The organism is Pseudarthrobacter sp. MDT1-22, assembly GCF_054511035.1.
This window is the reverse complement of sequence record NZ_JBTNDK010000008.1, coordinates 56,173-171,515: the sequence shown is the minus strand read 5'-3', so window position 1 is coordinate 171,515 and position 115,343 is coordinate 56,173. Positions and strand designations below refer to the sequence as shown.

94 protein-coding genes, 2 tRNA genes and 1 riboswitch (1 of these 97 running past the window's edge) are annotated in these 115,343 nt (G+C 65.5%); of the genes, 34 read left to right on the top strand and 62 right to left on the bottom strand.

Annotated elements, in window-relative coordinates; genetic code table 11:
• Positions 1-229: 229 nt before the first annotated feature.
• From ACX80M_RS09050 to glf, 8 genes are all read right to left on the bottom strand, one after another.
• A complete protein-coding gene (locus tag ACX80M_RS09050; protein ID WP_459309414.1) occupies positions 230-688 on the bottom strand; it encodes a hypothetical protein in 459 nt (152 codons plus the stop codon).
• A 635-nt stretch (positions 689-1,323) separates the two neighbouring features.
• The gene (wecB, locus tag ACX80M_RS09045; RefSeq protein ID WP_459309413.1) at positions 1,324-2,475 is read right to left on the bottom strand and encodes a non-hydrolyzing UDP-N-acetylglucosamine 2-epimerase; all 1,152 of its coding nucleotides are present in this window, start codon (positions 2,473-2,475) and stop codon (positions 1,324-1,326) included.
• Positions 2,472-3,563, bottom strand: a complete 1,092-nt coding sequence (locus ACX80M_RS09040) for a polysaccharide biosynthesis C-terminal domain-containing protein (protein ID WP_459309412.1) — start codon at positions 3,561-3,563, stop codon at positions 2,472-2,474. Before ACX80M_RS09040 ends, wecB begins: the two co-directional genes overlap by 4 nt.
• A 28-nt stretch (positions 3,564-3,591) precedes the next feature.
• Complete coding sequence (locus ACX80M_RS09035) at positions 3,592-5,541, bottom strand: DUF6541 family protein (protein ID WP_459309417.1); 1,950 nt, start codon at positions 5,539-5,541, stop codon at positions 3,592-3,594.
• A 220-nt stretch (positions 5,542-5,761) separates the two neighbouring features.
• Positions 5,762-6,487 carry an ABC transporter ATP-binding protein gene (locus ACX80M_RS09030; protein ID WP_459309411.1) on the bottom strand — a complete coding sequence of 242 codons (726 nt, stop codon included), beginning with the start codon at positions 6,485-6,487 and terminating at the stop codon, positions 5,762-5,764.
• Positions 6,488-7,369, bottom strand: a complete 882-nt coding sequence (locus tag ACX80M_RS09025; RefSeq protein ID WP_459309410.1) for an ABC transporter permease — start codon at positions 7,367-7,369, stop codon at positions 6,488-6,490.
• On the bottom strand, positions 7,366-9,381 hold the full coding sequence (locus ACX80M_RS09020) for a glycosyltransferase (RefSeq protein ID WP_459309409.1): 2,016 nt from the start codon (positions 9,379-9,381) through the stop codon (positions 7,366-7,368). The genes ACX80M_RS09025 and ACX80M_RS09020 overlap by 4 nt, the downstream gene beginning before the upstream one ends.
• Positions 9,378-10,565 carry a UDP-galactopyranose mutase gene (gene glf, locus ACX80M_RS09015; protein ID WP_459309408.1) on the bottom strand — a complete coding sequence of 396 codons (1,188 nt, stop codon included), beginning with the start codon at positions 10,563-10,565 and terminating at the stop codon, positions 9,378-9,380. Before glf ends, ACX80M_RS09020 begins: the two co-directional genes overlap by 4 nt.
• A 189-nt stretch (positions 10,566-10,754) precedes the next feature.
• On the opposite strand from glf, the gene ACX80M_RS09010 reads away from it, so the two are divergent.
• On the top strand, positions 10,755-14,825 hold the full coding sequence (locus ACX80M_RS09010) for an FtsK/SpoIIIE domain-containing protein (protein ID WP_459309407.1): 4,071 nt from the start codon (positions 10,755-10,757) through the stop codon (positions 14,823-14,825).
• 14 nt (positions 14,826-14,839) lie between these two features.
• On the opposite strand, the gene ACX80M_RS09005 is transcribed toward ACX80M_RS09010, so the two are convergent.
• A complete protein-coding gene (locus tag ACX80M_RS09005; protein WP_459309406.1) occupies positions 14,840-15,277 on the bottom strand; it encodes a hypothetical protein in 438 nt (145 codons plus the stop codon).
• 231 nt (positions 15,278-15,508) lie between these two features.
• On the opposite strand from ACX80M_RS09005, the gene ACX80M_RS09000 reads away from it, so the two are divergent.
• Complete coding sequence (locus tag ACX80M_RS09000) at positions 15,509-15,757, top strand: WhiB family transcriptional regulator (protein WP_003804966.1); 249 nt, start codon at positions 15,509-15,511, stop codon at positions 15,755-15,757.
• A 103-nt stretch (positions 15,758-15,860) separates the two neighbouring features.
• On the opposite strand, the gene ACX80M_RS08995 is transcribed toward ACX80M_RS09000, so the two are convergent.
• Genes ACX80M_RS08995 through ACX80M_RS08980 form a run of 4 tightly spaced genes read right to left on the bottom strand, consistent with a single transcriptional unit; the run spans position 15,861 to position 24,215 of the window.
• The gene (locus ACX80M_RS08995; protein WP_056343739.1) at positions 15,861-17,330 is read right to left on the bottom strand and encodes a sensor histidine kinase; all 1,470 of its coding nucleotides are present in this window, start codon (positions 17,328-17,330) and stop codon (positions 15,861-15,863) included.
• Between the two features lie 28 nt (positions 17,331-17,358).
• Positions 17,359-22,212: an NAD-glutamate dehydrogenase gene (locus ACX80M_RS08990; protein ID WP_459309405.1), complete on the bottom strand. Its 4,854-nt coding sequence runs from the start codon at positions 22,210-22,212 to the stop codon at positions 17,359-17,361.
• Between the two features lie 57 nt (positions 22,213-22,269).
• Positions 22,270-23,577, bottom strand: coding sequence for an AAA family ATPase (locus ACX80M_RS08985; protein WP_252576541.1), 1,308 nt, complete (start codon positions 23,575-23,577; stop codon positions 22,270-22,272).
• Complete coding sequence (locus ACX80M_RS08980; RefSeq protein WP_058931940.1) at positions 23,574-24,215, bottom strand: hypothetical protein; 642 nt, start codon at positions 24,213-24,215, stop codon at positions 23,574-23,576. The genes ACX80M_RS08985 and ACX80M_RS08980 overlap by 4 nt, the downstream gene beginning before the upstream one ends.
• Before the next feature lie 152 nt (positions 24,216-24,367).
• On the opposite strand from ACX80M_RS08980, the gene ACX80M_RS08975 reads away from it, so the two are divergent.
• The gene (locus tag ACX80M_RS08975; protein WP_459309404.1) at positions 24,368-24,583 is read left to right on the top strand and encodes a helix-turn-helix domain-containing protein; all 216 of its coding nucleotides are present in this window, start codon (positions 24,368-24,370) and stop codon (positions 24,581-24,583) included.
• A gap of 113 nt (positions 24,584-24,696) precedes the next feature.
• On the opposite strand, the gene ACX80M_RS08970 is transcribed toward ACX80M_RS08975, so the two are convergent.
• Positions 24,697-25,269 (bottom strand): hypothetical protein, encoded by a 573-nt coding sequence (locus ACX80M_RS08970; RefSeq protein ID WP_459309403.1) that lies wholly within the window; start codon positions 25,267-25,269, stop codon positions 24,697-24,699.
• Between the two features lie 148 nt (positions 25,270-25,417).
• Between ACX80M_RS08970 and ACX80M_RS08965 the strand changes: the two genes are divergently transcribed.
• Both ACX80M_RS08965 and ACX80M_RS08960 read left to right on the top strand, forming a co-directional pair.
• Positions 25,418-26,251 carry a LysM peptidoglycan-binding domain-containing protein gene (locus ACX80M_RS08965; protein WP_252598228.1) on the top strand — a complete coding sequence of 278 codons (834 nt, stop codon included), beginning with the start codon at positions 25,418-25,420 and terminating at the stop codon, positions 26,249-26,251.
• A 43-nt stretch (positions 26,252-26,294) separates the two neighbouring features.
• Complete coding sequence (locus tag ACX80M_RS08960; protein ID WP_252598229.1) at positions 26,295-26,762, top strand: Rv3235 family protein; 468 nt, start codon at positions 26,295-26,297, stop codon at positions 26,760-26,762.
• A 123-nt stretch (positions 26,763-26,885) separates the two neighbouring features.
• On the opposite strand, the gene secA is transcribed toward ACX80M_RS08960, so the two are convergent.
• The 7 genes from secA to mtrA form a co-directional block, all read right to left on the bottom strand.
• On the bottom strand, positions 26,886-29,624 hold the full coding sequence (gene secA / locus ACX80M_RS08955) for a preprotein translocase subunit SecA (RefSeq protein WP_252609060.1): 2,739 nt from the start codon (positions 29,622-29,624) through the stop codon (positions 26,886-26,888).
• Between the two features lie 42 nt (positions 29,625-29,666).
• Positions 29,667-30,932 carry a winged helix-turn-helix domain-containing protein gene (locus ACX80M_RS08950; RefSeq protein ID WP_252598231.1) on the bottom strand — a complete coding sequence of 422 codons (1,266 nt, stop codon included), beginning with the start codon at positions 30,930-30,932 and terminating at the stop codon, positions 29,667-29,669.
• Between the two features lie 32 nt (positions 30,933-30,964).
• Entirely contained in the window at positions 30,965-31,690 is a 726-nt protein-coding gene (hpf, locus tag ACX80M_RS08945; RefSeq protein WP_252598232.1) for a ribosome hibernation-promoting factor, HPF/YfiA family, read from the bottom strand.
• Between the two features lie 211 nt (positions 31,691-31,901).
• Positions 31,902-32,636 carry a ComF family protein gene (locus ACX80M_RS08940; protein ID WP_459309416.1) on the bottom strand — a complete coding sequence of 245 codons (735 nt, stop codon included), beginning with the start codon at positions 32,634-32,636 and terminating at the stop codon, positions 31,902-31,904.
• A gap of 272 nt (positions 32,637-32,908) precedes the next feature.
• Positions 32,909-34,627, bottom strand: coding sequence for an LpqB family beta-propeller domain-containing protein (locus ACX80M_RS08935; RefSeq protein ID WP_252614451.1), 1,719 nt, complete (start codon positions 34,625-34,627; stop codon positions 32,909-32,911).
• Entirely contained in the window at positions 34,624-36,387 is a 1,764-nt protein-coding gene (gene mtrB, locus ACX80M_RS08930; RefSeq protein WP_374209927.1) for an MtrAB system histidine kinase MtrB, read from the bottom strand. Before mtrB ends, ACX80M_RS08935 begins: the two co-directional genes overlap by 4 nt.
• Before the next feature lie 133 nt (positions 36,388-36,520).
• Positions 36,521-37,195: an MtrAB system response regulator MtrA gene (gene mtrA, locus ACX80M_RS08925; RefSeq protein WP_056343773.1), complete on the bottom strand. Its 675-nt coding sequence runs from the start codon at positions 37,193-37,195 to the stop codon at positions 36,521-36,523.
• A gap of 133 nt (positions 37,196-37,328) precedes the next feature.
• Between mtrA and ACX80M_RS08920 the strand changes: the two genes are divergently transcribed.
• Genes ACX80M_RS08920 through ACX80M_RS08895 form a run of 6 tightly spaced genes read left to right on the top strand, consistent with a single transcriptional unit; the run spans position 37,329 to position 43,592 of the window.
• Positions 37,329-38,621: a hypothetical protein gene (locus ACX80M_RS08920; RefSeq protein ID WP_459309402.1), complete on the top strand. Its 1,293-nt coding sequence runs from the start codon at positions 37,329-37,331 to the stop codon at positions 38,619-38,621.
• Positions 38,611-39,267 (top strand): DUF4129 domain-containing protein, encoded by a 657-nt coding sequence (locus ACX80M_RS08915; RefSeq protein WP_252598236.1) that lies wholly within the window; start codon positions 38,611-38,613, stop codon positions 39,265-39,267. Before ACX80M_RS08920 ends, ACX80M_RS08915 begins: the two co-directional genes overlap by 11 nt.
• Before the next feature lie 14 nt (positions 39,268-39,281).
• A complete protein-coding gene (locus ACX80M_RS08910; RefSeq protein ID WP_252609055.1) occupies positions 39,282-40,535 on the top strand; it encodes a DUF4350 domain-containing protein in 1,254 nt (417 codons plus the stop codon).
• Positions 40,532-41,533, top strand: coding sequence for an AAA family ATPase (locus ACX80M_RS08905; RefSeq protein ID WP_374209926.1), 1,002 nt, complete (start codon positions 40,532-40,534; stop codon positions 41,531-41,533). Before ACX80M_RS08910 ends, ACX80M_RS08905 begins: the two co-directional genes overlap by 4 nt.
• 11 nt (positions 41,534-41,544) lie before the next feature.
• Positions 41,545-42,837: a DUF58 domain-containing protein gene (locus tag ACX80M_RS08900; RefSeq protein ID WP_252598238.1), complete on the top strand. Its 1,293-nt coding sequence runs from the start codon at positions 41,545-41,547 to the stop codon at positions 42,835-42,837.
• Between the two features lie 41 nt (positions 42,838-42,878).
• A complete protein-coding gene (locus ACX80M_RS08895) occupies positions 42,879-43,592 on the top strand; it encodes a DUF4166 domain-containing protein (RefSeq protein WP_252614450.1) in 714 nt (237 codons plus the stop codon).
• Between the two features lie 51 nt (positions 43,593-43,643).
• Here the strand turns inward: ACX80M_RS08895 and ACX80M_RS08890 are convergent, their stop codons facing one another.
• The 7 genes from ACX80M_RS08890 to mnmA form a co-directional block, all read right to left on the bottom strand.
• Positions 43,644-44,654, bottom strand: coding sequence for a uroporphyrinogen decarboxylase/cobalamine-independent methonine synthase family protein (locus ACX80M_RS08890; RefSeq protein ID WP_252598240.1), 1,011 nt, complete (start codon positions 44,652-44,654; stop codon positions 43,644-43,646).
• Positions 44,645-45,031: a chorismate mutase gene (locus ACX80M_RS08885; protein WP_058931921.1), complete on the bottom strand. Its 387-nt coding sequence runs from the start codon at positions 45,029-45,031 to the stop codon at positions 44,645-44,647. Before ACX80M_RS08885 ends, ACX80M_RS08890 begins: the two co-directional genes overlap by 10 nt.
• 121 nt (positions 45,032-45,152) lie before the next feature.
• A complete protein-coding gene (locus ACX80M_RS08880) occupies positions 45,153-46,868 on the bottom strand; it encodes an ABC transporter ATP-binding protein (RefSeq protein ID WP_459309401.1) in 1,716 nt (571 codons plus the stop codon).
• Entirely contained in the window at positions 46,865-47,878 is a 1,014-nt protein-coding gene (locus ACX80M_RS08875) for an ABC transporter permease (RefSeq protein ID WP_252598242.1), read from the bottom strand. The genes ACX80M_RS08880 and ACX80M_RS08875 overlap by 4 nt, the downstream gene beginning before the upstream one ends.
• The gene (locus ACX80M_RS08870) at positions 47,878-48,960 is read right to left on the bottom strand and encodes an ABC transporter permease (RefSeq protein ID WP_252598243.1); all 1,083 of its coding nucleotides are present in this window, start codon (positions 48,958-48,960) and stop codon (positions 47,878-47,880) included. Before ACX80M_RS08870 ends, ACX80M_RS08875 begins: the two co-directional genes overlap by 1 nt.
• A 95-nt stretch (positions 48,961-49,055) precedes the next feature.
• Positions 49,056-50,696 (bottom strand): ABC transporter substrate-binding protein, encoded by a 1,641-nt coding sequence (locus ACX80M_RS08865; protein WP_252598244.1) that lies wholly within the window; start codon positions 50,694-50,696, stop codon positions 49,056-49,058.
• Between the two features lie 173 nt (positions 50,697-50,869).
• Entirely contained in the window at positions 50,870-51,994 is a 1,125-nt protein-coding gene (gene mnmA / locus ACX80M_RS08860) for a tRNA 2-thiouridine(34) synthase MnmA (protein WP_256472968.1), read from the bottom strand.
• A 207-nt stretch (positions 51,995-52,201) separates the two neighbouring features.
• Here mnmA and ACX80M_RS08855 point away from each other — a divergent pair, with 207 nt between their 5' ends.
• Complete coding sequence (locus ACX80M_RS08855) at positions 52,202-53,473, top strand: NAD(P)/FAD-dependent oxidoreductase (RefSeq protein WP_459309400.1); 1,272 nt, start codon at positions 52,202-52,204, stop codon at positions 53,471-53,473.
• Here ACX80M_RS08855 and ACX80M_RS08850 read toward each other — a convergent pair.
• Positions 53,449-54,681: a cysteine desulfurase family protein gene (locus ACX80M_RS08850; protein WP_252598246.1), complete on the bottom strand. Its 1,233-nt coding sequence runs from the start codon at positions 54,679-54,681 to the stop codon at positions 53,449-53,451. The two genes, ACX80M_RS08855 and ACX80M_RS08850, sit on opposite strands and share 25 nt — an antisense overlap.
• A 56-nt stretch (positions 54,682-54,737) precedes the next feature.
• The gene (locus ACX80M_RS08845; protein WP_252598247.1) at positions 54,738-55,400 is read right to left on the bottom strand and encodes a helix-turn-helix transcriptional regulator; all 663 of its coding nucleotides are present in this window, start codon (positions 55,398-55,400) and stop codon (positions 54,738-54,740) included.
• A 90-nt stretch (positions 55,401-55,490) separates the two neighbouring features.
• Between ACX80M_RS08845 and ACX80M_RS08840 the strand changes: the two genes are divergently transcribed.
• Complete coding sequence (locus ACX80M_RS08840; protein WP_252598248.1) at positions 55,491-55,919, top strand: hypothetical protein; 429 nt, start codon at positions 55,491-55,493, stop codon at positions 55,917-55,919.
• A gap of 9 nt (positions 55,920-55,928) precedes the next feature.
• Here the strand turns inward: ACX80M_RS08840 and ACX80M_RS08835 are convergent, their stop codons facing one another.
• Entirely contained in the window at positions 55,929-56,600 is a 672-nt protein-coding gene (locus ACX80M_RS08835; protein WP_308216143.1) for a hypothetical protein, read from the bottom strand.
• A gap of 167 nt (positions 56,601-56,767) precedes the next feature.
• Between ACX80M_RS08835 and ACX80M_RS08830 the strand changes: the two genes are divergently transcribed.
• The 4 genes from ACX80M_RS08830 to ACX80M_RS08815 all read left to right on the top strand — a co-directional run bounded on the left by ACX80M_RS08830 (position 56,768) and on the right by ACX80M_RS08815 (position 59,940).
• On the top strand, positions 56,768-57,730 hold the full coding sequence (locus ACX80M_RS08830; protein WP_459309399.1) for a J domain-containing protein: 963 nt from the start codon (positions 56,768-56,770) through the stop codon (positions 57,728-57,730).
• A gap of 66 nt (positions 57,731-57,796) precedes the next feature.
• Positions 57,797-58,264 carry a tRNA (cytidine(34)-2'-O)-methyltransferase gene (locus tag ACX80M_RS08825; RefSeq protein ID WP_252598250.1) on the top strand — a complete coding sequence of 156 codons (468 nt, stop codon included), beginning with the start codon at positions 57,797-57,799 and terminating at the stop codon, positions 58,262-58,264.
• Positions 58,265-58,454: 190 nt separating this feature from the next.
• Positions 58,455-59,063: a sigma-70 family RNA polymerase sigma factor gene (locus ACX80M_RS08820; protein WP_252598251.1), complete on the top strand. Its 609-nt coding sequence runs from the start codon at positions 58,455-58,457 to the stop codon at positions 59,061-59,063.
• 1 nt (position 59,064) lies between these two features.
• Positions 59,065-59,940 (top strand): anti-sigma factor, encoded by an 876-nt coding sequence (locus ACX80M_RS08815; RefSeq protein WP_252598252.1) that lies wholly within the window; start codon positions 59,065-59,067, stop codon positions 59,938-59,940.
• A gap of 49 nt (positions 59,941-59,989) precedes the next feature.
• Here the strand turns inward: ACX80M_RS08815 and ACX80M_RS08810 are convergent, their stop codons facing one another.
• The 4 genes from ACX80M_RS08810 to ACX80M_RS08795 form a co-directional block, all read right to left on the bottom strand.
• Positions 59,990-60,769: a PIG-L deacetylase family protein gene (locus ACX80M_RS08810; RefSeq protein WP_252598253.1), complete on the bottom strand. Its 780-nt coding sequence runs from the start codon at positions 60,767-60,769 to the stop codon at positions 59,990-59,992.
• Positions 60,770-60,772: 3 nt separating this feature from the next.
• Positions 60,773-61,726: an electron transfer flavoprotein subunit alpha/FixB family protein gene (locus tag ACX80M_RS08805; protein ID WP_252598254.1), complete on the bottom strand. Its 954-nt coding sequence runs from the start codon at positions 61,724-61,726 to the stop codon at positions 60,773-60,775.
• 14 nt (positions 61,727-61,740) lie between these two features.
• Positions 61,741-62,541 carry an electron transfer flavoprotein subunit beta/FixA family protein gene (locus ACX80M_RS08800; protein ID WP_252598646.1) on the bottom strand — a complete coding sequence of 267 codons (801 nt, stop codon included), beginning with the start codon at positions 62,539-62,541 and terminating at the stop codon, positions 61,741-61,743.
• A gap of 253 nt (positions 62,542-62,794) precedes the next feature.
• Positions 62,795-64,411 carry a S1C family serine protease gene (locus tag ACX80M_RS08795; protein ID WP_459309398.1) on the bottom strand — a complete coding sequence of 539 codons (1,617 nt, stop codon included), beginning with the start codon at positions 64,409-64,411 and terminating at the stop codon, positions 62,795-62,797.
• Positions 64,412-64,697: 286 nt separating this feature from the next.
• On the opposite strand from ACX80M_RS08795, the gene ACX80M_RS08790 reads away from it, so the two are divergent.
• From ACX80M_RS08790 to ACX80M_RS08780, 3 genes are all read left to right on the top strand, one after another.
• Positions 64,698-66,746, top strand: a complete 2,049-nt coding sequence (locus tag ACX80M_RS08790; protein ID WP_252598256.1) for a TPM domain-containing protein — start codon at positions 64,698-64,700, stop codon at positions 66,744-66,746.
• Positions 66,747-66,856: 110 nt separating this feature from the next.
• Positions 66,857-67,642, top strand: coding sequence for a PspA/IM30 family protein (locus tag ACX80M_RS08785; RefSeq protein ID WP_056343844.1), 786 nt, complete (start codon positions 66,857-66,859; stop codon positions 67,640-67,642).
• Positions 67,643-67,771: 129 nt separating this feature from the next.
• On the top strand, positions 67,772-69,247 hold the full coding sequence (locus ACX80M_RS08780; protein ID WP_252614442.1) for a cryptochrome/photolyase family protein: 1,476 nt from the start codon (positions 67,772-67,774) through the stop codon (positions 69,245-69,247).
• On the opposite strand, the gene ACX80M_RS08775 is transcribed toward ACX80M_RS08780, so the two are convergent.
• From ACX80M_RS08775 to ACX80M_RS08755, 5 genes are all read right to left on the bottom strand, one after another.
• The gene (locus ACX80M_RS08775; protein ID WP_252598258.1) at positions 69,237-70,169 is read right to left on the bottom strand and encodes a cytochrome b/b6 domain-containing protein; all 933 of its coding nucleotides are present in this window, start codon (positions 70,167-70,169) and stop codon (positions 69,237-69,239) included. The two genes, ACX80M_RS08780 and ACX80M_RS08775, sit on opposite strands and share 11 nt — an antisense overlap.
• A gap of 130 nt (positions 70,170-70,299) precedes the next feature.
• A tRNA-Met gene (locus ACX80M_RS08770) sits at positions 70,300-70,376 on the bottom strand.
• 147 nt (positions 70,377-70,523) lie between these two features.
• Positions 70,524-70,597, bottom strand: a tRNA-Met gene (locus ACX80M_RS08765).
• 80 nt (positions 70,598-70,677) lie between these two features.
• A complete protein-coding gene (locus ACX80M_RS08760) occupies positions 70,678-73,686 on the bottom strand; it encodes a UPF0182 family membrane protein (RefSeq protein ID WP_252598259.1) in 3,009 nt (1,002 codons plus the stop codon).
• Positions 73,687-73,822: 136 nt separating this feature from the next.
• Positions 73,823-75,016 (bottom strand): YlbL family protein, encoded by a 1,194-nt coding sequence (locus tag ACX80M_RS08755; RefSeq protein ID WP_459309397.1) that lies wholly within the window; start codon positions 75,014-75,016, stop codon positions 73,823-73,825.
• A gap of 131 nt (positions 75,017-75,147) precedes the next feature.
• Between ACX80M_RS08755 and ACX80M_RS08750 the strand changes: the two genes are divergently transcribed.
• Both ACX80M_RS08750 and ACX80M_RS08745 read left to right on the top strand, forming a co-directional pair.
• On the top strand, positions 75,148-76,566 hold the full coding sequence (locus ACX80M_RS08750) for a zinc-dependent metalloprotease (protein ID WP_252598260.1): 1,419 nt from the start codon (positions 75,148-75,150) through the stop codon (positions 76,564-76,566).
• Positions 76,567-76,679: 113 nt separating this feature from the next.
• Positions 76,680-77,192 (top strand): dihydrofolate reductase family protein, encoded by a 513-nt coding sequence (locus ACX80M_RS08745; RefSeq protein WP_308293090.1) that lies wholly within the window; start codon positions 76,680-76,682, stop codon positions 77,190-77,192.
• 39 nt (positions 77,193-77,231) lie between these two features.
• Here ACX80M_RS08745 and ACX80M_RS08740 read toward each other — a convergent pair whose 3' ends face one another.
• The 4 genes from ACX80M_RS08740 to nudC form a co-directional block, all read right to left on the bottom strand.
• Positions 77,232-77,855, bottom strand: coding sequence for a dihydrofolate reductase family protein (locus ACX80M_RS08740; protein ID WP_252609031.1), 624 nt, complete (start codon positions 77,853-77,855; stop codon positions 77,232-77,234).
• A gap of 133 nt (positions 77,856-77,988) precedes the next feature.
• A complete protein-coding gene (locus ACX80M_RS08735; RefSeq protein ID WP_252598262.1) occupies positions 77,989-78,600 on the bottom strand; it encodes a M48 metallopeptidase family protein in 612 nt (203 codons plus the stop codon).
• A complete protein-coding gene (locus tag ACX80M_RS08730) occupies positions 78,597-80,732 on the bottom strand; it encodes an ATP-dependent DNA helicase UvrD2 (protein ID WP_056343866.1) in 2,136 nt (711 codons plus the stop codon). The genes ACX80M_RS08735 and ACX80M_RS08730 overlap by 4 nt, the downstream gene beginning before the upstream one ends.
• Before the next feature lie 68 nt (positions 80,733-80,800).
• Complete coding sequence (gene nudC / locus ACX80M_RS08725) at positions 80,801-81,823, bottom strand: NAD(+) diphosphatase (protein WP_252598263.1); 1,023 nt, start codon at positions 81,821-81,823, stop codon at positions 80,801-80,803.
• 168 nt (positions 81,824-81,991) lie between these two features.
• On the opposite strand from nudC, the gene ACX80M_RS08720 reads away from it, so the two are divergent.
• Positions 81,992-83,236, top strand: coding sequence for a macrolide 2'-phosphotransferase (locus ACX80M_RS08720; RefSeq protein ID WP_252598264.1), 1,245 nt, complete (start codon positions 81,992-81,994; stop codon positions 83,234-83,236).
• A gap of 38 nt (positions 83,237-83,274) precedes the next feature.
• On the opposite strand, the gene ACX80M_RS08715 is transcribed toward ACX80M_RS08720, so the two are convergent.
• Genes ACX80M_RS08715 through ACX80M_RS08705 form a run of 3 tightly spaced genes read right to left on the bottom strand, consistent with a single transcriptional unit; the run spans position 83,275 to position 90,700 of the window.
• Positions 83,275-86,835 (bottom strand): ATP-dependent helicase, encoded by a 3,561-nt coding sequence (locus ACX80M_RS08715; protein ID WP_459309396.1) that lies wholly within the window; start codon positions 86,833-86,835, stop codon positions 83,275-83,277.
• Entirely contained in the window at positions 86,832-90,287 is a 3,456-nt protein-coding gene (locus tag ACX80M_RS08710) for an ATP-dependent helicase (protein WP_374210087.1), read from the bottom strand. The genes ACX80M_RS08715 and ACX80M_RS08710 overlap by 4 nt, the downstream gene beginning before the upstream one ends.
• Positions 90,284-90,700 carry an MGMT family protein gene (locus tag ACX80M_RS08705; RefSeq protein ID WP_252598266.1) on the bottom strand — a complete coding sequence of 139 codons (417 nt, stop codon included), beginning with the start codon at positions 90,698-90,700 and terminating at the stop codon, positions 90,284-90,286. Before ACX80M_RS08705 ends, ACX80M_RS08710 begins: the two co-directional genes overlap by 4 nt.
• 63 nt (positions 90,701-90,763) lie before the next feature.
• Here ACX80M_RS08705 and ACX80M_RS08700 point away from each other — a divergent pair, with 63 nt between their 5' ends.
• The 4 genes from ACX80M_RS08700 to ACX80M_RS08685 all read left to right on the top strand — a co-directional run bounded on the left by ACX80M_RS08700 (position 90,764) and on the right by ACX80M_RS08685 (position 94,229).
• A complete protein-coding gene (locus ACX80M_RS08700; protein ID WP_252598267.1) occupies positions 90,764-91,471 on the top strand; it encodes a 3'-5' exonuclease in 708 nt (235 codons plus the stop codon).
• A gap of 306 nt (positions 91,472-91,777) precedes the next feature.
• Entirely contained in the window at positions 91,778-92,713 is a 936-nt protein-coding gene (locus ACX80M_RS08695) for an ABC transporter substrate-binding protein (RefSeq protein ID WP_252598268.1), read from the top strand.
• Positions 92,714-92,730: 17 nt separating this feature from the next.
• Positions 92,731-93,495, top strand: coding sequence for an amino acid ABC transporter permease (locus ACX80M_RS08690; protein WP_056343886.1), 765 nt, complete (start codon positions 92,731-92,733; stop codon positions 93,493-93,495).
• Positions 93,492-94,229 (top strand): amino acid ABC transporter ATP-binding protein, encoded by a 738-nt coding sequence (locus ACX80M_RS08685; protein ID WP_252598269.1) that lies wholly within the window; start codon positions 93,492-93,494, stop codon positions 94,227-94,229. The genes ACX80M_RS08690 and ACX80M_RS08685 overlap by 4 nt, the downstream gene beginning before the upstream one ends.
• A 125-nt stretch (positions 94,230-94,354) precedes the next feature.
• Here ACX80M_RS08685 and hemL read toward each other — a convergent pair whose 3' ends face one another.
• The 10 genes from hemL to hemE all read right to left on the bottom strand — a co-directional run bounded on the left by hemL (position 94,355) and on the right by hemE (position 105,262).
• Positions 94,355-95,674 (bottom strand): glutamate-1-semialdehyde 2,1-aminomutase, encoded by a 1,320-nt coding sequence (hemL, locus tag ACX80M_RS08680; protein WP_252598270.1) that lies wholly within the window; start codon positions 95,672-95,674, stop codon positions 94,355-94,357.
• A gap of 94 nt (positions 95,675-95,768) precedes the next feature.
• Positions 95,769-96,887, bottom strand: a complete 1,119-nt coding sequence (locus tag ACX80M_RS08675; RefSeq protein ID WP_252609023.1) for an LLM class flavin-dependent oxidoreductase — start codon at positions 96,885-96,887, stop codon at positions 95,769-95,771.
• A 43-nt stretch (positions 96,888-96,930) separates the two neighbouring features.
• Complete coding sequence (hemB, locus tag ACX80M_RS08670) at positions 96,931-97,911, bottom strand: porphobilinogen synthase (protein WP_058931884.1); 981 nt, start codon at positions 97,909-97,911, stop codon at positions 96,931-96,933.
• Positions 97,908-98,783: a uroporphyrinogen-III synthase gene (locus tag ACX80M_RS08665; RefSeq protein WP_252609021.1), complete on the bottom strand. Its 876-nt coding sequence runs from the start codon at positions 98,781-98,783 to the stop codon at positions 97,908-97,910. Before ACX80M_RS08665 ends, hemB begins: the two co-directional genes overlap by 4 nt.
• The gene (hemC, locus tag ACX80M_RS08660; protein ID WP_252598273.1) at positions 98,770-99,753 is read right to left on the bottom strand and encodes a hydroxymethylbilane synthase; all 984 of its coding nucleotides are present in this window, start codon (positions 99,751-99,753) and stop codon (positions 98,770-98,772) included. The genes ACX80M_RS08665 and hemC overlap by 14 nt, the downstream gene beginning before the upstream one ends.
• Positions 99,750-101,015 (bottom strand): ferrochelatase, encoded by a 1,266-nt coding sequence (locus tag ACX80M_RS08655; RefSeq protein ID WP_252598274.1) that lies wholly within the window; start codon positions 101,013-101,015, stop codon positions 99,750-99,752. The genes hemC and ACX80M_RS08655 overlap by 4 nt, the downstream gene beginning before the upstream one ends.
• Positions 101,012-101,713, bottom strand: a complete 702-nt coding sequence (hemQ, locus tag ACX80M_RS08650; RefSeq protein WP_252598275.1) for a hydrogen peroxide-dependent heme synthase — start codon at positions 101,711-101,713, stop codon at positions 101,012-101,014. The genes ACX80M_RS08655 and hemQ overlap by 4 nt, the downstream gene beginning before the upstream one ends.
• Before the next feature lie 120 nt (positions 101,714-101,833).
• Positions 101,834-102,595, bottom strand: coding sequence for a hypothetical protein (locus tag ACX80M_RS08645; RefSeq protein ID WP_252609017.1), 762 nt, complete (start codon positions 102,593-102,595; stop codon positions 101,834-101,836).
• Positions 102,596-102,696: 101 nt separating this feature from the next.
• On the bottom strand, positions 102,697-104,139 hold the full coding sequence (hemG, locus tag ACX80M_RS08640) for a protoporphyrinogen oxidase (RefSeq protein ID WP_459309395.1): 1,443 nt from the start codon (positions 104,137-104,139) through the stop codon (positions 102,697-102,699).
• A 4-nt stretch (positions 104,140-104,143) separates the two neighbouring features.
• Positions 104,144-105,262 (bottom strand): uroporphyrinogen decarboxylase, encoded by a 1,119-nt coding sequence (gene hemE, locus ACX80M_RS08635; RefSeq protein WP_252614434.1) that lies wholly within the window; start codon positions 105,260-105,262, stop codon positions 104,144-104,146.
• A gap of 158 nt (positions 105,263-105,420) precedes the next feature.
• Here hemE and ACX80M_RS08630 point away from each other — a divergent pair, with 158 nt between their 5' ends.
• Complete coding sequence (locus ACX80M_RS08630; RefSeq protein WP_459309394.1) at positions 105,421-106,734, top strand: glutamyl-tRNA reductase; 1,314 nt, start codon at positions 105,421-105,423, stop codon at positions 106,732-106,734.
• Positions 106,735-106,743: 9 nt separating this feature from the next.
• Here the strand turns inward: ACX80M_RS08630 and moeB are convergent, their stop codons facing one another.
• Positions 106,744-107,943: a molybdopterin-synthase adenylyltransferase MoeB gene (gene moeB / locus ACX80M_RS08625; protein WP_252614432.1), complete on the bottom strand. Its 1,200-nt coding sequence runs from the start codon at positions 107,941-107,943 to the stop codon at positions 106,744-106,746.
• Between the two features lie 84 nt (positions 107,944-108,027).
• Here moeB and ACX80M_RS08620 point away from each other — a divergent pair, with 84 nt between their 5' ends.
• From ACX80M_RS08620 to ACX80M_RS08610, 3 genes are read left to right on the top strand one after another with little or no spacing between them, the layout of a single operon-like run.
• The gene (locus ACX80M_RS08620; protein WP_252614431.1) at positions 108,028-108,693 is read left to right on the top strand and encodes a TetR/AcrR family transcriptional regulator; all 666 of its coding nucleotides are present in this window, start codon (positions 108,028-108,030) and stop codon (positions 108,691-108,693) included.
• 50 nt (positions 108,694-108,743) lie between these two features.
• A complete protein-coding gene (locus tag ACX80M_RS08615) occupies positions 108,744-108,968 on the top strand; it encodes a DUF3107 domain-containing protein (protein WP_131131451.1) in 225 nt (74 codons plus the stop codon).
• Between the two features lie 54 nt (positions 108,969-109,022).
• The gene (locus tag ACX80M_RS08610) at positions 109,023-109,325 is read left to right on the top strand and encodes a hypothetical protein (RefSeq protein WP_252598283.1); all 303 of its coding nucleotides are present in this window, start codon (positions 109,023-109,025) and stop codon (positions 109,323-109,325) included.
• Positions 109,326-109,385: 60 nt separating this feature from the next.
• On the opposite strand, the gene ACX80M_RS08605 is transcribed toward ACX80M_RS08610, so the two are convergent.
• The 4 genes from ACX80M_RS08605 to thiO form a co-directional block, all read right to left on the bottom strand.
• Entirely contained in the window at positions 109,386-109,712 is a 327-nt protein-coding gene (locus ACX80M_RS08605; protein WP_252614429.1) for a 4a-hydroxytetrahydrobiopterin dehydratase, read from the bottom strand.
• A 73-nt stretch (positions 109,713-109,785) separates the two neighbouring features.
• Positions 109,786-110,601: a thiazole synthase gene (locus tag ACX80M_RS08600; RefSeq protein WP_256472965.1), complete on the bottom strand. Its 816-nt coding sequence runs from the start codon at positions 110,599-110,601 to the stop codon at positions 109,786-109,788.
• A 4-nt stretch (positions 110,602-110,605) separates the two neighbouring features.
• The gene (gene thiS / locus ACX80M_RS08595) at positions 110,606-110,842 is read right to left on the bottom strand and encodes a sulfur carrier protein ThiS (protein ID WP_058931870.1); all 237 of its coding nucleotides are present in this window, start codon (positions 110,840-110,842) and stop codon (positions 110,606-110,608) included.
• Complete coding sequence (thiO, locus tag ACX80M_RS08590) at positions 110,839-112,185, bottom strand: glycine oxidase ThiO (RefSeq protein ID WP_252598285.1); 1,347 nt, start codon at positions 112,183-112,185, stop codon at positions 110,839-110,841. The genes thiS and thiO overlap by 4 nt, the downstream gene beginning before the upstream one ends.
• Positions 112,176-112,296, bottom strand: a riboswitch (TPP riboswitch). It overlaps the preceding gene by 10 nt.
• A 27-nt stretch (positions 112,297-112,323) precedes the next feature.
• Here thiO and thiE point away from each other — a divergent pair.
• The 3 genes from thiE to ACX80M_RS08575 form a co-directional block, all read left to right on the top strand.
• Positions 112,324-113,100 carry a thiamine phosphate synthase gene (gene thiE / locus ACX80M_RS08585; RefSeq protein WP_252598286.1) on the top strand — a complete coding sequence of 259 codons (777 nt, stop codon included), beginning with the start codon at positions 112,324-112,326 and terminating at the stop codon, positions 113,098-113,100.
• A gap of 64 nt (positions 113,101-113,164) precedes the next feature.
• Positions 113,165-114,664: an RNB domain-containing ribonuclease gene (locus ACX80M_RS08580; RefSeq protein ID WP_252598287.1), complete on the top strand. Its 1,500-nt coding sequence runs from the start codon at positions 113,165-113,167 to the stop codon at positions 114,662-114,664.
• A 292-nt stretch (positions 114,665-114,956) separates the two neighbouring features.
• Positions 114,957-115,343: the 5' portion of a DEAD/DEAH box helicase gene (locus tag ACX80M_RS08575; RefSeq protein WP_252598288.1), read on the top strand. The gene runs 1,308 nt beyond the window's last position; 387 of the gene's 1,695 nt are visible here — the first part of the coding sequence; its start codon is at positions 114,957-114,959; its stop codon lies off the right edge, out of view.

The window sequence follows — 115,343 nt, the reverse complement described above, 5'->3', positions numbered from 1 at the left end:
TGGCTCTCAACCACGCCAATCGTGGCTCTGAACGACACGATCCGTGATCTGGGCAGGTGGCTCTGAAGCGCACGGCAGGTGGCTCCCTTGGAAGCCAGTATTCACTGATAGCGGAACAACGCGATCTTTTCCGCCCGGTCCTTGCGGGCCAGGGGTCCGCGGTGCGGCTCGGATTCCGTCATGGGTCACTGTCCTTGTCAAATGTCAGGAAACGATGGCCCCGGCAGGATCAGCCGGCGCTCCTCCTACCCTTGCCGCCCGGGGTACCAGGCATAAGGGCCAGCTCGTGTTGGACCCGGTCCTGCCATCGGCCGGCGCTGAAGAAGAACGGACCCGCAACGGCGAGCCCTGCCGATTGCCACGCCACGGTGGCGACGGAAAACCGGGCCGCAAGCACGCCCGCATACGCCGCCACCGCAGCCAGCGCCCGGCCAGCCGGTGCCGGGGCAGGGGCAGGCCAGAGTCCGGCCGCGTCCGCGCCGTCACGGTGGGAAAGGGCGGTGAACACTTCGGCGATCGGGCCGGCGGAAGCGGCGAATGCGCGCAGCCAGCCGCGCACCGTGGACGCCGGCCGGCCCAGCCACGCCGCGATCACCCCGTGCCCTGCCCCGCTGGCAGCCTTGGCCTCGATGGCGGAGGCGATCACTTCGGCCGTATCGGCCCGCCGGGCCGCCAGATCCACGCCCAACAGCACATGCGTGGCCGAACAATCCGCGCATCGCCCCCGGCGCGGACGTCCGCGCACCAGGGCCAGGTCCGTGCCGGTGCCGTGCCGGATCAGCCGTTCCCGCGCCCAGCCCCACGGGCGCAGCCTGCCCCTGCACCCAGGACAGGCCAACCGCCAGCCAGATCCGACTCGACAGAGACAGCCTCATGATTTACCGTGAGCATCGGCGCGGCCTTTACGCGTCAGAACGGCCGGCGTGGTGCTTCGAAACTCCCACGCCGGCCGTTCGCCTTATCCGGACGTCGTCAGCCTGACGCCGCCGACGGCACTAAATCAAGACACCACGGGAAAAACCTGCATCGTCATCGACAAAGACGCCCCTACCGCCAAACACTGCGACGCGTAACACGCACTCCCCGAATCCATGATTAGGAGGGGAATTGCCCGGCCTGATTCTTAGCGCTCTTTTGGCAGGAAACCAGCCACCAAATCAGCCGGATTTCTCGGCTGAAACGGCCTACAGATAGTCGATCACACACAGAACGGGGTCGGTAGCTGCGCCTGTCGCGTGGCCGCCTTGGTCCGGTAGAGAGATTCGTTAGAAGCAGAAAGCCACTCCGGACATGCCGGAGTGGCTTTCGTAGCGGTAAACGATGTCACCGATCGATGTTAACGAATATTCCTGTGCGCTGGTGATGGGTGTGGGCGGTGGACCGTATAAAGTTCACTGCCCTCCTCGACGTGTCACTGATCTGGTAGTCTGCCGGAATACCAGGCCGGCCATCCGTCTCGTACTGGTCCAGGACAATATCAATGGCATCGACAATTGCTTCTGCCTTCACGCCAGTAGTAATAATCGCGGCTGTGTCGAGCGACTCCGGACGTTCAATTGCGTCCCTCAAAGTGACTGCAGGGAAGCCCAATAGGGAAGATTCTTCACTGATAGTGCCGCTATCCGACAACACCAGTTTGGCTTCCTGCTGAAGCTTTACATAGTCGTTGAAGCCAAACGGCGGGTGGAAACGCAATCCACGCTTAAGTTCTTCGGGTTGGTCGTCCAGCCGGTTACGCGTCCGCGGATGCGTCGAGACGAGGACCGGAAGCCCATGGCGCTCACTGACCGACTGAAGCGCCTTGAGAATCTCCGCCAGACGCTCGGGACTATCGACATTTTCCTCACGGTGCACGCTCACCATGAAGTAGCCACCGGGCGTAAGGTTCTGCTTTTCGAGAACGTCGCTGGCCGCGATGGCATCAGCATTGCCCGAAAGGACCTCCTTCATGGGAGACCCAGTCAGCAGAATCCGCGACGGATGCAACCCTTCGGCGAGCAAATTCCTGCGAGCATGTTCGGTATACACGAGGTTGTAGTCCGCCACATGATCGACCAGTCGACGGTTCGTCTCCTCAGGGACATTTTCGTCGAAACAACGGTTGCCCGCCTCCATGTGATAGACAGGGATGCGCAGGCGTTTCGCCATGAGCGCGGAAATGCAGCTGTTGGTGTCGCCCAAGACAAGCATTGCATCCGGCTTTTCGGCTAGGAGCACTTGCTCGGTCTTGGCAAGTATTGAACCGAGGACGGCCCCCAGCGACGTTGTGTCGGCTTCCAAGAAGTGGTCGGGCTTCCTGAGGCCTAAATCCTCAAAAAAGACCTCGTTCAGTTCATAGTCGTAATTTTGGCCAGTATGTACCAAGACGTGATCCGTGCTGCGGTCAAGCCGCCGAATTGTAGCCGCCAACCGAATGATCTCGGGCCTCGTGCCTACAATGGTCAATACTTTTAGCCTGCGGCCAGCGTCGGTCATACTTCCTCCGGGAAAGTGTCGGGAGAGGCTGGGTCAAATATTTCATTGATCCAGAACATGGTGTAAAGCTTATCTGATCCGGTATTAGTGATCTTGTGTGACCACATTGTCGGCATATCGATGGCTACGGGATTCGCGCCTCCCACGGGGAACGTCAATACCTCATCGGAAAACAGCTTCCGCATAGAAATTTCGGCTGTCCCTGCAAGTACCGTGAAACGCTCAATTTTTCGCCGGTGGTAGTGCTGCCCTCTGGTCACGCCGGGCTCAGTCGTTGAAAATGAGGACTGTCCTTCCCCACCTGCGCTTCGGATTACCTCAAAAAAGGCCCCTCGAGCGTCTTCCTTCCGGTCCAAGGGGATGGGAAGACGATCGCCGACCAAGAATGAACGATAAGTGTTGAACAAATCGCGCTCAAACGAGTTGGAAATATCCGGAATGGTTCCCTTGGAGTAAACGCTTGCCATTTCTTGAATGAGCGAAGCAATCTCGCTCACACGCCGACTGGTTGCGAGCCGAAGGGAATCCTCGGGCTCGTGCAGACCCAGGAGTATCTCGGCCGCCACCTGAGCGTGCAGAAGCAACAGGTCTTTGTCGTCCTGGACCATAATTGGTCTTCCTTGGGCCGCGAGCTGGCAGAAAGTAGCAACCACTGAGTTGTAAAAAGGAACACCATGCTCGCCGAAGAGGTTCGGGAGCCTGACATCAACGAATCGGGAGTCGGCCTGCTCCGCTGCCCGCCTTAGAATTTCTTCGGCCTCTTGCTTGCCCTTGCCGTAAGGGCTATCGTTACCCGCCTGAATGGAATTGGCGTAAATCACCTTGTGCGGCCTCGTCGATGCCAGGTCCAGTGCGGTGGCCAGTTGCTCAGCGAACCGAATATTGCCCTGTCGGACGTCATCATCATCGCCCCGGTTCACTCCCGCCACGTGCACCAGAATGGTCGCCCGTTCCAGAGCGTCAACCGCGGAGCCGACGTCGAACTTGTCCCCAAGGGCCAACGCTTCAGTCTGCTCGCCGAGGCTCTCCGCCAATACGCGCGTGTGCCATCCGAGGAAACCGTTGCTTCCTGTTAAGACGATCGTCATTCCTGAATCCCTTTCACCCTTGTGTAACTCACTGCCCACACGCAGTCAGTTTGTAAATTTTCGCCTGCCCTTCGGAGTCCACGAGCGTTGCAACTCCTGCCTCCTCAAGGTTATCCAGACCCCTGAAACCGTTGTCACCCCCGTGCACTTCGCGATGACCAAAATCGAGCACGTAGCTCAATTTAAGCCGCTCAACAATCGGGCAGACTGATGGATCTGTTGCAGCAGTATTCAACCCGGTATAGAGCTTCTCCGAGCCGGGACGCAACTCGCTGAGTATATGGAATTGGACGACGTCGCGGCCTGTAAACGCATATGCCAAGGCGCTTCCATTCCATGGATTCCCAACAAGTATCGCGTCTTCAGGAAGTTCGTTATTAATCCTCATAAGTAAGGCCATCTCATCTGCGGAGACCAAAGGCGAGTCGTTCGTCAGCTGGTAGGCAACAGAGGCGGAAATGGCGGCCTGACGGACATTCGCCTGCTGCGTGCCGGCCACCAAAATACCTGAAACAGCCAGTCCCACAGCCACGGCGACATACCGTGGCGTTTCACGGGGTTTGTCCTCCACCGACGAGTGATTCGTAAACGGGAAGGAAGCAAACACTGGAACGACAAATCTGTCCCAGCCGCGGACCGCTCCTATTACGGCAAGAGGCAGGACAACTATAGGGAGCAGGGATGCAAGACGCGGCGGATCATTATACCACACTCCGGTGAAGAACGTCCGCACTTCGCCAAACGGGAACGACGCAACGACGACAAAGAGACCGGAAATAACGACGTACATTCCCACGAGCCAGAGGTGGCTGCGCCGCAAGATCAGCGACATGAGGCCAGCCACGGCCAGGACCATCACAACCCACGAAACCGGACGTCCAATTGTGGAACTTGTAATCACCTCACCGATCGCCCTGCCAGTCGTTTCGACTGGAGGCCAGAACGCCGCTATTTCGGGCGGTCTGATCGTCTTCCACAGGACCGCAACCATGCCCAGTCCGATGAGAAGCAGCAAAATCATCCCCGGCACGATCAACGACGGTCTGCTCGACCGCCGCGCCACGGTGGTTGTAAGCCTGGTCCACAGGATCAACAACGGCGCCAGTAGCATCGCCACCAGCGCCATAGCGCTGCTCGGGTGCGCAAGAGATATCCCTGGAAGCACGGAAAGAAACAGGAGCCAGCGCACGGGCTTCGACTCGACGGCGCTGCTCGCCAACCCCATCGCCTGTATGGCAAGTCCCACTGCCACTGGCAACAGTGCGTTGCCCAGGAAGTTCGGGTAAAGGACACCGAAGTCCAGCAGGAGCAAGGGAAAGGCGCCAAATCCTGCGGACAGGATACCGGCGGCAACGCTGACGACAACCCGGTTGCCAAGAGTCTTGTGAGCGAGGAAGATGCACCCAAGCGGCCACACAAAAGCGCCGACGACGATGTTGACAACGTTCACGGATACCGGGATTTCGGAGCCCGTTATGGAGGCAACGAGCGCGACGAGATCGTGCCAGGCTGCGGGATAAAATCCGCCACCTGTCATTGAACTCACTGTGATGGACGAGCCCGATCCAGTGTCGAGAATATAGCGGACTGCGTTTAGGTGAAAGACGTTGTCAAACGTCTGTGAGAACCCCTCCGGGCGGCCGAAGGCCGCAACAAGCCGTCGCCCAATGAGAAATGCGGCGGCAAGCAGCGCAAGCGCATGACCCACACCAACCCACCAATTGATGGAATGGAATCGATAGTCGGGAGCCTTGAACGTGCCGCCGAAACGGGACGTTATGACCAAAGCAATAGCTGCAATCACCGCGGTTAGCACAAGAACAGGCAGAAGTGACAATTTCATGTTTGCAAGCGGCGCGAGTAACGCCGAGACTGCGACAATCGACACCGTGATCGCCGGGGCAATGGCGACCAGCGCCATCCCACGGGCTCGACTTGCCCAAGCGACGAGCGCCCCAGGCACAAATAACAACCCCATCGCCACCACAACAAGCGGGCCTACTGACCACCACGACAAGGGAATCCTCCAACTGATCTTAATATACGAGTGCAACCGACAAGTCACGTCAGTGTCATGGCCGCCCACCGAATCATACGCGACGCTTATAAACCAAGCCTGCGCGCAGGCGCCTGGGCCACTTTCTTGGCGCGTCCAAAATGCCCGTCTGACGACCTGGCGTGATGGTGTACGTAACCGCTCAGGCGCGCAGGAGGGCTACAGCCTCGTCAATCGGTCCGTCGAACATCAGGTTTCCGTGCTCCAGCAGAATTCCTCGGGCACAGATGCGGGAAACCAGGTCGAGATCATGGCTGACCACCACGAGTGTCTTGCCGTTCCGTGCCAGTTCCCGGATCTTATCGATGCATTTCCGTTGGAAAGGCTCGTCGCCGACGGCCAAGATCTCGTCGATGAGGAACACCTCCGGGTCGGTGTGGACCGCGACGGAGAATGCCAGCCTCAGATACATGCCAGAGGAGTAGAACTTGACCTCGGTGTCGATAAACTGGCCGATCTCAGAAAACTCGACAATATCGTCGAATCGGTCATTGACCTGCTGTTCGGTCATGCCCAGGATGGCGCCGTTGAGGAACACGTTGTCGCGGCCGGAAAGGTCCGGGTGGAATCCCGCCCCCACTTCGATCAGGCCCGCTACGCGGCCCCGAGTCCGCACCGTGCCGGAGTCCGGCAGCATCACGCCTGAAATGTGCTTCAGCAGCGTGGATTTTCCGGATCCGTTCAGTCCGAGGAGCGCGACCGTTTCGCCTGTCTTCACTTCCACCGAGACGTTCTTCAGGGCGTGGAATTTCTCCGACAGGTCGCCCTTCCGCCCCTTGGCTAGCCAGACCACGGCCTCCTTGATGGACCGGGTATGGCGCAGCACGAACTGCTTGCTGATGTCAGAGACTTCGATTGCGTTGACCACTCACAGCTCCTGCGCGAAGCGGCCCTCGAGCCGCCGAAAAGTGAATTGGCCCAGAACCAGGACCAAGAGTGCAATTGCCAGTCCCACAGGTGTCCAGAGGCTGAACAGATTGGGAGGCATGGCAGCGGATCCATCTGTCGTCGGGAACCAGAAGGCATAGTGGAAGAGCTCGACGCCGATCGTCACCGGATTTGCCTGGTAGACGGCGAACGCAGTTGTGCCGAGTTTCTGCTCAACCATGGTCCACGCGTACATCACGGGTGAGGCCCAAGTCGCTACCATCAGCAACATGTCCACGAGGTTTTCGGAGTCGCGGAAGTAGACGTTGGCGGCACCGAATAACAACCCCAGACCAGTTGCAAGCAAGCCAACAATCGCAAAGCCGGCAACGGCCGCAAGAAGCTGGAAGACGTCTGGGTGCCACCCAGCAAAAAGGCAGCCTGCCACCAGCACCACCAGCTGAGGGAAGAAGTGGACAGCCGAGACCCATACGGACGCAACTGGGAATAGCTCGCGCGGAAGATAGATCTTCTTAATCAAGTTGCCGTTGTTGACTATCGACCTGGCCGCATTGCCCAACGCCTCCGAGAAAAAATTGATCAGGACGATGCCTGAAAACAGGTAAACGGCGTAGTTGGACAGCCCGTCGGGGTTCCTCGGACTGCGTTCCAGCCCGAGGAACACACCAAGTGCCACATAGAAAACAATGAACTGCACACCGGGCTTAACGTAGGACCACAGGAGTCCAAGAACGGAACCGCGGTAGCGGACCTTGAGTTCCTTCCGCACCAACAGTTTCAGCAGAAAGCTGGACTGGCGAAGATCGCGTAGGCCACCGCCAAGTCCGGGCGTGGTTAGTTCCCCGGGACTGATCCCGCTCACTTGACCTCGTTCTGAGTGTGTTGCTCGAACGTCTTCCTCCAGGACTCAATCGACGTGAGGTCGTTCATTGCGGCCTTGTATTTCCGGCTGAGTTGCGGCCAGTCCTTGAGGAGTTCGGCGTGCAGGCGCGCGCTTTCGGCCAGCATCTTCCGGAGCTGCTTCGGATCGCGACGGTACCAGGACGCGCCGGTACCCTCTGCGTTGGACACCACGGCGCTGTCGAACTGGGCCATCCGCCACCAGCGGTTGTCTTGGTGGGCCACGGTGGCCTGCGGCCGCTCGGCGCTTGATCCGCTGACCGGGGAGGCCAACTGCCGGATCACGGTCTTGGCTGCCCAAGGAATCAGCGAGATCTTGGACGGTTGGGAGATCCCGTGTCCCCGGCGCGGAGGCTTGTCCATTTTCGGAGCCGGGAACTCGTCCGGGTCGGGGCGGAACACGGAATCAGAGTACCCTGACATCATTTCCCGGATCTGGGGCAGCTTGGACGGGAGCAGGTCCCGCAGCGCCTCCGGACCCTTCAGGATGTCCTCAAGGGCCCATCCACGGCCGTGCGCGGTGGCGTACTGCATCGACACCAGGTGCTTGACATCGATGTACTGGGATTCCCGGACGACGCGTCCACCATGTTCATAGGGGCTGTGCAGCAGCGCTGCAACCACCCGGTTACGGGCGTGGAAATAAGCCTGCCAACCAACCAGATCGTCTTTGTCGATCCAAGATACATGCCAGACGGCTGAACCGGGCAGAGAGACCGTGGGGACGCCATGAGCCTTCGCTCGAAGTCCGTATTCTGAATCGTCCCACTTGATGAATAGCGGTAGGGAGAGCCCGATTTCGCGAATCACCTTCGTCGGAATCAGGCACATCCACCAGCCGTTGTAATCCACATCGCAGCGGCGGTGCAGCCAGGACGTCTGGCGGAGGTTTGAGGACATGAAGTCGTGTCCAAGAATCATCTCTTCGTTGGGCAGCGACGGTTGGAACCGGTATGGGCTCACGACTTCGCCGAACGTATGAAGGACTGTCCGGTTGTACAGGTCGAACATGTGTCCGCCGACAATCGTAGGAGTCTTGCAGCGGTCCGCGAACGTCAGCAGCCTAATGATGCTTTCAGGCTCGACGACGACGTCATCATCCATCAGCAGTACGTAGTCGCTGCCATTCTCTACAGCTTCGAACATCCCCCGGGCAAAACCTCCGGAGCCTCCGAGGTTGGACTGGTTGATAATCCGCAGTTTCCCCTGCAGGGAATCCCGGACCTCCGAAAAGCCTTCCGCATCCGCAACCTTCTGGGATCCCTGGTCGACGATCAGGATTTCGTGGACGTGTTCCAGCGCCTCGCCGCTCTCAGCGAGAAGCCGCAAGTTGTTGAGGCAGAAGTCCGTCTTGTTAAGCGTCGTGATCTGCAGCGTCACCGATCCAGGCTGGCTTTCGGCCACCGGGCCCTGCCATTCCGCGTCCAGCATGACGAGCGGTTCCGAGCCGGCCACGAGATCGAACCAGTACCACCCGCCGTCGCCGAACGGTGCTAGGGACAGTTCGAAGAAATTCTCCGAAAAGCCCTCCACCCTGCGGGTGTCCACGCGCTGCAGCGAACCGCGCGCGTTCGACTTATAGACAATGACGGATCCGGTCCCTTGCGTGCGCACATGCAGGCGGACCTTCTCAACGCGGGTCCACCGGCGCCAATAGCTGGCAGGAAAAGCGTTGAAGTAGCTACCGAAAGAGACGCGCTCCCCGGACCGGACGGACGTCGAGAAGCGTGATAGAAAGTCCTCAACGTGAGCTTCCTTCGTCGGGCTGCTGAAGGCTTGCGGCTTCTTGGCCTTTCCGTCGCGGTCGCCGACAGTGGGCAGCTGGATACCGGTGGCCGTGCCCATGTCCATGTACAGCGGCACAGTGTCCATTTGGCTTGAACTGGGCAGGATAACGCGCTGGAGCGTATCCCAGCGTTCTTCGTTCGCCTGTGAGCTTTCGGTGCCGTTCGTGCTTTCAGTTGAGACACTCATGCGTCTACGCCTCCGCTTTCAAGCTTCGCTCCGCCTTCGAAATGAGGCCGAATCTGGTTGTCGAACATGGTCAAGGCTGAGCCTATGGCCATGTGCATATCGAGGTATTTGTACGTGCCTAGCCGTCCGCCAAAGAGAACGTCCTTCTCAGCTGCGGCAAGGTCGCGATACTTCAGCAGGCGTTCCCGGTCTGTGGGCGTATTGATCGGGTAGTAGGGCTCGTCGCCCTTTTCTGCGGCACGGGAGAATTCGCGCATGATGACGGTCTTTTCCGTCTGGTACTCGCGCTCGGGGTGGAAGTGGCGCGGCTCAATAATGCGCGTGTACGCCATCTCGGCGTCGTTGTAGTTGACCACCGACGTTCCCTGGAAATCTCCGACGTCGAGTACTTCCTTTTCGAAGTCGATGGTGCGCCACGAAAGGTCGCCCTCTGCGAAGTCGAAGTAACGGTCCACCGGACCGGTGTAGATCACGGGGATGTTGCCGACGACCTTGTCCTTGCTATATTCGTGCGACTCGTCGAAGAAGTCGGTGTTGAGCCGAACTTCGATGTTCGGGTGTTCCGCCATCTTTTCGATCCAGGCCGTGTAGCCGTTCGTCGGCAGGCCCTCGTACTTGTCGTTGAAGTACCGGTTGTCGTAGTTGTAGCGCACCGGGAGGCGGGAGATGATGCCGGCGGGCAGGTCCTTGGGATCGGTCTGCCACTGTTTGCCGGTGTAGTGCTTGATGAACGCCTCATAGAGCGGCCGTCCGATGAGCTGGATGCCCTTGTCGTTCAGGTTCTGCGGATCCGTCCCAGCGAGCTCGCCGGCCTGTTCCTGGATCAGCGCCTGCGCCTGGCCAGGCGTCAGGTTGGCGCGGAAGAACTGGTTGATGGTGGCCAGGTTGATGGGCAGTGAGTAGACCTCGCCCTTGTGAACGCCGTAGACCTTGTGGACGTAGTTCGTGAAGGTGGTGAACCGGTTCACGTACTCCCACACGCGTTCGTTCGAAGTGTGGAACAGGTGGGCGCCGTAACGGTGCACCTCGATCCCGGTCTGCTCTTCCTTTTCGCTGTACGCGTTTCCACCGATGTGGTGGCGGCGGTCGATGACGACCACCTTCAAGCCGAGCTCAGTGGCGGCCTGTTCTGCGATTGTCAGGCCGAAAAAGCCAGACCCTACGATGACGAGGTCAGCGGTCACAAAATCTCCTGGTTCGAATGCGGGCAGCGCAATGTTGCGCATTGTCTGCTGCACCAGCCTACCCGAGACCCCATCGTGACCTACTAATCCGGTGCTCCCGCCCTTGTCCACATACGGCACGTCGCCTCACGACACCGTCCCGCGTGATGGCTAGCTTAGAGACAAGCTGACCGTTAGGACTCACACATCATGTTGCTGCACTGCACGCTCGTTCGGAGCCCGGGCGCAGCTCTCCAGGAACCACCCGTGGAGCTGACCATCGAGGGTCGACACGGGGCTGCCGGTGCGGAACTGCAGGCCGCGCTGACGGCAAATTTCGGGACCGGGATTGTCTCTGTCGACAGCCAGAACGTCGCTGAGCTCAGGCTCGGACGGCCTCCGCTTGTCAACGGAGCCACGCTCGTCGACGGGGCGGACCTCACAGCGCGCAGGTTCCGGCCGCGCACCTCCGAGCCTCCAGCGTCACTGGCATTGGCCGTCCACAGCGGCGCCGGCGCGGGGACGGTTGTGCCGCTGCGGCGGGGCATGTACACCATCGGCCGCAGCAATGCCGACATTCTCATCCCCGACGCCGACCTTTCGCGCACCCACGCACGCCTGGTGGTCACCGAGACAGCCATCACGATTGTTGATCTGGACAGTGCCAACGGCACCGATGTGGACGGCGAGCGCGTGCGGAATGCCGTGATTTCGACCGGTTCCACCATTCGTTGCGGCAACTCCACAATGTCGTTGGTGTTCCTTGAGCGTTCGGGTGACGGCCTGGCGGACGCGGGGATGGATGTCGATGAGCCGTTGGTTGTCAGCCGGCGCGACGATCCCACGAACCGCGCGGCGCTGCTTCTGACGGCTGTGTTGCCGGTGGTCATTGGCGTGGGGCTTGCCGTCGTGACCGGAATGTGGATGTTCCTGGCTTTCACGGCCGTCTCGGCCATCTCCATCTTGGTGCCGGTGATCGGCGGGCGCCGGCAACGCCGCGATCTCGCTGCCGCGGTCAGAGCCGCGGTCACCCAGGACCAGGAACGACGACGGCGGGCCGCGCCGCCGCTCTCGGACCTGACCATCGGGGATACAACAGGTAGGGACCGTGCCGGGCCGCGCACCAGCAAGGGCATCTGGCTGCGGCTGGGCCAGGCAATCCAGCCGGCCAACCTCCGGTTCGAGCCCACGGATCCGGGACGCGCTGTCCCTTCAGCCGGCATGCTGCCACTAACGCTGAGTCCGGCCAGACCCCTCACCACCATCCGCGGGGCACGCGCCGCCGTCGACGGGCTGGTGCGCGCACTCCTGATGCAGTTTGCCGGCTATCCGCTGGGCCGGAACACCCGGGTGGTCGTCCACGGCAAGGCGGAGCATCTCCCCCTCGCCGCACGGTATCTGGACGGTGTCACGCTTTCCAGTAACTCCAGGACCATCGGAGCCTTGCTCGAACGCGGCGTCGGGCCTGCCCATGGACACGGACTGCTCCTTCTTGTGGACGGCACGGAGTCCTCGGCCAGGATCACAGCAACGGCCTTGGAACACGGTTGGCAGGTCATCCATGCCCCCGAAGACGGGTCAGCGCTGACGAATGCTGACGTGGAACTCGGTGAACGCTTGTCTGTGTTCAATGACGGTGATAACAGCATCCGATTCGCTCCTGATCTGGCGCCCATTGAGGTCTTCAACAGGTTTTGCCGTCGACTGGCGCGGGAGGCAAACCAGCCAGTCGGTGCGGGACGGTCCATCCCCACGTCCTGCCGGCTTGCAGAGCTGCTCCCCCACTCCACGCCCGAAACATCCAGGCGATGGTCAGCAAACAACAGCTTGCCCGGGCTTACCGTTCCCATCGGGCGCGGTCTTGAGGGTCTACGGACACTCGATCTCCAAAACGACGGACCCCACCTGCTGGTCGCCGGGACCACCGGCTCAGGAAAATCCGAACTCCTGCGCAGCCTCACTGTTGCTCTCGCCCTCAGCTACGCGCCGGACCGCATCACCTTCCTCTTTGTGGATTTCAAGGGCGGCTCCGGACTCGGCCCCCTGACCGGGCTCCCGCACTGTGTGGGTATGCTCACCGACCTGAGCAGCCATGAGCTCGAACGCGCCCTGCAGTCCCTCCGCGCCGAGATCAGATTCCGGGAACAGAGCCTTGCGGCAGTTCAGGCACCGGACCTGACGTCATTCCGGGCAACGTCGGCGGGCCGCGCGTCGCCGCTCCCCCAGCTTGTAATTGTCATAGATGAGTTCCGGATGCTGGTGGAGGATGCTCCCGAATCGCTCCGGGAATTGATGAGGATCGCCGCCATCGGCCGTTCCCTGGGCATCCACCTGATCATGGCCACACAACGGCCCCAGGGCGCGCTGACGGCGGACATCCGCGCCAACGTCACCACCAGCATCGCGTTGCGCGTCCAGTCGGAGATGGAATCCGTGGACATCATCAATTCGAAAGCCGCGGCCGGGATCAGCGTCGATACTCCGGGCCGGGCTTATCTGGCTCGCGGAACGGAGGCTCCGCTGGAGTTCCAGGCCGGATCGCTGACAGCCGGAGCCATCCGATCCGAACCCGCCGGAATCTCGGTATGGTTGGCGTCCGAGTACATCGATGCCCATGCAGTGCTGGGGGGTTCCGGATCCGCCGGCGATGAACCGACGCCTGCCGAGGCAACCGCCCCGTTGATAGCTTCCATGTCCGCGTTGTGGGAGACCATGAACCGTCCGGCCATCCGGAAGCCGATTGCTGCACCACTCCCCTGTCTCCTCCCCGAACCTGCAGGCTCGTCTACCCCCGGGACCGTTGAAGGCGACGCTGACGACCACGATGGCGCCAGTGACAGGACCAAGGCCGACGCCGGTGCCACCAGCTGGTCCGTAACGCTCGGCCTGATGGACCTGCCCGCCGAACAGCGAACCGCACCCTTGATCTGGGAACCTGCCGGCCACGGACACCTGGCCCTTGTTGGCGGACCGGAATCAGGAGTGCCCGAGGCCATCCTGCTGGCAGTCCTCGGTTTGGCATCCCACGCCCGGGAATCCCATTTGTATGTGCTGGACCCGGACAGTTCGTTCGTGGGGTTGGCTTCCCACTGCCGGGTGGGCGCCACGGCAGGACTGCACGAGCTTCGCCGTGCCGTACGCATCCTGGAGCGTCTGGCACGGGAGCAGTCACTCCGGCTGGGACGTGCCGCCGCTGACGACGAGATACCGCTCGTGCTGGTGGTCGCTGGCTGGGGATCCTGGCTCTCGGCCTTACGTGCCGGGCCGTTGGCGTGGGCCGAGGACGTTCTCCATGACCTAGTCCGGGATGGAAACCGGGCCGGTATCACGGTGATCATCTCGGGACAGCGGGAACTGGTCACTTCCAGGTTCTTCGCAGCCGTACCCAACCGCGTGTACTTCCCGACCGGATCCAGCGGCGACAGCCTGATTGCCTGGCCGAAACTGCCTCCAACAGCGCCCACGGTGGGAAGGGGCGTCGCTGTGGGCGCGCTGTCGGGTGGAAGAACTGCAGTCTGCCAGTTCTACACGGCTGCCGGCGCTGAGGCCGCGGATCCGCGGTTAGCCCAAGCGCCGGAGCCTTCCCTGCGGCGTCGACCATTCCGAGTGGAGCCCCTGCCGGCCGTGGTTCCGGCGGCCCGGATCCTGAACCGGGCGGCCCCTCAGATCCCGGCTGGACTGAAAGGCAGGATCCCACTGGGGCAGCGCGTCGTCCGCATCGGCGTGGGCGGCGACGAACTTGAACCGATATCCGTCCGGGTGTCTGCGGGCGGAGTGCTGGCGGTGCTGGGCGGCCCGTCGTCGGGCAAGTCGTCATTTCTCCGGCTCCTGCCGAGGGTCAACCCTGAAGCAGGACCGTGGCTAATGCCGGACCAGGACACCGAACCGGGTGCCTACTGGTCCGGGATCCTGCGCCAAGCCACAGCGGGCGGTCTGGAACGGAACCCGGTGGCATTGGTTGACGATGCGGACCTGTTGCTGCAGGACGTCACCCGTGACCTTGCCGACCTCAATACGCTTGGAATCACGGTGGTGATGACTGCGGGGTACAGTCCGATACTCGCCCAGCGGGTTCCGCTGGCGCTCCAGGCGCGCAACCTGGGCTGCGGCATCCTGATCGCGCCCCGGACGTCCATGGACGGCGACCTCTTAGGGGTCCGCTTCGAGGTGGAACCCAACCCGCCACCGGGACGGAGCGTTCTCATCCAGAACGGCCGCGCCACCGCCGTCCAGTTGGGCTGGGTACCGCTTGATCAGTCGAAGGACGGATTGGCCGCCTAAAGTGCCGGTGGTGCCTAGAACGCCGGAGGCGAATCGCCTGTCCGGGATGCGTAGCTGATGACGCGTCTGTCGAACAGGAGCACTATGGCCGCAAGCGCCGGCACCACCATGGCGATCCCCGCCCAAATGACGCCGCCGGTAAGGGTCGGGACGCCGATAGTAAGGACAAACAGCTGGGCGACCAGCGCCGCTGCCCTCGTCCACCGGCGCCCACGGAAGAGGAAGTGCCCCACCGAATAGAGCCAGGCCGAGAAAGCGAGCAAGAGGACCAGAGTAAATACGGCTCCCCAAAAAGACAGGACCGGTGCACCGGTCAGGAGTTCGTAGCCGTACCAGGCGGCGGTAACCAATAGCGCGGTGGCCTCGGCGGCAACAACAAGAGCTATCGCCACAATGCCGCGCGGGCGCGTGGATGGCGACGGATCTGCAGGGTTCGTGGGGGGTCTTGACACACTGGCACCCTACCGGAGATAGTCGGACAGTGGCGGGGGTCGGCAATGCCCGTGTGATGTATCGCTCAGCTATCCGGGGATTTCAAGCTGTATTACCCCTTGTTTACACAGCGTTAACATGACAGGCTTGACTGAGATGACCAAGGGGGCCCCTCAGGGCCCTTTTCCTTTGTAGCTACTAGTGAATTATTTCACAAAGAGCTTTTCCCAGAATTGGAGCAACTGATCAGCATGGATTGGCGTAACCGCGCGGCGTGCCTCGACAAGGACCCGGAACTGTTTTTCCCCGTAGGAAACACAGGGCCTGCCCTCCTCCAGATTGAGGAAGCCAAAAGCGTTTGCCGCCGCTGCCCCGTCGTTGACACGTGCCTCCAGTGGGCTCTCGAGTCCGGCCAGGACGCCGGCGTCTGGGGCGGCATGAGCGAAGACGAACGCCGTGCCCTTAAGCGCCGCGCCGCACGGGCCCGCCGCGCCTCCTAGGCTCGGTCCTTAAGGCCCTAGCACCAACAGCCTCACACAACGATGGCCGCAACCCTTCCGGGTTGCGGCCATCGGCTGTTAAGTCACGTGCAAGGTCTCCGGGCTACCTGGCCGCCAGGCTGAGGCGGATCTGGACAGCCGTTCCGCCGCCGTCGCGCGGGTGCCACGCGATGGTGCCGCCCAGCTCACTGGTGACCAGCGTGCGGACAATCTGCAGCCCCAGCCCCTCGACGTGCGGCGTATCCGGCAGTCCCACACCGTCGTCGGCAATGGTGACGGTCAGCAGTTCCTCGCCGTCTTCCTCCTCGGAACGGTCCGCTATGAGCCACACGGTGCCGGTCCGTCCTTCGAGCCCGTGCTCGACGGCGTTGGTCACCAGTTCGTTAATGACCAGTGCCAGCGGGGTGGCGAAGTCGCTGGGCAGTTCCCCAAACAGTCCGGACCGCTCGGTCTTGACCTGCTGCGATGGCGAGGCGACCTCTGCGGAAAGCCTGAACTGGCGGCCGATCAGCTCGTCGAAGTCAACGCTCTGCGCCAATCCCTGTGAAAGGGTCTCGTGGACCAGCGCGATGGTGGCCACACGCCGCATCGCCTGCTCCAGGCCCTGCTTGGCCTCGTCGCTGACCATCCGGCGGGACTGCATACGCAGCAGGGCCGCTACGGTCTGCAGGTTGTTTTTCACCCGGTGATGGATCTCGCGGATGGTCGCATCCTTGGTAACGAGTTCCATCTCCCGGCGCCGCAGTTCGGACACGTCCCGACACAGCACCAGCGCACCAAAGCGCTGCTGCTCATCCCGCAGCGGGATGGCCCGCAGCGACAGGCTCACACCACGGGATTCAATCTCACTACGCCACGGCATCCGCCCCGTCACCACCAGCGGCAGCGTCTCGTCCACCAGCCGCCGGTCCTTGAGCAGGCCGGCGGTCACCTCAGCCAGGGAACGGCCTTCCAGCGACTCGCCGTCGCCCAGCCGCCGGAAGGCCGATACCCCGTTGGGGCTTGCGTACTGCACAATTCCTTCGGCATCGAGCCTGATCAGGCCGTCCCCCACACGAGGCGCGCCGCGGCGCGAACCGGTAGGCGAGGCAAAGTCAGGCCACAGCCCCAGCGTTCCCATCCGGAGGAGATCGTAGGCGCACTGCCGGTACGTCAACTCCAGGCGGGACGGCATCCGGGAACTGGACAGGTCCATGTGGGTGGTCACCACAGCCAGGGTCCGGCCGTTGCGCACCATCGGCACAGCCTCCACCCGCAACGCCATGTCAGTGCTCCAGTTGGTCTCACTGGACCGCTCGATGGCACGGCTGCTCCAGGCCTTGTCCACCAGCGGCTGCAGGTCCTGCCGGATGGGCTCGCCCACAAAGTCGCCGTGGAACACGGTGTGCGTGGTGGACGGCCTGACGTGGGCCAGCGCCACATAGCCGTGATCCGGGTGCGGGAACCATAACGCCAAGTCGGCGAACGCCAGGTCAGCGACCATCTGCCAGTCGCCCACCAGGAGGTGCAGCCATTCGGCATCGCCCGGCCCGAAATCAGCGTGTTCCCTGATGGGGTCCGTAAAGATTGCCACTGCACCTCCAGTTACGACGCCGGGATTCCTAGCGTCGGACGATTGACCTCAAGAGCCTCAATGCTACCGACAGTGAGGCCATGTCGTCGGCCTCGAGCGAGTTGACCTCGTCAAACATGCTCTTTGCCCTACCCAGCTGCTCGGCATTCTGGCGTTCCCAGTCCTTCAGCCTGTCCTCCGCGGAGTCCCCTGACGCCGTCGACTCGAGTACCGCCGTCGTCATGTCCGACACAGTGGAATAGAGGTCATCCCGGAGTGCGGCCCTGGCCAGTGCCTGCCACCTGTCCTGGCGCGGCAGGCTGCTGATCCGTTCCAGCAGCCTGTCAGCGTGGAAGCGGTTGAACACTGTGTAGTAAACGGCCGCAATCTCCTCCACCGGCTCCTTACGGGCATGCACGATCTTGGCGATGTCCAGCAGGACAAAGCTCTCGAAGAGCTCCCCCCACCGGAAGGCAAGCCCCTCCGGGAGTTCCCACGCGCGCGCGGTCTCCAGCCAGTCCGCAACGCGGTCACGGTCATCGCCACGCAGGTAGTCCAGGAGCCGGGCCCGCATCGGGTCCAGGAGCGGCTTGAATTCGGCCACGGTGTCAGCGATGGGCCGGGACGTGCCGCCCTGCGCCAGCAGCCACCGGACAGCGCGGTCCAGCAGACGACGGATGTCCAGGTGGACGGTGCTCCAGTGCTCTGTGGGGAACGACGCCGGCAGGCTGTTCAGCTCCCCCACCATGGTGTTCAGGTCGAAAATCTCGCGGAGCGCCACAAAGGCCTTCGCCACAGCCACTTCCGTGGCCGACGTTTCCTCCATGGTCCGGAAGGCGAACGTGATGCCGCCCAGGTTGATCATGTCGTTGGCCACCACCGTGGCAATAATCTCGCGCCGCAGCGGATGGGTGTCCAGCTCGGCGTCGAACCGTTCGCGCAGCTGCTGCGGGAAGTACGCCCGCAGCGTCCCCCGGAACCACGGATCGTCGGCGAGGTCGCTGTCACGCAGCGCCGAGGCCAGCTCGATCTTCGCGTAGGCCGCCAGCACCGAGAGCTCCGGTGACGTCAGCCCCTGGCCCTGGCTTAGGCGCTCCCGCAGGGTTTCGGTGCTGGGCAGGGCTTCAAGGTCACGCTTCAGGTCAGCCGACTTTTCCAGCCAGTCCATGAGTCGCTCATAGCTGGGACTCCACTCGGCCACCCGCATCCGGTCGTTCAGGAGCAGGATGTTCTGGTCCACGTTGTCCTCGAGGACCAGCCGCCCTACCTCGTCCGTCATGGAGGCGAGGAAGCCTGCCCGTTCCTCCGGGGTCAGTTTGTCCGCAGCCACCATCCGGTCCACAAAGATCTTGATGTTCACTTCATGGTCGGAGCAGTCGACGCCGGCCGAGTTATCGATCGCGTCGGTGTTCAGGATGACCCCTTGCAGGGCGGCTTCGATGCGGCCGCGCTGCGTCATGCCCAGGTTTCCGCCTTCGCCAACCACCTTGACCCGCAGGTCCTTGCCGTCCACGCGAATGCTGTCGTTGGCCTTGTCACCCACGGAGGCGTTGGACTCGGTGCTGGCCTTGACGTACGTTCCGATCCCGCCGTTATAGAGCAGGTCGGCGGGGGCGAGCAGGATAGCGCGGAGAAGCTCCGGCGGGCTGAGCTCGGTGGTCGCCGCGGGCAGGCCCAGGGCCGCCCGGACCTGCCGCGAGACCGGAATGGACTTGGCCTGGCGGGCGTACACGCCGCCGCCTTCGCTGATGAGGGATTTGTCGTAGTCGTCCCACGAGGACCGCGGCAGTTCGAACAGCCTCCGGCGTTCCACGAACGACGATTCCGTTTCCGGTGCCGGGTCAAGGAAGATGTGCCGGTGGTCGAACGCTGCCAGCAGCCGGATATGCCGGGACAGGAGCATGCCGTTGCCGAATACATCGCCGGACATATCACCCACGCCCACTACGCTGAACGGCTGGGTCTGGGTATCAACGTCGAACTCGCTGAAGTGGCGCTTGACCGACTCCCAGGCGCCACGGGCCGTGATGCCCATGGCCTTGTGGTCGTAACCCACCGAACCTCCGGAGGCGAACGCGTCACCGAGCCAGAACCCGTATTCTGCGGCCAGCCCGTTGGCAATATCCGAGAACGTGGCCGTCCCCTTGTCCGCCGCCACCACAAGGTAGGAATCGTCGTCGTCGTGCCTGACAACGTCCGACGGCGGCACAACAGTTTCGCCCTCGGCTCCGGTGACGAGGTTGTCAGTGAGGTCCAGCAGGCCCCGGATGAACGTCTTGTAGCTTTCAACACCCTCCGCCATCCAGGCGGCACGGTCCGCGGCAGGATCGGGCAGCCGCTTGGCGAAGAAGCCGCCCTTGGCCCCGGTGGGAACGATGACCGCGTTCTTGACGGTCTGCGCCTTCACCAGGCCAAGGATCTCCGTCCGGAAATCCTCGCGCCGGTCAGACCAGCGCAGGCCGCCGCGGGCCACCTTGCCGAAGCGCAGGTGGACGCCCTCAACCCGCGGGGAATAGACCCAGATTTCGAACATCGGCCGCGGGAACGGCAGCCCCTCAATCCGGGCAGGATCGAGCTTGAAGCTCAGGTGCGTTTTGTACTGGTAGTAGTTGGTGCGGAGGGTCGCCTCGATCAGGTTCGCCAAGGTCCGCAGCACACGGTCGGCGTCGAGGGTTGCCACCTCTTCAATGGCAGCGGACAGCTCGCCGCGGGCTTTCTCCTGCGCCGCAAGGCGCTCGGTCCCGCTCAGGGCGGGATCGAACCGGGCCTCGAAAAGAGCTGTCAGGGCCTTGGTGACATCGGGATTGGCGAGCAGCGTGTCCGCCATGAAGCCCACCGAGTTGGTATTTCCCATCTGCCGCATGTACCGGGCATAGGCCCGCAGGACAGTGATCTGCCGCCACTGCATCCCCTCACGCAGCACCAGCCGGTCAAAACTGTCCGACTCAACGGCGCCGGATACGGCGGCACCGAACGAGTCAGCCAGCAGCTGTCCCGTGGCCAGCGGATCAATGCCGGCAGGGTATTTAAGCCCGAGGTCATAGAGGAAGAAGTCCCGCTGGTCAGCCGTCTCGATCTCAAAGGGCCGCTCATCCAGCACCTCGAGTCCCAGATTGTGGAAGAACGGCAGGATCTGGCTCAGGCTCTTGGGCTCCAGCATGTACAGCTTGACGCGGGCGTCCTCCTCCAGGACTTCACCGGCGCCCTTGGGCAAGTACACATGGACGCCCGGCCGTTCCTGCCTGGCACCGGCCGTGCGTTCGGCTTCGGCCCCGTATTTCTCGAACCGGGCGATGTCCTCCAGCGCGTCTTCGACCTCGTAATCCACCCGGTAGCCGGCCGGAAAAGCCTCCGACCAGATCGCGGCAAGCTCCTTCGCCTGCTCATCGGCGCCGCGTTCCCGCAGGACTTCAGCGATGCCCTCACTCCACGAACGGGCTGCCCGGACCAGCCGCGCTTCAAGCTCGTCGGCGTTGAAGTGGCTGACCTCGCTGCCCTTGGGCAGGCGGATCCGGAAGAACAGGCGGGCGAGGGCCGATTCTGTCATCCGCGCCTCGTAGTCGATGGACTCAGCCTTGAACGTGGTCCGTAATTCTTCCTCGATGCGGAGCCGGACATTGGTGGTGTACCGGTCACGCGGAAGGTAGACCACCGCGGACATAAAACGGCCGTAGATGTCCGGCCGGAGGAACAGCCGGGTCCGCCGCCGCTCCTGCAATCTCTGGATGCCGGTTGCGGTGGCCGCCAGGTCCTCGGTCTCGATCTGGAACAGCTCGTCGCGTGGGTACGTCTCCAGGATCCCCAAAAGGTCCTTGCCGGAGTGTGAGTCCGGCGGGTAGCCGGCATTGCCCAGCACGGCGTCCACTTTTTCGCGCACGACGGGGATGTTCCGGACGGATCCGGCGTAGGCACTGGTTGCGAACAGGCCGATAAAGCGGCGCTCGCCGTTGACGTTGCCGGCCGCGTCGAAACTCTTCACGCCAATGTAGTCAAGGTACGCGGGGCGGTGGACGGTGGACCGTGAGTTTGCCTTGGTGATCACGAGCGCCCGCTTTTCGCGGGCCTTTTTTCGGCCGGCGTCGGTGAGATGCTGCATATGCGGCGCGCCCGGCTTCGCCCGGAGCAGTCCGAGACCGCTGTCTTCACGCAGTTCCAGTACATCTTCACCGTCGACGTTGACGAGGTGGTACTCACGGTATCCAAGGAAAGTGAAGTTGCCGTCGTCGAGCCAGCGCAGAAGATCCTGCGCCTGCCGCAGTTCGGCAATCTGGGCCGGGTGGGACACCTGGTCGAGGCTCGCGGCAATCTGTCGGGCCTTGTTGCGCATCTTGGGCCAGTCTTCGACGGCGGCGCGCACGTCTCCCAGGATGCGGTCCAGCCCGTCCAGCAACGACGCCTTTGCCTCGTCGGAGACACGGTTGATTTCCACGGCGATCCACGACTCCATGTGGGAGGCGTTTTCGCCCTGCGCGATGAGGTGCGACAGCACAGGCATCGCGGCCGTATCACCGCTGGAGAGACCGATGTGGGACGGGACGCGGTCAACTTTGACCAGCTGTCCCGTTTCCCGGTTCCGGGTCACCACGAACAGTGGATGAAGCACAAGTCCGATGGCGGCGTTCTGGCGAACAAGCTCGGCGTTGACCGAGTCAACAAGGAAAGGCATATCGTCCGTGACGACGTAGACGACGCTGCTGTCCGCCTCGTTGACGATGGAAACCTTCGCCTGGCCCGGCTGCCGGTTCGCGGCGACACCGCGGTGGGTTTCCGCCCGGCTGGCCAGCACCTCCGGGGAATAAGTCCGGGCATCTTCTTCGGCAAGGTGCTGGTAATAATCCGCCAGGAACCCCTCCCGGTCACCAATAGCCAAGGCTTGATCCTCCACGCTGGATCCAGACGACATCAACAAACGCCTCCATCACAAGTTTGATGCTGCACCGTTGCAGCTCCTACGGTGAGCCTAGCCCTTTCGCCGAAGCCTCGGTGTGGAAGAAAATACAGAGGATCGGGAAGATCGCTGGACAGCTGCACAAACCAAATCGGCGATCGCCCGCCTGAGCTTGGAATCCGGCGCTGTTTCGAGCAGCAAAGAGCCGCCGAGCAGCGCGGCGTCAGCTGCGGGGCTGTCCGCCGGCAGGAAGGCTGCGATCTCCGCCGACGGGCCATACCGCCCCCACGCATCCTTCAGCTGTCGCTCCGGGGATCTCCCCACCGCCGCCGCCCGGACCTTGTTCATCACCACAACAGGCGACACGTGCGGCACTGCCAGCTCGAGCTCCGCGAGTCCGCGGACCAGCCGGGGAACCCCCACCGGATCGGCGGCCCCCACGGCATAGACGGTGTCCGCCAGTTCCAGGGTCCGCAGGGTCGCGGCATTCCGGCGCGGAGCCATCGTGTCGAAGCTGAGTTCCTCGTCCGCCTCCAGGCAGAAGCCGGTGTCCACAACCACGACGTCGGCAACCTCCTTGGCGCGTTCCAGCACCAGCGACAGTGCTGCTGCCCGTAGTTCGGTCCACCTGTCCGCCCGGGTGATCCCGGTCAGGACCCGGAAAGTTCCAAGTTTGGTGGTGACAGGTGTGGCCACCTTCAGCAGCGCATCGGCGTCGAGCAGTCCCTGGTCCGCAAGCCGGCAGGCCTGCGCGATCCCCGCAGATTCATCCAGCAGGCCCAGGACTGCGGCGATGCTGGCCCCGTAACTGTCGGCGTCGACGAGGAGCACGGATTTCCCATCCGCAGCCAGTTCCCCCGCGATGTTGGCCGCGACGAAGGTCCGGCCGGGTGAACCGGCGGGACCCCACACGGCAATGATCTTTCCCGCCCCGGAGGCCGGCGGCACGTCCGCCTGGGCTGCGGGACGCTGACGCAACGCAGCGCTGGTGTCCCCCAGCCCGCTCCCGAACGTTGCATCCCTGGCGGTGCCTGTCAGCTGGTCAACGGCCTCGGCAATCCTGCCGGCCAGGGCGGCGGACTCTACGCCGGTCAGTGCGGAGGCCACACCGATCCCGCGCAGCCTGGCAGCCTCGTCGGCGTCATCCGTGAGGGCGATGATCGCCACGCCCACGGCACCGAGCCGATCAACGAGCGAAGCAGTCAGGCCCTCGCAGCCGTCAGCCACAACCGCGGCCCGTGCCAGGCCGCTCTGGCAGGCCGCCAGCAGTTCCGTCAGTTCAGTGCAGCGACGGACCACCGTGACCGGACCGTGGAGCCGCTCCAACCCGCCCACCACGTCCTCGCGGGCCTGGCCCACAGTGACCACGGGGATACTCATGAGGCCCCGCCCGGGTTCCACACCACTGAAATCTTGGCCTGGTTCGCCTGCGCGCCGAGGATGGCCGGCATCTGGCCGTCGGCAACCAGCACCATCAGCACTGTATTGCGGGAGGACCCCAAGGCCGTGGAGCCGGCGGTCACCTGTGCAATTTCCGCGCCGGGCAGCAGGAGCTTCGGCTCACTGAAGCCGTTGCGGGCATCCGGCAAGGCAACCCAGACGTCCACCCGGGTCCCGGCAACCGCCTGCGGCGGCAGTGCTTCCTCAATGGTCACGGCCACGGGCTTGCGGTCCAACGAATCCACGGTGGCCAGACTTTCCTTGGGCACCAATTGGTTCTTGCCGATTCTTTGGACTGCGACCAACCCGTCGGGGAGCCCTGCTTCAACGGTGACGTAATGCTGTTCGGTCTCACCCAGGCGGACCTTGGCCCGGACCACATTGTCCGCGGTCAGCTTCTCACCCACCGCAATGGAGTCCCGGGCGGCGTAAACCTCGGTGGTCTGATCAGCGCTGCCAACCAGCGAGATCACTCCCACCACCGATGCCAGGACCAGCAGCACGCCAACCAGCAGCCGGGGATCCTTCCACGACGGCGGTTTCAGCCTGGCACCTGTAGTAACAGCATCGTGGCTCATGCTCTTCTCCCCCTAGCTCCGGTCCAGGCGGCTGGCTGCGTCCGGACACCTCATTGTTACGGCATGGGCCCCGGAACAAAAGTCAAAAGACCAAACAACATCAAACTGTGGATAACCGCACCAGATGACGCCTTCAATGGCAAAATGGAGCTATGCCCAGATTCCTGACTCTCGCCGATGTTGCTGAACAGCTGCAAATCAACTCGCCGGCGGCCTATGCCTTGGTCCGCAGCGGAGAACTGAAGGCCATCCAGGTGGGTGGGCGCGGGCAGTGGCGCGTCGAGGAAAAGATGTTGGAGCAATACATCGAAGAGCGTTACGCCGAGGCCAACCGCATGATCCTGGAAGCCAAAGCCAAGCAAGGCTGATTTTGGCTTTGCGAGTCAGCCCTCGCAACCGCTTGTCCGCTGAGTTTTTGTCCAGGTAATCGCCTCAACGGGCGGCAAAGTCCCATTAGGTGAACAAAGACTCCGGCCCGCGGCTACAGTTCCCCTGCACTCCGTGACCGCAGGGCACCCAGCGCCGCAAACGGAATCGTGGCTACCTGCCGAACCTGTGATGCACGCCGGGACTCCCCGGGGCTGACCAGCGCCAGGTCCAAAAAGTCACTGCCCACCCGGTCGATGACTCCGGCCAGCCCGGTATCCCTTTCCGGCGCGTGGCGCAGAGTGACTGCAAGTTCGGCCCGGTCCCGCGCCAGGCCCCGCAGCGCATGCGCCAATCCGATCCGGCGCCGCACCTGCGAAGTCTCGGCCACGGAGCCGCGGCCAAGGCCCGCATAGCGTGCCACCGCGCCGTACGGGACCAGGACCTGGCGACGCAACTCGTTCAGGACCAGCGCATCGGCGCCGGCATGGCTCAGGGTTCCTTCGAAGGCGCGCCCACACGCCAGGTACACGGCCACGTGGCTGTTCAAGGAACCCCGCAAGCGGTCGGCCAGAACGACGGAGGCCGTTTCCGCTCTTGCCCGCTCAGAGATCTCGGCATCGACGGCCAGCCGCTCGCCCTCGGCGAACTGTGCCTCCATATCACTGAACAGAGCATCCCAACGCATGGGGCCAAGCGTAGGGTGCGGGTTTGTTCGCGGTCAATTCACCAACGACTTCACTCCAGTCTCTGGACAAATCCAGCATAACTGCGTCAAACTGAACCTAGATTTATCAAATGGCATTAAACAGCATCAAACATGAGATAGGAACACCATGACGGCAGCTACAGCACGTGGGCTCCGCGCAGACGCCGTCATGGCGGCGTCCATCCTCCTGTTGGGATTCTTCCTCTGCGTTGCCGGCGGGGGCATGGTGGGCCGATGGCAACTGTCCACAGCACGCCGGCAAGGCCCGGACCTTGATGACCTACTCGGTGCCGTGGCTGTCGCCGCAGGGCTGGCCATCGTGGCGTGGTGGATCTTCTCGATGGTTTTGGCGTCAGCGGCTGCCGTCCTGGACAGGTGCGGCAGGCGGCGGGCCGCAGACAGGGCCGGCAAGTGCTGCCCGGCATTTATGCGCCGGCTCGCTGTGGCCGCACTGTCGGTGCAACTACTGTCGGCACCGCTGGCTCACGCAGCCGTCCCACCGGCCGGACCCGCCTGGGTACCCACGCAGGAAGTGGCGGTCCAGGAGGTACCGGTCCACGGCGCAGCCATCCAGGCCCAGTGGTCTCCCACAAGCGGCCACCGGCAGCTCCCGGAACCGGAGGGCAAACACCCTGCAGACACGGGAGGACAGACCACCGAAACTCCTGCGGCGGCGGTCCGGCCAGACTGGCGTCCCAGCCCGCCGGTCCCGGACCCCGGCCTGCTGGCGGCCCAGCCCGTCCGGGCGGAACAGGGCCCACCGTCGCCATTGAGTGAGGTCACGGTACTGGCGGGCGACACACTCTGGGACATCGCTTCCCGCCACTTGGGCCCGGCGGCTTCGGATGTGGATGTCGCCTTGCACTGGCCCCGCTGGTACGAGGCCAACAAATCCCGGATCGGCGAAAGCCCGCATGTCCTGCTGCCCGGGCAGATTTTGAAAGCACCTTCCACGGCCTAACCGACGTTCCGATATTCATCAGCTCACGATTAAGGGGAATCACATGTACGCAGTTACGCCAATCCGCTCCGCCACGGTCAACCCGGGCGGCGCGGCAGCAGTCCGCCAGGTTCCTCCGCGCACCACTACCGCGCCGGTCGTGCCGCTGCGTGCGGCAGACGAAGCCTCCGAAATCCTGGCGATCACACGCAATACCGTGCAGGCGGCCATGGAAGTCCTCGCCGGCATCCGGCCGATCCACCAGCTCGCCCGCCGTCTGGATCCGCGCTGCCTCGCGGTGCTGCAGCACCGCGCGGCTTTGATCCGTCGCGAACAGTCGCGCTCTGCCTCGCCGTCCCTGGCCCGGCTGCACAAGAACTCCATCGTGCGTTCAGTCCGCGCCTGCGAGGTCGCCCCGGGCATCTATGAGGCAAGCGCCGTGGTGGTTGATGACATCCGGGCACGGGCTGTAGCGGTCCGGCTTGAGCGCAGCAAGCAGGTCTGGCGCGTGACCGAGTTTATGGTCGGCTGAACCGCTTGCCCACGAATGCAGAAGTGCCCGGAGCTGAGGCTCCGGGCACTTCCAGTGTCGAACTATTTCAGCGACGATCTACTGCAGTGCCGACCTATGGCTGATCAGCCACGATCCCTGCTGTCAGCGGCGCTTTTTCCTGGCCGGACGCTTGGTGGCGTCCTGCGCTGCAGCCTTTGCGGGATTTCCGGACCGTGAAGAGACACGACCCTCCACCCGGGTCTGGGATGCGCCGTCTTCGCCGGGAGCCGTGTACTGCAGCTGGGCCGGCTTCTCCGGCGCTTCCAGGCCGGCAGCGTGGATCTGCGGCTCAACGTGCTCGGTGTGGCCACCTGCTGCGTCGGGCACCACCACATCCTGGGCTGGGGTCACCTCAACTTCAAGGTTGAACAGGAAACCGACGCTTTCCTCGCGGATGGCCTCCATCATGCTCTGGAACATAACGAAGCCCTCGCGCTGGTATTCCACCAGCGGGTCACGCTGTGCCATGGCGCGCAGGCCGATGCCTTCCTTGAGGTAGTCCATCTCGTACAGGTGTTCCTGCCACTTGCGCCCGATGACCGAGAGCACCACGCGGCGTTCCAGCTCGCGCATGCTCTCTGCGCCGATGGTCTCTTCCCGGGCCTGGTAGACCACACGGGCGTCGGAGAGCAGCTCCTCCTTGAGGAATTCAACAGTGAGCTTGGACTTGCCGCCGGCTTCCTCGACGATCTCTTCCGCTGTGACGCTGACGGGGTAGAGCGTCTTGAGGTTGGTCCACAGCTGGGTGTAATCCCAGTCGTCGCCATTGCCTTCGGCCGTGGCGGAGTCGATCAGGGCGGTGATGGTGTCCTCCACGAAGAACTGGACCTTCTCGTGGAGGTCGTCACCTTCGAGGATCCGGCGGCGGTCACCGTAGATGGCTTCGCGCTGGCGGTTCAGGACGTCGTCATACTTGAGGACGTTCTTGCGCTGCTCGGCGTTGCGGCCTTCAACCTGGCCCTGGGCAGACGCGATGGCCCGGGAAACCAGTTTCGATTCCAACGCCACATCATCCGGGACGGAACTGTTCATCAGCCGTTCGGCCGCGCCGGAGTTGAAGAGCCGCATCAGGTCATCGGTCAGGGAGAGGTAGAAGCGTGATTCGCCGGGGTCGCCCTGGCGGCCGGAGCGGCCACGGAGCTGGTTATCGATGCGGCGGGACTCGTGCCGCTCAGTTCCCAGGACATACAGCCCGCCGAGGTTCAGTACTTCCTCGTGTTCGTCCTTTACGGACTGCTTGGCCGCCTCCAGGGCAGCCGGCCACGCGGCCTCGTACTCTTCGGAATTCTCTTCCGGGTCCAGCCCGCGCTTGGCCAGATCGGCCACCGCAGTGAATTCGGCGTTGCCACCCAGCATGATGTCAGTGCCGCGGCCTGCCATGTTGGTGGCCACCGTAACAGCACCCTTGCGTCCGGCCTGCGCAACGATGGCCGCTTCACGGGCGTGGTTCTTGGCGTTCAGGACTTCGTGCCTGATGCCCTCCTTGGCAAGCAGCCCGGAAAGGTATTCGCTCTTTTCGACACTCGTTGTGCCCACAAGGATCGGCTGGCCCTGTTCGTGACGCTCGGCAATGTCCTTCACGACGGCGTCGAACTTCACCTTTTCATTCTTGAACACGAGGTCCGACTGGTCGATCCGCTGCATGTCCCGGTTGGTGGGGATGGCCACCACGCCGAGCTTGTACGTGCCCATGAACTCGGCGGCCTCAGTCTCGGCCGTGCCGGTCATGCCTGCCAGCTTGGAGTACATCCGGAAGTAGTTCTGGAGCGTCACCGTGGCCAGGGTCTGGTTCTCGGCCTTGATCTCCACGGCTTCCTTGGCCTCGATGGCCTGGTGCATGCCCTCGTTATAGCGGCGGCCAGCCAGGATTCGGCCAGTGTGTTCGTCAACGATCAGCACTTCGCCGTCGAGGATGACGTAGTCCTTGTCCCGCTTGAACAGTTCCTTGGCTTTGATGGCGTTGTTCAGGAACCCGATGAGCGGAGTGTTCGCGGATTCGTAGAGGTTCTGGATGCCCAGGTAGTCCTCCACCTTTTCGATGCCGCTCTCCAGGACACCGACCGTGCGCTTCTTCTCGTCCGCCTCGTAGTCCTCGCCGGCCTTCAGTCGCTGCACCACCTTGGCAAATTCGCTGTACCACCGGTTGGTGTCGCCCTGGGCAGGGCCGGAAATGATGAGCGGCGTGCGGGCTTCGTCGATGAGGATGGAGTCGACCTCATCAACAATGGCGAAGTTGTGGCCACGCTGGACCAGCTCTGACTGGTCCCACGCCATGTTGTCGCGCAGGTAGTCAAAGCCGAATTCGTTGTTCGTGCCGTAGGTGATGTCCGCGGCGTACTGCTGCCGGCGCACCGCGGGATCCTGGTTGGACAGGATGCAACCGCTGGTCAGGCCAAGGAAACGGTAGACCCGGCCCATAAGGTCTGACTGGTACTCGGCAAGGTAGTCGTTCACCGTGATGACGTGGACGCCGTTGCCGGTGAGGGCATTAAGGAAGGCGGGCGCGGTGGCCACAAGGGTTTTGCCTTCGCCGGTCTTCATTTCGGCGATATTGCCGAGGTGGAGGGCGGCGCCACCCATAAGCTGGACGTCGAAGTGACGCATGCCCAGGGTGCGGGATGAGGCCTCACGCACGGCCGCGAATGCCTCCGGGAGGAGATCGTCCAGGTGCTCGCCGTCCCGGTGGCGGGCGCGGAGGTGGTCAGTTTCCTCGCGGAGCTCAGCATCCGTGAAGGTTTTGAACGAGTCTTCGAGCGCATTGATGGAGTCGGCATAGTTCCGCAGTTGCCGCAGGGTTTTTTTGTCACCCGTGCGGAGAAGTTTTTCGATAAGTGATGCCACGTGAAGATACTCCCAGTCTTATGCTGCCGAATTCTGGCGTTTTTAGTCTACGGGAGAGACACAGGCCACGCGGCCGGTGTTCCCTGAGAGCGGACCGGCGCGGTGACGCAGGGCGGCGCCGAGGGACTCCGCCAGGTCCCCGATCGGGCTTACCACAATGTTGTCCAGCTCCAGCCATTCGGCCATCAGTTCCAGCTCGGCGGCGAGCTCGACGGCGGTCCCTGCCGGTGCGTCCGGCTCACCGTAGGCGGACCTCACCAGCAGATTTCCCGCCGCACGGTCCGCTTTAAGATCCACGCGCGCCACGATGGTGTCACCCAGGAGAAAGGGCAGGACGTAGTACCCGAAGCGTCGGAGGTGCGCGGGCGTGTAAATCTCGATCCGGAAATGGAACCCGAAGAGCTCCTCAAGCCGGCGCCGCTCGAAGACCAGGGAGTCAAAGGGACTGAGCAAGGCCCGCCCTGCCGCCCGCCGCGGCAATGTGGCGTCGGCATGGAGGAATACCTTCCGGTCCCAGCCTGCGACAGCCACCGGCTTCAGCCTCCCTATGCTGACCAGATGGTCCACAGAGGCGGCGGCCGCCTTGCCCGGTGTCCGGAAGTAGTCCGCGAAGCACTTCACGGTTCCGATGCCATGGGCTTGCGCGGCCGCGTCGATGAGCCGATGCATGGCCTCAACAGGGTCCGGCGTGGCTTCGAGGGCCAGTCGGCGCGGCAGCACCCTAGCCGTCAGCGTGTACTTTCGCTCGAACTGTTCGGTTCTGGACGCCGCGGAAATGGTGCCCGCCTCGAACAGGTCTTCAAGCACGCGTTTGACGGCGTTCCAGTTCCATCCCCAGTTGTCGTCCCGCCGGTCCTCCACGTGCCCGATGTCCACCGTCAGTTCCGCCGCCGTCATGGGCCGCCCTGTGGCGAGGGCATCGAGGATCTTTGCCGCCACCGCGTCGCGCAGGCCTGGGTCGAGGGCGGACGCACCCACCCACGTGCGTTTCTGCCACAATCGGAGGTCCTGGAAATGCTCGGGCCGGATGAAGCTGGCCTCGTGCGCCCAGTACTCCATCATGCGCCTGGGCGGCGAGCTGGCCATCCGCTGAAGAATGGTGCGGTCATAGTTGCCGAGCCTTGAAAAGAAGGGCAGAAAGTGACTGCGGGACAACACGTTGACGGAATCGATCTGGACAAGCTGGATCCGGGCAAAGGTACGGCCCACCGTCCGTGAGGTCACGGGGCCGGCGGGCCGTCCTTTGTCGAGTCCCTGAGCTGCCAGGGCGATCCGCCGGGCCTGGTTAAGGCTCAGCGTCGCTGGCACATCAGTCCTTTCATTGAGGGGTGTAAACCGCCCTAGACTTTTGCAGCCTCGTCATCGGAACGGTAGGCGAGGATTTTTTCTTCGACGGCCGTCTCCCCCGGTTCGCATTCGTGGTCCAGGGTGATCACTCCGTACGTCCAGCCACGGCGCCGGTAGACCACCGAGGGCGTGTTGGTGGCCTTGTCCACAAACAGGTAGAAATCGTGGCCCACGAGCTCCATGTTGTCCACAGCATCGTCAAGGGTCAGGGAGGCCGCGGGGAAAACTTTGCGCCGGATCAGCACCGGGGAGTCCCCAGCCGGAATGTCGTTCTCGACCTCGTAGGGCGATCGTTCAACAGGTGCTGCCTGGGTTTCGCTGCGATGGCTCGCCTCGACATAAAGGGGCTCGCTGGTACTCGCGGGTTCCAGTGATGCGGTGGCTTCACGTACTGCCTTGGGGGTGTGGCGCCCGTGGTGGACCTTCTTGCGATCCTTGGCGCGGCGGAGACGTTCCAGCAGCTTGGTGTAGGCGAGATCGAACGCAGCGAATTTGTCTGCGGCGCTGGCTTCGGCACGGATTACGGGTCCCCGGCCCAGGACCGTCACTTCAACGGTGAGCTGGTCGCCGGTCTGGCGCGCATTCGTTTCCTTGGAAACCTTCGCGTCAACCCGCTGGACCTTGTCGCCAAGTGACTCGATCTTCGAGATCTTCTCACCGGCGTATTCGCGGAAGCGGTCTGAGACCGTCAGATTTCGTCCGCTGATCATAAACTCCATGGTGCCCTCCAAATGACTTCGGTGACACGACGGCGGCACATCCCACGGGCCGATCTGCTTGACAGTCAAGCCCCTTTCCGAGCCGCCATCGAAAGGTACAACTTGTTCTTGGTACCCACAACCGACGTTAGTTCATAGCCACCTGTTATTCATCCTTTCTTCGTTTATTTTTTTCTAAGACGGGCAGCGTTCCGCCAGCTCCCGGGGCGGGCTATTCGCCGCCAGCTGAATCCGGCGGGCGTGTCGCGGCGAGGACCACTGCACCCACCACCACGGCACCGCTGAGGTGCAGTGCGCGGGCTGCTTCGGCGAGTGTGGCCCCGGTAGTGAGGACATCGTCGACAATGATGCAGCGGCGTCCGGCCACCCGCGCGCGCTGGCGTTTCGGGACCTTCATGGATTCCTTGACCCGGCTCGCCCTGGCCCCGCGGCCGAGTCCCTTTTGGCCTCCAGGCAGCCGCTCCAGTGCGGCGCGGCGCCGGGATTTCCGGATCACGTCCAACACCGGTGTACCGCGGAAGGTGGTCCCCCGGCGCAACTCTGCGAGTAGGAGGTGGACCGGACTGAACCCTCTTTTGATGTAGCCGGCCGTACTGCTGGGCACCGGAACCAGGCAGACGCCGTCGACGCCGGCCACGGACGCGGCAATGCCCTGCCCCAGTCCGCGCGCCAGGACTGACGTGAGCTGGTGCTGGCCATGGCTCTTGAACGAAAGCACGGCCTGCGCCAGCTCCTCGCGGTACACCCCGGCCGCCACCACGGGAAGGATCAGGCCGCCGTCGACGTTCATCAGGGCCGGCGCCTGCTCCTCTGCCCGGAACGGGTGCCTGGTCAACAGGCGGACGTGGCGTTCGCACATGACGCACAGGGCCAGGTCCTCCGCACCGCAGCAGACGCAGTCCACAGGGACGGCAAGTGCCAGCAGCTCCGCGGCGGCCACGCCCATCTGGTCGGCGGCCCGCAGCCAGCGGCGGCGGTGGCCGCTGCGATGCTTGGCGGACTGCAGCGGAGGCGGCAGGAGGTCCGGATCCAGGCTTGCCGCATTTCTGGCGGGACCCCCCCGGGAGCGGCCCCCACCGCGGCCCCCGGACCGGCGCGCAGGCGCGTGGCGAGCAGACGGGTGGCGAGCAGGAGGACGTCCGGGCTGAACTTCGGTCACACCCCATGGTGGCCTGCGTATCGCAGCCCCGGAACCGCTGGTCCGCGCTATGTGGAAAGCTACCCAGGGAATGAGGGGTCAATGGGGCCCTTCAGCTGGGGCGACCAGCCGTTGCCGAGCCGCTGGAAGATGCCCTCGGCCGACTGGCCGTAAATTTCCTCCAGCCCGTTGCCGGCGCTGAGCCACACAAGGCCGGGCCACGGCGCCAACTGCTGGGGTTGTCCGGAGGTGAGGGACAGCAGCTCCGGCGTGACGTTCGAGCCTGCCGAGGCTTTCATCACGGCGACCGTTGTGTCGTTCACCCAGACGCCCTGGTCCGGGTCACCGGAAGCCACCAGGGTGATCGGGGCAGTCAGTTCCCGGGGTGTCCCGTCGGCGTTCCGGATGATCCCGGCAATCTGCACCTTCGTCTTGCCGTTTTGTTCCGAAATGACCAGCGCCCGGACGCCCTCGCGGGAGATCCTCAGCTCCTTGACGGTTCTTCCGGCCAACCACGACGGCGTGAGCGTAACGGTGGGAACGGCGGCACCTTCGGCAACTCCGACGGGCCGGTAGGCCACCACCTCCGTACCGCCGGTAGCTCCCGGCCCTGCGGCCCACACCCAGTCATGAATACTGAAGGACGGGTGCGTAATGGTGCTGCGCGTTGTCAGCGCACGGGCGGGCTGTCCCGGCACCATGCTGTAGAGCGTCGTCCGGCTTTCGTTGAGGAACGCAATGGTCTGGGACACCGGGGATTCCGACGGGTAGCGGGGCCCGAGCGATGAAACTGGCTGCATATCCGGCAGCGGGGACACCCTGTTGTTTTCGTAGCGAACCAGCTCATTGCCACTGACGGCGATCTCGCGGACCGGCACGTTTTTGTCCCGCACCGGGGGCAACACCGAACCGTTGTCTTCGACGCGGACCAGGTCCTGGTTGGCATGCAACTCCACATTAACGACGTCGGGCTGGCTGCGGAACGTGAGCGAAAGCTGCGTCTGCATCCGGAGCCTGTCCTCCGTGGACGCCTCGGTGAGTTCCTTGGCCGTGAGGTCCACCTGCGCGGCGCCGGACACCACCGGAACGGATTCGCGGGCGAGTTTGATGCCGGACGGGAAGGCGCTCACCACCGCGCCGCGAAGGTACGGCGCGGGGCCGGCCAGCAGCGCACTGGTCATGGCTTTGACCGTCTTGTTCTTGATGAACCAGCGGACGTCAGGCACGGCATAGGTGAAGCTGGGATCGTAGAAGTAGATAGGGTAGGCGCCGTAGATGACCTTGAAGGTTTCCTCCGGGATCGCTGTTCCGTCCGGGATCGCTGAGATCCGCCATTCGCCGTCCACCTGGGTGAGAGTGGCCGGAATGTTCTCGATGGTGCCTTCGGGCATCTGGGTGGCGATGCCGTCAACATCCACGCTGTACGCAACGTCCAGCTGGTAGTTGTAGACGTTGTCGACGCCGGTGCCCACCACTTTCGCCTCGCGGTACACCAGCGCGCGCTGGTCGGGTTTCCAGGATACTGACGCTGCCTGCGTCAGGTATTCGCGGGCCACCGCGTAGTCCCCCTCGTATCCGGTACCGGCACGGTAGAAGTAATCAATGATGTTTTCCGGAGTAGCGCCGGGCTGGGGAGCGGCCGGGAGGAACACCGGTGCGTTGACGTTGCCGGCGCTGCCTTCCGCGCTCTTCCCCACCGGCCCGGCCGTGGGAATGCGCGCGCAGGAGGCCAGCACCAGGGCAACGACGAACAGCACAACGCTCCTCTTCAGCATCGCCCGCACTTTTCGTCCCGTCATGAAGACTCCTTCGGTGTTGCGCCCGTCCCGGCAGGGGTGCGCCCGGCGCCCTGGCCACGCCCGCCGCCAGCGGGGACATCAGGCGCCCCAGTGGGGCCGGGCCCCAGGACCAGCATGTTTTTCGAATGTGGGACGTCGGGGAGGATGATGTCTTCCGGCTCAAGCTGCACAGGTGAGCGGTCGATCTCCTCGCCCTGGCGCAACGGAATGGTCAGCCGGAAGTTGGCCCCTCTACCCTTGTTTCCCCATGCCTGCAGCCAGCCGTTGTGGAGTTTGGTGTCTTCCATTGCGATGGACAGGCCCAGTCCGCTGCCTCCGGTGGTGCGGGCCCGCGCCGGATCCGCACGCCAGAACCGGTCAAAGACCCGGGCGGCCTCGGCCGGGGTCATGCCGATCCCCTGATCCCGGACTGCAACTCCCACTGCTGACTGGTTGGCTGAGACAGTCACGGTGACCGGCTTGCCTTCGCCATGCTCCACTGCATTCAGGATGAGGTTCCGTAGGATCCTGTCGATCCTCCTGGCGTCCATCTCCGCGACAATTCCCACGGCGGGAGCCCGGAGGATGATCTCCGAGCCGTATTCGGCCGCGACGGGCGCTGCCCCGTCAATGACATGGGCGATCACCTGCAGGATGTCCTCGGGCTCGGCGTCGAGCATGGCCACGCCGGCGTCGAAGCGGGAGATCTCGAGCAGGTCGGCCAGCAGGGACTGGAACCGCTCCACCTGGTTGTACAGGAGTTCGGCCGAGCGCTTGTTGATGGGGTCGAAATCGTGGCGGGCGTCGTACAACACTTCCGCGGCCATCCGGACGGTGGTCAGGGGCGTGCGGAGCTCGTGGGAGACGTCGGAGACAAACCGCTGCTGCATCTGGGACAACATGGCCAGCTGGGTGATCTGCTCCTGGAGGCTGGCGGCCATGTGGTTGAACGATGCCCCGAGACGGGCAACCTCGTCTTCGCCCTTGACCACCATCCGCTCCTGCAATTGGCCGGCCGCAAGCTTCTCCGACACCAGGGCAGCGTGGCTGACGGGGCTGACAACATTGCGGGTGACATACCAGGCGATGGCCCCGATCATCAGCACCAGCACCGCGCCGCCGGCCAGGAGGACGCCCTGGATTTCGTCGAGCGTCTGCTGGGCGGTGTTGACGTCATAGATCAGGTAGAGCTCGTACACGGTCCCGTTGAAGGTCACCAGGTTGCCCACGGCGATGCCCGGCCTGTCCTCGGTACCTACCGGAATCACGGTGGAGGCCCAGTACTGGTCCTTGCCTGAATCCTGTACCGCCGTACGGAGTGCAGGCGGGATGACGCTGACGGTCAGCTGGTCCGACGCCCGCGACTCCACCCAGCGGTTCCGGGGCTTGGTCTGTTCGGGCTTGGCTTCGAAAACGTAGCGGCGCTGGACGACGGAGCCGCGGCCCTCCACTGCGTTCAAAGTGTCGTAGACCAGGGTGATGACGCTGGACTGGTCGGTGACCTGGGCGCCGTCGAACGTCTCCTGGACCTGCTTGACGTAGTAACGGGTCTCGGATTCCGCCTGGGTGAGGCGCTCCTGGAACAGGTTGTTGGCGATCTGGTTGGACAGGTAGGCGCCCACGGCGCCAAAGGATGTCACGGCCAACAGCAGCGTGGTGAGAACTGTCCGGAACTGCAGGGACCGGCGCCAGCGTCGACGCATGGCCCGCCCGGCAAACCGGACCGCAGGGAAGAAACGGGTCACGCCGAGACGGACAAGACGGCCCACCCGTAGCCCCACGATTACTCCACGGCGCCGCCAGATCCGTGCCCGGAATGGCAGCGTTGCCAGCTCCAACGGCAGCGCATCCGTGTGCTCCGGGCCCTTGGCTGCGGGAAGGTCCGGGGCGCGGTGCGCTTCTGGTCCTGAGGGCTCAGGATCCTGCTTTGTAGCCGACACCACGAACCGTCAATACAACTTCGGGAGCTTCCGGATCCCGTTCAATTTTTGACCGGAGGCGCTGGACGTGGACGTTGACCAGCCGGGTGTCCGCCGCGTGGCGGTAGCCCCAGACCTGCTCCAGCAGCAGCTCACGGGTGAACACCTGCCAGGGCTTCCGCGCCAGGGCTACGAGGAGGTCAAACTCCAGGGGCGTGAGGGAAATCCGCTCATCGGCACGCTTCACGGTGTGGCCGGCCACGTCGATGGTGATGTCAGCGATCCGCAGCGTTTCAGGCGCCTTCTGGTCGCCGGGCCGCAGGCGGGCACGCACGCGTGCCACGAGTTCGGCGGGTTTGAACGGCTTGGGTACGTAGTCGTCTGCGCCGGACTCAAGGCCGCGGACGACGTCGGACGTGTCCGACTTGGCCGTGAGCATGACGATGGGCACGTCCGATTCGGAGCGGATCTGCCGGCAGACCTCGATGCCGTCCACGCCGGGCAGCATCAGGTCAAGCAGCACGAGGTCAGGCTTCGATGAACGGAAAATATCCAGCGCCTGGCTGCCATCGGCGCAAAAAACCGGCTCAAAGCCGTCATTGCGCAGAACAATCCCAATCATTTCGGCCAGCGCTTCGTCATCGTCAACTACCAGAATGCGTGCCTTCATAGTTATATATTCCCTTATTGAACAGGGTTTGTCCTGTTGAACGGCCTTACGGCATGGCGCCACGCTATGCCGCCCGACGCCGGAACTATAGGCTGGCAAGACGCGGACAGTCCCGCACGGGGGAAGGAACAGGGTGCCACACCAGGATCCGAACATGCAGCAGCCGCATCCTGCCGGCGAGGCTGGGAAAGGCCAGCCGCCAGGGAACCAGCCTCCGTGGGGGCAGCAGCCCGGCCCGGCACAGCAGCCCTGGGGCGGCCAGCCGGTTTGGGGACCTCCTCCGGGTGGCCCGCCGGCTTGGGACACTCCGTCGCACAATCCCTACGGCGCTCCGCCGCCCTACCAGCAGCCGCGTTATGTTGCCCCGCCCAAACCCGGCATCGTTCCCCTGCGGCCACTGATGTTCGGCGAGATCCTGGATGGCTCCTTCCAGGCGATCAGGCGCAACGCCAAAGCCATGCTGGGCGCCGCGCTGCTGGCGCAGACGCTCGCCGCAGTGCTCACGGCAGTTCTCAGTTCATTTTCCGCCACGTCCGCGGCGTCACTTGAAGCCTGGGCGGCGGGCCTGACGGAGCAGGACCTGGTCCCGCTGGTGGTGACCTTCGCGTCCGGGATCCTGCTCGTCTCGGTGCTCACCGTTTTTCTGTCCGCGGTGCTGCAGGGCGCCATGGTGGTTCCGGTCGCCAGATCCGTCCTCAACCGCCCCACCGGCTTCAGGCAGATGTGGACCCTGGCGCGGTCCCGCGCTGGTGCCCTGATCCGCCTTGCGGCCCTGCTGGTGGGCGGCGGGCTCCTCGTTGCGCTGCTGTTTTTGGCGCTGGCAGTGCTGCTGGTCAGCACCGTCGGCGGAGTGGGCGCCCTGATCCTCATCCCGCTGGGGCTGGTGTGCTTTGTGCTGTACGTATGGGTCTACATCAAGCTTATGGTGGCCCCTGCCGCCGTTGTCGTGGAGGAACTCGGTGCGATGGCCGGCATTCGGCGCTCCTGGGAACTGACACGCAGCAATTGGTGGCGGCTCCTGGGCATCACGCTGGTGGTGGGCATCATGGTGGGGGTCATCGCCCAGGTCGTCATGATTCCCGTCACGCTGCTCACCGGCTTTTACACCGGAGTGGTCTCACCCCACGGCGGTTCCGAGCAGGCCATGACGGCGGCCGTGGTGGCGGGCGTTGCCACCGCGGTCGTTACCGCAGTGGTCGCCGCAGCGGGTTTTGCCTTCCAGACCTCCGTGATGGCGCTGCTCTACCTCGACCTCAGGATGCGCCGGGACGGACTGGATATCGCCCTGCTCCGGCTGCTGGAATCCGGAGCAGATCCCGACGGCGTCCCGGGCCGAGGCGTTCCGGTCTACCGGGCGGGACGCGGCCAAAATCCGCTGCCGCCCTACGGGGCACCGCCCGGCGGGGCATGGCCGGATGGCCGCTGAACCACCGGTCCTGCCTGGCCGCGACGAGGCCCGCCGCTGGGCCGAAGAAGAACTCGCCAAGCCGGAATACCGTGACGCGGCCCCCGGCTGGCTGGACACTGTGTGGGCGGACATCCTGGACTGGCTGCGGTCCCTGGACGGCGGCTCCGGCCCGGACACCACCGTGGCGGCGCCGTGGATCGGTGTGGCCATCGCCGTGCTGATCGGCGCCGCGGTCGTCCTGGCCCGCCCGCGCCTCAACGCGAAGGCCAAGCGTGCCGGAGACGTATTCGACGCCGGCACAACAGTCAGTGCCGAGGCCTACCGTGGGCGCGCGGCGGCCGCTGCCGCGGCCGGCAACTGGAGCGCCGCCATCGTGGACTGTTTCCGTGCGCTCGTGCGCACAGCCGAGGACAGAACGCTTTTCGACGCGCGGCCGGGCCGGACCGCGGACGAGGTGGCGCACGAACTGGCCACACCGTTTCCGTCAGAGGCCGGCCGCCTGACGGAAGCTGCGCGGACTTTCGACGGGATCCGCTACGGAAATGAGTCCGCAGGCCAGGCTGACTTTGCCGCGGTGCGCGAACTGGACATTGCCCTGCAGTCCCTCACGCCGGCGAGCGCCGCCCTGCCCGCTGAACGTAACGAACCGGCGGTTCCGCGATGACGCAGGGTCCCACGATGCAGAACCCTTCGCCGGATCTTTTGACGCCCAAACTTCCGACGTCGGGTGCACCGGAGGCGCAGCCGGGTTCCGCCCCGGCACTCCGATCCGGGTCCGGGTCCGGCGCCGGTGCCGTGTCCGGTGCCCGTGCCTGGCTCCGGCGGCACCGCGGCGGGGCAGCGATCGGCGCGGCGGCCGCCGTCGGACTGGCGGTGGTTATTTCCACCCAACTCGCACCAAAGGGCGATTCCCTGCCCTTATCCGTGCATAACGCCGGGCCGGGCGGCGCCAGGGCGGTCACCGAGATACTGGGCCGCCACGGTGTCGAGGTCCAGGATGTTGACTCCTTTGACTCCGCCACGGCAGCACTCGCGGACCGGCCGGGTGCCACCCTCCTCCTGTACGACCGGAGCGGATTCCTGGACCAATCCCGGCTGGACGAGCTGGCCGCAAGTGCGGGTAGCGTAGTGCTGGTGACGCCGCGGCTCGGCACGCTGAAGGCCCTCGATACCGGCATCAGCCAGGCCGGTGTGGTGCCTGAGTCAACGGCGCTCCTGGAACCGGGCTGCGATCTCACCGATCCCGCGGCGGCAGGTGCTGTCTCCGGAACCGGCGGATTCCTGTACGACGGCGGCACAGTGTGCTTCAGCCCGCCGGGAAGCACCGCCGGGCTGCTTGCCCGCACGGATGACGGCGGCCTGACCGTCCTGGGCAGCACCGCCCTCCTCAACAACGGCGGGCTTGCCGGCCACGGCCATGCCGCACTGGCCCTGCGGACGCTGGGCCGCTCAGAAGTCGTTGTCTGGTACCTGCCCGGACTGGGCGACGCGGCCGCTGCGGAGTCAACGCAGACACTTGATGACCTCGCCCCTGACTGGGTGGCATTCCTGGGGCCCTGGCTGGTCTTTGTGACCGTGCTGACCATTGTGTGGCGCGGGCGCCGCCTCGGCCCGCTCGTGTTTGAACCACTCCCCGTGGTGGTCAAGGCCGTGGAGACCGCCGAAGGCCGCGCGCGCCTTTATCAGGATTCCCACGCACTGGACCGGGCACGGGACAACCTTCGGGCCGGCACCCTGGTTCGTCTGGCGCAAGCCCTTAGAGTCGGATCCCAGGCCACTGCCGACGACGTGGTGCAGGCAGTGGCCCGGCACATGGGCCGGCCGGTCAGAGATATCAGCAGCCTGATCCAAGAACGCCCCGGTACCGCAACCAGGCTGGTGCAATGGTCACAGGAACTGGACAAACTAGAGAACGAGGTCAGAACCCGATGAACGAAGCGTACGGCGCCCCGCAGATCATGGATTCCTCCCCGCGGACGCTGGATCCCGCCCGGCAGGCGCTTTTGGATGTCCGCCACGAGGTTGCCAAAGCCGTGGTGGGCCAGGATGCCACCGTCACGGGACTCCTGATCGCGCTGCTTTCCCAGGGGCATGTTCTCCTCGAGGGCGTGCCCGGTGTGGCCAAGACACTCCTGGTCCGTGCCCTTTCCGCCGCGCTGAGCCTGGACACCAAACGCGTACAGTTCACCCCTGACCTGATGCCCGGCGACATCACCGGTTCCCTGGTCTATGACTCGCACACCTCGGAATTCAGTTTCCGCGAGGGGCCGGTCTTCACCAACATCCTGCTGGCCGACGAAATCAACCGGACGCCCCCGAAGACGCAGGCCTCCCTGTTGGAGGCCATGGAAGAGCGGCAGGTCTCGGTGGACGGGGTGTCCCGGCCGCTGCCGGCGAACTTCCTGGTGGCGGCAACCCAGAACCCCGTGGAATATGAGGGAACCTATCCCCTGCCCGAAGCCCAGCTGGACCGGTTCCTGCTCAAGCTCACCATGCCGCTGCCCAGCCGGATTGACGAGGTGGAAGTGATCCGGCGGCACGCAGCCGGCTTCAATCCCCGGGATCTTGCTGCCGCCGGTGTCCGGGCGGTGGCCGGCGCCGAGGACCTCGAACGGGCGCGGCAGGCTGTGGCCACCGTTGCCGTCGAACGGGAAATCATCGGCTACATCGTGGACCTCGTGCGCGCCACCCGGCAGGCGCCGTCGTTCCAGCTGGGCGTCTCGCCCCGCGGCGCGACTGCACTGCTTAATACGGCCCGCGCCTGGGCCTGGCTGTCGGGCCGCAGCTTCGTCACCCCGGACGACGTCAAGGCACTGGCGCTGCCGTGCCTGCGCCACCGGGTGGCCCTGCAGCCTGATGCCCAGATGGACGGGGTCCGCGTGGACGATGTCCTGGGCAGCATCCTGGCGTCCGTCCCGGTCCCCCGCTGATTCGCTTGCACATGGCACTCTCCGGACGGTTCGTCGTGCTGGCACTGCTGGGCCTGGTGCCGGTGCTGCTGTTTCCTCGCGGAGGAACGGTCCTGGGCGTGGTCGTGGCACTCGCTGCTCTCCTGGGCCTGGACCTTGGCCTGGCCGCTTCCCCGCGGGCCATCATCGTCACGCGCGCCGAGCCCGGCAACGTGACGCTGCACGGCACGGCCGCTTCGGTCATCACGCTGCGCAACAGTGGCCGGCGACGCTTGCGCGCCACTGTTCGAGACGCGTGGCAGCCGTCTGCCGGGGCTGTGAATCCGGTCCAGGACCTGGATATCCCCGCCCTGGAAAGCCGCCGGATGACCGTCCGGCTACAGCCGGTCCGCCGTGGCGACGTGGGCGCCCGGCACGTCACTGTGCGCTCCCATGGACCCCTTCGGCTCGCGGCACGCCAGCGCACGTTTGACTGTGACGGCCTCCTGCGGGTCCTGCCGCCGTTCCATTCCCGCAGGCACCTCCCCTCGAAGCTCAGGAAACTCCGCGAACTCGACGGCAAGGCCGCCGTGCAGATCCGGGGTTCCGGCACCGAATTCGACTCGCTGCGTGACTACGTCCGCGGGGACGACGTCCGGTCCATCGACTGGCGCGCAACCGCCCGCCGGTCCGCCGTCGTCGTCCGCACCTGGCGCCCGGAACGCGACCGGCGCGTGGTGATCATGCTGGATACGTCCCGCACGTCAGCGGCGAGGATCGAGGACGAACCAAGGCTGGATACCGGCATCGAAGCGGCGCTCCTGCTGGCGGTGCTGGCAGAGCGTGGCGGTGACCGGGTGGATTTCCTTGCCTACGACCGCCGTCCGCGGGCCAGAGCCGGTTCCGCCACCACCGGCAACCTCCTGGGGCAGCTGGTGCAGGCAATGGCGCCCCTCGAAGCTGAACTGATCGAGCTTGACTGGTCCAGCCTCCCCGGCCAGATCCGGGCGGTCTCCGCCCACCGGTCCCTGGTGGTGCTGCTGACGGCGTTGGACGGCGGGGCGCCGGAGGAAGGACTCATTCCCGTGGCCGCACAGCTCGCCCAGCAGCACGTTGTGGTGGTGGCCGCCGTCCGTGATCCCATGCTGGGGCAGATGCTGCGGGAGCGTGAGAACGCCGCCGGTGTATTCCGGGCGGCAGCGGCTGAACGCGTACTCCTGGAACGGGCGGCGGTCAGCGCCGAGCTCCGGCACCACGGGGTGGAAGTGGTGGATGCGGAGCCACACCAGCTGCCGCCACAGCTTGCCGACATGTACATCCGGCTCAAGGCGGCCGGTAGATTGTGAATTACTGCAGCGCCGCTGACGGTACCGTCCAGGAGGTCACCATGAACGTCCCTATTTACCAGCAGGCCCTGGGCGAGGACTTCCACCGGCTGCAGCCTGAGCTGCAGGAGTACTTTTCGCTGGCGCCCGGTTCGGGGCACTACGGCGTCGGGGAGGGCGTGTTCGACGTTGTGGGCTGCCGGCAGGCGTGGCTGCGGCCGCTGCTCAAGCTGACCTCCGGGGAGGACGCGTTCTTCCCGGATTACGGGGAAGGCATCCCCTTCCGGATTGAAAACCATGCCCACCAGGATCCGTTCGGCCGCTCCAGCCTGACTGCCCGGCGGGAAATCCGTTTCCCCGGGCACCTGCGGATATTCCAGGACACCACCAGCCTCATGGATTCCGACGGCGGCCCGCGGCTGGTGGACTACCTGGGCCGTTTCCGGCGCATGGTGACCGACCTCAAGCTCAGTGTGACGAACGAGGGTAGGCTGCGCGGCGTTTCCGAAGCCTCGCGGCTGTTCCTGGGCCCCCTCCGCCTGCCGCTACCGGCCACCGTGGATGCCAGGGCTTACGCCGAGCAGTGGTGGGACGGCGCCGCAGGCGAGCACGGACAGCACCGGATCCAGGTCAAGGTCATCCAGCCGCAGATCGGGCTGGTCCTGGTCTATGCGGGCGGTTTTGACTACTGCCTGCGTCCCTACATCGGCGGCAGTTCGGCGCAGAGTTTCCTGCCCCGCTACGCCCAGCCGGACCGTTGGGAAAACCGGACATAGAAGTCTTGCGTCGCACGGCTGAGCGGTGGGCCCGCTCAGCCGTTCGCCCGCTCAGCCGTGCGCGCGCTGGTTCAGGCCGTCGGCCACCTGGGTGAGCCGGCCCAGCACTGCTGTGGCGGTGGCCGGCGTGTGGCCGGCAAGTCCCGCCGAGGGGGTGACCCGGATACTGCCCAGGGACGACGCCGGGAGCCCCAGCTCGTGCCATGGCCGCCAGACGGACTCCACGACGTCGGCCACCCTGGGCAGTGTGCCGCGGCTGACGTCCAGGGCGCCGGCCCAGATCCGCTTGCCTGCCTCCACTGCCGTGGCCAACTGCTCCCACTGCCGTGTGGTCAGGGCCCTCAGCGGCACGGCCACGCCGTCGGCACCGGCGGCCATGATCCGGTCGATGGGGGCCTCAATTTCAGGCACGGAGATGACGATTTCGGCGGCACCCGCGGCGCGCAGCGCGTCGATCACCACCTGCCAGGACTCGGTGACCTCCTGGCCACCCACCGCCCGAAGCGTGCGGTAACCGCTCGACGTCGGAATGGTGCCGGCCAGTACGGCGGCGATATCAGGCTCATCGACCTGGACCACCAGCCGTGCGCCCGGAACGGCGCTGGAGATCCGGGACAGGTAGCCGCCCACCCCTGCGGCAAGCGAGTCGGCAATGTCCCGGCGTGCGCCGTAGTCGATCAGTGCCCGTTCGCCGTTGTGCAGGTGCAGCCCGGCGGCAAGACCCAGCGGTCCCAGCAGCTGGACCTTGAGTTCGGGGGCCGGGGTGTCCTCGGCGCCGGCGACATCTGCCAGGACGTTGATGTCGGTGGACAGGGCCGACGCGGCCCGGCGGAAATCCTTGCCCGGACGGTCCACCAGCCGCCAGCCGTACGGCTGGACATCCACGGCCATTTCAACCAGGAGTGCGGCCGTCCGCCCCAGGGCGTCGGAACCGACTCCACGGTCCGGAAGCTCTGCCAGGAACGGCAGGTGCGGGCTTCCAAGCTCGCCGCGGATAATGCGGGCAGCCTCCACGGGGTCCTCCCCCGGCCAGGGCCCAAGCCCGGTGGATGTTACTTCCACTCTGCAGCGGCCTGGTGGTCCTCGGCGATGGCTTCATGATGGCGGATGACCTCGCCGATGATGAAATTCAGGAACTTCTCCGCAAACGCGGGATCGAGGTGTGCATCCTCCGCCAGCCGCCGGAGACGGGCGATCTGGGCGGATTCCCGGCCTGGATCCCCCGCCGGGAGCCGGTGCGCGGCCTTGAGGAAGCCCACTTTCTGGGTGGCCTTGAACCGTTCGGCCAGGAGGTACACCAGGGTCGCGTCGATGTTGTCGATGCTGGAGCGGATGGACAGCAGTTCCGCCATCACCGAGTTGTCCACGTGGCCTGCCAGCGAACTCGCGGCGGCATCGTAGGTGTCGGTGTCGGGAACATCGTGGTTTTGCTGCGTCATGGTCCAAGTCTATGGGGCGTCCGGAGAAATCCTTCCGGTGTTAAGCGGCGGACGGACACCCCGCCTGGTGGGGCGGGATGTCCGTCTGGTGATGCCGCGACTGTGGGGTCGCTGGTGGTGCCTACTGGGTCAGCAGCGCCCGGTGCGCTTCCCGGCGTCGTGCCTGTTCGTCCGGATCAGGGACCGGCAGCGAGGCAATCAGCCGTTTGGTGTAGTCGTGCTGCGGCGCGCCCATCACCTGGCTGCCGATACCCTGCTCCACCAGCTTGCCCTTGTACAGGACGCCCACCCACTGGGACAGAATGTCCACCACCGCGAGGTCGTGGCTGATGAACAGTGCCGCGAACCCGAACTCGGCCTGGATTTCCTTGAAGAGTTCCAGGACCTTTGCCTGCACCGAAACGTCCAGGGCCGACGTCGGCTCGTCAGCGATCAGCAACCGCGGGTTCAGGATCAGTGCCCGCGCCAGCGACGCCCGCTGGCGCTGGCCGCCGGACAGCTCGTGCGGGTACCGCTGGGCGTACGACGCCGGCAACTGCACTGATTCAAGCAGCTCAGCAACGCGTTTGCGCGCCTGCGCCGGGCTCGGGTTGGTGTGAATGATCATGGGCTCCGCTACGCAGTCGCCGATGGTCAGCTGGGGGTTGAAGGACGCAGCCGGATCCTGGAACACAAAGCCAATATCCTTCCGGAGGGGCTTGAACGTCCGCTCCTTGAGGTTCAGCATCTCGTAGCCGAGTACCTTCAGGCTGCCGCCCGTGGTCCGGTTCAGGCCCGCGATGGCCCGGCCGATGGTGGTTTTCCCTGAGCCGGATTCGCCCACCAGCCCAAAGACTTCGCCCGGGGACACGGTGAAGCTGACCCCGTCCACGGCCTTGAAGGCCGGAGTTCCCAGCCTGCCGGGGTACTCGATGGTCAGGTTGGTTGCCTCCACCAGCACCGGCGAACCCTGGTGGGCGCGTTCCCGCAGGCCCTCCGACGCCGAGTTCCGGCCCAGGTGGGGCACGGCGGCCAGCAGCTTCTTGGTGTAATCCTGCTCGGGTTCAGCAAAAAGCACGCGCACCGGCGCCTCCTCCACCACATCACCCTGGTACATCACCACTACGCGGTCCGCGAGATCGGCCACCACGCCCATGTTGTGGGTGATCAGCACGATCGAGGTGCCGTACTTGTCCCGGAGGTCCCGGAGCAGCTCCAGGATTTCGGCCTGGACGGTGACATCCAGGGCTGTGGTGGGTTCATCGGCGACAATCAGTCCCGGGTTCAGGGCCAGCGCGGCGGCGATCACCACGCGCTGCTTCTGGCCGCCGGAGAACTGGTGCGGATAGTAGTTAACCCGATGCTCCGGATCCGGGATCCCCACTTTGCGCAGCGCCTCAATGGCACGGACCTTCGCGTCCTTGGCCGAGACCCGCTTCCCGCCGGCCCCGCCGGCGTGGGCACGGATGCCCTCGGCGATCTGCCAGCCCACGGTGAACACCGGGTTCAGTGCCGTGGAGGGCTCCTGGAACACCATGGCCACATCGCGGCCACGGATCTGCCTCAGCTTCGCGGCGCTGACGCTGATCACGTTGTTCCCGTTGATCAGGACAGCCCCGCCGCTGGTGGCTGTCTCCGGCAGCAGCCCGAGGATGGTTTTCGCGGTCACGGTCTTGCCCGAGCCGGATTCGCCCACGATGGCCAGGACCTCGCCGGAGCGGACGTCCAGGCTCACATCCTTCACGGCGTAGACGTCTCCGCCATCGGTGGCGAACGTGACTTTGAGGTGGTCGATCTCCAGTACGGGCTGGTCTGCCGGCCTGGACTGGTCAGATGCCGAATCAATATTGATGGTCACAGTCCTCTCACATTCGCTGCGATGGCAGACTGCGCGGCCGCGGTTGATGGTCCCGGGGCGCCCTTGGCGCCGGCAGCCTTGCGTCCGCGCAAGCGCGGATCGTTCAGGTCGTTGATGCTTTCACCCACGAGGGTCAGGCCAACCACCGTCAGCACGATGGCGAGGCCGGGGAACACGCCGGTCCACCAAATGCCTGAGGAGGCGTCGGACATCGCCTTGTTCAGGTCAAAGCCCCATTCAGCGGCGGAGCTTGGCTCGATACCGAAACCGAGGAAGCCCAGGCCTGCCAGAGTGAGGATGGCTTCGGAGGCGTTGAGCGTAAAGATCAGCGGCAGGGTCCGGGTCGCGTTGGAAAAGATGTGCCTGCTGATAATCCTGGCGCTTGAGGCGCCAACAACCTGGGCGGATTCCACAAACGGTTCAGCCTTGAGCCGGATGGTTTCAGCACGGATCACCCGGAAGTACTGCGGTACAAACACTGCCGTGATGGCAAACCCGCAGGCGAGGATTCCGCCCCAGAAGCCAGACTGTCCCTTATTGATGGCAATCGACATCACGATAGCCACGAGGAGTGTCGGGAAGGCGTAAATCGCGTCAGCAATCACCACCAGCACTCGGTCCAGCCAGCCGCCGAAGTAGCCACTCACCAGTCCGAGGAACACTCCCAGGAAGATGGACATCAACACGGCAGCAACAATCACCGCCATGGCTGTCTGCGATCCCCAGATCATCCGGGACAGCACATCGTATCCGCCCACGGTTGTTCCCATCAGATGCTTGCCACCGGGTTCGGCCTGCGCCGGGAAAGAACCGGCGTCATCGGAAATCTGAGAATACCCGTAGGGCGCCAGCACCGGCGCAAATATCGCGGCCACCACAAAAACAGCGCAAAGGACGACGCCGATGAGCAGCATGGTCCGTTGCAGGCCAACGCTCTGGCGGATGTGGGACGAGACCGGAAGCCGGTCCAGCAAGGACTTCTTTTTCGGTTCCAAAACTGTGGTGCCCATCAGTACCTCACTCGCGGATCAATCAGGGCAGCGGCAATATCCACCACGAAATTGGTGATCGCCACAATGACGGCCAGCAGCATCACGATGCCCTGGACAGCCACAAAGTCACGCGCGGTAAGGTACTGCGCCAGCTGATAGCCAAGGCCCTTCCACTCGAAGGTGGTTTCGGTCAGCACCGCACCGCCGAGCAGCAGGGCAATCTGCAAACCCATCACCGTGATGATGGGGATCAGCGCAGGCTTGTAGGCATGCTTGGTCACCAGGCGGTATTCACTGACACCTCGGGACCGGCCTGCCTCAACATAGTCCCTGCCCAGCGTGCCGATCACGTTGGTGCGGACCAGACGGAGGAAGACGCCCGCGGTCAATAGGCCCAGCGCGACGGCCGGCAGGACTGCGTGGTGGACGATGTCGCCAAAGGCTGCCAGATTGCCGCTGCGAAGGGCGTCCAGCCAGTAGACGCCAGTGGGCGCTGCCAGCCGGCCCATCGCCAATTCCGTTGTGGTGGATGCACGGCCAGCTACGGGGAACCAACCCAGTCCTACAGAAAATGTCAGCTTCAGCAGCAGGCCGGCAAAGAAGACAGGGGTGGCATAGCAAAGGATGGCGAACATGCGCAGGACAGCGTCCGGAACCTTGTCGCGTTTGTGGGCGGCGAACATACCCAGCGGTATTCCCACGAGCAACGCCACCATCACGGCGTTGATGCTCAGTTCCAGGGTGGCTGCACCAAATTTCGCGAGCATCTCGATGACGGGCCGGCCATCTGAAATAGTCCGGCCGAAGTTTCCGGTGGCGATGTGGCCAAGGTACTCGATGTATTGGATGAACAGGTTCCGGTCATAGCCGGCCTGGTGAACCAAGGCGTCGATTTGTTCCTGCGGGAGGCGTCCGCCCTGGGCTGCGGTAATGGGATCGCCGGTGATCCGCATCAGAAAGAAAACGAGGGTGACGAGGATGAAGATCGTGGGGAAAATGAGCAGGAAGCGAATCAGGATATACCTCCCGAGGCCACCTCCCGCGGATTTGGATGTGGGGGCCGCTACAGTTGGCGGCGGCGCATCAATCAATGTGGCCATGCTGAACCTGCTTGGTCTGGAAAGCGAAAAGTGTGGAGCCAACACGTAGGAGGCAGGGCCGGCCGGCCCCACCTCCTACGCAGGTGTAACAGGTGTTACTTGGAAATGGTGCCGAGCCGGAACTTGAACGACGCATCCAGCGTCGAATCCACGCCCTTCACCTTGGTCCCCGAAACAGCCACCTGTGCCCCTTGCAACAACGGCAACGTGGAGATGTCCTTGGCAAGCAGGTTCTGGACCTCCTGTATGGTCTTCTCACGCTCTGCCTTATCAGCCGTCACAAGCTGCTTTGCGATCAGCGTTTCGACCTCGCTGTTGGAGTAGTGGTTGTTCATGAAGCCACCGCCCACAAAGAAGGGTGTCAGGTAATTGTCCGCGTCGCTGAAGTCCGGGAACCAGCCCAGCTGGAAGACGGGGTAGCTGTCTTTCTTCGACGCAGAGTTGTACGTGACCCACTCGGTGGACTGAAGGTCCACGGTGAACAGGCCGCTCTTCTCCAACTGGTCCTTGACCATGGCGTATTCGTCACCGGATGACTTGCCATAGTGGTCAGGGTTGTACTGCAGTTTGATCGTTACCGGGCCGGTGATGCCGGCGTCGGACATGACCTTCTTGGCCTTGTCCAGGCTGGGCTTGCCGGAGCCGTCCCCATAGGCCTGCTTGAAGGATTCGTTGGCGCCCACGAAACCGGACGGGACGTTGGACCACATGGGCAGGTACGTGCCCTTGTAGACCTGGTCCGAGATGGCTTGGCGGTCAATGAGGTCAGCAACGGCCTGGCGGACGGCCAGCGCTTTCTTGGGGTCCGTTTCCGGGGTCTTGGCACCGAAGGGCATGGTGTCGAAGTTGAAGACGATGTACCGCATCTCGCCGCCGGGTCCGACATGGACCGTGACGTTGGAGTCCTTCTTGAGGTCATCGATGTCCGTGGCGCTCAGGCTGCGGTTGGCAACATCGATCTGCCCGCCCTTGACCTCCAACTTCATGTTGGTCTGGTCGGTGTAGTACTTGATGGTGGCCCCTGCGTTGGCGGGCTTTCCAAGCACGCCCTTGTAGTCCGGCCAGGCCTTGAGGCTGACCAGCGTGTTCTTGTTGTAGGAGTCGATGATGTACTGGCCGTGGAAGGCATTGGCCTTGACAATTTCCTCGTCGCTGAGGAGCTTGTCTGCCGGGAAGACTTCATCGTCGACGATCGGCGCGGCCGGGCTGGTCAGAATCTGCGGGAACGTCTGGTCGTTGGCATTCTTCAGCGTGAATACAACGGTGCTGGCATCAGGCGTGGCAATGGAATCGATGTTGGACAACAATGATGCCGGTCCATTGGGATCGTTGATGGCCACCTGGCGATCAAAGGAGAACTTGACGTCTTTGGAATCCAAAACGTGCCCGTTGGCCCACTTGAGGTCGCTCTTCAGCTTGACGGTGAATTCCGTAGGCTTGGTGAAGGACGACGATTCGGCAAGGTCCGGCACGGGATCGGCGCCACCGGGCTTGGAGTTCAACAAATAGGAGTAAATCTGGTTCATCACCATAAACGAACCGTTGTCGTACGAGCCCGCCGGGTCCAGTGCGGTGACTTTGTCTGTGGTGCCATATGCGATGACGCTGCTTGCATTCTCCGAAGCTGTGCTGCCACCGCCCCCGCCACCCGAGGGGCCCGTGCAGGCCGTCAATGCGAAGGCGGAAACGCCTGCGAGCGCGAGTGCGCTGCGCAAGGCTTGAGTGCTCTTGGTCATCTGTGAACTTTCTGTTCGATGAGTACGCGCTCGCCGCCCGCAAATGGGTGTCTTGGCTTGAGCGGGCAGCGCGCTGTCCTGATGCCTAGATTCAACCAGACGCCGGACTCATCAACCGGCTTTTTTGTGAGTTGAGACACAAAATTTACCTGACCGGGGTAAATTGCTCCGCCTCAGAGCTCCGCGCGCTGCAACGACCGGGCAGCGTCGATGGTGGCCTGGCCCAAGACGCGGCTGCCCTGGTAGAGGACCACTGTCTGGCCAGGTGCCACACCGCGCAGCGGATCGGTCAACGTGACCAGCAGCTGGGGTGCACCCTCGCCGGGCAGCATTCGCGCGGTTGCCGGCACGGGGTCTCCGTGGGCGCGGACCTGGGCATAGCAGTCAAACTCGGCGCCCGTTTCGATTTCCGCGATGGGCAGACCAGCCCACGAGACCTTGATGCCGCGGATCTCGTCAATGGCCAGCAGCGCCTGGGGCCCCACCACTACCTTGTTTTCCTTGGGCCGGATCTCCAGGACGAACCTGGGCTTGCCGTCCGCTGCGGGTGTGCCGAGCTTCAGGCCGCGGCGCTGTCCCACGGTGAACGCGTTGGCTCCCGGGTGCTCCCCCACCTTCGAGCCGGTCTCGTCCACAATGTCACCGGTGGTCATGTCGATCTTTTCGGCGAGCCAGCCCGCGGTGTCGCCGTCGGGAATGAAGCAGATGTCGTGGCTGTCGGGCTTGTTGGCCACTGACAGTCCACGGCGCTCGGCCTCGGCCCGCACCTCAGCCTTGGAGGGCGTGTCAGCCAGCGGGAACATGGAGTGCTTGAGCTGCTCGTGGGTCAGGACACCCAGGACGTAGCTCTGATCCTTGGCCCAGTCCGCCGCCCGGTGAAGTTCGGGGTTGCCTTCGGCGTCCTTGATGACCTTGGCGTAATGCCCGGTGCAGACGGCGTCAAAGCCCAGGGCGATGGCCTTCTCCAGCAGGGCGGCAAACTTGATCCGCTCGTTGCAGCGCATGCAGGGATTGGGTGTCCGCCCGGCAGCATACTCATCAATGAAGTCCTGGACCACGTCTTCCTTGAAGCGCTCCGAGAAATCCCAGACGTAATACGGAATGCCCAGCACATCGCAGGCCCGCCACGCATCGCGCGAGTCCTCGATGGTGCAGCAGCCGCGGCTGCCCGTCCGCAGGGTTCCGGGCATCCTGGACAGCGCAAGGTGAACGCCGACGACGTCGTGCCCGGCTTCAACGGCACGTGCTGCGGCAACGGCGGAGTCGACTCCACCGCTCATGGCTGCTAGAACTCGCATGCTGGCTTTCTTTAGGGTTCGGGGGATGCCGGCAGAGGGCGGCTGCCGTTCAACCGGCTGCCGCAGGAATAGCACAATGCCTGCCGCACCAGTCTATCGCCACGCCGAATCCTCCCCAAAAGACCCTTGACCCAGCGGGCCTTCACTTCTAAAGTCAGTATTAACAGTTTTAGACTTCGAGCACGCACCAGCGGGAATCGGACGGACATGGCTGAGGACATTGCGGCCGCGGGGGAAATTGTGATTGCCGGCGGCGGCCTGGCCGGTGCCACCGCTGCCAAGACCCTGCGGGCGGAAGGGTTCGAAGGCCGGGTGACCATCATCGGCGCCGAGCGCCATCACCCCTACTTGCGGCCGCCGCTGTCCAAGGAGTATCTGCTGGGAAAGGCTGACGAGGACGCCGTCCCGGTGGTGCCGCCAGGCTGGTACGCGGAGAACGACGTCGGCCTCCGCCTGGGCGCGCGCGTCACGGACATCCGGCCGGACGCCAGGACGGTGGAACTCGACGACGGCAGCACACTGTCATACGGCTCCCTGCTGCTCGCCACCGGCGCGACGCCCCGCACCCTCCGCGTGCCCGGCAGCGATCTGGCCGGGGTATCCACCTTCCGCACCTTGGACGACAGCCGGCGGTTGCGCAGCAGCCTGGCGGCGGGCGGCAGGAACGTGGTGATGATCGGCTCCGGCTGGATCGGTATGGAACTGGCTGCGGCTGCCGCCACGTACGGCAACAACGTCACGCTCCTCGGACTGGACGAGATCCCCCTGGCCGGGGCCATCGGCCCTGACCTCGGACGGTTCTTCCGCAGACTCCACGAAGCCAACGGCGTGAGCTTCCGGCTTCCTGCCTCAGCGCGGGAAATCACCGGCCACGGCGGCGCTGTCACCGGGGTGGTCACCGATTCCGGAGAGGCGCTCCCTGCGGACATCGTGGTCATCGCCGTCGGCGTGGTTCCCGAGACCGGACTCGCGCAGGCGGCCGGCCTCACCCTGGACAACGGGATCCTCACGGACGCGTCCCTGCAGACCAGCGCGCCCGGTATTTTTGCCGCCGGCGACGTCGCCAACGCCTTGCACCCCTTCACCGGCCAGCACCACCGCAGCGAGCACTGGTCCAATGCCCTGAACGGCGGAAAGGTGGCCGCCAGGGCCATGCTCGGCCAGGATGCAGTCCTGAGCACCATCCCCTACTTCTACACCAATCAGTACGACGTCAGCATGGAGTACTCGGGCTTCCCGGCCCTGGCGGCGGGCGCTGAGCCGGTGATCCGGGGGTCACTGGAGGGCAAGGAGTTCGTCGCGTTCTGGCAGCAGGATTCCAGGGTGATGGCCGGGATGAGCGTCAACTGGCCGCGGAAGCCACAGCCCGGCGCGCAGAAGACCATCAAGGCCCTCATCTCGGCCAGGACCCGAGTCACAGCGGAGCGCCTGGCCGACAGGTCCGTTGGGCTCGATCAGCTCCTGCCGGAGGACGCCTGACGCGCTACCGTTCCCGCAGTCTGGATCGAGGATTCATGTCCGGCCATCCCTGCCTGGCGGGCGCGTTGGTACGCGCCGGGGAGGGCTGCCAGCAAGGCATCCACGTCCGCGTCGGTTGAGGCATGTCCCAGCGTGAAGCGCTGGGCGCCACGGGCTGTCTCCTCGTCCAGCCCCATGGCCAGCAACACGTGGGACGGGCGCGGGACACCGGCCGTGCAGGCGGATCCCGTGGAGGATTCCACCCCCACCAGGTCCAGCAGGAACAGCAGCGAATCACCTTCGCAGCCAGGGAACGTGAAATGCGCGTTGCCGGGCAGCCGACCCTCCCCCGGGGCGCCGCGGAGTGCAGCTTCGGGCACCCGCTGCAGGACGCCGTCGATGAGCCTGTCCCGCAGGGCCGCGATCCTCGCGGACTCGGCGGCAAGCCGTGCGGTGGCGGCCTCGGCGGCAGCAGCGAAGGCGGCGATGGACGCCGTGTCCAGCGTCCCGGAGCGCACGTCGCGTTCCTGGCCGCCGCCGTGCTGCACCGGGGTCAGCTTGACGGCCCGCCCCAGCAGGAGGGCGCCGACTCCCACCGGTCCGCCGATCTTGTGCCCGGAAACGGACATCGCGTCCAGCCCGGAGGCCTTGAAATCAACCGGCAGCGAGCCGAAGGCCTGCACGGCATCCGAATGGACCGGCACCCCGGCGGCGTGCGCCAACTGCACAATCCTGTGCACCGGCTGGATAGTGCCCACTTCATTGTTGGCCCACATGACCGTCACGAGCGCAATGGTCCCGGGGTCCTGGGCCAGCTCGGCGGCGAGGACGTCCAAATCCACCACGCCCCCGCTGTCCACGGGAAGCCACGTGACAATGGCACCCTCGTGCCGCTCCAGCCATTCCACGGTGTCCAGCACGGCATGATGCTCGACGGCGGAGCAGAGGATGCGCCGCCGTGCCGGGTCTTCGCCGGAACGGGCCCAGTACAGGCCCTTGACGGCAAGGTTGTCGGACTCAGTGCCCCCGGACGTAAAGATGACCTCGGAGGGATGGGCGCCGGCCGCTTTCGCGATTGCTTCCCTGGCGTCCTCCACGGAGCGGCGGGCACGCCGGCCCGAGCCGTGCAGGGACGAAGGATTGCCGGTGCGGGCAAGTTCCCGGGTCAGGGCTGCCAGCGCCTCGGCGGAAAGTGGCGTGGTGGCTGCATGATCGAGGTAGACGGGCACGCCTCAATTCTAGCGGCGCCCAGGGCGGCACACCCGCGGCCCCGGCCCATCAGGTGTCAGGGCGGGGTGATCCTGGCGCAGCACTGGCCAGGCTCGCTGTTCGGCGCTATACGTTCCTCCGGCTCCCCGCACGCCGCAGCCGCGCCCTGCAGAAATGATCCGTTCATGGCGCAGACGACTTCCGGGTGCCCGTCCGAGAGCCGATGGAACGGGCAGTTCACCAGCACAAAGCCGCCGGTGCCGTCAGGCCTGGGCTCGTAGCCCTCCCCCGCCATGAAGTCCGTCAGGCTTGCGGCGCCGGCGGCCATCGCCTTGCCCTTGCCGTACGACGCGGCCAGCAGGGAATTGCCCACGGCTCCGCCGGTCGCTGTGGAGTGCTCGATCGCTGCGACCAGCAGCTCAGCGGCGAGGTCATAGTTGCGGTCCGGCACGGAAGCGCCGACCTCACTCGTTGATTGCCGGTACATCTTCGCCGGCCGCCCGGAGCCAGGACCTGACTTCCCGGCGGCCTTGTGGAATTCCACCGCCAGGAGTCCGTCCTGGACCAGCCTGTCAAGGTGGAAGGACGCAGTGCTTCTTGGCAGGCCGAGGGCCAGCGCAGCCTCATCGCGCCCGACTGCGGCATCGGAAGCGGCAACCAGTTCAAAAAGCTCCCGGCGCTTGTCGTCGCCCAAGGAAGCCACGGCCGCCATGCGGCGGCCCCACGGAAGTCTGCGCACCCTGTACCCCTAACTCTAAAAACAACATCCATTGCTTAATGGTGCTAATTTTTCTAAAATAATCATACCTACTTTTAGAAGGAGTCCACCATGACAACCAACGCGAAAATCACCGAAGGCAGTCGGCTACAGGCTATGGCACCGGACAGGCAGGCCTTCTTCCTGCTGCGCACCGTGTTCACCGTCGCACCGATTCTCTTCGGGCTGGACAAGTTCACCAACACCCTGACCGACTGGACCATATACCTCGCGCCGGTTGCCACCTCCGTGGTGCCCGTGTCGGCGCAGAGCTTCATGTACATCGTCGGCGTCGTGGAGATCGCCGCCGGTATTGCAGTGGCCGTCCGGCCCCGGTTCGGTTCCCTGCTGGTCGCCGTCTGGCTGCTGGGCATCATCATCAACCTACTGGTCCTGGGCAGCTTCTACGACGTTGCCTTACGGGACTTCGGCCTGCTCGTGGGCGCGCTGGCCCTGAACCGCCTTTCCCCCGCCGGGTCCTGGCGCAGGCATGGTAAGTAACCGACACCGCTAGTTCGACGGCGGAACCAACAGGAGGCGTTCTGCGATGTAGGCCCGGGCGGCTGCCAGTGTGGCATCGTCCGGGCAGGCCACCGAAATGTAGACCGACGATGCCGCAGTGCCGAACACCCGGGCCATAACGGCCGTGGGCCTGACGCCCGCTTGGCCGGGTTTCTCCAGGGCCAGCACCTCAGCCGATGGCCCCGGCTTGCCAACCTCACCGCCCCACCGCAGCGTCGCTGTCTTCAGATAGCCGGGCAGGATGGTCGGGTCCAGGTACGTGAAGAGGCCAACAGTCGACTCCTTGTCGTCCTGAAGCGCCAGCGGTGCCTGGTTGGTGCGGACCTTGGCCGCCACCAGACAGCCATCGGACTTCACGAATTGACTCTCGCCGGCCACGTTCTCCTTGACCTGCTGCCAGCCGGGTGCATCCTTGAGTCCGTCCGAGATCCCCACGGGGACCCCGGCGGCCAGGGAACCGCCAGCGGAGAACGGCATGTCCTTTGCGGCCACCGCTTCTGCGTCATGGCCCGGGGTGATGGTAGGGGTGGCCAGGGCGGTGACGGTTGGCGCCACTTTCGGGGCGGCCGGATCGGGAACGTCTACACTGCAGCCTCCCATTGCTGTCACGCCGAGCAGCGCCCCCGCCACGAGTACAGCCGCCTGCGCCTTCACGTCCACCCCAATATGTTCGCCCGGACGGCCCGCCTGCCGTCATCCTCAAAGAGTCTAGACGCCGGGCCGCGGGAACCACTGAGGCGTGCGCAGACGTTGTGTGGGCAGGCCGTAAACTGGGGCCCACCGGGCTGCATGCCGTGGACTGGCCAGCGAAGAAAAGGGATGAGTGCTTGACCGAGAGCAGCAACTCCTACTACGAGGTGCTCCGTGTCGCCGTGACGGCCACCGACAAGGAGATCAAGGTGGCCTACCGCCGGGCCGCGCGGAAGGCCCATCCTGACCATGGCGGGGACGCCGCTGCTTTCCGGCGAGTGACGGCAGCATACGAAACCCTCATAGACCCCACGCGCCGGAAGGCCTACGACCGCTCGTACGCCGCGGGAACCGCCCGCAACACCGACGATTCCGCCGCAGGGCCGCACTTTGATGCGCCGGCGGCGGGCAGCCATGCCTCGGCCACAGTGCACAGAACCACCACGCCGCGGAACACCGCAGGCGACCCGCCCCTTTATGTCCCGCCCTACGATGCCGCGGCTTTCGAGGCGTCCGGCACGGTGCCGCTCATCCCGTTCGCCCAGGCCAGCCAGCAGGTCCACGGGATGCCGCGCAAACGGGGTATTTTTGGCGCCGAGGCCCGAATCCAGCGCGAACTGCGCACGGTGCAGCTCATCACCCGCCAGGTTCTGCCTGCGATTCCTGCGACCCGGCTGGTCAACGGCCTGCAGTCCCCGGCCGATAACAGCCACATCGACCACGCACTCCTGTCCGGCTACCGGCTGGCGCTGATCGGGTCCATGCTGCTGCCAAAGGGCGCCTACGCCTGGGACGGGCAAACCCTGAGGCACGGCGGACGTTCCATCGCGCCGCCGCAACTGGCCCACGTTGTCCGGGCCATGCAGGACATCTTCCCGGAACTGAACGTCACCGGCTGGACAGTCATCCACAGCGCCGACGGCAACCTCCACGAACCCGTCATCGACCGCCACCGGCGAACAGCCGGCACCTCCGAAACCATCCAGGTGGTGAACGCGGCAGGCCTGGTCCGCGGCCTCAAGCACTTCCTCTCCTCCGGCCCCACACCCAACACCGTCAATGTGTCCGTGCTGGCCAGGCTGCTTCGCGGCATGCACTGAACCGCTGCATGCGCTGGGAAGCGGGCACTGAACCGTTGACCCGGATTGGTTGACTAGGATTGGACCGTGTTCCGAATCCTCTTCCATGCCCCCGAAATCCCCGGCAACACCGGCAATGCGATCAGGCTGGCAGCCATAACCGGCGCCCAACTGCACCTGGTGGAACCCCTCGGCTTTGATTTCTCCGATGCCAAGCTCCGGCGCGCCGGCCTGGACTACCACGACCTCGCCGTCGTCACCGTCCACAAAAGCATCGAGGACGCCTGGCGCGAACTGCAGCCGGAGCGTGTGTACGCCTTCACCTCGGACGGCACCGCCAGCTACGCGGACATCGCCTACCGCCCCGGCGATGTGCTGATGTTCGGCCAGGAATCGGTAGGCCTGCCTGAGCACCTTAAGAGCGATCCGCATGTCACGTCCACGGTGCGGCTCCCCATGCTTCCGTCCCTGCGTTCCCTGAACCTGGCCAACGCAGCGTCCATTGCCGTCTACGAGGCCTGGCGCCAACAGGGATTTTCCGGCGCCCAGATCTGAGCGCCCGCTGCCCATCCGGACGGCTGCCGGCACCGAATAACTCCTGACAGCAATTCCAGGGCGAGGAAGGAGCGGGCAGGTGACACTGCTAGCGACGAGGCGGGCGGCGCCGTCGGCTCTCCCCTTTCCCCGGGGCAGCACCGGCCGCGATGCTCAGGTTTCACCGCCGGGCGACTTATGCTGGGTAGTGATGGAAACTCCCAACGCGCCAAACTCCGAGGCCCCGGCCGCAGTTACAAACTCACCGGCGGATCTCGGCAAGCGCTTGGCCGGGCTGCTCGCCCGCATAGCCGGCGGCGACCAGGCCGCGTTTGCCGAGTTCTACCAACTGACATCGCGCAGGGTGTTCGGCATGGCGCGGCGGGTCCTCATCGATCCCGAACTCAGCGAAGACACCACGCAGGAGGTTTTCCTCCAGGTATGGCAGAACGCCGCAAAGTTCAACCCGGAAGCAGGAAGCCCGCTCTCGTGGCTGATGACCATTTCGCACCGCCGGGCCGTGGACAAGGTCCGTTCCTCGCAGTCGGCCACCGACCGTGAGGCCAAGTACGGCGCCAGCAGCCAGGACGTGGACCACGACTCCGTCTCCACCGAGGTGGACAGCAGGCTGGAGGCCGAGGCGGTGGTCCGGTGCCTGGAAACGCTGACCGATACACAACAGGAATCCGTGCGGCTGGCCTACTACGGCGGCCTCACGTACCGCGAAGTCGCGGAGAAGCTAAACGCAGCAGTACCCACTATCAAGTCCCGCATCCGCGACGGACTGATCCGCTTGAAGACCTGTCTGGGGGTGAGTTGAGATGACAGAAATGAATAGTCAGGGAGGCACCCGCCGTCCCGGCTCGTTCGGAACTGAGATCGCCGCCGACCTGGAATCCGGGCGGGCCGTGGATCTCGCCGAGCTCTATGCCCTGGACGCGATCAGCGATGCTGAACGCGCCACCATTGACCGCTACATCTCCGCCGCCCCCGACGCCGAGCGCAGCGCCTTCCTTGAGCGTGTCCGCCAGGACAGGGAGACCCTCGCGGCGTCCTTTACGGCTGAGGCGGAACCTCCCGCGGATCTTTTCGCACGAATCGTGTCCCAGTTGCCGTCCCTCGCGCAGCTGCCTGCCGATGGGCCAATAACAGTCGTGGCTCCCGCCACCACGGCCATGCCGGCCGAGCAGTCGTCTGCAGAAGCCCTGGATGAGCTCGCCGCCGCCAGGGTCCGCCGGGAAGAACGGCGCCGGCCTGCCGGCGCCCGCCGCTGGCTCACCGCGGTGGCAGCCGCCGCCGTGATCGCCCTCGGTGGCGTGGGCGTGGGTGCCTACATTGCTGACCAGAACGATCCCCTGAACCAGGTGGTCCGGGCTGGCGACGTGCGCGAAGCATCCGTACCTGTCTCCGCCGGCGGCACCGCCACGGTGCTGATTTCGTCGTCGAAGGATGCCGTGGTGGTCAAGATGAACGGTGTGCCCGCGCCGCCTGCCGGCAAGGTCTACCAGATGTGGCTGATCCCGAAGGACGGCTCGGCACCGGTTTCCCAGGGCCTGATGGACGAAGCAGCCCTGTCGAAGCCTGCTGTAGTGAAGGGCATTGCATCCGCCGCAGCGCTTGGCATCACCGTGGAGCCCGTGGGTGGTTCGGCCACGCCGACGTTCCCCACCGTGGCTGCCGCACCGCTGGGCGCCTGAGCCCGGGGGCGGCTGCGCCAGAGGCCGGCCGCCCCAGCCGCCGGCGGTCCTAGAAGCCGGCGATGGTCCCCGGGCCGTTGACGGCGACCACATGGAAGGCTTCGGCGCTGCGGCCCTCGGCGAACCCCGCACGCCGGGCATTCACGTGCATGCCATTCCGCACCGCAGATTCCATGGCGCCGACGTCGGGATGCTGGCTCACATGCACGTGGATCGCCTCAAGCTTGGCGGCCACATGGTCGGTGACGTCCACAAAATGGTTATCCCGCTCGTCCGGCCCGGCGTAGAGCCACAGCCACGGCAGCTTGTACGCGGCGAGGCCTGCCTCAGCCAGTTCCGGATAGGCGAACGGGTTTTCGACTGCAGGGTAGACGGCCCGGGTCACGGCCTCACCCACGGCAAGGTGGTCCGGGTGGCTCTTCTGCAGGCGGCTCCAGTTCCGTTCCGGATGCATGGCAAGCACGACGTCGGGACGGATTTCCCGGATCAGCTTCACCACACCTTTCATCACCTCGTGCGTCGGTTCGAGGTAGCCGTCGCGCTCATGGAGGTAGCGGAGGTCAGTCACGCCCACGAGTTCGGCGGCCCGGCGCTGCTCGGCCGCCCTGAGGGCGATGATCTCCGCCCGGTGCGCCGGGTCGAAGCCGCCGGCGTCGCCGTCGGTCATGATGCAGTAGCTGACCTGGATGCCGGCGGCCGTCCAGGCGGCGATGGTGCCGGCCGCACCGAAGTCAATGTCGTCCGGGTGGGCGGCGAAACAGAGCACCCGCCCAACCCGGTGGATGTCCGGGTTGAACGGGCTCTGTGCTGAGGCAGCGGAGTGGGCCAAGGGTCAGCCTTTTCGCTTCTTGATTTCTTCGGTGGCCTGCGGAAGGACGTCGAAGAGGTCCCCGATGATGCCAAAATCGGCGATTTCGAAGATTGGTGACTCGGCGTCTTTGTTCACGGCCACGATGACCTTTGCTGTCTGCATCCCGGCTTTCTGCTGGATGGCACCGGAAATTCCTGCCGAGATGTAGAGCTGGGGCGACACGGTTTTGCCGGTCTGGCCTACCTGGGCGTCGTGGCTGATCCAGCCGGCGTCCGTGGCCGCACGGGAGGCGCCGACGGCAGCTCCGAGGGCGTCGGCAAGCTGCTCCACCGGGCCGAAGTCGCCGTCCACTCCGCGTCCGCCGGCCACCACGATGCGGGCGTCCGACAGATCCGGGCGTCCACTGGCCGCCTTCTGTTCGCGGGCGGTGATGCGGGCTGCCGTGGCCGTGCCGTCCGCCGGCACTTCGACGGTGGACGTCTCCGGGGCGGAAGCCACGGAGGCCGGCTCCGGCGTGACGTTGTTGGCCTTCACCGTCAGCACGGAAACCGCCGTGGTGGCCCTGGCAGAAGTGGTGTAGGACCCCGCGAGGACCGACTTGTGGGCTGTACCGTCGGCGTCGACCGCCACAACATCGGTGATGACGCCGGCGTTGAGCCGGATGCCGAGCCGCGCCGCGATCTCTTTGCCTTCGGGCGAGTTGTCCAGGAGGACCGTGCCGGCACTGGCGGCACCCGCGGCGGCCGCGAGATAGGCTGCCTTCGCCGAGACAAGGTAGTCATCCAGGTCCTGGGCGGAGGGCCGGAAAACGGCGGTGACGCCGTATTCGGCGAGCGTGGCCGAAACATCCTGGTGCAGATCGCCGTTCACGGCAACAGCGGTCTCTCCCAGGGAACGTCCCAGGGTGAGCAGTTCGAGGGTGCTCTTCTTCAGGGCATCGCCGGGGTTGTCAATGAATACGAGTACGTTTGCCATGTCTGTGATCCCTCTTAGAGCAGCTTCTGGGCGGCCAGGAAGTCGACGAGCTTGATGCCGGCGTCGCCTTCGTCGGTGATGATGGTTCCGGCGGTGCGCGGCGGGCGTTCCTCGGCAGCGGTCACTGTGGTCCACGATCCGGCGTGGCCCACGTGCGCGGGATCGACTCCGATGTCGGACAGCGAAAGCGTGGTGATGCTCTTGCGCTTGGCCGCGATGATGCCCTTGAAGTTGGGGTAGCGCGGCTCGTTGATCTGGTCCGTCACGGAGACCACTGCGGGCAGCGAAGCTTCGACGGTCTCCGAGTAGGTGTCGGCGTCGCGGCGCGCGGTGAGCCGGCCGCCGTCGACCGTCAGCGAGGACGCGAAGGTGACCTGCGGCAGACCGAGGCGCTCGGCGAGCTGGGCCGGGACCAGGGACGTTTCGCCGTCGGTGGACGCCATGCCCGTGAGGACAAGGTCCACCGGAGCGCCGGTGCCAATATGGCGGATGGCGGCCGCGAGCGCGAGCGAAGTGGCGGCGGCGTCTGAGCCCGCCAGGGCACTGTCCGTGAGGTGCACACCTTCGGTGGCGCCCATCTGGAGTGACTTCTTCACCGCGTTCACGGCACCGGACGCGCCCATGCTCAGCGCAATGACCTGGTTGCCGGCCTTGGCGCCACCGCGGGCCTCAGCCAGCTGCAAAGCCGCCTCCAGCGCGTATTCGTCCAGCTCGGAAAGGATGCTTTCGTTACGGTCCGTAGTGTAGCCCTCGCCGGTGAGGTGTCGGTCGAACTGTGCGTCCGGTACATGCTTGACCAGGACGATGATCTTCAATGTCTCTTCCACTGTATTTACAGCAGCCTTCCATGCTTGTGGACAGCCAGCCGGATGGGGTCATGGCCTCGGAACGCCCGGGGTACGGGTAGATCCTAGCTAACCATATAGCCGTCCCCCGTTGCCGTCCCGTTAACGCCTGTGTCACGGCCCTGCCCGGGCGCACGGGAACGCGGACGACGGCGGCGGCGGTCACCTTTGGTGACCTCCGCCGTCGTCGTGGATTGTTTGCCGTGCGCTCTGCTGTTCAGGCCTACTGGTCCGCCGCGGTGCCGAGCGTGACGTCCAGCGTCTGCTCCTGGCCGTTGCGCAGGACGGTGAGCTTGACGGTGGAGCCGCCGGCCTGCTCACGGACGGCCGCTGTGAGCTGGTTAGGCTCGCTGATGACCAGGTCGTTGAACTTGATCACCACATCGCCCACCTTTATACCGGCCTTTGCGGCAGCTGAATTCGGCTCTACCGTTGCCACGTCGGCACCTACGGAGAAGCCCGAGGACGAGCTGCTGGACGACTTTTCCTTGACGCTGACACCCAACTGGCCGTGGGAGGCCTTGCCGGTATCAATGATCTCCTGTGCCACCCGTTTTGCGTGGTTGATGGGGATGCTGAAGCCCACTCCGATATTTCCGCCGGTGGTCGAAGAATCGGAGCCGGCGGACGCGATGGCGACGTTGACGCCGATGATCTCTCCCTTGCTGTTGACCAGCGCTCCGCCGGAGTTGCCGGGGTTGATGGCGGCATCAGTCTGGATCACGTTGATGGAGATGGAACCCTGGTTGGCGGTGCTTTGGCCTTGGCCACCGTTTGGCGGGGCGAACTGGAAGCCCTGATCGCCGCCCTGGGAAGTGTCGCCTTCCTTCGGTGCCGCCGAGGACGCAACACTGATGGTCCGGTTCAGGGTTGAGACGATGCCGTCAGTGACTGTTCCGGTCAGGCCAAGTGGGGAGCCGATGGCGATGGCCGTGTCGCCGACGTTGAGCTTGCCCGAGTCACCGAGCGTGGCTGCGGTCAGCCCGGACGCGTCGTCCACCTTGATGACGGCAAGGTCAGAGAGGGGGTCAGTGCCCACCAGTGTGGCCTTGAGGACCTTGCCCGCGCTGGTCCGGACCTCCAGGGCTGCGTTGGCGCTCTGGCCATCGAGCGTCACCACGTGGGTGTTGGTCAGGATGTGCCCTTCGTTGTCCATAACGATGCCGGAGCCTGTGCCGCCCGAACTGCCGCTCGTGGCACTGATGGTCACCACGCTGGGCGACGCCTTGAGCGCCGCGGCCGTGATGGCGTTGACGTCGTCCTTGTTGTTAACAATCACGGTCTCAGACTGGCTGCCGCTGCTCGCGGCCGACGGCGAGCCATTGTTGAATAGGTTGCCCGAACCGACCGTGGCCACGCCACCACCCACAAGGCCTGCGGCCAGGATGCTTGCCACCAGGGTCCCGACGCCGAAGGAGGCTTTCCTGCGGGGCGCGTCGGCCGGGTTCGGGGCAGCGTTGTACTGGCCCGGGGAGTACTGGCCTGTTCCGTACTGACCCGGGTTGTGCTGACCCGGGTTGTGCTGACCCGGGTTGTGCTGACCCGCAGAGCCGCCGGGCGCTGCCGAATGCGCCCCGTGCTGGGCGTACTCGTGGCCGGGAGCCTGCTGGCCCGGCGTTTGCTGGCCGTATAAGGGCTCGCGGGGAGGAAAAACCGGACGGGGTGCACCCGGCAGCGGCTGGGTGGGGTTGTCGGGTGCCCCGGATCGGTCCAGCTGCTCGGTCGTATTAGCCTGACCGACAGCGTCACTGCGGACCTCCGCAGGGTTCTGGTCCGCATTCCGGTTCTCATCCGGATTGCGGTTCTCCGGCGCTGCACCCTGGGTTGGGTTCTCAGTCATTGGACTTCCTTTCATCCTCGTCTGCATTAACTATGTACCGTCTGGCTGGAACTGGGACGAACGTTGGCTGGGAGGTTGCTGGGAGACCGAATTCCGCTGCCAACAGGCACTTCCAAGGGTTTCGCTGGTGGCATATTCGCCGCTGTGGACGCACCAAGAGGTGCACCATAGAATCAAAAGGAAATGCCACAGCGACCTGCGGCTTTACACCACGCGTGGGGGCGCTGCTGCATTCTGAGACGCTTATTCGTCCCGAATCGGTGTCAGGCGTGCTGAAGGGTTGCACATGCGGTCAAAGTTCAAACGTATCCTCGCCGTGATCGGCCTGACCGGGCTGCTAGCGGTTCCTGCCGGCGCGGCCTGGGCTGAAGACCCGGTGACCATCCCACCCGGAACCAACATTGTGGACAACGCCAAGGTTCTCGGCGGACGCAGTGGCGAGGTCCAGGAAGCCATCCAGAAGCTCCTGAAGGACCACAAGTACAACCTCTATGTGGTGACCGTGGACACGTTCACCAACCCAACCGTTCCAGCTGACTGGGCCGCGGCCGTTGCGACGAACAAGGGCATGGGCAGGTCCGACGCCGTCCTGGCGATAGCCAAGGATGACGGCAAATTCAGCTTCGTCCTGAACTCTGCCAGCCCTATCAAGTCCAAACAGGGAGCCATCAGCCAGAACGCCGTCACAGCCAACCTGGCTGGCGGCAAGAGGGACTTCGCCCAGGCTGCCATTGACACCGCTGGAGCCATCGGGGATGCGGCAGGCGGCGGCAGCGGCAATGTCCCCTCGGGTGATGGCGCCGGGGCTGCGGTCCTGGTAGGAACGGGTATTGCAGTTGCCGGTGGGGCCGGCGCGTACCTTTACTTCCGCAACAAGCGCAAAAAGGCAGCCTTGGCATCCAGCGCCAGCTACGGTCCCCAGGGTGCCGAGCTCGATCCGCTGGCTTCGCTCAGCATCGAGGAACTCCGGCGCAAGAGCGGTTCCCTCATCATCGAGGCCGACGACGCTATCAAGTCCAGCGAACAGGAACTCGGCTTCGCGGAGGCCCAGTATGGCGATGCCGCGGTGGGGAACTTCACCAAGGCCCTGGCCGAGGCCAAAGCCCACATGTCCGAATCCTTCAAGCTCCAGCAGCAGCTTGACGACCACATCCCGGATACCGAAGAACAGCAGCGCAGTTGGCTCGGCGAGATCATCCGCCGTTCAGAGGCAGCGCTCGGCTCGCTCCAGGAGCAGAAGGCCGACTTCGACTCGCTCCGGGAGCTCGAGAAGAACGCCCCGCAGGCACTGGCAGCCATCAGCGCCGGAGCCCACGAAGCCGATGCCAAGATCGCCAGCGCCGAACAGTCACTGACGGCCTTGCGCGCCAAGTACGCGGACAGCGCTCTGGTGCAGGTCGCTGACAACATCACCCAGGCCAAGGAACGGCTGGCTTTTGTGCAGAATGCCACGGCCACCGCCCAGGAGAAGCTCACCGCAGGCGAGGGTAGCCTCGCCGCGGTCGCCGTGCGGGCATCTGAAGAGAGCCTGCACCAGACCAACGTTCTGCTGGACGCCATCGCCAAGGTGTCCACCAGCCTGGACGAGGCCCGCAATGGGCTGGAGGCGGCCGTCGTTGAAACCTCCCAGGACCTCGCGCAGGCGAAGGCCATGATCCAGTCCGGCGAACACCCCGAACTGGCTGGCCCGGTTGCCGGTGTTGAAGCCGCTCTGGGCCAGGTCAAGGCCGAAATCCAGGGCGGAAAGATCGATCCCATCGCCACCCTGCAGCGCGTTGAAACAGCGCACCAGGCCCTGGACCAGTCCCTCACCGGCATCCGGAACCAGCAGGACCAGGCCCGCCGTGCCCAGGCGTCGCTGCAGCAGACCATCATGTCGGCGCAGGCGCAGATCAGTGCCACGTCGGACTACATCACCGCCCGCCGCGGCGGCGTAGGCACCGAGGCCCGCACGCGGCTCGCCGAGTCCCAGCGCAACCTCGACTACGCGCTGTCCATCTCCCGCAACGATCCGGTTACTGCCCTCACATACGCCCAGCAGGCCCACGCCCTCGCGGCCCAGGCAGCGCAGCTGGCCCAGGCAGACGTCGACAACTTTGGTGGCTACGCCAACCAGGGGTTCGGCGGCGGTGGCATGTTCGGCGGGCGCGGCGGAGGCGGTGGCGGCCTCGGTGGCGCCATCCTTGGCGGTATCCTCATCAACTCCATCCTCAACGGCGGCAGCGGCGGAGGCTGGGGCGGAGGCCACAGCGATGGTGGCGGCTGGGGCGGTGACTCCGGGGGAGGGGACTTCGGCGGAGGAGATTTCGGCGGCGGAGACTCGGGAAGTTTCTGATCCGACAAAGCTAGGCGCCAACAGGAACCAACCTGCAGGCGAAAAGAAGCGGTACAACAACTGTTCACTGATCTCAGTGGCCACCATTGAGCAGGACGAAAGGTAACACCATGGTTAAGCAGTCCATTTTCGGCCGGATCGCGCAGCTGGCAAAGGCAAACATCAACACTTTGCTGGACAACGCTGAGGATCCGCAGAAGATGCTGGACCAGATGGTCCGGGACTACACCAACAACATTGCGGAGGCTGAATCCGCAGTCGCCCAGACCATCGGTAACCTCCGTATGCTCCAGGATGACTACCGCGAGGACATCAAGAATGCCCAGGACTGGGGCAACAAGGCCCTCGCCGCGTCTCGCAAGGCTGACGAATACCGCAGCGCCGGCGACAGCGTAGACGCCGAGAAGTTCGACAACCTCGCGAAGGTAGCGCTGCAGCGCCAGATGTCCGCGGAAAGCGAAGCCAAGGGTGCTGAGCCGAGCATCGCCTCGCAGACCGAGGTAGTGGACAAGCTCAAGTCGGGCCTGGACCAGATGAAGGGCAAGCTCAACGAACTCACCAGCAAGCGCAACGAGCTGGTTGCGCGCTCCAAGACGGCCGCGGCACAGTCCCAGGTGCATGATGCCATTAAGAGCATCGACTTCATGGATCCCACCAGCGAAGTTGGCCGCTTCGAAGAGAAAATCCGCCGCGAAGAGGCCAAGGTCCGCGGACAGCAGGAGCTTGCCGCGTCGAGCCTGGACGCCCAGTTCAACCAGCTGGAAGACCTCGGCGAGCAGGTGGAAATCGAAGCACGCCTGGCAGCCCTGAAGTCCGGCGGGGCCAAGCCGGCCATCGGCGCTTCCGGCACCCGGTCCGAGTCCACAGTCGACGAGGCCGACTTCGACAAGCTGTAGCCAGCCGCGTCCGCCGCTGAGCGGGCAGCAGGGGCCGGGGTTCATCACGAACCCCGGCCCCTGCCATGCCCGGACAGAAACCTGCAAACGACCGTGCGGCTCCTGACTCGGGTGTGTAGCGTGGAGGCCATGGTCTCCCCCGTTGCGTCCTCCATCGTCTGGCTCCGTGATGACCTTCGACTGGACGATAACCCCGCTCTTTCCCACGCCGTCGAACTCGGCCTGCCGCTTACAGTGGTCTACATTCTCGACGAGGAATCCCCCGGAATCCGTCCCCTGGGAGGCGCGGCCCGCTGGTGGCTGCACCACTCGCTGACTTCGTTGGCGGGGGCGCTTGCTGAGGCCGGTTCCGCACTCATCCTCAGGCGCGGACCTGCCAGCTGTGTGATCCGGGACCTGGCCGAGGAGACCGGCGCAAAGCACGTGCTGTGGAACCGCCGCTACGGCGGTCCCGAGCGGTCCCTGGACGCGGACATCAAGGCCTGGGCGGCGGAGAACGGCATCGAAGCGGCCAGCTTCCAGGCCAACCTGCTGTTCGAGCCGTGGACCATCACCACCGGCAGCGGCGGTCCCTACAAGGTGTTCACGCCCTACTGGCGGGCCTGCACAGCGTCCGGCGAGCCCCGTCCGCCGCTGGATGCGCCGGCCCGCCTGCCCTCCCCCGCCGTCGCCGGTTCGATGAAGCAGGCCTCCAGCGACGCGCTGACAGAGTGGTCGCTGCTGCCCGTGTCCCCGGACTGGAGCGGCGGACTGGCTGAGACCTGGCAGCCCGGGGAATCCGGAGCGCACAGCAGGCTTGAGGACTTCCTGGACGGGCCCGCACAGGACTACGGCACTGGGCGGGACATTCCCGGTGTGGAAGGCACTTCCAGGCTGTCCCCGCACCTCCGTTTTGGTGAAATCAGCCCGTTCCGGGTCTGGCACGAGCTCCGCCGCCACTTCCCCCGCGAGGCGACGCCCGACGTCGGGATCTTCCGGTCCGAGCTGGGCTGGCGGGAGTTCTGCTGGCAACTGCTTTACGCCAATCCCCAGCTGGCTACCCGAAACTACCGGCCCGACTTCGACCGCTTCGAATGGCAGCAGCCCACCGCCGCGGAACTGGAGGCGTGGGAACAGGGCCGGACCGGGTATCCGCTGGTGGATGCGGGGATGCGGCAGCTCTGGCAGACCGGTTGGATGCATAACCGGGTCCGGATGGCGGCGGCGTCATTCCTCGTCAAGAATCTCCTGGCCGACTGGCGTCTGGGCGAGGCATGGTTCTGGGACACCCTGGTGGATGCCGATGCAGCCAGCAACCCCGCCAACTGGCAATGGGTTGCAGGCTCGGGCGCCGACGCGTCCCCGTACTTCCGGATCTTCAATCCCGTCACGCAGAGCAAGAAGTTCGACGCCGACGGCCGGTACCTTCGCGAGTTCATTCCGGAACTCGCCCACATGGACCGCAGAGCCATCCACGAACCGTGGAAGCAGCCCGATGTCCAGGGCTACCCCGCGCCCGTGGTGGGACTCCCCGAGTCCAGGGAGCGTGCGCTGGCCACCTACCAGAGGCTTCGGGAGGACCGGCAAGGCCTGGACAACGTCACCGGCCCGGAAATTAGCGGCTGACTTTGCCCATCAGGGAGGCGATGGGGCGAAGGAAGAGGGGACGCGCCAGAAACCAGGCTGCCACCATGGCTGCCACCGAGGCGACGAAGACCCAGAAGCCGAACCAGCCGGCGTCGTCGCTGCCGCCGTACATGTGGTTCAGGTTCCGCAATGCACCGGTGGCGAGCACCAGGAAGACATGCACCACGATGAACGCCACGAAATAGATCATGACCGGGAAGTGGATGGCCCGCGCGAGCTCAATGGGGTAGGCCTTATTGAGAGCGGTGGCCTTCTTGGGCCAGGCGGAGGACGTCCGAATACCGGAGATGAAGGCAAGCGGTGCGGCGATGAAGACCGTGGCGAAATACGTCAGCAGCTGCAGCGCGTTGTAGTTGACCCAGCCGTTGTCGGTGGGCCAGTTCAACGAGGCGTACTGAAGCGCTGCGGAGAGGGCATTGGGGATAACGTCCCAGCTCGTGGGCACGATCCGCATCCATTGGCCGGTGGCGAACAGCAGGATGGCGAACACCAGGCCGTTGAGGATCCAGAGCGCGTCCAGCGTCAGGTGCAGCCAAAGCTCCAAGGTGATCTTGGTGGGCGCATTCCTGGTCTTGATCAGGCCCTTGTTGTTGCGCGTCCAGTGGCCGCTGGGCCGCGTGGTGGTCCGCACCTGCCAGCCGGTCCTGATGATGAGCAGCAGGAAGAAGCCGTTCAGGAAGTGCTGCCAGGCCAGCCACGCCGGGAATCCCACAGGCGCGCCGTCAGGCAGTTCCGAATGGCCCGGATAGTCAGCCAGGAACGAGGCCACCGCAGGAAGGCCGGTCATCCACTTGGCCAGCAGCACCACGAGCACCAGCACTACGAGCGCGGCAGGAACACCCCAGTAGAGTCTTGACCGCTTGCTCGTGGAGGAGCCGGGCTTCTTCGTGGGTGTGGACATCGAACAACATTCCTCTCGAGAATGACTGACCAGGTGCTCAAATCGCTTTGCGAACGAGAATACTAGGAACCAGCTGTAATCGGGCAAAAAAAGACCCCGGCCGGCGTTATGCCGGTCGGGGTCTTCTGCATGGTTGCGGGGACAGGATTTGAACCTGTGACCTCTGGGTTATGAGCCCAGCGAGCTACCGAACTGCTCCACCCCGCGTCGCAAGATCAACACTACCGTACTTTGGAGTAGGTAAAAACCAATCGTGATTGAGGGTCCCCACGACGCCGAGGTTGCCTGCCTGGGACGGGTCCGCTTAAACCAAAAAGTCCGGATTCTGTTTCCAGAATCCGGACTTTTCGCCAGTTGCGGGGACAGGATTTGAACCTGTGACCTCTGGGTTATGAGCCCAGCGAGCTACCGAACTGCTCCACCCCGCGTCGCAAGATCAACTTTACCGTCCGGTGAACGGGAGGCCAAATCCTGGTGGCGTGATGTGCGTCTCGCTGGGTCAAACCCCTTAGTTGCTGGCCGCCGGCGAGGGCGTCGCCGTCGGTGTGGCTTCCGGCGACGGTGTCGCCTCGGGCGATGGCGTGGCTTCAGGGGCCGGCGCCGGGATCTTGCCCTCGGCGTCAATAGCCTTCTGCAGGGCCGCCGCGAGCTTCTTCTGCTCTTCCCCATAGGCGGCAAAGTCGCCAGCCGCCAGGGCTGCCTGGCCCGCCTTGATGGCTGCGTTCGCCTCATCCAGCGCGGCCTTCAAGTCAGCTTGGGCACCCGCACTTACCGGCGGTGTGGTGCCAGGAGCAGGCGGGGTCTGGCCGGTGTTGTCGGAGTCGCCCGCGGCAGCGCCTGAGTCGCCTCCGAAGAGTTGCTTCAGGGCACCGTCCAGGGTCGGCGCAAAGCCGACCTTGTCACCGAAGGCCACCAGCACACGCTGCAGGGTGGGGTAGGACGTCTCGCCGGTCGACTTGAGGTAAACCGGCTGGACGTACAGGATGCCGCCGCCCACGGGCAGAGTCAGCAGGTTGCCGTTGAGCACCTCGGAAGCGCCCTGCCTCAGCAGGTTCAACGCCTGGGACACCGTGGGATCGGAGTTGAACTTGTTCTGGGCCTGGCCCGGCCCGGGAACCTGTGTTTCCGGCGGAATCTGCAGCAGCCTCAACTTGCCGTAGCTGTCCGCTTTGACGCCCTTCTCGTTTCCTGCGTCAGAGTCGGCCGCCAGGAATCCGTAGAGCACGTTCCGGGCAGTGCCGTTGACGATCTGCGGGATGAAGGACGACGTGAGCTGGAAGGCCGGCTTCTCCTGGTCAGGCATCTGCAGTGACATGTAGAACGGCGGCTGCTTGACTTCGGTATCCACGGTGGGATCGTTCGGCACGCTCCATACTTCGTCACTCTTGTAGAAGCTCACTGGTTCCGTGACGTGGTAGCGGCCCAGCAGTTCGCGCTGCACCTTGAACAGGTCTTCCGGGTAACGGACGTGGCTCATAACATCGCCGGACATCTCCGAGTACGGCTTCACGGACGCGGGGAAAACTTTCTGCCAGGCCTTCAGGACGGGGTCCTGATCGTCCCATGCATAGAGGGTCACCGAGCCGTCATAGGCGTCGACCGTGGCCTTGACCGAGTTCCTGATGTAGTTCACCGAGCTGTTCGGCAGGGCAACCGTCCGGCCTGAAGTGGTCTGGGAGTCCGCGGTGGCAGCCGAGAGCTGCTCCTGCTGCGAGTACGGGTAGTACTGGCTAGTGGTGTACCCGTCCACGATCCACTTGACGCGGCCGTCAACAACGGCCGGATAGGAGTTGCCGTCAACGGTGAGGTACGGGGCAACCTTCTCCACGCGGTCACGCGGACTGCGGTCGTACAGGATCTGGGATTCTGCGTTAACTCCGTCGGAGAGGAGGAGGTCCGAGGACTGGAACTTGATGGAGTAGAGGACCTTGTTGAAGAAGCTGCCCACGTTGGGCCCGCCGTTGCCGGTGAAGGTGTACTGGGTTTCCCCGTCCCCTTCCTTGCCGGAAGGCCTGTCCTGTTCGCGGTGCGGTGATCCCGAAGGCGCCCCGACAATGGAGTACTCCGGGGAGTCTTCGCCGAAGTAGATCCGCGGCTCGTAGGTGGAGTCATCGCCAAGTACACCGGTGGACGGGATACCCGACTGGAGGAACTCCGGCTTGCCGTCGACGGTGAACTTGTTTCCCTTGGCCGCCACCACGCCGTAGCCGTGGGTGTAGACGACGTGCTGGTTGAGCCAGCCCTGCTGGTTGGTGGCAACGTTCGCCGGGTTCAGCTCACGCACGGCGATGACCGTGTCCTGGATCTTGCCGTCCACCTCGTAGCGGTCGACGTTCAGTGCCTCCGGGAACTGGTAGTACGGGCGGTACTGCTCCAGCTGGGAGAACGCATCGGAGATCAGGTTGGGGTCCAGGAGCCGGATGTTGGCCGTGGTCTGGGCGTCCGGGGCCAGCGCCCCGGTGCTGGCAGTGTTCGTCGCGTCATAGCGGTCCACCTGAATCTGGTCCAGGCCGTAGGCCGCCCGAGTCATCTCGATGTTGCGCTGGATGAACTCCTTCTCCAACGTCTGCTCGGAAGGCCGCACCTGGAACTGCTGGATAACCCACGGGTAAACGCCGCCGGCCAGGATCGAGGTGATGATCAGCATGGCCGTGCCGATGACCGGCAGGCGCCAGCGGCCGATGACCGCCGCAACGATGAAGAGGATGGCCACCAAGCCTGCCGCCACGGCGAGGATCGCCTTGGTGGGGATCACGGCGTTCACGTCCGTATACAGCGCACCGGCCCAGCGCCCGCCGTTGCCCTGAAGGGCGGCATAGCGGTCCAGCCAGAAGTTTGCGCCGAGCAGAATCAGGAAGGCTGCGCCGGTTACCGCGAGGTGGATCTGTGCCGCGCGGCTGGTGAACACGCCGCGTTCCATCAGCCGGATGCTGCCGTAGAGGTAGTGGGTGAGGATTCCGGCGATGCCGGCCACCACAACCACGCTGATCAGGAAGCCTGTGACGAATCCCAGGAACGGAAGAGTCATGAGGTAGAAGCTGATGTCCAGGCCGAACTCAGGATCGCTCTGGCCGAACGGTTCCTGGTTGAAGAACAACAGCACTTTCTGCCATTGGCTGGCCGCGGCGCTGCCCGCGAACAGCCCGAACAGGATGGGCAGGCCCACCATAACGACGCGGCGGACCGGTTCAAGCTGGGCCTGGTAGCGGTTCAGGTTGTCGCGCATCTCCGAGTCCGGCGCGTACACGGGCCGTGCGTGGTAGGCAACCCGGATGGCAAAAAAGACGGCCAGGAACATAAGCGCGAAGCCGGCGAGGAAGATCCCGATCCGCGAGAGGTTTTCTGTCACAAACACTTCGAAGTAGCCGAGCTGCCGGTACCAGAGGACGTCAGTCCACACGTTGGCGAAGAGGATGAAGCCCACCACTGCGATGGCAACAACAATCAGCGTGGGCGTTAGGGCCCCGCGTCGCGAGGGGGGTCTTCCGGGCGGGATGGGGCTGGTAGGACGGGACAAACTCGGTACCTCATAGCTGGTCGTCAGGTTTACATAAGAAGCGTGCGTGCGGTTGACGTCCGGCACCGGTCAAGCGTGTGGCAACGTCCGTCATATCTGCCACGAGTGGCGGTAAAGCTTAGTTCCTGGCCTCAGTCTAGTTGCTGGCGCAGACCGGCAAAGCGCCCGTGTCCTGCCCGGATCCGGCGAGTTCGACGGCGCGACGCGCGTCTGCGATGTTCTCCACTTTGAGCACCTGCAGTCCCTCCGGCACATGGCCCACAACATCGTCGCAGTTTTCTGCCGGGGCAAGGAATACGGTGGCTCCCCCGGCACGCGCGCCCAGCATCTTCTGCCGGATGCCGCCGATGGGACCTACGGTGCCGTCGGGGGTGATGGTCCCCGTTCCGGCGACATGTTTGCCGCCAGTCAGGTCCCCCGGCGTCACGGTGTCGATAATGCCCAGCGAAAACATCAGCCCGGCACTGGGTCCGCCAACCTTGTCCAGTGAAATCTTCACGTCGAACGGAAACGTGAACAGGTACTTGAGCATGACTCCGAGAATGTAGCGGCCTGCACCGTTGTTCATGGGGGTGATGGTCTGTGTGACGGATTCCCCTGCGCGCTGCACCACCAGGGTGGCCGGCGCCCCCTGGCCGGCGGCCAGTTCCTCCTGCACCACGGCGAGCGATGTGATGGGTATGCCGTTGATCGATTCGAAGATGTCGCCGTTTTCAACCTTGCCGGCGGACGGCGAACCATCGGGCAGCCCCGCGGCCTGGAGCTGCTGGCCGAAGGGAATGTCGAGCTCCTTGAGTGCTGACGCCACCGCATTCTCCTGCGACGACGTCATGGCCACGGAGCTCTGCTCGTCAGCCTCCTCCTTTGTGGTGCCGCTGGGGTAAAGCATCTCCACCGGGTGAACGGACTTGGACCCGTCCAGCCAGGCGGTGAAGGCACCCAGGACGCTCACCGGGCCGTTGGGGCCGCCGTCGACATAAACGGTGGTTAGATCCAGATTGCCGTTCGCCGGGTAGGTTTCGTGGCCCGTGACGCTGATGACAGCGCTGCCCTGGCTCTGGCCCAGAGTGTTGAAGGTGGGTCCGGGTGATTCCACAACATAAGGCACCGGGACAGTGACGGCCGCGATCCCCAGACCCAGCGCCAGGACGCCGGAAAGCATCATCACGGACACCCGCCGGTCCCCCGGCGCGGAGTTGCGGGGGGCAAACTCCCCGGTTGGCAGGGCGCCGGCCGCACCCGTTCCGGGTGCTGGGGCACCCGCTGTAGCGCCGGCGTCGAACTCTGGAGCGTGGTCCTCATGCGGATGATCGCCGCGGGTTGTAGTCACTGAATCAACACTACGCGGTGCCGCCCCCGGCCAGCTCTTTGCCTACAGCGAACGTGACGCCTGTCCGGCAGACAGCCGCCCCTGCCCGGGGTACCGTGAAGTGAACAGTCACACCGACGATCGGCGGGATCATGACCTCCAACCCACTCAATCCGTCCAACGGCGACGATACGCCGAAGGATCCGTTGACCGAGATGCTGCAGAACCTGATGGGCGGCAAGGGCATGGAAAACTTCGACCCCGCCGAACTCGCAAAGGCAGCCGGCCTGCCGAACGACCCCAATCTCCTGGCCCAGATGTTCTCCCAGGTCCAGGCCATGATGAGCGCCCCTTCCGAAGGGCCCGTCAACTGGCAGCTCGCGCACGAGAACGCCCGCCGGGTTGCCGCCAGCAGCGCCGACCCGTCCGTCACGGCCCTGCAGACCCGCGAAGTCGACGAGGCCCTGCGGCTTGCCGAACTGTGGCTTGATCCCGTGACCGACCTTCCTGCCACCGGCCTGATCGGCCGTGCGTGGTCGCGTGCCGAGTGGGTGGAAGCCACCCTTGGAACATGGAAGCGGCTGACCGAGCCCGTAGCCAACAGCATCGCCAACGCGCTCTCCAGCGCCATGACCGAACAGATGCCCGAAGAGATGAAGTCCATGATGGGCGGGGCCTCTTCCATGCTGCAGAACATGGGCGGCGCGATCTTTGGGATGCAGCTGGGGCAGGCGATCGGTGCCCTGTCCGCCGAGGTTGTCAGCTCCACGGACATCGGTGTTCCCCTGGCTGACCTGGAAATGGCGCTCCTGCCGGCCAACGTGTCCAAGTTCGGCGAGGGCCTGGGCCTGCCGGAGAACGACATCCGGCTGTTCCTGGCCGTCCGCGAGGCAGCCCATGCGCGGCTGTTTGTCCAGGTACCCTGGCTGCGCGGCCACCTGCTCGGCGCCATCGAGGCCTACGCCCGCGGCATCCATATCGACACTTCCAGGATTGAAGAGCTGGCCCGCGACCTGGACCCCAGCAACCCTGAAGGCATCCAGGAAGCGCTGTCCCAGGGAGTCTTTATGCCGCAGCGGACCCCTGCCCAGGAGCAGGCGCTTGAAAAACTTGAGACGGCCCTGGCCCTCGTTGAAGGCTGGGTGGACGAGCTCACCGCTTCGGCCACGGAGAAACTGCTGCCCTCCGCCGGTGCGCTCCGGGAAACAGTCCGGCGACGCCGTGCCACCGGCGGTCCGGCGGAACACGCTTTCTCTTCCCTGGTGGGACTCGAACTGCGTCCCCGCCGCCTGCGCGAGGCTGCCACGCTGTGGGCCACGCTGAAGGACGAACGGGGCATTGCCGGACGCGATGCCATCTGGCAGCACCCGGACCTCCTCCCCACCGCCGAGGACCTCGATGACCCGCAGGGGTTCAGTGGCCGCCGCCAGCTGGCCGAGGCCAGCGACAGCGAAGTGGACGACGCCCTACAGAAGCTGCTGAGCGGCGGCTTCGACGACGCGCCGCAGGATGATTCCGACGCCGGCGACGGGGAACAGCCCACCGGCGACGGTGAGCAGCCCAAGGGTTAACCAGACTGCAAGGTACGGCGGCGGACCTACCGCTTGTCGCCGCCGCTGGAGGTACTCGGATGCGCAAGGTCATCCTGCTGATGTCGGTGTCTTTGGACTGATTCTTCGAGACGATCAACCGGGACATCAGCTGGCACCTGGTGGATGACGAACTCCTCCGCCACTTGAACGGGCAGTTCCGGACGACCGGGGCCTTTATGTTCGGGCGCGTCACCCATGAGCTGATGGCCGGTTACTGGCCCACTGCCGATCAGGATCCGGACCTCTCGGCGCCCATGGTCGAGTTCGCCGGGGTCTGGCGCGAGATGCCCAAGTTCGTCTTTTCACGCACCCTCACGCAGGCCGACTGGAATACCACGGTGATTCACGATGTCGTGCCTGAACAGATCGCGGAACTGAAGGCGCAGCCCGGCGGCGACATCGTCCTGAGTGGCGCCAACTTGGCCTCCACCTTCATGCGGCACGGCCTGATCGACGAATTCCAAATCCTCGTCCATCCCGTGGTCCTCGGGCAGGGCCGGCCGCTGTTCGAGGCCCCTGACGTCCGGATGGACCTCAGGCTCGAAGGGACACGGACGTTCGGCAATGGCGTGGTACAGCTGAATTATTCGAGCGACGGCGCCTAGCGTGTGTTGCGGCGCAATGTCGTGGAATGCAGCTTCAGCCTAACCTTCCTGGTCGCTGGCAGACATATCGCCGACCCCAGGGGTGCCATCGGCGAGCGCGTAGCGCTGCAGCACTGCACCCTTCGGTGAGGCGACGACCGGCTCGATGAGTCTGAGGTTCGTCGGAACCACCCCGTCGGCGAAAACCTTCTTTCCACCGCCGAGGAGGATCGGATACACCCAGAGCGTGAGCCGGTCAAAGAGCCGCTCGGCGAACAGGGTCTGCACGAAGTCGAGACTGCCAATGACGTGGATGTTCGCGTGCCGGTCGCGCAGTTCGCGCACGGCAGCGACGACATCAGGACCCAGCAGTGTTGAGTCGGCCCACTCGAGGACCGGCGACTGGCGCGAGGCCACGTATTTCGGGAGGCGGTTGAACAGCCGCGCAATTCCCCCGTCCGCGTGCGGCCAGTACGCGGCGAAGATGTCGTAGGTCCGTCGCCCAAGCAGCAGCGCGTCCATCCCCACCATCCCGGAGTCGACCTGCTCGCCGACGACTTCATCTAGGAGGGGCGCCTGCCAGCCGCCAAACGCGAAGCCGCCGTCAGCATCCTCGTCCGGCCCGCCGGGCGCCTGCGCTACGCCGTCGAGCGTGGTGAACAGGTCGATATGGATGAGTCCCATGCCGTGCTCTTTTCCCTGTTGCCCGTCGTCGCCCCGGCGACGGGATCACTTTCGAGGCTGACACATGATCCCCCTGCGAAGCAACCATTCCCCGGCTCGACCCGATCATTAGGCGACGGCTAGGAGAGACGCTCTAGTCGGCGTCGCCCGGCTCTGAATCAGTGCTGCCCGCGGTCAGGCCCCGGGACGTGGCGAACGAGACGCCTTCCAGGAACGCCTTGGCCCGCATCGTCTCGGGGTAAGCCTCCAACAGCTTCCAGAACGCGGCATTGTGCCCGGCCACCAGCAGGTGCGCGAGCTCATGCAGCAGGACATAGTCGATGACCCACGGCGGCATGGGCCGGAGCTTGTCGGAGAGCCGGATGGATCCTTCCGACGGTGTTGCGGAGCCCCAGCGCGAGTTCTGGTTGCTGACCCAGCGGACCGACGTCGGGACTGCCCTGCCGCCGAAGTACCGGGCCGAAAGGGCTGCGGCGTGGGCGGCCAGGGCAGTGTCAGTGGCCGGCTGTTTGCTTCCTTTGCGGGAGCGCCGCTCCCCCTGGCGGTGCAGCTTCTCCAGCATGCGGTGCACCCATTCAGACTCCTGCGCGGCGGTGAACCGGGCCGGAATGGCCACCACTGCCGTCCCGTTCTCCCAGAAGGCAGCCACTGTCCTGGTCCGGCGGGCCGACCGCCGCACCTCAACCGGTGATCCGTCCGCCGTGGTGACGGGGAGGGTGTCCTGTCCTGCCGGCCGGCGGGTCACAGGGTGGTGCTTTCGACGAGCACCCGCAGCACGTCTTCGCCGTAGCGTTCCAGCTTGGACGGACCCACGCCGGCCAGTGCCGCCAGTTCCTCCAGCGTGGACGGTTTGGCCTCTGCGATGGCCGTCAGCGTGGCATCTGTGAAGACGACAAATGCTGGCACTTCGGCCGCCAGCGCAATTTCCTTCCGCCATTGCCGAAGGGCATCAAATGTCTGTTCTTCGTAGCTGGGAGGACAGTCGTTGCAGCGGCCCACCTTGCGTTCGGCGCCGCTGGCCAGCATGCTCCCGCAGACCCTGCAGGTGGCGGGGGCCGCCGATTTCCGGCGCGGCGCCGGCCCTTTTCCGCGGGCGCTGGAGCTGGCCACCGAGTTGGGCCGGAGCCCGTCGAGGAAGCGTGAGGGTTTGCGGTTGGCCCGGCCGCCCGGTGTCCGTGCCGTGGACCAGGACAGAGACAGGTGCTCGCGGGCGCGGGTGATGCCCACGTAGAGCAGGCGGCGCTCCTCATCCACGGATTCGGGTGTGTCCGCGAAGGAAATGGGCATCAGGCCTTCGCAGAGTCCCACCAGGAACACGGCGTCCCATTCGAGGCCCTTCGCGGCGTGCAGCGATGCAAGCGTCACGCCCTGGACAGTGGGAGCGTGCTGCGCCAGCGACCGTTCCTGGAGTTCATTAACAAAGTCACTGAGACTGAACTGCTCGCCGCGGACGTGGACCAGCTCGTCCGCGAGCGCCACCAGCGCTGCCAGGGACTCCCAGCGTTCGCGCAGCGCGCCGCCGTTGTGGGGCGGGGCGTCCGTGTAGCCGAGCGAGGCCACGATATCGCGGACCAGCTGGCCGAGCGGTTCCGGCGTCGCCGTTTCAGCGACGGCCCTGGTTGCCGCGCGCAGCTGAAGAATGGCGTCGCGCACTTCCTTGCGGGCAAAGAACCGCTCACCACCGCGCAGCTGGTAACTGATGCCGGCCGCCGCGAGCGCCTGTTCGTAGGCCTGGGACTGCCCGTTGGTGCGGAAAAGGACAGCCACCTGGCTGGCGGGAGTGCCGGCGTCGAGCAATTCCTGGATCTTGATGGCGACCGTGGCGGCTTCGGCTTCATCGTCGGAGCACTCGGTGAACTGTGGGACAGGCCCCGCCGGCCGCTGCGCCACCAGCTGCAGCGGAGCCGCCCAGGCAGCATCGGCCACCGGCCCGCCGCCACGCCGCGCGGCCAGGAGATCGTTGGCCAGCTTGACCACCTGCGGCGTGGAACGGTAATCCCGGATCAGTTTCACCACATTGGCCTCAGGGTACTGGGCCTTGAATCCCAGCAGGTGTTTGGGCGAAGCGCCGGTAAACGAGTAGATCGTCTGGCTCGCATCGCCCACAACGCACAGCTCGTCCCGCCCGCCCAGCCACAGCTCCAGGAGGCGCTGCTGCAGCGGCGAAACGTCCTGGTACTCGTCCACCACAAAATGCCGGTACTGCTCACGAACGGTGGCCGCGACTTTCTGGTCCTCCTGCAGGATCCCCACCGTGATCAGGAGTACGTCCTCAAAATCAATGACGTTGCGGTCCGTCTTGACATCCTCATAGGACTGGAAGACCCGGGCGACGGCGGTGAGGTCGAACCCGCCGGGCGTTCCCCTGCCCTGTGCGTTCTCCAGGTAGTTGGCCGGGGTCAGCATGGAGACCTTGGCCCACTCAATTTCGGAGGCGAGGTCCCGGATGGACGCGCGGTCAGTGCTGAGCCGCAGGCGGCGGGACGCTTCGGCGATCATCTGGGCCTTGTGGTCCAGCAGGTTGGGCAGCGTGCCGCCGACCGCCTGCGGCCAGAAAAACTGCAGCTGCCGCAAGGCGGCGGCGTGGAAGGTGCGCGCCTGGACATTGCCCACGCCGAGATCCCGCAGCCTGCTGCGCATTTCCGCGGCGGCCCGGGCCGTGAACGTCACGGCGAGGAGCCGCTGGGGACTGTACACCCCTGAGTGCACGCCATACGCAATCCGGTGCGTAATGGCCCTGGTCTTGCCGGTGCCGGCACCGGCAAGGACGCACAGCGGCCCGTTCAGGGTGCTAGCGACCTCGCGCTGTTCAGCGTCAAGTCCCCCAAGGATTCGTTCCTCAAGGGACTCTGCACTGTCAAAATTCTCTGTGGTCACTTCTGCTGCTCTGTTGTCGCGACTGCCACGTGCTGGCGTCTGGCCAATGGTGATGCCTGTTCCGGGTGTCAGGTGTCCGTGCGGTCCATGATCCGGCCGCCATACCAGTGCTCAATCAGCGAGCGTGCAATGGACAGCCGGCTGGAGATGGTGATTTCGCCGGTGAGCACGGCATCCTGGAGTTCCTCCCGGCTGAACCAGCGCGCACGGGTTACCTCCACGCCGTCGGGCTTTGCCACGGCGTCTTCGGTGATGGCGGTAAATCCAAGCATAAGGGAGGCCGGGAAAGGCCATGACTGCGAGCCCAAGTACTGGCAGCCCGTGACCCGGACGCCCACTTCCTCGTGGATTTCCCTGACGACAGCCTGTTCCAGGGATTCGCCTGGTTCAACGAATCCGGCCAGCGTGGAGTAATTCTTCGCGTCAACCGGCCCGCCGCCACCGAGCAGCAGCCGTCCGTCCGGCCCCACCACCGTGACGATGATGGCCGGATCCGTCCGGGGGTAGTGTTCCGAGCTGTCCTGGGGGCAGCGGCGGACCCAGCCGCCGGCCTCCACGGCAGTGCGGGCCCCGCACCGGGGGCAATGCGTATGGCCGGCATGCCAGTTGGCGATGGCGCTGGCCTCGACGAACAACGCCGTATCAGTGGGGTTCAGGACGGCGGCGATGTCGCGGAAGCCGGCCCACTGCGCGCCGGCCGGGATTCCGGCAGTGCCGGGCTCGGCAGGTTCAGGAAGGACAACAAGGACCACTTCGGTGCCGGCGGCAAGATCCGAGCCGTCCAGCGCGGCGCCAAGATAGATGACCTGTTCCGGGGCTGAGCCACGGTCCCGCAGGTCAGCCAGCAACTGGGCGGCTGCGGGCAGCAGAAGCTGGTTGCCCTGCACCAGGGCCTGCCGCCCGGCAAGGACCACTGCCCGGGTGTGTTCGCTGTCCAGCAATTCCTCAACCATGCCTGGCCGGACACGGTCTGCGGAGCCGCGGTCCACCGCGGCAGGGAGAACCGGCAGTACGGTATCGAACAGGTGGTTGGCCGGCAGCTGGGCTGCCTGCGGCTGGTAGGCCGGTATAGCGGACTCCGCATGACTCATGTGTCCACCGTACTGATTCGGACTGACAATTTACATTCGGCGGGGACATTCGGCAGGACAGGTGGTGTGGACGTCCGGACCGGGTGCGGAAGCCGACTTTTGCAGCATATCTGGAGACTCGCCGCCGCACATCGTTGTCTTGGACGCCACTCAATCTACCGTGGAACGGTGAGAAGAAAACCGATCGAACTGGCAGCCGTAGCAACCGCGGCAGTCCCCGGGCTGACCCCAACCGCCGTTAGCTCCGCTGCGGACGATCCCGCGGATTTTGACTCCGCGCTGCTGCTGGATTCCGAAGACAAACAGTGGCGGGTCAGGTCCCCGCGGCATGCGGAAGCAAGCGCCAGGCTCGAGACGGAGTTCCTCGTCCTCCGGGCATTCGTACCGGCCATCCGGGCCGAGCTGCCCTTCCTGATGCCCACGGTTGCCGGCAGCGTCCGGCTTGGTAACCTCAGCACCTTTGTGTACTCCCATCTGGCCGGGAGCACCCAAAGTGTGGAAGAACTCACCGCGGGTCCGGCCGCGCTCGCCCGGGAAATCGGGACAGCGCTCGCGGCCATCCATGATCTTCCGCACTCCCTGGTCAGCAATGCCGACCTGCCCAGCTACACGCCCAACGAATTCCGCCAGCGCCGGCTCAACGAGCTCGACCAGGCGGCCACAACCGGAAAAATCCCGGCGTCGCTGTTGCTCCGCTGGGAACATGCCCTTGAAGACGTCTCACTGTGGCGGTTCAACCCGTGCGTTGTCCACGGGGACCTCCATGAGGACAACCTGCTCGTGGAAAGCAGCCGCGTCACGGCCGTTACGGGCTGGACGGACCTGCGGATCGGGGATCCCGCCGACGACTTCGCCTGGCTGGTTGCCTCGAACGAACAGGATTTCGTGGACGCAGTTCTTGCCAGCTACACCGGCAGCCGCCGCGACTCCCCGGACCAGCACCTGCTCCGGCGAGCTGCCCTGTCTGCCGAGTTCGCGTTGGCGCAATACCTGGTCAAGGCCATCGCTGCCAGCGACGCGGGTATGGTTGCCGAAGCCGAAGGCATGCTGGAAACCCTCGCGGCCGACGTCGAAGAGCACGGCGGCCAGGCCATCAGTGTCGAGCCGCTGCCAGCCCCGGCTGCCCTGGCCGACGACGCCGCCCAGTCCCCCGCAGCCCAGTCCCACGCGGTGGGTGTGGCCGCTGCTCCGGCGGTGACCGTCGTCCCCGTGCCCGTCGCGTCGGTGGAGCCTGTTCCGGTGGTGCCCGCAGTGGAAGTCAGCCCTATCCCGGCTGAGCACCTCCCGGCCGACGAAGCACCGGCGGACGAAGACCCTGCAGACGAGTCACCGGCGGACAAGCCGTCAGTGCGCCCGTCCGCCGAGGACACGTCCACCGCGGCCATCAGCATCGTCGACGTCAGGAAGCACTGACACCCGGGAACGCTTCCTGAGGTCAGCCTGCGCTGACCTCAGGAAGCACTGACGTCGAGGGCGGTGGCCACGATCTGTTCAAGCTCCTCAGCGGAGCCCAGATCGTGCGGGCGCACGACTTGGTTGTCCGCAACGTAGAAGAAGGCGGCCCTGACGTCCTCCACTGCCACGCCCTTGAGCCGGGCCCAGGCCAGCCTGTACGCGGCGAGCTGCACCGATTTGGCCCGCAGCTGGGCGGCAGAGGGCCGGCGGCCGGTTTTCCAGTCCACGAGGTCCCACCTCCCGTCCGCGTCCTGGAAGACGGCGTCGATGCGCCCGCGCACCACGACGTCTCCCACCCGCGTTTCCACCGGAACTTCGACAAAAGCCGGTGACCTGTCGGCCCATTCCGAGGCTTTGAAGGTGGCCACCATGGTGTCGAGGTCGTAGGCGGCATCAATGTGGTCGTCGGATCCGGGGGCCTCGCCGAGATCCAGCATTCCGGCTGCGCCGAAGTACTCTTCAACCCAGGCGTGGAATGCCGTTCCCTTTCTCGCCAACATGCCGGGCTCACGCGGTACAGGCCTTCGCAGCCTGCCCACTACCCCCGCCGGGTCCTCTCCAAGATCCACCAGCGTGGACGCCGAGATGTGGCCGGGCAAATGAACGTCCTGCCCGGAGGCGCGCCTGGACCGCCGTTCCAGCAGCAAGGCAGCTTCCCTGGCCCAGCCCGCCGCAGTGCCCCGGATCCTTGGCCCGGACTCATTGGCGGATGCAGGCTCAAGGACCGGCACAGAGTCCTCGGGCTCCAACGCGGCCCGGACGCGTGCCGCGGCGCCCTCCATGGCCAGCCGCCTGCCGGGAACAACCCGCAGGCGCTCCCCGGTCCGCGCATCCACGGGACCTTCGAGGGGGTCATAGGGCCATCCGGCCACCTCCGTTTCGGTAGTCAACGGGCTCTTTTCAGGCAGGGAGGCTTCGTCCACTGACGCCGGGTGCACTATGGCGGGACAGATTTCCGCGGCGTCCACCGGGGCCGTGTTGGGGCCGGAGCCGACAAGCTGTTCCAGTTCAGCGAGGAAAGGTGACATCTCAGCACGGCCTGCCCTGGAGCCCACCCATGCCGCGCTGGAGACCCAGAGGACATGCTTTGCCCTGGTGTAGGCCACATATGCCAGGCGGCGTTCCTCGCCCTCACCATGGACCTGGACGGCTGATTTGAAGTCCTTCTCGGCGTCCAGCCAGCCCTTCTGGTCCGGCTGGTCGGTATCCCATTGGGGCAGGTCCGAACGGTCCCCCCGCAGCGGCCACGGCAGGGCCGCCGCGCCGCTGCTCCAGCGCGAGTCCTTGTTGCTGGGGAAGGCGCCGGCGTTGAGGCCCGGTACAAAGACGACGTCCCATTCCAGGCCCTTTGACGCATGGACGGTCAGCAGTTGCACAGCCTCGCGGTTGATATCCGACGGCGGAGCTTCGAGGCCGTTTTCCTCGGCCGCGGCAGCTTCCAGCCAGGCAAGGAAGGCGAGGATGTCCACTCGGTGCGAGGTCCGCAGGAAGCCGGCCGCCGCGTCCTGGAAGGCGTCCAGGTTTCGGCGGGCCTGGTGGATGCTGGTCCCCGGGCGTGCTGCCACTTCGATATCGAGCAACATGGCGCGTTCCACTTCGCCGAGCAGAGTGGTGAGGTCGTCCCCGAGGTAGCCGCGCAGCTGCCTGAGCTCCGCCGAAAGCCTGCCGAGGCGGTCGCGGGCCACTTCGGTCAGCGACCGACCGTGGGAAGAGGTCCAATCTTCGCGTGGCAGCCAGTCCAGCGCTTCAACCAGGCTGGCACCGTCCGTCAGGTCGCTTTCGATGACGGCCTCGTCGGACGCGTCAGCGGGCCCGTCCTCCGGCGTGGCCGCGCCTGCGGGGCGGCCACGCCGGCGTGCGAGGTGGCTGGACCAGTCTCGGAAGGCCATCAGGTCTGCCGGCCCGATCCGCCAACGGGCGCCGGCCAGGAGGCGCATCAGGGAGTCCGAGCGTCCGGGATCGGCAAGCACCCGGAGCGTGGCCACCAGATCAACGATTTCGGGAGTGTCGAGCAGTCCGCCGAGCCCCACGATTTCGTAGGCAATCCCCCGCGCCTCGAACTCCCGCCGGATGGTTTCCATCTGGGCCCGCCGCCGGCACAGGACAGCCAGTGCCGGCGGCACCGGTGTGCCGTCGGCCTCACGTTCAAAGTCCGTGACCCGGTACTTTATGACGTCCTCGGCAAGGGCGGCCGCTTCGTCGAGGTCTGTGCCGAAGCGGCCCAGTACCACCCGTCCCTCCACCGCGAAGGGACTGGGCTGCAGGGGCGGCACATTCGCCGCCGCCGTAGCCGTGCCCACCGGGATAGTGCCTTCCGCGGCGGTGCCCGCCGGGGTACTGCCTGCCGAGCTGCCCTCAGCGGCGCTGCCGGCAGTGGCCTTCTGCGCCTCGGCGCGCCCTAAGGCCTCTGACATGATGTTGGCGGCGGACAGGATGGCCCGGCCGTTGCGCCACGCCGTTGTGAGGTACGACGTAGGGGCCAGCGTGAAACGTCCCGGCCCGTCGTCCCCGTCCACGCGGACAGGGAATTCACGGACAAAGTGGAAGAGCTGACCTGCCGAAGCACCCCGGAAGCCGTATATCGACTGGTTGGGGTCCCCCACGGCGGTGACCGCGTGGCCCGCGCCGAAAAGCCGCGAAAACAGGACCAACTGCGCATACGACGTGTCCTGGAACTCGTCGAGGAGCACCACTTTGTAGCGCTGGCGTTCCATGTCCGCAGCAAGGGGGATTTCCGTGGCCACACGGGCCGCGAGTGCCACCAGGTCGCCGAAGTCCAATGCCCCGCGTGACTTCTTGGCGGCGGCGTAGCGGCCCACCATGTCAGCCACGCTTGCCCTGGTGCGCAGCATCGCGGCCAGTTCACCGGCTGCCTGGGGGGCGTTCTTGTTCGCCCCGGCCACGTAGGGACGTTCTTCAAACTCAGCGAGTCGCGCCAGAAGCCAGGCCTCGACGTCGGCCGGTTCCTGCAGGTGCTCTGCGCACTCCCCCGCCAGCTGCATGACTGCCTTGACCAGTGTGGACTTGGCTGCCTTGAAGTGGCTGTACTCGCCGTCGAACGCTTCCACTACTTCGCTGGCGAGCTGCCAGGCTTGGGCTCCGCCGAGCAGCACAACGTCGCGTTCCACGCCCAGCCGCAACCCGTAGTCAGAAACGATGCCACTCGCAAATGAGTGGTAGGTGGACACCTTGGGCTCCAGGGCGTCGCTGCTGAGTAGCCCCTCGGGGAACAGTTCGTGCTGAGTGTCCTGGGCAGCGACGCGCTGCAGTGCCGCCAGCTTGGACCGGATCCGCGTGGCCAGCTCGCCTGCTGCCTTCCTGGTGAAAGTTACGCCCAGGACTTCCTCAGGCCTGACCCAGCCGTTGGCAACGAGCCAGACGACGCGGTCGGCCATGGTGGCGGTCTTGCCGGAACCCGCCCCGGCGATCACCAGCCGGGGAGCCAAGGGTGAGGAAATGATGGCCGACTGTTCGGGGGTCGGCGTGTTCTTTTCACCCAACAGCATGGACAGCTGCTCCGGGCTGAACAGGGGCTCTGGAACCTGGGGCTGGCTCATTCGGTGACCTGCTTTCCGCGGACACAGAGTGGACAGACCTCAGGGAGCCTGCAGCCGTGCCCCCCATGGCTGCTCTTTGCCGGGTCATGCCTGGCTTCGAAGCTGCTGCCGGACATTACCGCGGCCGCATCGGTGACCATGTCCAGCGCCCAGTTATCCTGGGCCTCCAAGGGTTCCTGTTGCTGGACGCCGGGACTTTTGGTAGTTGTTCCGAGCTGCGCCAGTACTGCGCCGCCCGGCACGAGTGAGCCCGGCGCTGGTGAGTCCGGCACTGGTGCACCGGGTTCTGCTGCGCTGAATTCTGCTGCGCCAGGCAGTCCGTGTACGTCCGTGAAACCGCCGGCCAGGACCGCCGCCTGGTAGGCCCCCAGCTGCGGATGGCGGGACAGCTCTGCCTTGCCAGGCTGCCTTTTGCCCGTCTTGAGGTCCACAATGACCAGCCTTCCTTCGGCGTCGATCTCCAGCCGGTCAACCTGGCCGCGGAGCACGGCGGCGCGGGGAAGGTCGGTCCCGCCAGCCAAATCTCCGACGGACTCGGCATCGTCCTGCCCGGCGTCCGCCGGCGGAACATCGGGCAGCCGGACCTCAAAGTCCTGCTCGACGCCCAGCAGGCTCCGGCCCTCGCTCCGCATCACCAGGACGTACTGGGCGAGCTTGCGCACCATTGTTTCGGCACGCTGGAAGTCGAGTTTGCCTTCCCAGTTGTCCTTCATCCCCAGGGTTGGCCACCGGCGGATGAGTTCGGCGACGTATTCGCCCCCGGAGGCTTCCGGCAGGTCCTGCGCGATGGCGTGCACCAGGGTGCCCAGGCTCCGGGCGAAGTCCGTGGCGGCTTCTCCGCCGGCCGCCTGCATAAACCAGTCGAGCGGTGATTTCTGCACGGATTCCACCTTCGAGGGCGAGACGTAAACCGTCCCTCCGGGCGGGACAACCGGTTCCGATGTCGTCAAAGGGGGCAGGCCCCACCAGCTGTCCGGATGCGCTCCCGGGACCGCCGGTTCCGCGGCGGCAAGTCCGGCCAGGACCCTGGCGGCCTCGGCGGCTTCGGGCTCATACTTTCCATCCAGCTGCGCGTATTGCCGCAGCTCGGCCACCAGGGCACGCAGCGTCATGGGCCGTTCCACCGGCGTGAACCCCCTGCCCTCGGCGCCCGGCTCAAGCGGCGCCACATAGTCGAGGAAGGACGACGGCTGGTCGTCCTCAGACGAAACAGCGGTGCAGATCAGCATCTCGCAGGCCCTGGAAACGGCCGTGGAGAAGCTCCGGAGTTCGTCGTAGCGGATTTCCCGCAGCCGGCTCAGCGGGTCCAGCTGCAATGCATAGCTGACCCCATGCTCGACGGCGTCAGCGTACAGGCTGCTGCCCAGCAGCTCACCGCGGAGCCGGGTATTGGGCCAGACGCCTTCCTGCAGCCCCGCCACAATCACCACCGGCCACTGCCGCCCGGCAGCACTGGCCGGGGTCATCAGCTCGACGGCGTCGTCCACCTGGGCCCGCGCGGCCAGGGTATCCATCGGCAGCTCCTGGTTCAGGAGGTACTCGAGGAACTGCTCCGGCCCGGCGCCCGGCATCTGGTCCACGTAGCGCTCGGCTGTATGGAAGAGCGCCATCATGGCATCAAGGTCCCGGTCGGCGCGGGCTCCATGGGAACCGCCGATGAGGGCGGATTCGGTCCACGCATTGGCCAGTCCGGTGGAATGCCACAGGGCCCAGAGCACGGTCTCGGCATTGGCGCCGGGCGCGGCGGCGGCGCTCCGCCCTGCCTGGATCATGCGTGCGGTCCGGCGCGCGGAACGGCCTTCCAGGCCCAGCGTCCCCAGGGCGCCGGGTTCCGATAATGCTTCAACCAGCAGGGCGTCGCTGGTCCGTCCGCCGCCGCCCAGCAGCTCTTCCCGCCTGAGCGACTGGCGTAGCCGGCGCAGTTCAATGGACGTAGCGCCCCCGATGCGCGACGTCAGCAGGGCGACGGCGGCTTCCGGAGTCAGCAGTTCAGGATCCAGCGCAATGGCGTAGGCGTCCAACAGCGGGCGTACGGCCACTTCATCTCGGACCGCGGACTCGGCTACCGGAACGCGCACCGGGATCCCCTGGCCCGTGAGGTAGCGCTGCAGCTCACTGAGCTGTCCGCCGTTTCGTACAATCACGGCGATCTCTGCCAGGTCGCGGCCATGGTTGACGTGCTGGTCCAGGATGCGCTGCGCAACGTACCGCAGTTCGTGGACCGGGGACGGCACCAGGTGTGCTTCCACCGTGCCGGCGGGCTGAGTTTGGGGTTCGACGACGGCGTTGGGCCCGTGCGCGGTTCCGGCCAGGGGTTCGGGCTGCTCGAGCCGTCTGGCAAGCTGGCCGCCCGCACGCTGCGAGATCCTGCCCGCGACGCCGAGCCAGGCCGCCGCGATGGCGGGGGCGTGCCGATGGGTGTGCCACAGCGGCCGCTCGACGACCCCGGCGTCCGCAGAAAGCAGGCGCGGCAGCTCCGCGACCAAGTCGGGCCTGGCCCCGCGGAAGCCCTGCACAACGGTGTCCGGGGAGTAGGCGACATAGCAGTCCTTGCCGGCGGCGATATCGGCGAGCAGTTCGAACACGGCAGGGTTCGCCTCCTGCACATCGTCCACCAGCACCAGCTGGAGGCGGTCCCGTTCCGCGGCCAGGAAGTCAGGCGCGTCCTGGAAGATCTGCCGGGCCGTAGTGATGATGCCGGCGGGGTCGAAGGCCTCGGGCATTCGCATATCCAGGACATCCCGGTACTCGGTGTACAGCGCCGCGGCGGCGATCCAATCGGGCCGACCGCACTGGTGGCCCAGCTCCTCCAGGTCGCCGGCGGTCCGGCCGGATTCGATGATCCGGTCGAAGAGTTGGCGTACCTCGTGCCGAAAACCCCGCGTCTCCAGTGCCGCTTCCAGGTCGGCAGGCCACGGAAGTTCCAAGCCCGGCATCCGGTGGCCCTCCAGGAGTTCGCGGATGATGAGGTCCTGTTCCGGGCCTGACAGGAGGCGCGGCGCGCGGGGAAGCGGAAGGATTCCCTCAGCCTTGGCCCGGCGGATCAGGTCAAACGCATAGGCTGCCCAGGTCCGGGCCGGTGTGGTGCTCAGGCTCCTGTCCAGCCGTGCGGTGAAGCGGTCGCGGAGTGAGTCGGCGGCGAGGCGTCCGGGTGCCAGGATGAGGATCCGCTCGGGGTCCACGCCGTCCTGCAGGGCCCCACGGACGGCGGCTTCGATCAGGACCGTTGATTTTCCGGTTCCGGGTGCGCCGGGAACCAGGACAGGCCCCGAGCCGTGGGGCACGTCGACGGCGTCGCGCTGGTCCGCAGACAACGCCGGCACGTCCGCGTGCAGCTGCCGCGGCGGGAGAAGCCGGAGGCCCGTTCCGCCGGATCGTCCGGCCGCGGACGCGGGCCTCGCTGACGTGCGTGCGGACTCGGCGGTATCAACATCGGGGATTGTTACGGTCACACAGACATTTCATCATCAGCCACCGACAATCTATGCAGCCGCCGCTCCAGCTGCTCCGCAATAGCGTCAATCCGGTCGAAGTCATCCTCGCCCGGGGCCCAGCGTACTGCCATCAGGTCTACCCGCCATTTGCCTTCGCCGGTACGCAGGAAGGCATCGTGGTTGCCGAGCAGCGGCGTCCCCTCCTGCAGGTAGTGGCGGAGGGCTTCGGCCTCGTGGCCTTCCGGACCCTGGCCGCTTGCCTTCAGGATGCGCCACCACGCGACGTCGCTGCCGTAGTGGCTCATGGCGTGGCCCACCTGCCGCGGACCGCCGGATCCCAGCAGCTCGGCCACATCGCCGTAGGCCAGTGCGGTGCCGGGTGGAACCAGCTCGACCAGCGCGAGCACCGCCTCAATGTACTCAGTCCGCATACATCAAGGTTAGCGGCAGTGGCGCTGCACGATCCTGTCGGTGCTGGCCGGTAGCGTTGAAGCATGACCACCTGGAACACCCTTCCCCGCGCAGCCTTCGATCTCGAAACCACCGGACGGAATTCGCGTGCCGCGCGCATCGTCACGGCGTCGGTCACCGTGGTGGACCACAAGGGGGACGTGATCACCGAACACGAATGGCTGGCCGATCCCGGCGTCGAAATCCCTACCGAGGCCAGCGATATCCACGGCATCACCACGGAGCAGGCCCGGCGTGAGGGACGGCCTGTCCATGAAGTCACCGCGGAGCTCGCCACTGTCCTGCAGGACCTGTTCGACGCCGGCATTCCGGTCATTGCCTTCAATGCCAGCTACGACTTCACCGTCCTGGCCGCTGAGTCCGCCCGCTACGGCGTCCGGCAGTTGAGCCGGTTCCCTGTCCTGGACCCGTTCATCATGAACAAGCAGGTGGACCGGTACCGCAAGGGAAAGCGCACGTTGACGGCGTTGTGTGAGGAATACGGCATCACGCTGGACAACGCCCATACGTCGGCCGCGGATGCTTTGGCCACGCTCCGGATGCTGGATGCGATGGCCATCAAGTTTCCCAAGCTCAAGATGCCGGCCAGCCAGCTTCACGAACTGCAAAAGGACTGGGCTGTCAGCCAAGCTGCGGACTTCCAGAACTACCTGCGCAAGACCAAGCCCGCCGCCGTGATCGAAGGGGAATGGCCCGTCCTTCCACCGGAAGACGCCAGCGGTGACTTCTAGTTGAGAGCTAACTCACATTTAGCCCGGAACCGCTGACTGCGGCTGCCGGAACCCGCAGATTCGGCCGCGCGGGAAGCTTTCATTCATCAGATGTTCAGGAAGAGTCAACTGCAGCCACTAATTCGGCAAGAGGCGCATTGAAGCAAGGTCTTATTCGTCCGAAGGCGCTGAAAGCCGGAAATGAGATGATTAAGTTCAGCGGTAATCCCGCCCCGGCCGGCCGGCATTTGGGAGCAAGGCGCCAGGCGCCTGACGCGCAGCCTTCGGCCCGGTTGATCTTATGACTCTGATGAAAGTGACTTTCTCATGAAGACCAAAGCCATGAAGTGGCTGACCAGCGTTCCGGTCGCGGTTGCGCTGGCTGTCTCGCTGGCCGCCTGCGGTAGCGGGACTGCCCAGCCGAGCGGCACGCCCACCGATGCCCTCGCCGGCAGTGACCAGCAGACGCTGGACAAGTACACCACCGCCGACGTCACGCCGTTGGACCAGATCGACAAGACCAAGCTGGGCCTCAACACCGAAGGCAAGCTTGAAGTTGGCACGCTCTCCGACGCCCCGCCGAATATCTTCATCGACCCCGCCGGCAAGTTCACCGGCTACGACAACGAGCTCCTGCGCGCCGTTGCCGGCAAGCTTGGCCTCGAGGTCGAGTTCGTAGCCACCGACTTCTCGGCGCTGCTCTCCCAGGTACAGACTAAGCAGTTCGATGTGGGATCGTCCTCGATTTCCACCACAGACGCCCGCCGCGCCAACGTGGGCTTCACCAACGGCTACGACTTCGGCTTTATGGCTGTCGTTGCCAAGACCGACAGCGACGTCAAGGGCTTCGCAGACCTGGATGCCAATGTCCGCATCGGCGTTGTCCAGGGCACGGTCCAGGACGACTACGCCACCAACACCCTGAAGCTCGAGCCGGTCCGTTTCCCGGACTACGCCACCGTGTACGCCAACGTGCGCAACGGCCAGATCGATGCCTGGGTGGCACCCTCGCAGCAGGCCACCGGCCAGGTGAAGGACGGCGACGGAACTGTCATCGCCGAGTCTGTTGTGAACACCCAGAACTTCACCGCTTACGCCGTGAACAAGGACAACAAGGCCCTGATCGACGCTTTGAACTCCGGCCTTGATGCCGTAATTGCTGACGGCACCTGGTCCAAGCTGACCAAGGAATGGTACCCGGACCGCGAGACCCCCGCCGACTGGAAGCCGGGAAGCAAAGCTGCTCCGGCTCCCCAGAGCTGATCTGGACTTAACCGCTTATGGATCTCCTGGACCAGCTGGGTGAAACCTTCCTCAACTGGGAGGAAATGGCGAAAGTCGTTCCTTCCCTTCTCACGGTGGGCTTGCCCAACACCCTGATCCTGGCCTTGGCCTCGGGCATCCTCGGCTCCTTGCTGGGGCTACTGCTCGCGCTGATGGGCATTTCCCGGAATCCCGTCGCCCGCTGGGCAGCTCGGATCTACACCGACCTGTTCCGCGGCCTGCCCGCCATTTTGGTCATCCTGGTGATCGGTATTGGGCTCAGCCCCATCGCTCGGGAACTCACCGGTAACCGGAACCCCTATCCGCTCGGGATCCTGGCTCTGACGTTGATCGCCGGCGCCTACATCGGCGAGATCTTCCGTTCCGGAATCCAGAGCGTGGAGAAGGGCCAGTTGGAGGCCTCGCGCGCTTTGGGGTTCAGCTACGGCAAGTCCATGCGCCTGGTGGTGGTGCCACAGGGCATCCGCCGCGTGCTGCCTGCCTTGGTGAACCAGTTCATCTCGCTGCTGAAGGATTCCTCCCTGGTATTTGTGCTGGGCCTGGCAGCCTCCGACCGCGAGATTTTCCGGATCGGTAACGATGCCATGGCCAACACTGGGAACCTTTCGCCGCTGGTGGCCGCCGGCGTTCTGTATCTGATCCTGACCGTGCCGCTGACACACTTCGTGAACTTCATCGACAACCGGCTCCGTACTGGCCGGCCGGAGAAGAAGGAACCGGACGAGCTGGCGGCACCTATCGGCAAGGGGGCACAGGCATGACGGAGTTTACTTCCGGCACCCTGACCGGCAAGAACCTGCACCTTTCGTTCGGGCATAACCATGTGCTCCGCGGCATCGACCTCCACGTGGAGAAGGGCACTACGGCTTCGGTCATCGGCCCGTCTGGCTCTGGAAAGTCGACGCTCCTGCGCGTCATGAACCGGCTGATCGAACCGGACCAGGGCGACATCCTGCTGGATGGCCGGTCGGTCCTGAAGGACAACCCGGACGAGCTGCGCCAGCGGATCGGCATGGTGTTCCAGCAGTTCAACCTGTTCCCGCACAAGACGGTGTTGGACAACGTCTCGCTCGCGCTGCGAAAGCTCCGGAAGCTCTCCAAGGACGAGGCGCGCGCCGAGGCCCTGGAGCAGCTGGACCTGGTGGGCCTCAAGCACAAAGCCGATGCCCGCCCGGCCAACCTCTCCGGCGGCCAGCAGCAGCGCGTTGCAATCGCCCGTGCGTTGGCCATGAAGCCTGAGGTGATGTTCTTTGACGAGGCCACCTCCGCCCTCGACCCCGAGCTCGTTAAGGGCGTCCTGGCGCTGATGACCGACCTCGCCAAGGGCGGCATGACCATGGTGGTGGTGACCCACGAGATGGGCTTCTCCCGCAACGTCTCGGACACTGTCACGTTTATGGACGCCGGCGTGGTGGTCGAATCGGGTCCGCCCGAGCAGATCTTCACGGCGCCCGCAACTGACCGCCTGAAGGGCTTCCTTTCGGACGTGCTGTAGACGCGCCAACAGGAAATCCCCGTCTCCCGGACATTTCCCCCACGCTTTGTGCGGGGATTTGTCCGGGAGACGGGGATTTTCTTGCTTCAGCCGTTGCAGGCGCCGGTCAACGGCCGACGGCGGCGCTAGGCCTTCGCGGCAGCTGCAGCCTTCGCGGCGGCCGGGAGGGCGTCAAAGATTCGGTTCATCGCGGCGTCGTCGTGGGCGGCCGAGAGGAACCAGGCCTCGAAGACCGACGGCGGCAGGTAAACGCCGGTTTCCAGCATGGAGTGGAAGAACGGCGCGTACCGGAAGGTTTCCTGGGCCTGGGCGTCAGCGTAGTTGTGGACGCCGTTGGCGGACGTGCCGAATGCCACGGAGAAGAGGTTTCCGGCGAACTGGACGGAGTGGTCCACACCGGCACTGTCCAGGGCAGCGGACAGCGCCGAGGAGAGTTCCAGCGAGCGGGCGTCCACAAAGGAGTACACGTCGCGGGTGGCGTGCGTCAGCGTGGCTACGCCGGCTGCCATGGCCACGGGGTTCCCGGAGAGTGTCCCTGCCTGGTACACCGGGCCGAGGGGTGCAAGGTAGTCCATAACGTCCGCACGCCCGCCGAGGGCCGCCGTCGGCATTCCGCCACCGATGACCTTGCCGAACGTGAGCAGGTCGGGGGTCCACGGCTCCGTCGCGTCAGCAGCACCGCCGGTGAGTCCCCAGTAGCCGGAGTAGCCGGTGCGGAAGCCGGTGAGCACTTCGTCCAGGATCAGCAGGGCGCCGTGCTCGCGGGTGATGCGGGACAGGCCCAGGTTGAAGCCCTCCCTCGGAGTCACCACGCCCATGTTGGCGGGGGCGGCTTCGGTGATGACGGCTGCGATGTTCGGCCCGTGCGCAGCAAAGGCGGCTTCGACGGCGGCGAGGTCGTTGTAGGGCAGGACCAGCGTTTCGGCGGCAGTGGCTGCGGTGACGCCGGCCGAGCCCGGCAGCGCCAGGGTTGCAACACCCGATCCTGCAGCGGCGAGCAGCCCGTCCAGGTGGCCGTGGTAGCAGCCAGCGAACTTGATGATGAGGTTCCGGCCGGTGAAGCCGCGGGCCAGCCGGACGGCCGTCATGGTGGCCTCGGTGCCGGTGGAGACCATACGCACGCGTTCGGCGGCCGGCACGCGCTCCTGGACGATGGCGGCCAGGTTGGCCTCGTCCGGGGTGGACGCGCCGAAGGACAGGCCTCGGTCCACCGCCGCGTGGACCGCCTCCAGTACGGCCGGATGGGCGTGCCCCAGAAGGGCCGGGCCCCAGGAGCAGACCAGGTCGACGTACTCTTTGCCGTCGGCATCGGTCAGGTATGGGCCCTGGGCCGACACCATAAACCGCGGGGTACCGCCCACCGAGCCGAAGGCACGGACGGGTGAGTTGACGCCACCGGGCATCAGGGTCTGGGCACGGGCGAAGAGGTCTTCGGAACGAGTCATGCCCCTATTCTTCCATCACGTGCGGTGGCATCCGGCGCCACCCCATGGTGCGGGCGCCGGATACAGTAGCTGCCGGATCAAGAGGCCGCCTGACTCAGCGGTCCGCGAGCATGTCCGCAAGCTTGTCCGCAACGCGTGGCGCCACCTTGGAACCGAACAGTTCGATGGAGCGCAGCATCTGCTCGTGGGGCAGCGTGCCGCTGCTGTACTTCATCTCGAAGCGGTCCGCACCGAGGGTGCCCTTGAGCCGGGCGATCTTCGCCGCCACGGTCTCCGGGGAACCAACGAACAAGGCGCCGTCCTCGTCGGCCGCGGCTTCGTATTCGCCGCGCCCGGCCGGTCCCCAGCCGCGTTCCGCGCCGATCTTGTTCCGCGTGGCGAGCCAGTGCGGGTAGTACTCCTCGAGGGCCTGCTCGTCAGTTTCGGCCACGTAGCCGGGCGAATGCACGGAGAGTGCCTGCGGTTCCTTACCGGCTTCGGCCAGCGTGCGCCGGTACAGATCGGCATACGGGCGGAAACGCTCGGGCTCGCCGCCGATGATCGCCAGGACCATGGGGTACCCGTAGGTGGCCGTGCGGACTACGGACTGGGGTGAGCCGCCCACTCCGATCCAGGTGGGAAGCAGGCGGCCTTCCACGTGCGGATAGACCATCTGGCCCCGAAGCGACGCCCGGGTGCGGCCGTCCCAGTTCACCGGGTTCTGGGAGCGGACGCGGTCATAGATGTCCAGCTTCTCCTCGAACAGCGCGTCGTAGTCGCCCAGGTCGTAGCCAAAGAGCGGGAAGGACTCGGTGAACGAACCCCTGCCCAGGATCACTTCGGCGCGGCCGTTGGAGACGGCGTCGAGTGTGGCGAAGCGCTGGAAGACGCGGATGGGATCGTCCGAGCTCAGGACCGTGACGGCACTGCCGAGCCGGATGTTTTCCGTGGCCGTGGCGATGGCTGCGAGCACCACGTCCGGCGCACTGACGGCGAAGTCCCTGCGGTGGTGCTCCCCCACGCCGAAGGAGTGCAGTCCGACGGCGTCGGCCACCTTGGCCTGTTCCACCACCTGGCGCAGCACCTCCGCGTGGTGCTTGGGTGCGCCGTCGGCAGCCAGGTCGACGTCGCCGAAGGTACTGACGCCCAATAGGATGGTGTCCGCGGGGACAGGGGCAGTGGGGTTGCCCGGGGTGGACGGAGTGGTTACGGAAGGCTCGCTGTTTTCATGCATACGCATACAAACCACCGAGCATCCGGAAACATTCCCTGCCGCGTCAGGATTCCTTGAGCCAGCCTGCTACTTCGGAGGCCCAGTAAGTCAGCACGGTGTTGGCGCCGGCCCGCTTGATGCCGAGGATGGATTCCGTGATGGCACCCCGCCGGTCAATCCAGCCGTTGGCGGCGGCGGCCTCGATCATCGCGTATTCACCCGAGATCTGGTAGGCCGAGACGGGCACGGGACTCATGGCGGCGACGTCGGCCAGGATATCCAGGTAGCTCATGGCCGGCTTCACCATCACCATGTCTGCGCCTTCCTCAAGATCCAGCTCCACCTCAAGGAGGGCTTCGCGGCGGTTGGCGGCGTCCATCTGATAGGTGCGGCGGTCGCCCTTGAGCTGCGAATCCACGGCTTCCCGGAAGGGACCGTAGAAGGCGGAGGCGTACTTGGCAGCGTAGGCCAGGATGACGGTGTTTTTGTGGCCGGATTCCTCAAGGGCCTGGCGGATCACGGCGATCTGGCCGTCCATCATGCCGGAGGGCCCCAGCACATGGGCGCCGGCGTCAGCCTGGGCCACGGCCATCTGGCCGTAGATCTCCAGCGTGGCGTCGTTGTCCACATAGCCATCGGCGTCCAGGACGCCGCAGTGGCCGTGGTCGGTGAATTCGTCCAGGCAGACATCGCCCATGATGACCAGGTCGTCGCCCACCTCGGCGCGGACGTCGCGGATGGCTTTATTGAGCACGCCGTCCGGGTCCAGGGAGGCGGTGCCGCGGGCATCGCGCACGGCGGGCACGCCAAAGAGCATGATGCCGCCGACGCCCAGTTCCACGGCTTCAGCGGCGGCGCGCTTTAGCGAGTCGGTGGTGTGCTGGACGACGCCGGGCATGGAGGTGATGGGCGACGGTTCGCTGAGGCCTTCGCGGATGAACGCGGGCAGGATCAGGTCGGCAGGCGCCAGGCGGTATTCGGCGGTGAGCCGGCGCATGGCGGGCGTGGTGCGGAGGCGGCGCGGGCGGTGGTTCGGAAAGCTCATCGGGTGTTCCCTTCGTTGGCAAATACGGTGCCCAGCGCGGCCACTATGCCGTCCGGGGTGGGGACTTGGGCGGTGGCGGCCACCGGGATGCCAAGGGCGGCAGCTTCTGCCGCCGTCGGGCGTCCGATGGCGATGAAACGGCAGCGGCCCAGCGGCAGGAGGGTCGCTGCAATGCGCCGCGCGGCGCTTGGCGAGGCGGCCACGACGGCGTCGAGCGTCCCGGCGTCGAGCTCCCTGCGGGTCTGCGACTGACTGAGCTCACGGGGAGCGAAAGCGTGGGAGATTCCGACGGCGGACGGCAGTTCCGCCTCCAGGCGGAGTTCTTGCCGGGCCGGGTAGTCCACGGTGTGGTAGGCCACAACTGCGGTGACGTCGGCACCCTTGGCTGCCAGGCCATCGCGCAGTTCAGGGGCCGCGATGTCGGCCTGTGGCAGCAGCACGCGCGCCGGCGCGGCGGTCCACAGTTCCACGAGCCCTTCGGCGGACTGGATATCCACCGGGGCCAGCGCCACAGGAATGCCCGCGGCCTCGAGGATCCGCCGGGAGGACGGTCCGATGGTGGCCACCCTCGTTCCCGCCGGCACCAGTCCGGCCGGCGTGGTGCCGCGCTCAACCGCTTTTTCCACGAGCACACGCACCGCGGTGATGCTGCTGACCACCAGCCAGTCGAAGCCCCCGGCCACCAGATCATCCAGCGCGGCATCGAGAGCCGACTGGTCCGCGGCCCGTTCAAAGTCGATGAGCGGCAAAAGCAACGGTTCGGCCCCCAGACCGCCGAGCAGCGCGGCCAGCGGCCCGGCACGGTCGGCGCTACGGGTGATCAGGACGCGCCGGCCACCCAGAGCGCCCGCCAGGTCATCAGGAGGCTGCAAGGTCCGCGATCTCCGCGGCGCCGGCAGCCAGCAGGAGCTCGGCCACCTCGATGCCGAGCAGCGTGGCACCAACCTCGGTGAGACCGTCGGTTGCCTTCTTTTCGCGCACAGTCTTGGTGCCGTCCACGGCGCACACCGCCGCCTCGAGGTACAGCATGCTGCCCTTGCGGTACGCGAAGGCACCCACGGGGGCGGCGCAGCCGGCCTCGAGGCGGGCCAGCACGGCACGCTCGGCGGTCACGGCGAGGCGGGTGTCCTCATCGTTGAGCGCGGCCAGGGCCTGCGCCAAAACACTCTGCGACCCCTCGGTGGAACCTGCCTTGCGCGGGGCGTCAGCCGTCCGGCATTCGATGGCCAGCGAACCCTGTCCGGGCGCCGGCAGCATCACGTCCATCTCGAAAAATTCGCTGACGGCGTCCAGGCGGCCGATGCGTTCCAGGCCTGCGGCGGCCAGTACGACGGCGTCCAGGTCACCCGGTGCGCCGGCGGCGTTTCCGGGCAGGCCGGGCACGCGGCCCAGACGGGTATCCACATTGCCGCGGATGTCCTGCACTTCCAGGTCAGGGCGGGCGGCACGCAACTGGGCAGCTCGGCGCGGAGAGCCGGTGCCCACCTTGGCGCCTTGAGGCAGATCAGCCAGCTTTAGGCCGTCGCGGGCGCACAGGACGTCCCGCACGTCCGCACGCTTGGGCGTTGCGGCGATGGTGAGGCCCGGCGCGGCGCCCGTGGGAAGGTCCTTGAGTGAGTGCACAGCGACATCGCAGGTGTCCTGCAGGAGGGCATCGCGCAGGGCGGCGACAAACACCCCGGTGCCGCCCATCTGGGACAGGGACCCTGTCCTGACGTCGCCCTCGGTGGTGATGTGCACCAGCTCCACGGGGAAGCCTCCGACGGCGGCCAGCTGGTCCGCCGTCTGCTGGGTCTGGGTCAGGGCGAGCTTGCTGGCCCTGGTTCCGATCCGTACGGTCACGGGGTTCCTTCTCTCCCGGGAGCGCCCGCAGATGCGCCCGGGTATGCGTCGTGTCCGGTGCCGACGGTGGTGTCGGCTCCGGCGATGGTGGGCTTTTCGCCGCGGAAGTTCGCGCAGCATCCCGGCCGGCAGACGTCGTACCAGGGGCCCAGTCCGGTCACGGCGGGCCGGTCGCTGATGTTGTTGGCGAGCGTCCGTTCGGAGATGAGGTCCACCAGGCCGTTCACAAACTTCCGGTGGTTGCCGGGGGTGGGTACACGCGTGGCAGCCAGGCCGAGGTTACGGCTGGTTTCCAGAGCTTCGGTGTCCAGGTCCCAGACAACTTCCATGTGGTCGCTGACAAAGCCCAGCGGGACGATGACGACGCCTTTGATGCCCTGGCCAGCCAGGTCGGCGATGGCGTCGTTGATGTCCGGTTCCAGCCAGGGCACGTGCGGCGCGCCCGAGCGGGATTGGTAGACGAGCGACCAGGGTGCGGTCAGGCCTGACTCGGCCTGCACTCGGCTGATGACTGCGGCGCCGGTGGCCAGGTGCTGGGCCACGTAGGCGGAACCTTCGTCGAACTCGCGCGGTTCGTCCGCAGACCGTCCGGCGGCCTCGGCATCCCGGGTGGGGATGGAGTGGGTGGCAAAAAGGATGTGCACGGGGGCGTCCGGTGTTCCCGCGGCCGCAAGCTGCGCCCGCACGTCCGCCAGCCCGGCTGCGGTGCCTTCGATGAAGGGCTCCACAAAGCCGGGGTGGTCGAAGTACTGGCGGACCTTGTCCACCTCAAGCCGGCCGTCCAGTCCTGTCTCCGTCAGGGCGATGCCGATGTCCTCGCGGTACTGGCGGCAACTGGAGTAACAGGAGTAGGCACTTGTGGTGACCATCAGCAGTTTGCGGTGGCCGGCGTCGTACGCGTCCTGCAGGGTCTGCGGAATGTAGGGGTCCCAGTTGCGGTTGCCCCACAGCACGGGAAGCTCAATGCCGCGGGCGCTGAGCTCCGCTTCCAGGGCTGCCTTGAGCTCGCGGTTTTGCTGGTTGATGGGGCTGATGCCGCCATTTGCCCGGTAGTGCCGGGAAACCTCTTCCAGCCGCTCGTCCGGGATGCCGCGGCCGCGGGTGACATTGCGTAGGAACGGGATGACGTCGTCCTGGCCTTCGGGCCCGCCAAAGGAGGCCAGCAGGACGCCGTCATAGTTTTTGGGCGCCATCCGGCCGGCTTCGGTGACCGGGTTGATTCCGGTGAGCACGGCGCCCGCCGCAGGATCGGGCTGGGTCATGCGAGGACCTCAGCGACCTCGGCTGCGGTGATGCGGCGGCCGGTGTAGAACGGGATTTCCTCCCGTACGTGGTTGCGTGCTTCGGTGGCGCGGAGGTGGCGCATGAGGTCCACGAGGTCCACCAGTTCTGGGGCTTCCAGTCCCAGGATCCATTCCCAGTCTCCCAGGGCGAAGGAGGATACCGTGTTGGAGATGACCTGCGGGAACTCCCGGCCCAGCATACCGTGGTCGCGCAGCATCTTGCCGCGTTCTTCCTCGGGCAGGATGTACCACTCATAGGAGCGCACGAACGGGTAGACGCAGAGCCATTCGGCCGGGGCCACACCGCGTGAGTAAGCGGGGGTGTGGTTCTTGGCGAACTCGGCTTCCCGGTGCACGCCCATGGCGGACCAGACAATCTCGGTTCCGGCGAAAAGCGTGCTGCGGCGGATGTCGCGGATGGCCTGCTGCAGCGCTTCGGGCTTCGGGCCGTGGAGCCACACCATGATGTCGGCGTCGGCGCGCATCGCGGAGACGTCGTAGCTGCCGCGGTGCGTCACGCCGGCCTCGGCCAGGCGGACCAACAGGGCATCGAAATCGGCGGCAGCATCAGCGCTGCGCACCAGTTCCTCGGACCGCTTGAAAACAGTCCAGAGAGTGAAGAACTGCTCGGCTGATTCTTCGGTTTTAGTGACAGATTCGGCAGAAGTGTGGCTCATGGTTACCAGTTTGCCCCTTCCCTACCGCCAAGTCGAAACCAGCGACTTCTACAAGACGTAGAAGTGCTCAATGTCACACGTTCGGCGAAGCGTGGGTTGTGAGCCAATCCGGCACTGAGGTCAGATCTGGCGGATCCGGGCAAAAAGGAGGCCAGCGGCTCCGGCGGACCCCACCAGTCCCACACCAAGCCAGACCTTCGCGGGTTCGGCGGCCGCGGCTGCTGCCGTGGCGGACGCCATGTTGTCCCGGCTGGCAGGCGCGTTTCCGTGGCGCCCCGGTCCCGAAACAGGCGTGGCGTTGGTGCTGTGGGTGTCCGTGGGCTGGTCCGCAGCAGGATCGGCTTCCTGCGTCGCGTCGGCTGGGGTGCCGGGCTGGCCGTTCGGCTGCGTGCCTGCCGCTGAACCTGCGGCATCCGGGGACGTGCTGAGCGGCGCCGGAGCGCTCGACGTCGGGACGGCACCTTGGGGAGCCGTGCCCTGCGGAGTGGTGCCCTGCGGCGCTGGGCTGGCAGATGTCGACGGAGCGGACGACGTCGGCGCAGTTGACGTGGGGGCCGTGGACGTGGGGGCGGGAGACGGTGTAGCCGTGGCCGTCGGAGTGGACGATCCTGAGGGGGCCGGAGTCGGTTCCGGTGAGGCTTTGGCCTGTCCGCCGGAACCGCCCAGGAGTCCATTCAGCAGGCCACCGACCCCGGCGAGGTCCCCGTCGGCCGCAACCTCGGCGGACCCTGGGGGTTCGGCGCTGCCGTCAGCCGCCTGGGATGCCGGCACGCCGGCGGACAGGACCAGTACCGCTCCGACGGCAGCCGCTGCAGCGCCACGCCGGAGTCCCCCATGGATACTGGTCCGGGAACGGGAAAATTCGGACCTGTAAATAACCATAGTTATCGACCCTAGCCACATCAGGGGGTGGATTGAAAACCGGAAACTGCACCCCGGAGTGGTCCCTTCAAGGCCCATATTCCACTGAACAGGAGCGATGGTCAGCTGAGCAGGCTGCGAATTTCTTTTCGGGTATCGGCCACCACGGCGGCGAGTCCGTTGCCGGCCACCCATCCGCCCACAATGCCGAGGCCAGCCTCTGCCGCGCAGAGCTTCCTGACCTCGGCCACCCGGGCTTTGTGTCCTACGGCCGCGAACGGCAGGGCCCCTTGCCACCTGACAACATCCCAGCCAACGACGTCGGTCCCCTGCACCGGGACGTCCAGCAGGGCCGAAGCGTCGTGCAAGGCAGCAGCCAGGAGTTCAGTGTCGGCGGCTGGGGCGGAGCCGCCGGTTTCTGCGGTCGCGGGTTCCGAGGCTTCCAGGCGGCCGTACGAGAGCCGCAGCACGTGCGTCCCGGGACCTGCCGCAGCGGCGAGCCAATCCCACTTGGCGGTTGCATGCGTGAGGGCTTTAGCCTGGATGCCCGGCGTTTGGGGGGCCACGAGGATCCCGGTGCCCCGCGGCCGGCGGTCAAGTTCGGGCAGGTCCACCACCAGGGTAACGAGCCGGACTTCCGGCCCGCTTTCGGGGCTCCTGCCGGCGAGGGCGGGTACGGCCGCCTGAAGCAGCCCCACTGCGGCCGGGCCGGGCAGCGCCACCACCAGCAGGCCGCCGTCGTACGCTGCGTCACCGGCGGTGACCCGCCACCCGTCCGGCGTCCGTTCGACGGCGTCCGCGGCTGTTCCACTCATCAGGGTGACCCCGCGGCTGCGGAGATCGCTGAGCAGGGCCGACACCAGGGTGTGCATCCCGCCGTTGAGGCCGGCGACGGCGGAACCCGCCTTCGCAACGGACGGCTGGGTGGAACCGCGCCGCTGGGCGGCCACCGCGGCTGCGAGGGAACCGTGCTCACGGATTCCGGCCCGGAGGCCGGGGGCCACCATGTCCACGTCCAGGAGTCCGGGGTCCGCGGAGTGCACGCCGCCCACCACCGGGGCTACGAGGCGGTCCAACACGCGGCGGCCCATCCGGGCCCGCACCAGCGCCGCGACGCTGGTGACGTCCGCCGACGCGCCGATCGACGCCGGCAGGTACTTGTCCAGCGACGCCCGCAGCGAACCCGCAAATCCGAGGGACCGCCTGACCTCCGGGTCCCAAGGGTTGGCGGGAATGCCCAGGACTCCGGTCTTGGGCAGTTCGCGGGGGCCGTCCGGAAGCTGCACCCAGGCGCCGCCCGGGCGGGGCGCCACAACGTTGCCGCCGAGTCCCAGTTCAGCAGCAAGGTCCGCCACGGCTGAGGAGCGTGTGGCGAAGGACTCTGCTCCGCTGTCCAGGGTGAGGCCGGCCACCACGTGGCTGCCCACGCAGCCGCCCCAGGATGCTGTGGCTTCCAGGACGGTGACGGTGCGTCCGGCAGCTGCCAGCTCGCGTGCGGCCAGCAGGCCGGAGATGCCGCCGCCCAGGACGACGGCGGTCTGGGCCGGTGTCACGGAACTGCTCACGGTCCTACTCCGGGGAAATGGAGTGGATGAGTTCTACAACGCGGGTCAGGACCGTGGGGTCGGTTTCCGGCGGCACCCCGTGTCCAAGGTTGAGCACGTGGCCCGGCGCAGAAGCGCCGGCCGCAATGACCGCACGGACATGGGCTTCCAGCACGTCCCACGGCGCGGACAGCAGCGCGGGGTCGATGTTGCCCTGCAGCGGCACCGTTCCGCCCAGGCGCCGGTTGGCCTCATCCAGCGGAAGGCGGTAATCCACGCCCACCACGTCCACGCCGACGTCGCGCATGGCAACAAGCAGTTCGGAGGTTCCGGTACCAAAGTGGATCAGCGGCGCGCCGAGGTGGCGGACATGATCCAGCGCACGGGCCGAGGCCGGTGCCACGAACTTGGTGTAGTCGGCCAGGCCCAGCGATCCAGCCCAGGAGTCAAACAGCTGTCCGGCGGAGGCGCCGGCTTCCAGCTGGGCGCGGAGGAACATCCCCGAGGCGTCGGCGGCCCAGTTGGCCAGCGCCGTCCAGGTTTCCGGGTCCGCGTGCATCATGGTGCGCGGGCCCAGGTGGTCACGGGAGGGCTTGCCCTCCACCATGTAGGCGGCGAGGGTGAACGGGGCACCGGCAAAGCCGATCAGCGGGGTTTTGCCCAGCTCGGCGACGGTCAGCCGCACGGCTTCGCGGATCGGTTCCAGCGCTTCCCAGGTCAGCTGGGGCAGGGCAGCAACGTCTGCAGCCGTGCGCACCGGTTTGTCCAGCACGGGGCCCACGCCCGGCACAATGTCCACGCCGACGCCGGCGAGCTTGAGCGGAATGACGATGTCGGAGAAGAAAATGGCAGCGTCCACGTCATGGCGCCGGACGGGCTGCAGCGTAATCTCGGCCGCGAGCTCGGGCCGCAGGCAGGAATCCAGCATGGCCACGCCGTCGCGCACCTTCAGGTATTCCGGCAGGGAGCGTCCGGCCTGGCGCATGAACCACACCGGCCGCCGTGAAGGCTTGCCGCCACGGTAAGCGGTGATGAGCGGCGAATCTGCGGTGCGGCCGTCCATCAGCGGATGGCCGGCAGCAAGGGCTCTGTCGTTAGACGGGACACTAGACACGGCATTGGACACGGCGGAGCTGGAAGTCATGCCTTTGATTGTGCCCAAAATCGGCCCTAAAAGATAACGACAGCCTGTCACCTGGAGCCGCCCAGGACGCACCGTGGCAGGAATCACGGCCCTTCGCCGCCCGTTGCCGTTGGGCGGGTTGTTCTACCGGGCTACGAAAAAGCTATGATTGATCTGCTGTGGTTCTTTTTTCATTGGTGGCTACACACGCCGACATCGACCTTGAGACCGTTGCTCAACTGAGCAACGGTGCTTCTGGGATCGCTATATCCGCACTCTCCGGATCGCCGGCAGTGACGGGTGCGGTGGTGCTTGCCACCTGCAACCGGTACGAAATCTACGGTGAAGCGCCCCACGCTGACGATGTTGAGGCTGCCCGGGCGGCCCTCGTGTCCGAGATCAGCGGCCTCAGCGGACTCAACGAACAGCTCGTGTCTCGCTCCTTCAGCACACGCACCGGCCCCGAAGTCAGCCAACACCTTTTCGCCGTCAGCGCCGGGCTGGACTCCGCCGTCGTGGGTGAACGTGAAATTGCCGGCCAGGTCCGCCGCGCACTCATCACTGCCCAGCACGAGGGCACTGCCAGCTCCGGCCTGGTGCGCCTCTTCCAGGCCGCCTCCAAAACGGCCAAGGACGTCGGGGCGCAGACCGCCCTCGGCTCCAGGGGCCTGTCCATCGTTTCAGTGGCACTGGATCTGGCCACCGATCTTTCCGAGAGCCACGACTGGTCAGCGAAGAAGGCGGTGGTGTTCGGCACAGGCGCCTACGCCGGCGCCACCATGGCGCTGCTCCGCGAACGGGGCTGCACCGACATCTCCGTGTTCTCCTCCTCGGGCCGTGCCGAAGCGTTCGTCGCCACCCGCGGCGGAACAGCGTTGGACAGCGAATCCTTGCCGGTAGCCGTGGCCGCGGCCGACGTCATGATCGGCTGCAGCGGCTCCGACACCCGGGTCGAGGCCGGCGAACTTGCCGAGATCCGCGCCGGGTCTCCCCAGCCGCTGATCGCCATTGACCTCGCCCTCACCCATGATTTTGACCCGGAAGTCGGCCAGCTCGACGGCGTTGAGCTGCTTACGCTCGAATCCGTGCGTTTGGCGGCACCCCAGGAACAGGCCGAGTCACTGACCCAGGCCAGCGGCATTGTGTCCGGCGCTGCCCGGGCTTTCGAACAGGAACGGGAAGCGCGCTCGGTGGATTCCGCCATCGTGGCGCTCCGCCGGCACACCATGAACGTCCTGGACGCGGAGATGGAGCGCGTCCGTGCCCGCCACGGCTGCACGGCCGCCGCCGAGGAAGTGGAGTTCGCCCTCCGCCGGATGGTCAAGCAGCTGCTGCACGTTCCCACCGTCCGTGCCCGTGAGCTCGCCGCCAACGGCCAGCAGGACGACTACGTGTCCGCGCTCGAAACCCTGTACGGCATCACCGTGGAGCAGCCGGCCACGGCAGCGCAGGCGGAGTGCCCCGTGGACCACCGGGGCCTCGAAACCGCCTGACCCGCCCGGTCAGTAGACCGGCTTCTGCGGTTCCACGTCGCGCACCCAGGCCAGGATTCCGCCGTCGAGGTGGCTGACCCGCTGGTAGCCGGCCTTCCGCGCAGCCTCCAGCACTTTAGCTGACCGGGTGCCGGCCTTGCAGTGGAACACAATGTCCTTGTCCTGCGGAAGTTCCGCCCAGGCCTCCCCCGCGAGGATCCTGCCCTGCGGGATCAGCACCGAGCCGTCGATGCTCACGATGTCGTGTTCGCCGGTTTCCCTGACGTCCACCAGCTCGAAGTCCTTCAGGCCTGCCTTCCGGGATGCCAGCATGGTGGCCAGCTGGGTGGCCGTCACGGTGTGCTCGATGTCCGCGGCCGCGGCCGGGGTGATGCCGCAGAAGGCTTCGTAGTCCGTCAGCTCCGTAATGGGTTCGGCCGCCGGGTCCTTGGACACCCGGATCTCGCGCCAGCTGCCGCCCAGCGCGTCAAACAGTGCCACCCGGCCCAGGAGTGAACGCCCGACGCCGGTGATCAGCTTGACTGCCTCGGTCACCATGAGTGATCCCACAGCTGCGCAGAGCATGCCGAAGACGCCGCCCTCGCCGCAGGAGGGCACGGATCCGGCCGGCGGAGCCTCCGGATAGAGGTCCCGGTAGGTGGGTCCGTGCTTTTCCCAGAACACGCTGACCTGGCCGTCGAAGCGGAAGATCGAGCCCCACACATAGGGCTTGCCGAGGATGGCGGCGGCATCGTTGACCAGGTAGCGGGTGGCGAAGTTGTCCGCCCCGTCCAGGATCAGGTCGTAGTCCGCGAACAGCTCCAGTGCATTAGTGGCATCCAGCCTGACGTTGTGCAGCCGGACCTCCACGAGCGGGTTCAGAGCCGTGATGGCGTCCCGCGCGGATTCGATCTTGGGCCGTCCTACGTCGGTGACGCCGTGGATCACCTGGCGCTGCAGGTTGCTGAGGTCAACGTCGTCGTCGTCGATGATTCCCAGGGTTCCCACGCCCGCTGCCGCCAGGTAGAGCAGCGCCGGCGAGCCCAGTCCCCCGGCACCGATGACCAGCACCTTGGCGTTCTTCAGCCGGCGCTGCCCCACCGCTCCGATTTCGGGAATGATGAGGTGCCGAGAGTAGCGTTCCACCTCGGCCGGCGTCAGTTCACCGGCGGGCTCCACGAGCGGGTTAAGCGAGACAGAGGAATCATTTGCGGTCAAAGTCGAAGCCATACTTCAATGTATGCCCCGAGATGCCGCACGGTCATATTACCGCGCAGTATTGTGTAGGTAACGGCAAGGGAAAGTAGGGCAACTGTGGTCCATGAAGCACGGGCTGACCGGGCGTCCGGCGGGGAACCGCCAACACCTCAACGCACTACAGGGCAGCGCTCCGCCCGGCTTCCCCGGGACGAGCGCCGGGCGCAGCTCCTCGCGGCGGCCCAGGAGGTTTTTGTCGCCAATGGATACCACGGCGCCGCCATGGATGAAATCGCCGAAACGGCCCATGTCAGCAAACCGGTGCTGTACCAGCACTTCCCGTCCAAACGCGAGTTGTATCTTGCCCTGCTGGACAGCCATCTCGCGTCGCTGACGGACCTGATGCTCGGCGCGCTGAGCTCCACAACCGACAATGACGAACGTGTCCAGGCGGTTATGCGCGCTTACTACCGCTTTATCGCCAGCGACGACCAAGCCCACCGCCTGGTCTTCGAATCGGACCTCATCAACGATCCCGATGTCAGTTCACGCCTCGAGACATTCAACAAGACGTTCGCGGACGCCGTTGCCCGCGTGATTGCCGAGGACACCAAGCTGCCCCAGCTGGAGGCGCAGCTCCTGGGCCGCGGCCTGGCCGGTATGGCCCAGGTCAGCGCGCGGTATTGGCTTGAAACGGACGGGAACCTGGACCTCGATGTGGCCAGCGACCTCATTTACCGTTTAGCTTGGCGCGGAATCTCACGCTTCCCCAAAGAGTCCTAGACTACAAATGAGAGAACCCAAGAAACTTTGATTGGCTGGGAGGCCCCCTGTTGGAAATTAAGATCGGCATTCAGAACATCGGCCGCGAAATCGTCCTGGAATCGGCTCAGGATGCTGACGCTGTAGCCACGGTCGTTGAAGAAGCCATCACCAAGGGCACCGACCTCCGCCTCAAGGACGACAAGGGACGCATCATCATCGTTCCCGGCAACGCCCTGGGCTACGTGGAAATCGGCGCCGAAGAGGCCCGCAAGGTCGGTTTCGGCCAGTTCTAGCACGTCCGTGGCCAGCCGCTTTGGCGGCTGGCCACTGCTTTCCGAGGAGATTCAATGCTTTCGCTGACCATCGTTGTCCTGGTCACTGTGGCCGCAGGCTTTGTTGTCTGGGCCAATGACAAGCGCCATACCCGGTACGGGACGGGGTTGCCCGCAGGGGTCGCCGTTGTGGTGGGCGCGGTCAGCTGGACCATCTTCATGGCGGCAGGTCTTGGCTACCAGCCGGGCCTGACGTGGATTCCCTGGGTCCTGCCCATGGCGCTCGGCACCGTCGCTGCCATCGGGACGGTCATCTACCTGGGACGGACGCGCCAAAGCCACGATGCGCAGCGGCTGACGCAGGCGCTCAAACTGTAGTTCGGGCTCGTTTCTTAAGTACCGGTGACCACCACCCAGCAGGGTGGTGGTCACCGTCGTTTAACCCACCGGTTGGGCAGTGGCGCCGAGCCGGGCTGCAGCAGCACTCACAGCCGCCGCAGCAGCGGCATCCCGCTCCGTGACCTCGCCGCCGGCGTCGTGGGAGGTGTAGCGGAGATGCACCTTGTTGTAGCGCCATTCAAGGTCCGGATGGTGGTTCTGCTCTTCCGCCAGGCGTCCGACGGCGGCAATCAGCTCCAGTGCGGCTGCCGCCGTCGGCGTCTTATAGACAGCGACCAGCCCGCCCAGCCGGTACTGCCAGCCGGGCAGCGCGGCGAGGACGGCGTTGATCCGCTCGCGCGTGAGTGTGTCTTTCCTGCCGGCCACAGGGGCCTCCTTGGCTCGTCTGGTGAGCCCGCCCCGGCGTTTGATCGACGGCGCCTGGCCTGGGGAAGCCGGCCTAGAGAAACTCTGCCCGGCCTTCCAAGGCCGATGACGCCAGGGCGTGCTCGCGGCGCGGAATCCTGCCGGCCGCTTTCGCCAGCCTACCGGCGATGACGGCGTGTTTGAAGGCCTCCCCCATAAGTGCCGGGTTCTGCGCACGCGTGACCGCGGTGGCCAGCAGCACGGCATCACAGCCAAGCTCCATGGCCAGTGCGGCGTCGGATGCCGTGCCGATGCCGGCGTCCAGCACCACGGGCACCGAGGCGCGCGAGACGATCAGTTCGATGTTGTGTGGATTCAGGATTCCCAGGCCGGTGCCGATAGGCGCTCCGAGCGGCATGACCGCGGTGGCACCCAGGTTTTCCAGCCGCAGGGCCAGGACCGGGTCATCGTTGGTGTAGGCGAACACTTTGAAGCCCCGGTTTACCAGCTGTTCCGTGGCGTCCACGAGCTCCACGGCGTCCGGCAGCAGCGTCTGTTCGTCGGCGATGACTTCCAGCTTGAGCCAGTCGGTTTCCAGCGCTTCGCGGGCGAGTTCCGCCGTCATGACCGCGTCCCGGGCGGTGAAGCAGCCTGCGGTGTTGGGCAGGATCCGGATCCCGCGGTCCACCAGGAGCTGGAAAAGGGACCCAGATTCGGCCGGCGAATAGCGCCGCATGGCCACCGTGGTCAGTTCGGTTCCGGACGCCAACAGGGCAGCGCCCAGCCCGTCCAAGCTCGGGGCTCCCCCGGTGCCCATGATGAGGCGGGAGCCGAGCTCGACGCCGTCGATGACCAGCCTGTCGGCGGCCTCGGGCGAGTTCTGTGTGCTGATATTGCTGGTTACTGTCATGGTGTCAGCCTCCCTGGACTGCTGTGACCAGTTCGACGTCGTCACCTTCGGCGAGCGCCGTGACGAACCACTGGCTGCGGGGTACTACTTCGGAGTTATGGGCGACGGCGACGCCGAGTTTCTGCCCGTCTGTTGCCTGGCCGTTGGCTGCAAGCGGACGGCCTGTGATCTGGCTGATGAGGGTGGTGATGGAGGCGTCGTCCGCCACGGAATGGCGCGAGCCGTTGAGGGTGATGTTCATGCTGATTCCTTCTGTGGGTCGAGGTCCTTCATGCTGCTGATGTCCTTGGGTGGGGACTGTGTGCCGGCTACGTGGTGCTTTCCTGAAAAGCGGGCCGGGCTGAGGGCCCCCCATCGAGGATCCGTCCGGCCGTCCAGCAGGTCCCGGCAGATGGCCGCCGCCGCCGGCGCAAGCAGCACTCCGTGGCGGAAGAACCCGGTGGCAACGATCAGCCCGGCAACGTTCCCCGCGTTCCCCCTCCCTGGTGCGGAAACCGGTACGCGGCCGAGGAGAGGTGCGTTGTCCGGGGTCGCCGGCCTTGCCCGGGCCGTGCATTCCAGGAGTTCAAGCTCCGAGACGGCCGGCACCAGGACTTGGGCGTCACGCAGCAACTGATAGACGCCGCCGGCCGAGACAGCGGCGTCGCCCGTCCCTGCGAGGGCATCCTCTCGCTGCGTAGCCCCGATCACCACCGTGCCGTCCTGCCGGGGAACGATGTAGACCGGCACACCATGGACCATTCCGCGGACAGTGGAGGTGAGGAGCTGGCGCAGGTGCCGCGGAACAGCCAGCCGCAGGATGTCACCGTAGACGGGCCGCAGGGGCAGGTGCAGTCCAACCGGGAGGCCATCCAGCGACCCCGCCTGCAATCCGTTGGCCACGATGGTCTCCCCGGCCTGGACGCTTCCGCCGTGGGCGAGCCTCGCCCCGCTGACACGGCCGTCCTCCCAAAGAAGGGAAGCAGCCCGTTGGTCAACGGCGAATCCCCCGCGGGCACCTGCCACGGCTGTTCCTGCTCCCGGTTCGTGGATGGCCAGGACTTCCTGGAGGCACGCCACCAGCTTCCGTGGATCCACCTGGTGGTCGGCGGGGATGTCCAGGGCGCAGGATATGGCCGGGCTGAGCAGGGATTCCCTGGTCCTGGCCTCACGGACAGTCAGGGGTTCCACCACCAGGCCGCTGGCCTGCTGCACGGCCCGGAGGTCCATCAGCGCCCGGCGGTCCGCAGCGTCCGCGCCGATGGCGAGGGTCGGCGTCGTCAGATATCCGGTATCGCCAGCCCCGGCCAGGGCGAGGTCCGCCGCAAAGGCAGGCCACAGGCCGGAAGATGCAAGCATCAGCTCAAGGAGGTCTTCCTCCTGGTAATGCAGTTCGCTCACAGGGGCCAGCATGCCGGCGGCTGCCCAGCTGGCGCCGTTGCCGGGCGCGTCATCGATCAGCACGACGGAACGGCCGGACCGCCGGACTTCCCAGGCTATGGCGTGGCCGATGACTCCGCCGCCGATGACGGCCACGTCCGCGTGCAGGGCGGTGGCCGGGCTGGCTGGTGCAGGCTCAGGTGGGCTGCTTATTGCGGGGGGCATATGTTCCTTCCCTACGCCGGTACTAGCCGGATCAGGTCAAGCGGTCGGCTCTGACGCCCTCTCAGCCCGGCCGCTTTGTGACGGCTGCAACGGGCTCCCGCAGTACCCGCCCAGTTTAGGGGACTTAGGCTGGATTCCATGAACGCGCAATCCTTCGCCGCTGCAGGCACGCCCTCCGCCCCCTCCGCCGCTCCCGAATCCTTGACCGGAACAGACCCCGCCGGCGGCACAAACACCGGCCTCCCGCACAGCGTCAAGCTGTACCTGTGCACCGACGCGCGCCGGGACCGCGGGGACTTTGGCGAGTTTGTGGACGCGGCGTTTGCCGGCGGCGTGGACATCATCCAGCTCCGGGACAAGGCCATCGAGGCAGCCGAGGAGCTGGAGCTGCTGGCCGTGCTTCAGGCCGCGGCCGAACGCCACGGAAAGCTGTGGGCAGTCAATGACCGTGCCGATATCGCGCTGCTGTCCGGCGCCCCCGTCTTCCACATCGGGCAGAAGGATCTGCCGGTCGCTTCCGCCCGCACGCTGCTCGGGGCACCAGCCGCGATCGGCCTTTCCACGCACACCGCCGAGCAGATCGAAGGGGCCATCCGGCTGTCCGGTGGGCTGACTGACCAAGGCGGCCTGGACTACTTCTGCGTAGGACCGGTCTGGGCCACGCCGACGAAACCGGGCCGGGCCGCCGTCGGCCTTGACCTGGTGCGGTACGCGGCCGAAGCCGTCCGCGCTGCCGGTGGCACCCAGGCCACGCTGCCCTGGTTTGCCATCGGAGGCATCGATCTCGGCAACGTGGAGCAGGTGGTGGAGGCCGGCGCCGGCAGGATTGTTGTGGTGCGTGCCATCACCGAAGCCTCGGACCCCGCAGCGGCGGCCGTGGCACTTCTGGCGGCCCTGGACGCCGGCGCATCCTGACAATCCACCGCGTGGCGTGCGGCGGGCGTGCACGATCCGTGGAAATCGAGCTAACCTGATTTTCGTGTCACATCATAGGTTGGCCCCCAATGTCCACGAGCAGACGAACGACCTCGCGGCGGCGCTGAGCGCCCTGCGGACCGAGCTGGAACTGCCGGGGCCCTACCCGGCGGAGGCGGTCCGGGACGCGGAAGCGGCAGTGGCCGCGCACGAGTTGCCGGGTGCTGACCTGACGGAAGTGGCGTTCCTCACTATCGATCCGGCGTCGTCCACTGACCTGGACCAGGCGCTGTTCATCGAGCGTGCGGGCACTGGCTACCGGGTGCTTTACGCCATCGCTGACGTGCCGTCCTTTGTCCGCCCCGGAGGCGGACTGGACGCAGAGACCCGGCGCCGCGGCCAGACGTTCTACGCCCCTGACGGCCGTATCCCGCTGCACCCGGAAGTCATCAGCGAAGGGGCAGGCAGCCTTCTGGCCGGCCAGCTGTGTTCCGCCTACGTCTGGGAGTTCGGGCTGAACGACGCCGCGCAGGTCTCCACTGTGAGCGTCCAGAGGGCCACCATCCGGAGCCGGGCCAAGCTGAGCTACAAGGGAGTCCAGGCCGAATTCGACGCCGGGACGGCCGGCCCTGTCCTGCAGCTCCTGAAGGAAGTGGGCCTCAAGCGCGTTGAACTGGAGCGGCAGCGTGGCGGCGCCAGCCTGAACATGCCCGAGCAGGAAATCGTGCAGCTGCCCGACGGCGGCTACCGGATTGCCGCGGCGCCGCAGCTTCCGGTGGAGGACTGGAACGCCCAGATCTCCCTGATGACGGGGATGGCGGCGGCAGACCTGATGCTGGCGGGAGAAGTGGGCATCCTGCGCACCATGCCCGCCCCGGACGAGCGCTCCCTGCGTCACTTCCGTCTCCAGACTGAGGCATTGGGCAAGCCGTGGGACGGCAAGATCAGCTACGGCGAATACCTCCGCAGCCTTGACCCGACCGAACCCCGGCAACTGGCCATCCTGCACTCCGCCGGCATGCTGTTCCGCGGTGCCAGCTACACGGCGTTCGACGGCACAGTCCCGAAAGACGCCATCCAGTCCGCCATCGGCGCTGCCTATGCCCACACCACGGCACCGCTCCGGCGTCTGATCGACCGCTTTGTCCTGGTGATCTGCGAAGCCCTGAGCAATGGCAAGCCTGTACCGGCCTGGGCTCGGGAAGCCCTGCCGTCCCTGCCGGAGATCATGGCCGGATCCGACCAGCTGGCATCGCGGATGGAACGCATGGCGCTGGACACCGTGGAGGCCGCACTCCTGGTCAACCATGTGGGCCAGGAGTTCGAGGCGATCGTGATTTCCGGCTCCAAGCCGCAGAAGGACAACGGCAACGGGAAAAACGGCAACGGCACCAAGAACGGAGCCGCAAAAAATGGAAACGGCCCCTCGGGGATCATCCAGATCGCCGAACCCGCCGTGACGGCCCGGTGCGGCGGCGACCTGGAATCCGGCACCAAAGTGCGGGTCCGCCTGATCTCGTCCGATATCGCCGCCCGCGAGGTCCACTTCGAGCTGCTGGCCTGAACGATTTCCGCGCTGCCTGATCGGCCCAAAGCCGGGATTCAGGGTCCGTGCGGCTAGACTGAAGAAGTAGATATGGATGCCCGGTCGTTGATTTCCTTGATTTGAATTCAACAAGCCCGCCCCTACGCGATCTTGAGATGCACCCGTTGGTCACCAGTGCCAGCATTTTGATAGCCCGCGATCGGCTTCCACTGGATTTGCTTGCGCGCTTCGAGCGTGCTCCGGAACGGCCACTTTGGCCGGCCCGTTGAGCAGGCAGCGCCAATGCCCGAATGAATAAGGAAACTCCCCTGTGAGTGAATTGCATACCCACCAGATCCTGACTGACGACTCCGGCATCGAGACGATCGAACCTGAAGAAACCATCATCTCGGACGAGAAGCCGCACGAGATCGAGGAGAAATCCTTCGCTGACTACAACGTCCGCGCCGACATCGTGGAGTCCCTCGCCGACGCCGGGATCACCCACCCCTTCCCCATCCAGGCCATGACCCTGCCGGTGGCGCTTTCGGGCCACGACATCATCGGGCAGGCCAAGACCGGCACCGGCAAGACCCTCGGCTTCGGCATTCCCGCGCTGCAGCGCGTGGTGGGTCCGGACGACGCCGGCTACGACAAGCTCGCCGTTCCGGGTGCACCGCAGGCCCTGGTTATCGTGCCCACGCGCGAGCTGGCCGTC

Coding starts and splice junctions, on each gene's coding strand:
- wecB (WP_459309413.1), bottom strand. CDS start 2,475: ATGACCGACGCTGGCCGCAGGCTAAAAGTATTGACCATTGTAGGCACG.
- ACX80M_RS09040 (WP_459309412.1), bottom strand. CDS start 3,563: ATGACGATCGTCTTAACAGGAAGCAACGGTTTCCTCGGATGGCACACG.
- ACX80M_RS09035 (WP_459309417.1), bottom strand. CDS start 5,541: ATGGGGTTGTTATTTGTGCCTGGGGCGCTCGTCGCTTGGGCAAGTCGA.
- ACX80M_RS09020 (WP_459309409.1), bottom strand. CDS start 9,381: ATGAGTGTCTCAACTGAAAGCACGAACGGCACCGAAAGCTCACAGGCG.
- ACX80M_RS09010 (WP_459309407.1), top strand. CDS start 10,755: ATGTTGCTGCACTGCACGCTCGTTCGGAGCCCGGGCGCAGCTCTCCAG.
- ACX80M_RS09000 (WP_003804966.1), top strand. CDS start 15,509: ATGGATTGGCGTAACCGCGCGGCGTGCCTCGACAAGGACCCGGAACTG.
- ACX80M_RS08990 (WP_459309405.1), bottom strand. CDS start 22,212: ATGTCGTCTGGATCCAGCGTGGAGGATCAAGCCTTGGCTATTGGTGAC.
- ACX80M_RS08985 (WP_252576541.1), bottom strand. CDS start 23,577: ATGAGTATCCCCGTGGTCACTGTGGGCCAGGCCCGCGAGGACGTGGTG.
- ACX80M_RS08980 (WP_058931940.1), bottom strand. CDS start 24,215: ATGAGCCACGATGCTGTTACTACAGGTGCCAGGCTGAAACCGCCGTCG.
- ACX80M_RS08975 (WP_459309404.1), top strand. CDS start 24,368: ATGCCCAGATTCCTGACTCTCGCCGATGTTGCTGAACAGCTGCAAATC.
- ACX80M_RS08970 (WP_459309403.1), bottom strand. CDS start 25,269: ATGCGTTGGGATGCTCTGTTCAGTGATATGGAGGCACAGTTCGCCGAG.
- ACX80M_RS08965 (WP_252598228.1), top strand. CDS start 25,418: ATGACGGCAGCTACAGCACGTGGGCTCCGCGCAGACGCCGTCATGGCG.
- ACX80M_RS08960 (WP_252598229.1), top strand. CDS start 26,295: ATGTACGCAGTTACGCCAATCCGCTCCGCCACGGTCAACCCGGGCGGC.
- hpf (WP_252598232.1), bottom strand. CDS start 31,690: ATGGAGTTTATGATCAGCGGACGAAATCTGACGGTCTCAGACCGCTTC.
- ACX80M_RS08940 (WP_459309416.1), bottom strand. CDS start 32,636: ATGGGCGTGGCCGCCGCGGAGCTGCTGGCACTTGCCGTCCCTGTGGAC.
- ACX80M_RS08935 (WP_252614451.1), bottom strand. CDS start 34,627: ATGACGGGACGAAAAGTGCGGGCGATGCTGAAGAGGAGCGTTGTGCTG.
- mtrA (WP_056343773.1), bottom strand. CDS start 37,195: ATGAAGGCACGCATTCTGGTAGTTGACGATGACGAAGCGCTGGCCGAA.
- ACX80M_RS08915 (WP_252598236.1), top strand. CDS start 38,611: ATGGCCGCTGAACCACCGGTCCTGCCTGGCCGCGACGAGGCCCGCCGC.
- ACX80M_RS08910 (WP_252609055.1), top strand. CDS start 39,282: ATGCAGAACCCTTCGCCGGATCTTTTGACGCCCAAACTTCCGACGTCG.
- ACX80M_RS08905 (WP_374209926.1), top strand. CDS start 40,532: ATGAACGAAGCGTACGGCGCCCCGCAGATCATGGATTCCTCCCCGCGG.
- ACX80M_RS08900 (WP_252598238.1), top strand. CDS start 41,545: ATGGCACTCTCCGGACGGTTCGTCGTGCTGGCACTGCTGGGCCTGGTG.
- ACX80M_RS08895 (WP_252614450.1), top strand. CDS start 42,879: ATGAACGTCCCTATTTACCAGCAGGCCCTGGGCGAGGACTTCCACCGG.
- ACX80M_RS08885 (WP_058931921.1), bottom strand. CDS start 45,031: ATGACGCAGCAAAACCACGATGTTCCCGACACCGACACCTACGATGCC.
- ACX80M_RS08875 (WP_252598242.1), bottom strand. CDS start 47,878: ATGGGCACCACAGTTTTGGAACCGAAAAAGAAGTCCTTGCTGGACCGG.
- ACX80M_RS08870 (WP_252598243.1), bottom strand. CDS start 48,960: ATGGCCACATTGATTGATGCGCCGCCGCCAACTGTAGCGGCCCCCACA.
- ACX80M_RS08865 (WP_252598244.1), bottom strand. CDS start 50,696: ATGACCAAGAGCACTCAAGCCTTGCGCAGCGCACTCGCGCTCGCAGGC.
- mnmA (WP_256472968.1), bottom strand. CDS start 51,994: ATGCGAGTTCTAGCAGCCATGAGCGGTGGAGTCGACTCCGCCGTTGCC.
- ACX80M_RS08855 (WP_459309400.1), top strand. CDS start 52,202: ATGGCTGAGGACATTGCGGCCGCGGGGGAAATTGTGATTGCCGGCGGC.
- ACX80M_RS08840 (WP_252598248.1), top strand. CDS start 55,491: ATGACAACCAACGCGAAAATCACCGAAGGCAGTCGGCTACAGGCTATG.
- ACX80M_RS08820 (WP_252598251.1), top strand. CDS start 58,455: ATGGAAACTCCCAACGCGCCAAACTCCGAGGCCCCGGCCGCAGTTACA.
- ACX80M_RS08815 (WP_252598252.1), top strand. CDS start 59,065: ATGACAGAAATGAATAGTCAGGGAGGCACCCGCCGTCCCGGCTCGTTC.
- ACX80M_RS08805 (WP_252598254.1), bottom strand. CDS start 61,726: ATGGCAAACGTACTCGTATTCATTGACAACCCCGGCGATGCCCTGAAG.
- ACX80M_RS08795 (WP_459309398.1), bottom strand. CDS start 64,411: ATGACTGAGAACCCAACCCAGGGTGCAGCGCCGGAGAACCGCAATCCG.
- ACX80M_RS08790 (WP_252598256.1), top strand. CDS start 64,698: ATGCGGTCAAAGTTCAAACGTATCCTCGCCGTGATCGGCCTGACCGGG.
- ACX80M_RS08785 (WP_056343844.1), top strand. CDS start 66,857: ATGGTTAAGCAGTCCATTTTCGGCCGGATCGCGCAGCTGGCAAAGGCA.
- ACX80M_RS08780 (WP_252614442.1), top strand. CDS start 67,772: ATGGTCTCCCCCGTTGCGTCCTCCATCGTCTGGCTCCGTGATGACCTT.
- ACX80M_RS08775 (WP_252598258.1), bottom strand. CDS start 70,169: ATGTCCACACCCACGAAGAAGCCCGGCTCCTCCACGAGCAAGCGGTCA.
- ACX80M_RS08750 (WP_252598260.1), top strand. CDS start 75,148: ATGACCTCCAACCCACTCAATCCGTCCAACGGCGACGATACGCCGAAG.
- ACX80M_RS08740 (WP_252609031.1), bottom strand. CDS start 77,855: ATGGGACTCATCCATATCGACCTGTTCACCACGCTCGACGGCGTAGCG.
- nudC (WP_252598263.1), bottom strand. CDS start 81,823: ATGAGTCATGCGGAGTCCGCTATACCGGCCTACCAGCCGCAGGCAGCC.
- ACX80M_RS08715 (WP_459309396.1), bottom strand. CDS start 86,835: ATGAGCCAGCCCCAGGTTCCAGAGCCCCTGTTCAGCCCGGAGCAGCTG.
- ACX80M_RS08705 (WP_252598266.1), bottom strand. CDS start 90,700: ATGCGGACTGAGTACATTGAGGCGGTGCTCGCGCTGGTCGAGCTGGTT.
- ACX80M_RS08700 (WP_252598267.1), top strand. CDS start 90,764: ATGACCACCTGGAACACCCTTCCCCGCGCAGCCTTCGATCTCGAAACC.
- ACX80M_RS08695 (WP_252598268.1), top strand. CDS start 91,778: ATGAAGACCAAAGCCATGAAGTGGCTGACCAGCGTTCCGGTCGCGGTT.
- ACX80M_RS08690 (WP_056343886.1), top strand. CDS start 92,731: ATGGATCTCCTGGACCAGCTGGGTGAAACCTTCCTCAACTGGGAGGAA.
- ACX80M_RS08685 (WP_252598269.1), top strand. CDS start 93,492: ATGACGGAGTTTACTTCCGGCACCCTGACCGGCAAGAACCTGCACCTT.
- hemL (WP_252598270.1), bottom strand. CDS start 95,674: ATGACTCGTTCCGAAGACCTCTTCGCCCGTGCCCAGACCCTGATGCCC.
- ACX80M_RS08675 (WP_252609023.1), bottom strand. CDS start 96,887: ATGCATGAAAACAGCGAGCCTTCCGTAACCACTCCGTCCACCCCGGGC.
- hemB (WP_058931884.1), bottom strand. CDS start 97,911: ATGAGCTTTCCGAACCACCGCCCGCGCCGCCTCCGCACCACGCCCGCC.
- ACX80M_RS08655 (WP_252598274.1), bottom strand. CDS start 101,015: ATGACCCAGCCCGATCCTGCGGCGGGCGCCGTGCTCACCGGAATCAAC.
- hemQ (WP_252598275.1), bottom strand. CDS start 101,713: ATGAGCCACACTTCTGCCGAATCTGTCACTAAAACCGAAGAATCAGCC.
- ACX80M_RS08645 (WP_252609017.1), bottom strand. CDS start 102,595: ATGGTTATTTACAGGTCCGAATTTTCCCGTTCCCGGACCAGTATCCAT.
- hemE (WP_252614434.1), bottom strand. CDS start 105,262: ATGACTTCCAGCTCCGCCGTGTCCAATGCCGTGTCTAGTGTCCCGTCT.
- moeB (WP_252614432.1), bottom strand. CDS start 107,943: ATGGCTTCGACTTTGACCGCAAATGATTCCTCTGTCTCGCTTAACCCG.
- ACX80M_RS08610 (WP_252598283.1), top strand. CDS start 109,023: ATGCTTTCGCTGACCATCGTTGTCCTGGTCACTGTGGCCGCAGGCTTT.
- ACX80M_RS08600 (WP_256472965.1), bottom strand. CDS start 110,601: ATGACAGTAACCAGCAATATCAGCACACAGAACTCGCCCGAGGCCGCC.
- thiS (WP_058931870.1), bottom strand. CDS start 110,842: ATGAACATCACCCTCAACGGCTCGCGCCATTCCGTGGCGGACGACGCC.
- thiO (WP_252598285.1), bottom strand. CDS start 112,185: ATGCCCCCCGCAATAAGCAGCCCACCTGAGCCTGCACCAGCCAGCCCG.
- thiE (WP_252598286.1), top strand. CDS start 112,324: ATGAACGCGCAATCCTTCGCCGCTGCAGGCACGCCCTCCGCCCCCTCC.